Below are 115,343 nucleotides of genomic sequence, written 5' to 3'. Positions count from 1 at the left end.
CAACGAATACAATTTAAAATGAATACAATATCAAAATTAACAATAGCAAGTCTTTTGAGCTTAGGCTTATTTATAACTCAATCTTGTGTACAAGATGATGATTATGCAACTCCGCCAATCGATTGTGCTGATAAATTAACAGCAAATATTACAATAACTGATTTAACAACTAAAGTAACTTCTGGGCAGATAAAACTTGATTCAAATGGAGCAATAGCAGAGGATCTTGTAATGGACGCTTATGTAATTTCAAGTGACGAAACAGGAAATTTTTATAAAACAATTTCATTACAAGATAAAGTAGAAAACCCAACTTCAGGTATCCAGATTGAAATTGATGGATCTAATCTATACACAAGCTATCCTTTAGGAGCGAGAATCCAAATTAGATTGAAAGGTTTAGTTGTAGCGAAAGATAGAGGAATTATGAAAATAGGATCTGTTGACCCGCAATATGCAGTTGGTCGTATACCTTCTATAAATATGAAGAAATATATGATCAAAACATGTGACCCTGTAAAAACAATTACTCCAAAAGTATTTAATAGTTTGTCGGAAGCTTTAAATGCAGGGAATTTGAATACATTAGTAACAATAAAAAATATTCAGTTTCAATCTCCAGATACAGATAAAACTTATGGAGTGGAAGCTACAACTGTTAATCGTGTATTAGTAGATAAAACAGGTAAAACAGTTGACTTACGTAATTCTGGATATGCTAAATGGTACAATGAAGAATTACCTAAAGGTAGTGGAGAGATTACTGTAGTTGTTAGTATTTACAATTCAACTTACCAAGTTTATATCCGCGATACAAAAGATGTAAAATTCGATCAACCTCGTTTTGATGTAGGTGGAGGCCAAAATCCAGGTGGAGGAAATAATACAGAAGCAACTAATTTATTGTTCAAAGGTTCTGATTTCAATGTTTGGGCTGACTTTTTATCTTCAATTAACTCTTTTGGCTTAGTGAAAGATACCTATGCAACTAGCGGAGTTGGTGTTGGTAGAGATAACACAAATGCATTACTTTTAAAAGGAACACCAAAAGCTAATGATTACGTATTTACAACTATTGTAAATAATACAATTCCTGCAACTCCAAAGAAAATTACATTTTATGTAAAAGGAACATCTGGGAAATCATTGTCACTAAATGTGTATAAATCTGATAAAAAATACGTAGTATATAATGTAGGAGATTTATCGAATGCAAATGTATCTTTATCACCAATTGATGCAAATCAATATACAGGTAAAATTGATACTAAAGGCGAATGGGTTCTTGTTACTCTAAATATTGAAGGAGTAGATATTCAAAAAACTGCTGGTGAAAATATTTTTGCACTAAAAGTAGGAAAAGATGAAGCTTATGATTTAGTTATCGATAATATCAAAATTGACTAATTAATCAGTTTAAATATTATAATAATTAAGGCAACCAATTGGTTGCCTTTTTTTGTTTTTATTAGGTTAATAAACTCCTAAATATTCTTCATTTTTTAACGTGATTTCACATTCTGAAATGTATAAAATTCAAATAAAAATTATCTGTTAATGAGTATTGATTTTATTTAATTCAAAAAATATTAACATAAAATCGATTTTAATTTTATTAAAAAAAGTTAAAAAAAGATTTATTAATCATTTAATAAGTATTTAATAATGGATAATTGATAAAAAAAAGCAATTTATGTCTTATTTGGATAAAATGTTAATTATATATCATTTTGCTTTTTTCTCTAAAAAATAATGTTCAGATTTGTTCCCCTATTTTATAAAAATAAGACTATGAGGAGAAGAATCACATCTTTGAGTTTGTTAGCTTTCTTAGGTTTAGGAACGGCTGCATTTGCTCAAGTAACAGGTGTTGTAAATGATGCAGATAATTTTCCGGAAGCGGATGTAGAAGTATCTGTAAAAGGTACATACAAAGTTGTCTATACTGACCAAGACGGAAAATTTGACATTGATGCTAAAATTGGAGATATTTTAGTTGTTAATGGAAAGGAATTTAGTGTTACAAGTAACGCTTTAGGTACATTAAAGTACGCTGCTGCTACAAGTTCTACGGTTGATTTAAGTGAAGTTGTTGTGAAATCTATTTTCAACGCTCCATCTAAATCAGGTGTTACAACTGTAAAAGCAAAAGATTTAGAACAGATGAATCCATCTGTATCTATTGACCAAATGTTAGGAGGTAAAGTTGCAGGTCTATCATCTCAAGCGATGAGTGGAGCTCCTGGTGCAACTGCTAATGTTACAATTCGTGGTGCAATTGGTTTGAATGGTGGTGTAAAATCTCCATTATATGTTGTTGATGGTACATATATGACAGCAACAGATGTTGTTGCTATTAATCCGGCTGATATTGAAGAAGTAAGGGTGTTAAAAGATGCTTCTCAATTAGCAATCTTTGGTTCTCGTGGAGCGAATGGTGTAATCATCATGAAAACAAAATCAGCGAAAAAAGGTGAAGCTACAGTAAGTTATTCATCTCGTATTGGAGTGAACCAAATGGTTGATTTGCCAAATATCAACTTGATGAATGCCGAGCAATTGTTAAATTATCAAAATGGTTTAAGTACTATTGGTAATTTAGGTTTAGGGCAAGCTCGTACATCTGAAGAGATTGCAACTTTATCAAAAAATAACCATAAATGGTCTGATGATCTATACAAAAATGGACTTACTTCATCACATTTTATTACGATTAATAAAAATGATGGTGATACATCAAATAATTTTTCTGTAGGTTATGATAAAAATGAAGGAGCTGTTCGATATTATAATGGTATGGAAAGAATTACAGCTACTTTCAATAATACAACCAAAGTAAAAGATTGGTTACGTTACGGAATTAATTTAAACGGGTCTTATACCACGTTAGATTCTCCACGTGATCGTGTTAATGCACAATCTCCATTTTATAATACATTGTTAAATCGTCCTTACGAGACTTTTTATTCAATGGACGCGAATGGAAATGTAGTTTTAGATGCAGATGGAAATAAAGTTTACAATCCTAATGCGAACTATATGGGATATCCTGTTGCAGATGAAATGGAAAAAACGGATGCTCAAACAAGATATTTACGTATTTATGGAACTGGTTTCGTTGAAGCAGATCTTGCTAAAAATGTAACAGCTCGTACAACTTTAGGTGCTACTTATAATCGTACACAGTACGAAAACTTCTTAAAACCATCTTCAGTTTTATCTCAATTATTAGGAGACGGAGGTTCTAAAACAGATAGAAGTACAGACCGTTTTGATTACAACTGGCGTAATGAGGTTTCTTACGAAAATACTTTTGCAGGTAAACATCATCTACGTGTAACAGCAGCATCAGAATATATCAATCAAAGTTTATATTCTATGACAATGTACGGAATTGGTTTCCCTAATGATTATTTACAAACACAAGGGTTAGCTACTTTAATTGAACAAGATTCAAAAACAAACAGATGGAGAATTTCTAAGTTTGGATATTTAGGAGCGGCTTCTTATGATTTTGCAAATAAATATTTTGTTGATGCATATATTCGTCGTGACGGAACTTCTTTAGCAGGTGTTGATAATAAATATGGAACATTCTGGGGAGTGTCTCTAGGATGGAATATAGCAAAAGAAGGATTCTTAAGAGATTCTAAAGCTGTCAATAATTTAACACTTAAAGCTTCGTATGGGGAAGTAGGAGATGATTCAGGTTTAGCTGCTTATGCAAATATGAATCTGATGAATATTTTAAATACATATAATGGTAATCCAGCAAGTTTTCCTATAACAGTTTTAGCAGATAACAATGCTACTTGGGAAGCAAATAAGAAATTTAACATTGGGTTGGATTTTGGCTTCTTTGGAAATCGTTTAACTGGTGCTATGGCATATTTCCACGATTTGAGATCTGATTTCTTATTTAACAAACAATTACCTTTAGAGGCTGGAGGATATACTACAACTATTAATGCAGGAGAAATTAAAACAGAAGGTTTTGAATTAGAATTAAACTATGATGTGATTCGTTCTAAAAACTTCGATTTATCTCTATATGGTAACGTAACCAGCTTAAAGTATAAAGTAAATCAATTAGCAGATGGAGATAATTTAATAATGCCAGATTCATACGAAAGCATGATTCACGTAGAAGGAGGGAAACCTTATCAATTCTATATGGTTCGTTATGCAGGTGTTGATACAAATACAGGTAAAGATTTATACTTGGACAGAGATGGAAATATAACTGACGTTTATGATGGTGGAGATGCAGTCGCAACAAACAAATCTTCTCTCCCAACTTTAATGGGTGGTTTTGGTTTGAATGCTAAATTCTATGGATTTGATATCAACGCTGACTTTACTTATTCTGCAGGAGGATACATGTACAACAATACATATGCTTATTTAACAGATCCGACATCTTTAGATAACCATGTTGTTGAAGCTGCTGATTATTGGAAGCAAGCTGGTGATAATGCGTCATTCGCTCTACCAAATACAACAGGGCCAGAATATTCTACAAAATATTTAGAAAAATCTGATTACATCGCATTCCGTAGTTTGTCATTAGGATACAACTTTACAGATTTAGTAAAAGGAACGTTTATCAAAAACTTAAGAATGTTTGCTCAAGTTCAAAACTTAGCATTATGGACAAATTACCATGGGAATCCAATTGCAGGAACAGGAACAAGTGAAAGTAGTGCAGTAGGTTCGTCAGGATATGTGTCAAACTCTTTTACCGCATTCTCTTACCCATTAGTTCGTTCATATTCTATCGGATTTAATGTGTCATTCTAAAAATTGTAACAAAATGAAAAAAAATATTTTAGTCTTATCGTTGTTAGCTTGTGCATTAAGTTTTACATCTTGTAGTGATGACGATATCAATCAAAAACCATATGATGCGATCGAAGTTGGCGATTACTTTAAAACAGAAGCTGATTTTACAAACGCGTTAAATGGGGCTTATAAAGGTTTCGCGCAATCAGGTTATTATGCTGGTTTGAGTAATGCTAGCGATTTAGTTTCTGTTGGAGATATCATGGCAGACAACTTAATTCTAGATCCTAACGGACGTCGTGCAGGTCAAAGAGCACATACTTGGTCATATAATTCGAATTCTGTTCCTACAGATATTTACTCAACTTCTTATAATATTATCTCAAGAGCTAATATGATCTTGTCTAATGTTGATAATTTACAAGACGGTGATTTCAAAAATAATGTAATTGCGCAAGCAAAAGCGCTTCGTGCATTAGCCCATTTCGAGGTGGCTCGTACATATGCTGAGATTCCAACTCAAGCTGCAAATGCTGCATCTACTGTAGGTATTGCTTATGTAGATAAATATGATCCTCAGGCAGCTCCAAAACGTGATGCAACAATTGCTGAATCTTATGATAAAATTATTGCTGATTTAGAAGATGCGATTCCAAATTTAGAAGCTTCTTCAGAAAGTTCTGTTATGGGGAAATCTGCAGCACAAGCTTTATTAGGAAAAGTATATTTATATAAAGGAGATTATAAAAAATCGATCGAATTTTCTCAACCTGCTGTAGATGCAGTTGCTCCAGCATCACAAGAACAATTAGCTGGATTATGGACTTCTAAAAATAGTGATGGTGTATTATTTGAAATTGCATTTATCAATTCAAGCGATCCGACAATTGGTACAAACTATAGCCAAGGGGCAACGAACGAAAATATTGTAATTGAATATGCAGTAGATAAAGATTTCTATGCTTTGTATAATCAAAAAACAGAATCTGAGCGTATAAATGCGTATTTCAAAATTTTCAACCCTAGTAACCACGATAGTCAAGCTGTTATCGCAGTTAATAAATATATCAATGGTAAAGTAAAATTAGGATTGAATAACGGACGTTATTTACGTGTGGAAGAAGCAATTCTTAATTTAGCTGAAGCTCAATATTTATCTGGAGATCAAGGTGCCGCTTTGATTACTTTAAATAAATTAAGAGATGTACGTTACTCTAATTATACAGGTGGAGAAACTGGAACTGCAATTTTTGATGCAATTCAATTAGAGCGTCGTAAAGAATTAGCTTTCGAAAACGGAGATCGTTGGTTTACATTAAAACGTTTACAAGGAGTTGCTGGTATCTCTCCTGTTTACACAAGCGGTATTCAACGTAGTGGAAACGGTTATTTAGCAAATGGTACAGGAACTGCTTCTTCAGAACAAACATTAAAAGCTGGAGACCACAAATGGCAATTACCTATTCCTCAATCCGTTTTAAACTTAAATAAAAATATGACTCAGACTCCTGGGTACTAATTATAATTTTTTATAGCTTTTAATAAAAAGAGAGAGACTACCGTTTTCGGTAGTCTTTTTTTTTACAGTTGATGTTAAAATTTTAACTTTTATTTTTATTTTATTAATATGAATAAGCTTTTTTTATATAGGTAGATTTGTTATTATTTTATTCTAATTATCGGTTTTATCAATGTTAATATTGAGTTTTTGTGCTAAATATAATAATGTATAGCTATTTTGTTAAGATGTTGATAAATAAAAAAATATAGATAACTTTTTGGAAATCTTAAAAAAAAGTTAGAGTTTTGTCCAAAATGTTATAAAATATAAAACTATGAGGAGAAGATTAACATCTTTGGGCTTATTAGCTTTCCTAGGATTAGGAACAATGGCTTTTGCTCAAGTTACGGGTGTAGTTAACGATGGTAACAATTTCCCAGAGTCAGACGTTGAGGTTACTGTAAAAGGTACAGATAAAGTTGCGTATACTGACGAAAACGGAAATTTTAATATTGATGCTAAAGTTGGAGATACTTTAATTATCAATGGAAAAGAATTTAAAGTAACATCTACTAATTTAGGAGCTTTAAAATATGCAACTGAATCGAAAGATATTTCATTAGGAGAAGTAACAATTCTTGGAGGTATTAAATTAGATGAAGCTCAAAAAATTGGAGCTTTTCAGACTGTAAAAAAAGAGGATTTTGAAAACACGCCAGTAGCTTCTGTAGATGAGGTATTAAATGGTCGTGTTGCTGGGTTAAATTTTTCAACAGGAGGAGGTCAACCAGGTTCAGCTAATATAATTGCAATTCGTGGAGCGGCATCTTTTGTAGGGACAACAAATCCTTTGTATGTTATTGATGGTGTAATTGTTGGTAAAGGAGCCGATAATGCAGGCTTAATGACTTCATTTAATCCGTTGTCTTCAATTGATCCTAACCAAATAGAGTCTGTAACAGTTCTTAAAGACGCTTCTTCAACAGCTCTTTATGGAGCACGTGGAGCAAATGGTGTTATTGTTGTGACAACAAAAAGAGGAAAATATAATCAGCCAACTAGATTTAATGTTTCGACAGATATGGCGGTTCAGAAAGTTGCTTATGATAAAGCAAATTATATGGATGCTGATGAATTTGTGAAATGGGGAGGATTAACAGTTTATAATAGCCCAACTAAAATGGCTCAGGAAGGTCTTACTACTATGGAAGACGCTATTAATTGGTTTAAAGGTCCTAAATATTTAGAATGGGATGGAGTTACTAATGAAAACTGGAGAAAAGGTATTCAAAGAAATAATTCTACTGTCAAAACATATAATTTCTCTATGATGGGAGGAGGAGAAAATACTTCTTTTAGAGCAGGGATTTCTTACTATGATAACCTTCCTTTGATAATAAACTCTAAGTTTGATCGTTTAAGTGGATCGTTAGCTGTTGATCATAAAGCTTCAGAAAAATTTAAAATGGGAGCTAATATTAACTTTACAACAGTTAAAAATAGAACTTATTTAGATGGAGGAGCATTTTCTAATCCATGGTTAACACAATGGACTACAATTCCAACAACACCTATTTATAATGCAGATGGTTCTTATAATACAGATTTAATAGGTGCTGGAGCTCATAATCCAGTAGCTGTTCAAAAAAATAATTTTATTAAAGGAGCTATCTCTACATTTTTAGCATCAGTTTACGGAACTTATAATTTTACTAAAGAGTTAGCTTTCGATACGCAATTTGGTACTCAATATCAATTACTAGATGAAAAACAATGGTATAGCCCCTATTATGGAGATGGAGTATCTGTTGGAGGTAGATTATATGACTCAAAAAGACAATATTTAGACTGGAACTGGGTAAATACAGCATCTTATAAAAAAGTTTTTGCTGATAGACATGACTTACAACTATACGTAGGAATGGAGTATCAAGAGCATAAAGGTATTTTTAATTTTGCTCATGGAACGACTTTCTTGATTCCTAATCCAATGATGTCTAATGCTGGTAGTATTATAGCAGCTACAGGTTCTAATGTTAAATGGACTCAATATTCATATTTTACACGTTTGAATTATGTATTAGATGGTAAGTATTCATTATCTGGGCAATTTAGACGAGATTCAAACTCTACGTTAGGAATTAATGAGAGACATGGAAATTTCTGGTCTGTTGGTGGTTCTTGGAATATTGCAAGAGAATTTGCAATGACAGGAACAACATTGATGTTAAGAGCAAACTATGGACAATTAGGAAATATCCCTTATGCTGATTCTTGGGGAAATATTTATAATAGTATGACACTTGTTGGAATGGATTCTAGTTTGTATGGTGACACAGCTGGTTTTACTTTAGCAACTGTTGGTAATCAAGATTTGAAATGGGAGGTTACAAAACAATGGAATATTGGATTAGATTATGGGTTTGCTAATAATTTAATTTCTGGTTCTATTGATGTGTATAATAGAAAAACTTCTGATGCAATTTTTCCATTAGCTCTTCCTTCTGACACTCCTTCAACTGTAGGTTCTATAATGACAAATGTTGGGGAAATTACTAATAAAGGTATCGAATTAACATTAACTGCACGTCCTATAAACAATGAGTTTAAATGGTCATTAACAGGTAATTTATCATACAATAAAAGTGAAGTAACAAAGTTACAAGATCCAGAAGGGTTGTATATGGTAGGAGCTTTAAAAGCAGTACAACAAGGTAGACAGTTTGGTGAATATTATACATATGGTTGGGCAGGAGTAGATCCTACAAATGGTAATGCTTTATGGTACACAGACGAAACGAAAACAGCTACTACTAATGATAGATCACAAGCTAAACAATTTTTCCAAGGAAAATCTCCATTCCCATCATTTATGGCAGGGTTAAGATCTGATATGTCTTGGAAAGGTATTACTTTATCTGCATTCTTCTCAGGAGCATTTGATTATTCTGTATTTGATGCATGGCAATCATATTCTATTAATGATGGAGCTTATGGTTACTATAATCAGAATGCAAATTCTTTGTATGATTCGTGGACACCTGAAAATCCTAATGCAAGTAATCCGAAACAAGTATGGGGTAATGCTTCAGCGTCTAGTAGCCCTTCTACAAGATGGTTAAAAGATGGAGATTTTATTCGCTTAAAAGAATTGAAATTAGCATATAGTTTTGGTGATTTGTTAAAAGAATCTAATATTAAGAATTTAACAGTTTATGTAAAAGGACAAAACTTAGTAACTTGGGTATTTGACAAAACTTTGACATTTGATCCAGAATCAAATTCAAATGCTTATGCTTATTCATGGCAAGGGAAAGGTGTTTATGACTATACATCGCCTATTATGAAAAGTTATTCTCTAGGTGTTTCAATTGATTTTTAATAGGTAAATTGATATAAAATGAAAAAAATAAAATATATATTACTAGTTGCTTTTGCAATATCACTTTCGTCTTGTGGAGAAGATTATTTAGACGAAAAGCCTGGGACAGGAATTGAAGTTCCTGCTGGTCAAAATCCAATAAAGGATGAGGCTACGATGAAAAATCTTGTTACAGGTATGTACAATCAATTTAAAAGTGCTGATGCATTTGGTTCAACCATATTAAATGTAGGAAATTTAGTTTCGGACGATGTGTTTGTAAGTGTATCAAATAGTGGGTATTATAGAACTACTGACATGATGACTTGGACTCCATCAGGTTCTGATTTCACTCAATACAATAAATTATATGACGCAATAGGTTTAAGTAATTTTGTTTTGAATGCTAAAATAGAAGAAACTGCTAATGTAAAGAATTATAAAGCACAAGCATATACAGCTCGAGCTTTAGCTTTATTCTATTTAGTTAACTTTTATTCTGCTAATCCAACATCTGGTTTGAATCAAAATTTAGGAATTCCTGTTTATACAGGAGAATTCGATCAATTTGGAAAATATCCAAGAAAAACGGTTAATGAAGTTTATGATCAAATTATTTCAGATTTAAATGCTGCAACAGCTAGTACTTTTGCAGGTGCAAATAAAGGTTACTTTTCTACAACTGCTGCTCAGTTAATTTTAGCTAAAGTTTATTTAACAAGAGGTCAATCTGGTGATTACCAAAAAGCAATAGAGCATGCTGATAAAGCTTTAGCAGCTGGTGGAGCAACAAACCTAATTAAGAAAGATAAACTTGTTAATTATTTTTATCCAACATTAAAAACAGATAATGATAATCAAGGAGAAACAGTTTGGGAACTTAATATGTCAGAGAAATCAAACTTAGGAGTTAATGTTTCAATGGGTGTATTGTATGATCCTTCAAGCTCAAGAAGATCTCAATATGTGAGAGCTAGTTTATATGATAAATATGACGCAACAGACATACGTAAATCATTATTTACTAAAAGTACTGTAACTGCAGATAGTCCTACTGGATATGCAATTAAAAAGTATAAGTGGACTGTTTCAGATCAAGGAGTTAATAAACCTAACGTTGCTAACATTAGAATATTCAGATTAACTGATGCATTGTTTGTAAAATGGGAAGCAATGGCTAAATCTGGTCAAGGAGCAGCAGTATTGACTGAAGTTAATGCTTTTGCTGCTGAAAGAGGGGCTACTACAACATATACGGGGGATGCTTTAACTGCAGTGTTGAATGAAAAACGTAAAGAGTTCGTTGGTGAAGGACAACGTTATTTCGATTTAAAACGTAATAATTTAGATTTAGTAAAAGGAACTAATTGCTCTGGGGCAAATTGTACAGTTTCTGCAACAAATAAATTATTTGTTTTACCGATTCCAACTTCTTCAACTAATATCAATACAGAAATGGTTCAATATCCAGGTTGGGGAAATTAATTTTGATATAATTAAATTTATCATAAACAAAAACCTCGAAGCTTGCTTCGAGGTTTTTTTTATGTCAATCTTTTAATTAATATTTCCAATAAACTTCCAAGCTCTAATTTCCGCCCAAGAATGTTTATTGTTTTCTAACGGAAAGCCACAATGTCCACCGTATTTTGGCATTTCAAACGTGCAGAATTCATGTTTTTTAAAACGTTCGATAGGATAACAATCATCCCCTAAAAAAGGATCATTAGCAGCGTTAACAATCAAACAGGGTGTTTTTATATGGTCCAAAACAGTTGCAGGAGAAGCTTTGTGGTAATAATCTTCTTTACTGCTATAACCATGCATTGGCGCAGTAAAATAAGCATCAATTTCATCAAAAGTTTTGATTTTATCAATCATTTCCTCATTTAACTTTCCAGGGAATTGTTTAGCTTTTGCTTTAAATTTTGGAACAAGTGTTCGCTTAAAATTTTTAAAATAGACTGTATTTGGAAACTTTTTTAAAGTATCTGAACTTGATTTTAAAGAAATTGGTGCAGAAAAAACTACAGCAGATTTTATCTTGTTCGAAACTTCATAACTTCCAAGATAATTCAAAATTAATGCGCCGCCCATCGAGTAACCAATCAAAGAAATTTCTTGATAATTTTCTTTCAACGCTTTTTCTACAACTCTGTGTACATCGTCAATCGAACCATGATGATAAAGTCTGCAAGTTTTGTTCATTTCGCCTCCACAAGAACGATGATTCCAAGCTAGAATATTAAATCCTTTATCATAAAAATAATCTGAACACGAATTAAGATACGTTCGTTTCGAATCGCCTTCTAATCCGTGAAAAAGTATAACTAATTTGTCTTTATTATTTTGAAATCGCCAATCCAAATTCAGAAAATCACCATCATCGGTTTCCATTTTTTCTCTTGTGTAATCTGGAACAGGGTATTTCTTGAATTTCGCCGGAAAAATGGTAGAAAGATGTGCATTTCTGTTGATGAAATTAGGTGTAAGGTAAGTAGAATGTTCGATGTAAGGCATTTAAAATATTTTTACGTCAACTAAAAAATCCTTTTTAATTTCTTCATTTATATTAGCTAAAATCTTCGATTTTCCCATCAATAATTCTTGTCGCATGGCAGGAGAATTAATTTTTACATACAAAACTCTTTGTCTTACTTCAACTCGGTCCGTATATTTCTCGAAAAACTTTCCCATCACCGTTTGCCAAGCCTCTTCTGCTTTCACTTCCCAAATCAATTCTTCCTTTCCACTTTGTTTAATAAAATGCTCCAAAGCTTGACCAAGCGTTTGCTGATTACTTCTTTTTTCGTACTTTTTCATAAACGGAAAACTTTACTTTCAGAATTAATTTGTTTAATGATTTGCTCTGTTCTTTCGGGATGTGTATCGGTGATAAAAATTTGACCAAATCGTTCTTCGTTCACTAATTTAATCAATTGTGTTACACGATGTTCGTCCAATTTATCAAAAATATCGTCTAATAATAATAAAGGAGTAATATTTAAGGATGATTTGATAACTTCTAATTGTGCTAATTTCAAAGCAATTAAGTACGATTTTTGTTGACCTTGCGAACCAAATTTCTTGATTGGATAATTGGTAATCGTAAACAATAAATCATCTTTATGAATTCCAACAGTCGAGTATTGTGCCGAACGATCTTTGTACAAAGCTTCTTTCAGAACCGTTTCAAAAGGTGCGTCATTAAGCTGAGAAACATATTCGATGTTCACTTTTTCTCGACCTTCCGAAATTTCATTGTAATATTTTAGGAAAGCATCCAAAAAAGTTTGAATAAATTCTTTTCTAACTTCATATATTTTTTTTCCTAAATGAATCAATTCTTCATCATAAATTTCCAAAGAAGTTGAATCAAATGTATTATTTGCAGCAAAGTATTTTAGTAACGCATTTCGTTGGACTAAAACTTTATTGTATCGCATCAAATCAGCTAAATATTGCTTATTCGACTGCGAAATAATATTGTCCAAAAATTTGCGTCGAACTTCGCTTCCTTCTTTGATTAAATCGTTGTCATAAGGCGAAATCATCACCAGAGGATATTGCCCAATGTGATCAGAAATACGATCATACGATTTCGAATTTCGTTTTAGTTGTTTGGGCTGACCAGAACGAACCAAGCAAAAAATCACATCATCAGATTCGTTTCGATCAAAAGTTCCTTCTAAGGTAAAAAAATCGCAATCGAATTGAATATTCATCGCATCCGAATGATTCAGATACGATTTACTTAAAGCCAAATAGTGAATAGCGTCCAAAACATTGGTTTTGCCCTTTCCATTTTGTCCTACAAATGCATTAATTTTTGGTGAAAATTCGAAATTATTTTCATCAAAATTCTTGAATTGTCGCGCTTTAAGTTCTTTCAAATACATAAAAGCAAAATTACGATATTAATTAAGATTTACGTTTGAAGAAGTTTGATTTATGATTTTTTATAATGATTTTCAATCCTAAAACAATGATTTTGAAACAAAATGTCGAGTTAAAAATCAAAATGATGTATTTTTGCATCTTTAAAAGAAAGATTTAGAAAAATGGCAATTCAAAAACCATCGATTCCAAAAGGGACAAGAGATTTCTCGCCTTTAGAAGTGAATCGTCGTCAATATATTATCAACACGATTAAAAAACAATTCGTGTTATTCGGATTCTCTCCAATCGAAACTCCATCATTCGAAAATTTATCAACTTTAACAGGTAAATACGGAGAAGAAGGAGATCGATTAATTTTCAAGATTTTGAATTCTGGAGATTATTTAGCAAAAGTTGATGAGCAATTGTTAACAGATAGAAATAGTCAAAAAGTAATTGCGCAAATCTCTGAAAAAGCATTGCGTTATGATTTAACCGTGCCTTTTGCGCGTTATGTGGTACAACATCAGAATGAGATTACATTTCCTTTCAAACGTTACCAAATTCAACCAGTTTGGCGTGCCGATCGTCCTCAAAAAGGTCGTTTTCGTGAATTTTTTCAATGTGATGCAGATGTTGTAGGTTCGGATTCGTTGTTACAAGAGGTTGATTTTGTACAATTATATGATTCGGTTTTTACAGAATTAAAAACACCAGTTGAGATTCATATTAATAACCGTAAAATTTTATCAGGTTTAGCAGAAGTAGCAGATATTTCGGTTCAATTGATTGATTTTACTGTGGCTTTAGATAAGTTGGACAAAATTGGTGAAGAAGCGGTGAAAGAAGAAATGCGTGGAAAAGGAATTTCTGATTCTGCGATCGAAATTTTATCACCTTTGTTCTCAATGAATGGAGATTATAAAACACAATTTGCTCAATTAAAAGAAATTTTAAAATCGTCGGAAACAGGATTAAAAGGAATCGAAGAATTAGAATTTGTTTTTGAAAACACAACAACTATTGGTTTACAATCTGCTGAATTAGTTTTGAACTTAACTTTAGCGCGTGGTTTAGATTATTATACAGGAGCTATTTTCGAAGTGAAAGCGAAAATCGGAGAATTCTCTTCATCAATTGGTGGAGGAGGTCGCTACGATGATTTGACAGGAATTTTCGGATTGAAAGATATTTCTGGAGTTGGAATTTCTTTTGGATTAGATCGTACGTATTTAGTTTTAGAAGAAAATAATTTATTCCCAGCTTTAGAAGATTCAACAAATATTCAAGCGTTGTTCATTAATTTCGGAACGAAAGAAGCTACTGAAGCAATGAAATTGGTGAAACAATTACGCCTAAGCGGAATTAATACAGAGGTTTATCCTGATGATTCAAAAATGAAAAAACAAATGGGATATGCTGATAAAAAAGGAATTAAGAAAGTAATTCTTTTGGGTGAGAAAGAAATTGCAGAGCAAAAAGCGACTGTAAAAGATATGATTTCGGGAGAACAAACTGAAGTTGCTTTTGCTGATTTGGCTAATGCGTTATAGATTTTGGAAAGAATCTAATTGTATTTGTTTAATATATAACAAGTTAAATAAGGTTTAGATACAAAATAATAAATAGGCATTATGCCTTAATTCAAATCTATTCAATATATTTGCAAACTATTTAATCAAGAATATAAAATGAGTTTATTAACAGTTGGTACAGTTGCCTTTGATAAATTAGAATCTCCTTTTGGGAAAACAGATAAAATCTTAGGTGGTGCCGCTACATATATCGGTATGGCGTCTTCTTTATTGGGCGTGGATACAGCAATCGTTTCAGTTGTTGGTGGAGATTTTCCACAAGAATACATCGATTTATTAATTTCAAAAGGAATTAATTTAGATGGTTTAGAAATCGTAAAAGAAGGAAAAACATTCTTTTGGGAAGGTAAATACCACAACGATTTGAACACACGTGATACGTTAGCAACAGAATTGAATGTTTTAGAAACTTTCAATCCAGTTGTTCCTCAAGATCGCAAATCTCCAGACGTTTTGATGTTAGGAAACTTACATCCATTGGTACAAAAAGGAGTGTTGACACAATTAGAAAAGCGTCCAGGTTTGGTTGTTTTAGATACAATGAACTTTTGGATGGATTGTGCTTGGAACGAGTTGATGGATGTGATCAAAGATGTTGATGTAATTTCTATTAATGACGAAGAAGCGCGTCAAATGTCAGGTGAATATAGTTTAGTGAAAGCGGCTAAAAAAATTATGACATTCGGACCAAAAACTGTTATCATCAAAAAAGGTGAACACGGAGCTTTATTATTCCAAGAAGAACAAGTTTTCTTTGCACCAGCTTTACCATTAGAAGATGTTTTCGATCCAACAGGAGCAGGAGATACATTTGCAGGTGGTTTCTCTGGATACTTAGCAAAAACAAACGATTTCTCTTTCGATAATATGAAACGTGCAATTGTTTATGGATCTGCGTTAGCATCTGTAACATGTGAAAAATTCGGTACTGAATCATTAGGTGATTTAACACGTGATGGTTTAGCTGAACGCTTGAAAGCATTCAAAAAATTAATGGATTTCTCAATTAATTTATAAGAGAATTATTCATCAAAATATTTAACCTCGAGAACTTCTCGAGGTTTTTTTATGGATTAATTTTTGTGTAAATTGAATTAATAAATTTTAATCATGAAAAACAAAATTATACATCTTCTCATATTAGCATTTTCCTCTTTACTTTCTGGAATAATGATTTCGAAAATGTCATTTATCGGAAAAGTTGGAATCACAATTATTTACAACGAATATACGATCCTGAAATCGTGGTGGAAAACAGCCTTGTTATTATTTGTCATACAAGCTGTTATTTTTATTGTATTATCCATTTGGAATGAGAAAACAACGAAACGTTTTAAACGTTTGTTATTGCCTCTCATTTTCCTTTTTATGGGAATTATTGGATTAATTTATTGCTATTACGATTTTACTGAAACCTCACATCGTTTATTGAAAAAGACGTTCCATTTCGGATTTTATATTTTTTGGTTTACATGGTTTGGGAATTGTATATTCTTTATGACAAAAAAATCTCAAAAAGTAGAAGAAATTCCACAAGAAACAGAAGTGTATTAAAATAAAAAAGCTCATCAAATTTTGATGAGCTTTTGCTTTTGTGACCGAGACAGGATTCAAACCTGTAACCTCTTGAGCCGTAATCAAGTGCGCTATTCAGTTGCGCCACTCGGCCATTCCTGATAAGAAACTATTGTTCTTATTTTGGACTGCAAATATAAAGACTATTTTTGAATCTGCAAATATTTTTCAAATAAAATTATCCTCGATCTCTGTCTGTAATTAACATCAAGATAAAACTTAATACAAAAAGTGTATCATTTTCAGATGATTGATATTGATTTAATTTAAATTTTCGTCCAAAGAATGAAGGTTCTTTTGACACTTCCATCATTTCTCCTCCTTGTAAATCAGTTAAAACATATTTTGGATTGAAAATATAACCAGAGAAAAATCCTACAACGGGAATTTCGCCAACAAATCCGTCCATCATGCGCGTAAAACCACTACGTTCGTTGATTGTAAATAAATGATTATTATTTGCGTCGTAAATATGAAAAGTCGCTTTCCAAAAGGATTTGAAAGTTTTTCGTTTTGCTTTACCAACAATATTTCCGTTCGCATCTGTAATGGTAAAAGTTTGTTGAAAATCGATGATTTTATTCGAACGAAGTTGAAAAAGTTCTTCTTTTTTCGATGAATCACGGTAGATTTTAATCACGTCTCGCCACGAAAGAATTTTTTCGCGTACATAAAACACAGGTTGATTATTAGCGTCCGTTACAGAAAAATCATTGGAAAAAGTTGCAATATGAAACTTTATATCAAGCGGAAATTTTAGGTTGTTTAAATTCATAAGTGTTGAGTAATTTTTATCAAAAATAGATTTTTTTTCGACATAAAAAAAGGTTCAGAATTTCTGAACCTTAAGTTTATAAATATTCTCTTACTTCATCTAAATGTGTAATAGTAGGAACATCATCCATCGAAAAATTATCATCTAATCGATCAAAGAAAATAGCCGACATTCCGAAAGCTTTTGCACCAACAGCATCTGCAATCCAATCATCTCCAATATAAATAGATTCATCCTTTTTTGCACCAGATTTTTCCATTGCCAAAGAAAAAATACGAGGATCAGGTTTCAAGATTTTGATTTCGTCTGCATAAGTCACCGTATCAAAATAACCATTTAATTCTGATGTTTCAATTTTACGTTTCGAAACTTCGATAAAACCATTTGTGATAATATGTAGTTTATATTTTGGCTTCAAATAATCCAATAATTCCATCGCGCCATCCACGACTTCATTATAATTGGTAATCGTTTCCATGTATTCTTCTTCAAAAATCTTTGCTAAAGCATCATTATCAATTCCAAGATTATCGAAAGCTTCTTTGAAACGACGTGCACGTAATTCTTCTTTTGTAATTTTTTTGTCACGAATCAAAGCCCAAAGTCCTTCATTGCTATCGTGATAGAATGGATGAAATTCCTCGAATGTAAAACCATATCTATTTTCTACATCATACTTTTTGTAAAGCTCATCTAGCGCGAATTTTGCATTTTTTCTGAAATCCCAAAGTGTGTTATCAAGATCGAAAAAAACGTGTTTTATTGTGTTCATAAATGCAAAGCTAAGGATTTTATGTAGATTTGCTGATGAAGAAAATATCAATTGAAAGCGAAGTTAGAAAAATTTAAAACGAAGAATGCCAAAGGTGTTTTGTCTTTGTTGGCAGGTAACACAATTGCGCAAGTGATTATGTTTATTGGCGGAATTATTTTGGCTCGAATTTATGGTCCAGAAGCGTCGGGAACGTATAATGCTTTTTTGAGTTTTGTGGCGATTCTAGCTATTTTGACAACATTTCGTTTAGAGAATATTTTCGTGATTTCGAAATCATCAAAAGCGATTCGAAATTTGTTCACAACCTTATTATTAGTGAGTAGTATTGTAACGATTTTATTCTTTTTGGGTTATGCTATTTTAGAAGAAATTTTCACATTCAAAACTTCCTTATTTATTGTTTTCTTAAGTTGTATTGCAGGATTATTTACAGCTTGGAATAATGTTCAAAATACATTGTTTACGAAGTATAAATTATTCAAAAGTATTTCGACAGGATTTGTGATTAATGCGCTGTTTTCGGTTTTTTTTCAGTTCATTTTTTATTGGATGGGTTACAAAGAAACAGGATTGATTTATGGAACAATTTTCGGAACAGTTTTGTCTTGTGCATACTATTTTTCAATTACAAAAGGACGATTTTCTTCGATTGATTTTGGTTTGGCTAAACGAACAATTTCTAAGAACAAAGAAATCATAAAATATACATTACCCTCAGAATCGTTGAATGCAATTGCGAACAATTTGCTCCCCATTATGATCGCGATTTATTTTATGAAAGAAGATGTAGCTTTTGTAGGAAATTCAGCTAAAATTTTGGTTGTTCCTTTGACATTACTTTCCAATTCGATGTCGAAAGTTTTCTTTCAGAAATCTGCTGCAATGATTGATCATCGTTCGCATCAATTATATGATTTATCGAAAAAAGTGGTGCTGTACAACGTTGGAGCAATTGCTGTTTTTCTTTTGTTGATGAATTGTATCGGAATTTTTATTCTCGAGTGGATGCTTGGACCAGAATGGAGAGGTTTACATATTATGACATGGATACTTTCATTTTGGATTTTGTGTCGTTCTGCAATGAATCCTATTCAGCAAATTGTTGTGGTGATTAAGAAAAATCATTACGCACTATACTTCAATATTTATTTGGTTTTCGTCACATTGATTACTTGTGTGATTGGCGGACTAAATAAAAACATACTTTTGACGTTATCCCTATATTCTTTCTTTGCGGGAATGGGCTATTTGGTTCAACTTTACTTTGTAATGAAAGAGCTGAAACGTTATAAAAAGTAGCAAATGTGCGGAATTTCTGGTATTTTTTCTAAAAATAAGTTAAGCGGTTCATCGATTCTAAATTCTTTAAAATCGATCAAACATCGTGGTCCGAATAATACCATTCATACCAGTTTTTTTGATAAAGAAATTCATTTTTATTCAAGTCAATTATCTGATAAACGAACACAATTTGATTTAAGAAATTCGGATGGAATACAAGCAAATAATTGGATAGGTTTTAATCGTCTATCTATTATTGATTTGTCAAATAATGGGATGCAACCATTTTACGATAACGACGCGAAAATTTCGTTTATGATGAATGGAGAAGTTTATAATTTTAAAGAACTTCGAAATGAATTTTTAAGCGATGTGGATTTTATTTCCGATTCAGATTCTGAAGTTGCTTTTCAATTGTATCTAAAGCTTGGAATCGATTTTGTGCAATATTTGCGTGGAATGTTTGTAATTGTAATCGTTGATTATCAAAAAAATGAAGTAAATATTTGGCGAGATCGTTTTGGAATTAAGCCTTTTTATTATTTTTTAGATGAAGAAAATTTTATTTTCTCTTCAGAAATAGAAGGGATTTTTGCGACAGATTTGGTTCAAAAGGAAATCAATTTTAAACATTTAGCATATACATTTTATCTCAATTCGAGTTTCGCTCCAAATACAATTTATAACAATATTTATTCCTTAGAAGCTGCTACTCAATTAAAAGTTGATTTATCAAATTTTAAATCTGAGAAAAACCAATATTGGCAATTAAATTATCAACCGAATCATCAATTAATTTCTTCAGAAGAATTTTTAAACGATGTAGATAAAGTTGTTAACCTTAGTTCTGTTTCAGATGTGAAGCAAGCAATAATGCTGAGTGGAGGATTAGATTCAGGATTATTGGCGTATATGATAGGGCAGAAAAATTCTGATATTGATGCATTGACAATTTATAACGAATCTGTTCCAGAACAAAATGAGTTAGCTTTTGCAAAAAGTAATGCACTAAATGCAAATTTGAATATCAAAGCGTTTGAGATCGAAAATCAAGTTGATTTACAAACGATAAAAGAATGTTGTTTTGCAGAGGAAGAGCCTAATTCTTCTCCAGAACCGGCTTATTTTTTAACGAAAAAAGCGAAACAAAATAATTATACCGTTTTGCATAATGCACTTGGATTGGACGAATTATTTTATGGTTACGGTTATTACAATCAAGCCAAAAAATTAGAAAAATATCAAGCGTTTTTATGGAAATCATTTCGATATTTTCTTACAGGATCGAAGAGAAATAAATACGAAGAAATCTCTACGTTTGGCTTAGAAGCTACACCTTTTATTATGAGAAGTTTTTCTTCTTGGAAAGCTATTCAACAATTATTTTCGATGCATGGAAGTGCTGATTGGGAACATCCAATTTCGGTTTTGATGAATAAGGTAAAATCTACAAATATCAATTTTGAGAAAATGCCTTTGTTAAAGAAAATCTCTTATTTGGATTTTTATTATTATATCAGTTCTCATCATTCGTTGCGAACAGATTCACCAGCGATGAAAAACGAAATCGAAATGCGTTTTCCGTATTTGGATCATTTATTTGTTCAGAAATATTTTAATTGTTCATTTTTAGATCAAGATTTATCAAAAGAAAACAATAAGTCTTTTCTACGAAAAAATGTGCAAACTATTTTACCAAAAGATGTGCTTTCTATGAAAAAAAAAGGATTTTCTATGCCTACTTCAAAATGGTTAGAAAGTGTTAATTTAGAACAAGATTTTCCTGAATTAAAGACTTATTTTGGAGAAAATTATAAAAATTGGATAGATCATCCTTCAAAAAAATGGTTTTTAATTTCTACGAGCTTATTAATGAAAAAGAAATGAAACAGACATATACAATCGTTTTTTTAGCAGATTTACATACTTTATACGATGACAGAATATATTGGAAACAGGCTATATCTTTAGTTAAAAATGGGTATAATGTTCATTATATTACGATTGGAGATGTTAGTGGAAAAGGAATCACAAAGGAAGGAATTCATTATCTACAATTGAAACGTAAAAAGTATTTACCAACTTTATTGTTGAATTATTTTTTCAAAAGGCTTTCGTTTGTGAAAACAGAATATGATGAAGCTTTAGAATATTGTCAGTCAATAAAAGCAGATCTCTATCATATTCATGATGCAAGAATAAATAGGATTTTAGGGGATTTAAAAAAAATAGGAAATAATCCTAAATTTATCTACGATGGACGGGAGCCTTTGGATAAAAATATGAAAGATTATCGTTTTAAGGATTCAAAAATACCTAAAATAATCACAAATACTTATGCAGATTATATTCAAAATTGGGAATATAAAAAGGTAAAAGATTATGATTATATTTTTACAGTAGATGATGGATTATATAATCGTTTTAAGAAGAATGTCCCGAATGTTCCGATAAAAATAATGTATAACTTTACAAATCTTAAGGATCAACGTAAACATTTAACTTACGAAGATAAAATATATGATGCAGCATATGTAGGAGGTTTATCTGAAATGAGAGGAGCTTTGGTTGCTTTGAAATCTACTAAATATATCGTTGAGAAATTGCCAGATTATAAATTGCTTTTTCTTGGGCAAGTGTATGATAAAAAATTTGAATTTGAGATAAAGCAATTTATCCAACAAAATAATTTAGAAAAAAATGTAATTTTAAAAGATTTTGTTCCTCATCAAGAAGTTTCAGATTATTTTAATCAAATAAAAATAGGTTTAAATCCTCTGCTTTTTGCTAAAACCCATGAAGAAATTATTCAGATTAAATTATTTGAATACATGAATTTTGGAATTCCGATTATTACAAGCAATTTTGGTTATATGAAAAAATATGTGCTGGAAAATAATGTTGGAATTGCGATTGAACCAAATGATGAAAAATTATTAGCCAATACAATTTTAGATTTGTTAAATGATCGAAAAGCTTTTGATGAATTTGCAAAGAATGGAATAAAGGCTGTTGATGAAAGATATAATTGGGATATTATGGAAGAAATGTTATTAGAAACATATCAATTTTTGTTAAATGAAAAGCAATAGTTCCTTTCTTTAATTGAATTTTTAATTATCATTTATTTTAAAAAAATATGAATAATTCTAAAAACGTTTTTTTTCGGGATACGTTTTGGTATTTATTAGGAATGATAATACCAATGGGAATTAATGTCATAAAAACACCAATTTTTACACGACATTATTCTGCTGAAGATTACGGATATTTAGGATTAGTTATGGGGATATTTTTATATATATCTACTGTTTCCTATTCATGGTTATCAAGCTGTATTTGGCGGTTTTATAATTCATTTGAAAGAAAGAAAATTTTAAATAAATTCTATTCAAATCTTCTTTTTTTATATCTGATTTCGAGCGTGGTGATGCTTCTATGTTCTTTAATGTTTATTGCATTTTATCACTCACCTTCTTTGGTTTATAAGTTAATCATACTTAGCTTTTTTCATTTTGTTTTGAAAGAATTGTTAGGATTATTTTATGTGATTTTGAGAATAAAAGGCTATGCAAAGCTCAATAATATTTTGTTGATAACGCAAGTTGTATTCAGTTTTATAGTTTTATTATTTTCTGCATTTATTTTAGATTTTGATATCACTTCATTGATTAGTAGTTCTATTATTATAGATTTAATCTTTGTTGTTGGAATTGGATTTTATCTGATCTATCATAAAAAAATACAAAGTCTGAACCTTAATTTAGTTAGAATGCGATATTTAAAAATATTTCTAAATTTTGGTTCGTTTGTTCTTATTTCAAGTATAATAACTTTATTGTTAGTTTCAAGCGATCGATATATTTTGGCCATGTATGATAATATGCGAAATGTAGGTATTTACACCAAAGTTTATGATATTGCACAAATCTCTATTACAGCGTTTGTTTTTGTATTTTTTAGTGTTATTAATCCTAAAATGAACAAAGAATTATCTCATAATATAAATGAAGCAGACAATTTACTTCAAAAGTATTTATTTGGTTATATTTTTACTTTATTGCCGATTACGTTTTTAATTTCTATTTTTTCTAAAGAAATCTCAGAAATTCTTTTAGGAGAAGAGTTTAGAAACGGCTACATTATCATGCCTTATGTTTTTTTTAGTGCGTTTATTTATGGAATAATTACGATTAACCAAAACAAATTAAAATTCAGAAATAAATTAAAAACAATCGTTCAAATATTAATTATTTGTTTAATTATTAATGTTATATTAAACTTTCTTGTTGTTCCGACTTATGGATACATTGGAGCTGCAATTACAACATTAATAAGTTATGTTGTGATGCTATGTTTGTTCTTTTATAAGGAATCAATAGGCTTTTTTAAACAAAAAAAATATATTAAATCTATTGCAGAGCAGTTGATAGTTTTAATTTTAATGTTCGGTATTGATCAAGTTTTTAGAAGAATAATTGATTTTAATATATGGATTGCAATTTTAGAAGGAATTGTTTTTGTTGTCTTAATAGGTTTAATTTTCCGTAAAAAATATCAATCATTAGATATGCCTATTTGATTTTTACGATAGAACTATTTTTCTTGTTGATATACTCATTAAATTCTTTTCCATTTGGATAAATTAATTTTCCATTTTTTTCGAAAATTAACTTTGAATTATTTCCGAAGATTACTTTTGCTTTTGGAGCTAAAATTACTGGTTCTGAAATTGTTAAGATTACATTGTTCTCAATTTTTAAATTTGAATAAAAACGTAGTGTTTTATCCCAATTTGTATTTTCATTGATTAAAAATGTATTTCCTAAAAAAGAATCTTCTGTTACAAATTGAATTAAATTAGTCTCTCTAAGATTTTTATGAGCCTTTAAAATTTCTGTTGGTTGAAGATAATTTTTAGGATCCGAACCAACTTGAGACATTATAGAAAATTTGCACGCATTTGTATTGTGGTATTCATTACTATGATTTAAACCAAGGCTATGTCCAATTTCGTGAGCTAATCCTCGAGCATCTCCTAAATCCCATGACATTGTTTCTTCAACCGTTTTATTAAAACGAATGGGATCTTGAAATCGATGAGAAAGATATTTTAAATATCGGTTAGGGATATGAATGCTAATACTTTGTGATAAGTTACTACTTGGGGATTCTGCTGCTGCAACTTCTTTTAAATCAAAATCTTTGCTTTTTACTTTATATAAACGATCATAATTATCTGCATCCATTGTTAGATATACATTTATTCCTTTAGGCATTGTAGCGTCTTGAGAAATTTTATCATCTATATAAGTTAAATACCAACCTCTATACGGTGTAAATCCGTTGTATTTCATATTTTGTAAATCAGCACCACTATTTTTATAATTCCAAGCATAGTTATCTTTAATTTCAATGTAATTATATTTAAAACGAATTTTAGCATCTTGATAAAAATCTTTTCCAGTATAACAGCCATTTAAGTCATTTGGTTGAGTAAATTTGCTCCAAACGTCATTGCTTGCATTCATGAAATTTTCTAAAGCCTGTTTCTCTTCTGGATTTTTTAAATCATAATTTCCCGTTCCATCATCTCGTTTCAGAACAATTACATTTACTTGTAAAGTGATTGGCTGTAAATCATCTGTGATAATAAAATTTTTGATTGTAGATTGGTTTGTAGAACTTACCGAATTTGAAGTTGTTGATTGATTTGGAAAAACTAAACCACCTTGTTGACTACTGCACGAAAAAATAGAAAAACAAAAAATAATATAAAATAACGTTCTCATAAACAATTGATTTGTACGTTAATTTACAACTTTTTTATTTCTTCTTTTGTCATTGTTTTGGATTTTAGATCAATTAATTTTTGACCTGTTTCTTTCATCCATTCAATATCTTCATTTGTTTCTTCATTATTCAAAATAACTTCTAAAATACCTTTATTGTTATTCATCCAAGGAAGCAAATAATAATTTAATCCGTCTTTGTATGCTTTTTGTTGATGAAATTCTTTCCCTTTTGTTGTTTGCATAGCAAGTTGTTTGGCCGAATAATAATAAAGCGGTGTTGAGAAAATAAGAATAGAAATTAATGAAGTGTTCTTCGGAAATTTTGTAATAAAATTGTTTAAACCAATACTTAAAATAATCAAATAGGCTAAATTAAAATTTAAGAAAAAGACATAATTATCGCTAACAGCATAAATAGTAGAAAAACAAAAAACAGGTAAACCGAAAATAATTAAAAAAAGTAATGATTTGTCTTTAATAAAATTTCTAATTGGAATAAAGAATATGGCAAAATTAAGAAACCAAAAATTATAAATAATATAACCTAATGCTTTCATTAAATCTTTTGAATAGCTTACTAAATCTTTCTTTAATGAGTCAGAAACCCATGATTTTTCCGAAGATGATAAAACATTTTTCAGAGATTCGTTATTAATAATTGGATAAATATAAAGCAATGCTAAAAATAGAAAAGGAATAAAAAAATAACTGAAAATTAGTCTGTTTTTAACATTATTTCTAAAAGCCAAGTAGCATAAATAAAAATAAGAAGGAATTAATAGAACACCTTGTACATGAGAAAACAAGCTGACTCCAAGCATTATTCCTGCAAATAAAAGCGTTTTAGATTGTTTATTTTGAACAAATTTTATCGCAAATAAAACGTAAAGTGAAATCCAAATTAAACAAAAAGTGTAAACCTCTATATTTTCAGTGTTTTTCCAAAAAGTAAAGCTAAATCCAAATGCAACTGTACCTAAAAGAGAAATCCAAAGTTTTTTATTTAAGAGTTGAAGAATAGAAAATAAAATATTTAAAACTATTACAGCAGAAATAATATTTACCCAACGTCCAATCTCAATGGTATCTATAAAAGGAAATAATTTGTGAATTAGAATATTGAAGTTGAAATACAAAAAATGAGTTAATGAATATGTTTCATACGTAAATTGATTTCGTTCTATATCCAATATTTTTCCAGCAGCATCACCAAAAGTTATTTTACTAAAACTTCCTAAACGATAAATGATTAAGAAAAATAATGTAAGAAATAAATGGTAAAATTTTTTCACTCTTTTTGTGTTAATGAGATACAATATGTTTTTGTAGTAACTTTTGAATATAGAATTTATAACGATTTTTTTGGACAAAAATTGCAGGATTAGAAATACAATTATCCATCGGAAGTCGCTGAATATTTGTTGAAAATTCATCATCTTTTATTCCAGCTGTACCAAATGTAAAATCGGATTTTATAGTATTAAAAAAGTTTTTAGAAACGCCGTCATCTGTAAAAGGAAAAGAAAAAACTCGATAATCTAAATTAAACTTTTGTTGGATAAAATCTAAACTTTCGTTCGTTTCTAAAAGTTGTTGTGCGAAAGAAATATCGCGATAATAAGGATGATTCATCGAGTGTGCACCAATTGTAAATCCTTGATGAATTAAGGCTTTAATTTCAGCTTCATTCAAATAGATTTCAGCTTCATTTAGTTTTATTTCTTGTTCATTAATTAATTCATCAATTTTTTTAAGATCATGAATAGAATAATTTAAAAGTTCTTTTTTAAGGTTATTGTCTGTAATATTTTCTAAAATGAAAGCAACTTTATACCGATAAAATATTTCTTGATTGTCTATAAAATTCGGATTGATAAAAAAAGTTGCATCTAAATTTCGTTCTTTTAATATTGGTGAAATTATAGAGTAACATTGTTTCAAACCGTCATCAAAACTAAGATGAAAGTAATTTTCTTGAGGAATAGAACCATTTTTTTTGTACAAATCAATTAATTCAATCATAGAAATATTGACATAATTTTTCTGAAAAAAATCTAATTCACGCTGAAATTGATCAATGGATTTTAATGGATATAATTGATCGATATGAATTAATCGTTTATCTGAAACTGTGTGGTAAAAAGGAAATATATTTTTTTTGAATAAATTTAATATCATAAAATAGCAGTCTTAACGTTTGTAAGTAATGAATGCAATTAAAACATTTTATAAAAAATTATTTTCTGAAAAGATAAGGATTAATAATAGAAAAAATTTGAAGAAATTGAATGGATTATTTCTGAAAGGAAATAATTTTTATTGCAATTGTTGCGAACAATCTTTTTCTAAGTTTTTGGATAAATCAAACGGTATAGATAACCGAGAGAATGCTGAATGTCCAAATTGCGGTTCATTAGAAAGGACAAGAGTTTTGTTAGAATTTATAAAAAACGAAACAGATTTATTGGCTAGACCTAATAAATTATTGCATATTGCTCCAGAAGATGCTTTGAAAAATATTTTTAAACAGACCGATAATTTACGTTATGTCAATGCAGATATTAACATCAATCTTGCTGATGAAGAAATGGATATTACTTCAATAAATTATCCTGATAAGACATTTGATTATATTATTTGTTGTCATGTTTTAGGTCATATTCCTGATGAAAAAAAGGCAATTGATGAATTGTTTCGAGTTCTAAAAAAAGGAGGGAAAGCATTGATTCAAACTCCTATTCATCCAATAAATAATACGTTTGAAAATGCTGAGCTTAAGACGGAAGAAGAACGATTAAAAAATTATGGTGAAAAAGATTTATTACGATTACATGGTCAAGATTTTCAAGAACGATTAAAACGTGATAATATGCTAATCGAAAAAATTGATTATCGTAATAACATTGAAAATGATTTAGCAAAGAAACTTTCTGTTGGAAATGGTTACCGTGAATTAATTTTTCTTTGTCAAAAAATCTAAGTTAGAATAGTTTGTATAATGCTTTTCTATAGGACCAAAGTCTTGCATAAATTTGGCTATAGAAGGAACCATAGAACCTTCGAAATCAAGTGTTAACTCTGAATTAGAAAAGTTTTTGATAATGTAATCTATCATAAAGTCTGATCCAAAATTACTTTTCGAATTCTTATTTCTTGCGAAAGCAAAATTATAAATTCTATTTTTAGAAATCATGATTAATTGACAACCAAGTAAGTTCTTTTCATTGTCAAAAATTTCATAAACATTAATGATTTTTTTACTTAATAACTGCTCAAGTTTATCTTTTGAATAGTTAATTAAGTTATTTGAAGTCATATACTCGTAAGAAGAATTTATTTTATGAAAGTTATTTAATTGATTAGTTTTGTTTAAGTTATAATCAAATTTTATTGCTTGTCTAACTTTGTTTCTTCGATTTCTGCTATAATTTGAAAATAAATTTTCATAATCTTGACCCAAATCTAAGATATAATTAACCTTTTTCTGTCCCTTCGGCTCAAACATCTCTGTATTTTCTTCATTAAAAGCATAAGCTCTCACTAAATTTCGATGTAGTTTTTTTTCAAAACGTTTGAAAGTTTCTTTCGAAAAATTTGCTTGATGAAAAACTCCTAATTGTTGACAATAAATTGGTTGTACAATGAATTTAAACCCAAATTTCTTCACAAAAGGTAAAGGCATTATGGCTTCATAGTCATTTAAAACGTAACAATCCCAATTGTTTTCAACTAAAGCATCTAAATAAAAAACTTCTGCATAAATGCGGTAATTCACCGATCTGTTGAGACATTCGGTGTATTTATTAACATCTAATTTTTTTCGAGAAACTCTTTTTATCATTCAAAAATACTTTCGTAAACTTTTAGCCATTCAGCCCAATCTTCGTTCAAATTTGATTGGTGGAATAATGTTATAAACGTTCCGTTTATCGCTTTAATTGTTTGTTTCAATCTTTTTATTTCCTCTAGAGCTTGTTGCGGTGTTAATTTTAAATAGTTTTTCAACGTAACATCCATGGCAACAAAAGGATATATTGTTAACAATGTTTGTTGATTTGTTGATAAGTTAAACCATTTGAATGGAGTAGAAGTGCCAGCTCTAAAGCCTAATTGATGAGGGAATCCCATGGTATAATCTTCCGAAATTTCGTTTATTAACAATTGTTGATAAGTGTGAGGGAAGCTTAATTTAATGAAATGTTGACGTGATTTTTTTATCGGTTGATTGATGATTTTTTCTAATCGATTAATTTCAGTTGTTAATTTATTTTCCTCAAAATTAGATTGATAAGAAGGATGAATTCCAATTTTTGCCCAAGTTGAAATGTTATTTATTAAATCTTTTTGTGCTTTATTTTTCCAATGATGATTTTTATCGAAAGTAGAATAATCACCCAATAACCAAAAGAAAATTGTCTCGACTTGATGTTTTTCAGCTAAATCTTTCAAATAATCAAATGTATCATAAGGATCTTTTTTTTGCTGATTTAAAACTTTGATTTGATTTTGAAATTCTTTGAAATCACCTTTTAAAAGTTTTTTCGAAAGTGAACCAAATTTTATTTTAGACGAATGATGCAAATATTTCCATGCATAATCTACGTCATGTGTATTAATCTGCTTGTAAACTCTTTGTTTAAAAGATATTTTAGGAAATTTAGCTTTTATTTTTTGTTGAATTTCAATACAAATTTCATCTACAATTGGCTTAGAATAATCTAAATCCGAACCTAAAAAACGATTGTGTTGATCAAATTGTTCTGGTTTTGCAATGTATTCTTCATAACGAGAAAGAAAATAAAAACATTTTCCTATTTCATTTAATGTATAATAATTTATATTTTTATTAATGTCAATTTCTAACAAAATTTCATCAACTTTATAATTGATTTCATTTTCTAAAAATTGATTTGAAAAGTTGATTTTTGGTAAAATTGATTGTGAAAATTCTTCAAAATCTGTAGTCGTTTTGTAGTCAATTCCAGAAAAATCATGAAAAATAAAATCAAAAATATATTCAATTCGATTTGTAATTTTTTCTGTAAATATGATGATTTCTTGACTCAAAATAGTTTTCAATAAAGCTTAAAGATATCAAATTAGACCATCATCCGCAAACGAATAAAAATCTTTTTGAGAAACAATTACATGATCTAAAACTTGAATATCCAAAAGCGTAGCACCTTCTTTAATTTTTCGAGTAATATGTATGTCAGACTGACTTGGAGTAAGATTTCCAGACGGATGGTTGTGAGAAAGTATCATTCCAGTTGTCATTAATTCTAAGGCGCGCTTAAAAATTACTCGAATATCGACGGCGGTTTGATTAATTCCACCTCGCGAAATTTGCTCAGTTTTGATGATTCGATTTCCTTGATTGAGGAACATTACCCAAAATTCTTCGTTTGGTAAATCGCCAATTTGTTGCTGTAAAATGATCGCTGCGTCCTTGCTCGAAGTAATTTTATCACGCTCCAAAACCTCTTGCGAATTTCTTCTTCTACCAATTTCCATTGCAGTGATTATCGAAATTGCTTTTGCTTCTCCAACTCCTTTGAATTTGCATAAATCTACAATTGAATATTTAGCTAATTCATTCCAATTATTGTTCGCAGAATTTAAGATTCGTTTTGCCAATTCTACAGCCGATTCTTCACGATTTCCGCTTCCCATGATAATCGCTAACAATTCTGCGTCAGAAAGCGATGAACGTCCTTTTAAAGCTAATTTTTCGCGAGGACGATCATCTTCATTCCAGTTTTTTATCGAATTTTTATTCTCTAAGTAATCCGTCATCGTCGTTCGCAATTTTTATATAGGTATAATAAAAACCGTCATGAAACTCCTCACTAATTCCAAGAGTATTTCCTTCAATACGAAAACTTTTTCCCATCGATGTAATTCCGTTGGTATAAATCATTGGAACAGGTTCTGTTTTGTGAATACTTTTCCCTTTTGCTATATTATAAGTTACTCGATTTGTTTCCTTACCATTAATAATTGTAATCATCTCGGTAGGCGTAAATTCTATAACTGTAACACGATCCGCAGGCGGTAGTTGTTCGCGTCCTACGATTCCACCTGAAAGTTTTATCAATTTCCATCTCCCTATAAGTGTTGGTTCTTGCGTTCTTTCGATTTTATCAGTAGAATCATTCGCTTTTTCTTCTGTTGTTGCTTTGGTTGATTTGCAACTTGATAAGGCAATAAATGCAGTAAATATGATATAAATGATTTTATTTTTCATGGTTAAAATTTGGATTAAATATAATAAAAAAAGCTCGAACAAATTTGTTCGAGCTTGATATTTAATAAAATAGATTTTTTATTTATTGACTTTTGCCCAAGTATCTTTAAGCGTAACTGTTCTATTAAAAATTAATTTTTCTGTAGAAGAATCACGGTCTAAAGCAAAATATCCAATGCGTTGAAATTGGAATTTATCCTCGACTTTAGCTTCTTTCAAAGCAGGCTCAGCAAAACCTTCTTTTACAGTTAAAGAGTTTGGATTGACAAATTGTAAAAAGTCAACATCTTTCTCTGCATCAGGAGATTCAACTGTAAATAAACGGTCATATTCGCGCACTTCGATTGGAATATTTTCTGTTGCAGAAACCCAATGCAATGTACCTTTTACTTTACGTTTAGAAGCTTCTGTTCCGCTTCCAGACTTCGTTTCAGGATCGTAAGTTGCATAGATTGTTGTGATATTTCCTTCAGCATCTTTTTCTATTCTTTCCGCTTTAATGAAATATGCACCTTTCAAACGAACTTCATTTCCTAATGATAAACGGAAGAATTTTTTAGGCGCTTCTTCCATAAAATCTTCACGTTCGATATAGATTTCACGAGTAAAAGGAACGATACGAGTTCCAGCAGTTTCATCTTCTGGATTATTCTCAATTTCTAATTCCTCCACTTGTCCTTCTGGATAATTCTCGATAATCACTTTTACAGGATCAATGACAGCAAAAACACGAGGCGCAATTTTATTTAAATGATCACGAACAGAAAATTCTAATAACGAAATATCTAAAACATTATCACGTTTTGCAACTCCGGCTGTATTCCAGAAATTCTTAATCGATTCTGGCGTATAACCGCGACGACGCAAACCTGAAATTGTAGGCATACGTGGATCGTCCCAACCTGTTACAACTCCTTCTTGTACCAATTTCATCAACTTACGTTTACTTGTAATCATGTAGGAAACATTACCACGAGCAAATTCGCGTTGTTTTGGTTTTTGAGGTTGATTTGGCAACTCAACATTATTCGCATACCATTCATATAAATCGCGATGATTTTTGAATTCTAACGAACATAATGAGTGAGAAATTCCTTCGATATAATCAGATTCTCCATGTGTCCAATCGTACATTGGGTACATTTTCCATGTATCTCCAGTGCGGTGATGAGGACGTTTCAAAATACGATACATAACAGGGTCGCGCATGTTCATATTAGGAGAAGTCATGTCAATTTTTGCACGTAAAACATGTGTACCTTCTTCAAATTCTCCCGCTTTCATTCGTTCGAAAAGATCTAAATTTTCTTCAACAGAACGATTTCTGAAAGGAGACTCGATTCCAGGTTCAAAAGGTGTTTTACGTTGTTCATTAATTACTTCCGAAGATTGGTCGTCGATGTACGCTTTTCCTTCTTTAATTAATTGAACAGCCCAATCGTAAAGCTGCTGGAAATAATCAGAAGCATAGCGTTCTTCTGCCCACTCGAAACCTAACCATTTCACATCTTCGCGGATAGAATCTACGAATTCTTGCTCTTCTTTGTCAGGATTAGTGTCATCAAAACGTAAGTTTACAGGCGCATTGTAACGCTGTCCTAAACCGAAGTTTAAGCAGATTGCTTTTGCATGCCCGATATGCAAATAACCATTTGGTTCTGGTGGGAAACGAAAACGTAAATTTTCTTTTGGCATCCCGTTGGCTAAATCATCTTCAATGATTTGCTCAATAAAATTCAATGATTTTTTTTCTTCTTCCATTTTTTAATTACGATTGAGTTTGCAAAGGTACGAAATTGACAATAAATATAATGTCGAAAATTTCGGATTTTACAATTAGAAAAATTCAATCAAAAAATAGAAGTAAATAAGTGATTTATAATGGATAAGTTATCCCAAATAAATTTCTAATAATCCGTCAGGAATTTGGATAAGCATTGCTTTTTCTTCGCGATTAACCTCAAGAATCCATTCGTCAATCATCGGAATTAAGATTTCTTTTCCATTCGCATTAACTTCGAAATAAGCTTGCGCTGCAGAATCATTCACAGATTTTATAGTACCAACTTCTGTATTTGTTTGATCATAAATAGTGAAACCAACTATTTCGTGGTAATAAAAATCTGTTCCAGAAAGTTCTGGTAATGATTTTAGAGGTAAATAAAGTTCGCGATTGATCAATTTATCGACATCTTCGTCTTCAACATCTTCAAACTTTACTAATAATTTTGTGCCTTGATAAGGCTGAGAAGTTTCGAAAAAAAATGGAACCAGTGCGCCATCTTGCTCGATGAACACTGCTTCCAAAGTATCGTATAATTCTGGTTCATCTGTATCCAAGTGAATGATTAAATTACCTTTGAAACCATGTCTCTTAGTAACTTTACCTAAATAATAGCAATCATTTTTTGTCATTTGGACCTTCTCTGAACTTAAAAATTATTCTTCTGTAGCAACTTCTTCAGTTGTACCTTCTGCTTCTTCAGCAGGAGTTTCTTCAACTTGTGCAGCAGCTTCAGCTTCCTGAGCAGCTTTTACACGAGCTTCATTAACAGCTTTTTCAGCTTCTAATGCAGCAGCTTTAGCAGCAGCAGCACCTGAAGTTAAACCGTCTTTTTTAGCTTGAACTTTTTCACCTTTAGCTTCTAACCAAGCGTCGAAACGTTTGTCAGCTTCTTCTTGAGAAAACGCACCTTTAGCAACACCACCTAATAAGTGTTTTTTCATAAAAGCACCTTTGTAAGATAATAAAGCTTTAGCAGTATTTGTAGGCTCAGCACCAGTTTGTAACCATTTTACAGCAGAATCAACATTTAATTCAATTGTAGCTGGGTTAGTAATTGGGTTGTAAGTACCTAATTTTTCGATGAAACGACCATCACGTTTTGCTCTTGAGTCAGCAACTACGATGTGAAAGAATGGTTTTCCTTTACGACCATGTCTTTGTAATCTAATTCTTGTAGCCATAGTATAACTAATTATTTTGGGAACTCGTCCCGTTTTACAAATTTGAGGTGCAAATATACAATATTTTTGATAAATAATTATTTAAAAAGTGATTATTAAATTAATTCTAAAAAATCAAGTTTTTTGACAAGAGATTCTGATGTATTTTTAGAGCAAAAATATAATTAAAATGAACAAACAAGAAATACTTACTCAGACACAAGCATATATCAAAAAAACGTTTTTAGATGAAGGAACAGGTCACGATTATTTTCACATAGAACGTGTGGTGACAAATGCAAAGAAGATTTTAGAGACTGAAAATGCTGACTCTTTTTTGGTTGAATTAGCAGCTTGGACACACGATATTGGTGATTATAAATTGCATGATGGAGTTGATAAATCAGAAGAATTAATTAGAGAATTTTTAGAATCAATTCATGTTGAAGAAGAATCAATCCTGAAAGTATTGGAAATAGTTTCGCAAGTTTCATTTAGCAAAGGAAATAAACCAACAACTATCGAGGCGGAGATTGTGCAAGATGCTGATCGTTTGGACGCGATTGGAGCGGTTGGTATTGCGCGTTGTTTTGCATATGGCGGAAGTGTTGGTAATATTTTGTATAATCCATATGATAATTCGAAAGATGCATCGAGTGTGCAACATTTTTATGATAAATTATTCAAATTAAAAGAGTTGATGAATACCAAAACAGCAAAAGAAATCGCTTTAAAACGTCATCAGTATATGGAAAATTTTATCGAAGAATTTTATCAAGAAGTGAAATAATATTGTAACTTTTCATTAAACCAACCGTCTATTGTTTAAAACCTTGATTATGAATAAAATTTTTACGCTTTTAATCGTTACTTTTTTCAGTTCTTGTGTGTCTGTTCAGAAGTATAATGCACATATTGATAAGAAAATTGATGTAGACAAATTGCAATATGATGTTGATTATACAAAAGAGAAATTATTAACAAAACACGTTGATATCGATTTGTATCATTCAAAACAGATTATCGCAAATAGATTAGATAGTTTTAAAAATTCTATTCATCAACCTATGTTGCCAAATGATTTTTCGCGCGAATTTTCCAAAGTTATTTCCTCATTTGGACATGGACACACTACATTATCCATGTTAAGAAAAAGGACCGAAAAAGCTGAAGCAAAAAAATATAAGAAAACAAAATCACCTTTTAGTTTAATTGAATTGAAAACATTGGATGGTAGACTTTTTTTTGAGAAAAATAAAAATATTAAAGATTCTAGTTTAATCAAGCAGGGAGAAATTTTGGCTATTAATGGAATTTCTTATCAAGATTTTCGAAAAGATAATATAGGCGTAAGAAAAGGAGATGGTTTCATTACTTCTTTAGATGAATATTTGTTACCAGTTTATTACACAGCAAAGTTGAGAAATGTTATCGGAAATACGGATTCTATTACGCTATCGCTTGTAAAGAATGATTCGATTTTTACTGAAATAGTTAGAAGAGAATATCCTAAAAAGAAAGGTAAGAATTTAAGAGACGAAAAGAAAGTTGATGTTGTAAAACCAGAAGACAAAAAAACTGAGAAAAAGAAATTAACGAAAGAAGAAAAGTTACTTGCTAAAAAAAGATATAAACATAAAGAAGATATAAAGAAATACTTTGGCTACAATAAATCTAGAAATGATTATCAACGTGAATTAATTTTTCCAAACCCAGAAGATTCTACAACATTAGTCCTAAAAATAAAGTCTTTTTCTATTGGTCATGGGAAAGAAGCATATCCATTTATTTTTGATTCTATAGAAAGATTAAAAGTGAAAAATTTAGTTTTAGATATTCGAAATAATACTGGAGGTTATGTGTCTGATATTAACTATTTATATTCATTTTTGAAAGCCAATGATGAGGTTAAAATGGCAATTTCAAACGAAGTAAAAGTTGGATCTAAATTTACGATGATTAATAAATACTTCAACAAACCGAATGTTATTGGACATACATTTGGTTTACCATTGGTCTTATATGGTTCGGTAAAATCATTATTTGATATAAAGAAAGAGAACAATGATTATTTTTTGAACACTAAAAAGAAGAAATATGCAATAAACCCAGATAAAAAATATAAAGGAAACTTGTATGTTCTAACAAATGGAATGTCATATTCGGCATCGAGTATAATTTCTGCTTCTATACAAAATGATGGAAAAGCGATTTTTGTTGGTGAAGAAACAGGAGGAGATTATAATGGTACAGTAGCTGGTCAGTTTATTGATTACAAATTGTCAGAATCTAAATTAAAATTACATGTTGGATTGATGACTTATAGACCAAATACTTCTCGAGAGTTAAAAGGAAGAGGAATTATTCCAGATATTCCAATTAAAATGAGTTTTGAAGATTTAATAAATAAAAAAGATCCTCAACTAGATTGGGTATTAAATGATATAAAAACTAAGCAATAACCCTCTATGCAACTAAAATCTACTCTAATTTATTTGTCACTTTTGTTGATATGCAGCTGTGTTTCTGTAGAGAAATATAATGCACATATTGATACAGAGATTCCTGCGAATAAATTGAAAAAAGATGTAGATTTTGTTTATAAAAAACTAAAAAGATATCATCCAAAATTAGATTTATACACTTCTCAAGAACAAATTGATTATAAATTTGATAGTCTTAAAAAAACAATTAATCAATCGATGAAACCAAATGATTTTTATGTCAAATTTTTTCCGATTTTCGAAAGTTTAGAACATGGTCATACAGATATTTATCCGTTATTCAAACGATTAGATAAAAAACGAACAAAGAAGTTCAAAGAGTCAAAATCAGCGTTTAGTGATTATAGTTTTTTTTGGCAAAATGATTCAGTTTTTTTAGTGGCAGATTACAGTAAAATAAATCCAATTAATCAAGGTTCGGCTTTGCTTTTTATAGATAGTGTTTCTACAAAGTATTTATACGATAAATATAAAAGAAGTATATATGGTGATGGAGAAAATCAAACTTTTTCGGATAATGTGTTTAACCGAACTTTTCTCAATTATTTTACTTTAGAAAATGGAATTAAAGATTCGATTGAATTAACTTTTAAAATGGGGAATTCAATCATCCGAAAAAAAATATTTCGTACCTATCCAAAACTTAAAAGTGAAAAGGTTGCAGAAACGCCAAAAATTACAAAAGAGCAGAAAGAAGTTGAGCGAAAAGTTAGGATAAAACAAAAGAAATACGGCTATTCTAAAAGTTCCAAAACTTATTCCAAAGATTTGACTTTTCCTACGAACGACAGCACGATTGCGGTATTAAAAGTAACCGATTTTAGAAAAGGAAAAATACGCGAACTATATAAAGAAGTTTTTACGGATATCAAGAATCACAAAGTCCAAAATTTAGTTCTCGATCTTCGCAACAATGGTGGTGGTTACCTAAAAGATTCGCACTATTTATACGCTTATTTGGTCGATGATTCGAAGGTTTTTTTAGGTGAAAAAATCGTCGCGAACAAAACCTCTTTTGGCAAGTCGTTGTACAATCTTTTTCCCGTTTATTCTTATCCGTTGCTTTGGTTGGGTTCGGGTTATACATATTTTTCGACGTCCAAAAATACTAAAGATGAATATGAATTGCACGTGCCTTTTTCCCATGTCAAAATAGATAAAGACCTTGTGTATCATCACAATTTGTATGTCATTATAAACGGTGGTTCTTACTCTGCTTCGGCGTTGATTTCGGCTAATCTTCAATTAAAAAATCGAGCATTTTTTGTAGGTGAAGAAACGGGTGGAGATTTTAATGGAACGGTTGCTGGGTTGATGCCTAAATTTACGTTGCCCAATTCCAAACTCAAAATTTCGGTTGGTACAGTTTATCTTTCTCCTACCGAGAAACGAGATGAACAGGCGCATGGCGTTTATCCAAACCAAGTTATTCAGCCTAATTTGCAAGATAAAATTAAACGTACGGATGCTGAACTGAAATGGATTTTAAATGATATCAAAAAAGGAAATATCGAATACAATAAAGCTTTAAAAATAGAAAATCATCTCCCAAATTAAAGAGATGATTTTTGTATTTTGGTCGTTCGAGCGGGCTATCCGTTACAATCTTTTTTGTAGACACCACGTCTACAAAAAAGGATTTTCACTTCTATCCCTAACGCATTTTATTTTTTGTTGAAACTACAAAAAATAAAATTTTGTATTGTATCAAACGGCGTTTTATGATCAATTGTAAAACATTCAATTTTTTCAAAATTAGCTTCAAAATTAGAGGTTAAAGAAGTTTCATCATTTTGTTTAATTTCCAAACCACTACATTTTAATGGTCCGTTTGTGGAAAAAGTTCCAATAACCATTTTTTCTTTTACTGCTTTTGCGACCAAATCTTGGTATTTTTTGATATCATTTTCTTCGGTCAGGAAATGAAAAACTGCTCTATCGTGCCAAATATCGTATTGTTCTGTTGGTTCAAATTCGGTAATGTCAGCTACAATCCAAGTTACTTTTTCTGCCTTATTTCCTAAACGATTTTTCGCTCTTTCCAACGCATTTGCAGAAATATCCAAAACCGAAATATTTTCGTATCCTTCTTCCAATAAGAAATCAACCAATTTACTATCTCCACCTCCGATATCGATAATTTTAGCTGTTTTATCAGTTCCAAAAGAATGAATAAAATTCAAAGAAGTTTCTGGTTTTTCTTGTGTCCAACTCACTTCTCCTGGAGTTTTTACGTCGTATATATGTTCCCAATGAGATTTTTTATTGTCGTTCATTGTATTTTTGATTTTGATGCAATTTCGACTTTTTATTTAAAATGAAGTGTAACAATAATTACAGAACTGAGTCTATTTTTTCTATAAAAAAAAACACCTTTTACTTCAACATAAAAGGTGTTATAGATGTTTTATAATAGATTATATCCGAATTTAAATCCTAATGTAGGAGTTAGGTTTCCTTTACTTAAATCAAAATCTTGTAAGTATCCTATACCGACATGTGTTCGAAAGTAAAAATTAGAACCTATAGATCTCTGAATACCCCAATGTAAATCTGTTAATAAGGATTTGTTTAAATCTATATCATTTTTATTTCCAAAGGAATACTTTAATTGTATTTCTAAAAAATTTCCAGAATTATTTTTCAAAGACTTTCCTTTTGATATTCTTTTATCCTTATTATACATCATGGAGTAACCCGATTTAATGTATGGTGTAGGTTTTGAAAAATTGAAAACATATGAAACAGCATCATCATTTAAATTATATCCCCCTCCAATACCTGTTTCGAAATTTAAAAAAGATTTTTCACCAACGAGAATGTTATAACCAATATTAATACCATGTGTTCCGATTTCAATTACTCCTGAATTTTTATAAGAATTTGTATCCTGTTGAGCATTACCTAAAAAAGGGAGTAATAAAATAAATTTAGTTAAATTCATATTATTAAAATTAATTTTTTTGAACAATAAATTTAGTTCCACCCCAACGATTGTTATAATAAACACCACCTTCTATGTCCATTTTATATTGAGTTATTTTATTGAAACCTAATTTAAATTTAACTTCGAACTTTTTGTCGCCATTTTCGTTTGTTTTAAAACCAACTATAAACTCTTTTAGGTCAAAATCTTTTCTAATATCAAAATCTTTCAATACTTTATGTGTGTTATTAGCTTCTATAAGCTCATCTTTTGTCACAATATATAAAGGTTGAGCATCTATTCTATCTTGTGAAGCTTTAATTTCGTTCATAACAATTGCTATATCACTAGGTGTTCTTCCAGCCGTAGCATACTTTTTAAAAGCATCTGCAGCTACTTTTAGTATTTGCTCGTGTGTTATCTCTCGATCTTTATTAAATATATTTATATAAATAATAGATTTTTTAGATGTGTTTAATAAAGATTTAAAACTATCCATATTTACACTACTAGATATTTGTTTGTTTTGAGGAAAGATTAACATACCTGTAGTATTGTAATAACCTAAATCTCCAGTAGCTAAACTATAGTCGGTTTGAGTGTAATTACCAGAACTGTTCAATAAAAATTCACTAGTAACAACAGGGACAAAACTAGATTTAACAGTGATTAAATCATTAATAGCTTTTATTATCGGCTGAATTTGAGAATTATTAAATGTAGCTGTAAATGTTTTTCTTTCCACTTTAATTAAACCATCATTTATTTTAAGATACAATTTTCTAGCATCATCTGTTCTCCATCCGAAAGTACCTTTTCTTCGATACTTATTTTTAGCTCTTACACTATAGAATAAAAGAAAATCTTGTATTTCAAAGACAGTTTTAACTTGATGGTCTCCATCAAAAAAATATTCACAAACATATTGTTTTCCAAAAATATTACCTAAAAAAGGATTACTTATTCCATTATTACAATTTTTATAATGATTTGTTTCTCCTTTTGAAGGTATTGTAGGAGATGGGTTATATGTCCCTCCTCCACCTCCTCCTCCATCTTCAGGGTCTATAGGGGCAATTATTTCATATTCAGTTCCTAAGGTAGCTAAATCAGGTCTGTAAGAAGTTATATTATCTGTTACCTGATTAAGACCAGAAGGAATGCTTATATTTTGATTTTTTTCAATATAATATTCAAGTTCATCATAATCATCTTGATGAACAATGAAAAGACCATTAGGAGTGTACATGTATATAGAGTCATTCAACTGAACAGCACCTTTATCATTTAAAATAGAAGCAAAATCTTCATCTTCTAAAAATGTTTCATCAGAAGTATCATCAGAGCTTTTATTCATTAAAGTAGATTTATTACTTAAAATCAAATTGCTCATTTTGTTTATAACACCTTCGTCTTTAATATCAGGAGAAATACTTAAAGGGATAAATCCTTGATCGTAATATTTATTGAAAATTTTTTCTTTACTTATAGTATCTTCAATAAATATTTTAATATCATTTTTTCTTCCAGAAAATTTCAAGAGTTTTTTTCCAGAATCAAAGGATATTTTTGATTGTTTAACATTTTGATTTTCGTTCAAACTTGACGATGAATTATCATCGTTACAAGAGTAGGTAGTTAGAAAGCTACATGATATAGCTGACAAAAAGAGTAAGTTTTTTAATTTCATAAGATTTATAATTTATTATAATTAGTTAAATATAAATAAATTGTAATTATATTTAATAAAAAAATGAAATATTTGATTTATCTATCATTTGTTATATTCTCTTCATGTTTAGTTACGCCTAAATATTATTTACATACAGAAAAAAACTTAAATAATTTTTCTATAAAAGAAGAAGATAAATTTGTTTTAATAAAGAATAATTTTTATTCAGTAGGAGTTGATTTTTCTAATAAAGTAGATTCAGATTTTTCTAATATTATTAAAAATATTTTATTGAATCCAAGTTTTCTAGAATTTAGTAATGAGAAATTTATTTTTCATTTAAATGATGAACAATTGGATATAATTAGAAATGAAACAAAAAGTGAATATATATTACTAATTCAAACTATTTTAAAGCCTAGTATTTTAGCTCAAAAAAATTTCACATCTATAACTACATATGAAAAAAATAAAGAGAGAGAGTACCACGTTATTTTACAATTAATAGATATAGAAAAAAGAAAAGTATTATACTCTAAAGAGTCGATGTCTAGAATAAAAATATCATATGAATATTCAACATCATCGACAACACAAGATGAGCAATTATTAAAAACATATAACATTTTATATAAGGATTTTAAAGAAGAATTATTAAAAATGAAATAATACTTTTTCAATAAAAATAATCTACTAAACATTATTATACACCTAAATAATTTAGGCTAAATTATTGATATTTTGAGAGTGTTGTTTTGTATAAATGTTTTTGTAGTTAGGAATGCTTAGTAAGGCGCATTTTTACGTTGAAACTGCATATCCAAATACCATTTTTAAGTGTTATTACCCAAGTTTTCGTTTAATTTTTTTGTAGTTTTTTGAACGAATAATCTTCCCTTTATCTGTAATAAAAAGAGCAGCGTAATCTTTTTGTTGATTGATTAAATTCAATCCTTTTTCTTTTCCTAAAACCATGATAGAAGTGCTAAAACCATTACACATTTCAGCATCCGGACCAATAACTGTAACCCCTGTTAATCCTGTTGAAGGAATTCCAGTTTTGGGATTAATAATGTGTGAATAGCGAACTTCATCAATCAAAATAAATTTTTCGTAATCACCAGAAGTCGTAACAGCAGCATTTTTCATTGAGAGAATATCCAACATTTTATGTCGATTAAATGGATTTGTAATTCCAATTTTCCAAGGTTCTCCATTTGATTGATTTCCCCAAGTTGTCATATCTCCAGAAGCATCAATTATACCCGCTTGTATTCCTAAGTCTTGCATGAAAGTTCGTGCTTTTTGTGCTGCATAACCTTTTCCTGTTGATCCAAAACCGATTTTCATTCCAACTTTTTTTAAGAAAATAGTTGAATTTTCTTCATTCAAAATAATGTTTTTATAACCGATTTTTTCAATAGCTTTTGAAATTTCTTCCTGAGTTGGAATCTTTTCCATTGAACCATCAAATTTCCATATTTTATCCATTGCTGCAAAGCTAATGTCAAAAGCACCATCGGTTAGTTGCGAAAAATAAATCGCACGTCTTGTTAAGTCAAAAACCTCGCGATCAACTTTAATGGGTTTTATTCCTGCATTTTGATTGACAAAAGAAACTTGTGAAGTAGGTTTCCAATCAGAAATCAAATTCTCGATTCTGATCATTTCATCAATTGCTTTATTGATATTTTTTTCAACAGAAATAGAATCGGTGTCAACCAATGTAATTTTGAATTTACTTCCCATCAAAATTGTATCTCTAACTCCAACCGTTTGAGCATTTATCGGAGTTAGAACATACAATAGTATAAAAGTGAATATATTTTTTAGAATGAATTGCATGATGTTTTATTCATTTGTTATTGTGAGTTTATCGAAGAGTCTGAAACTTAAAGATACCTCGACAGGCCCGGTATGACAAGAAATTAGAGAATAAATAATAATGAGAAGCTGAAATGAATTCAGCTTGACAAGATTTTGTAATTCTTAACTCGTCTCAGGATTGTTTCAACAATTTTTCTAATAACAATCCGTCAAAAATTGTCCGTTTGTTTTAAATTCTTCGAATGATTTTTTCAAATGTTGTTGACAGATTTCTTCCAAAACTTTTTCCACATCATGTTGCATTTTCAGAGCGCCACAAATCATAAGAATTCCACCATTTTGTAATGTTTCAGCAAAGAATTTAGCATCACGATTGACTAAATCCATCACATATTGTTTATTTTCTTCACGTGAAAAAGCAATATGAAATTGACTCAAATGATTCGTAGAAATTTGTTTCGTTGCAAATTCTTGATAAGATTTTGTTGTTTCATTATCATGTCTAAAACCGCAATATAAATGCGTTTCAACATTTTTTGAATTCTCGTCAATCATTCCAAGGAAAGGCGCAATTCCCGTTCCGTTTGCAATCATCACAACTTTTGAAGTTTTTGGGAATCTAAAGGCTTTGTTTTTTACAATACGAGCTTTAATCGTCGAATTTTGAACTAAATTATATAAATATTGAGAACCTAATCCAAACTCATGCAATTTTACAATTAGTTGCAATTTATTATCAACTTTTCCGACTGAATATAAACGTTCTTTGTGATCGCTTTCTGGATAAATTGCTAATAAATCTCCAGATTTATATTTCTCTTTTACATCTAAAACAACTTTAAATGTTGCATCTTCTTCTGTTACTTTTGTGGTAGAAATTACCTTAACATTTTTCAGTTTTGGTGCTTTTCCAACATACATCGCAGGCGTTGTTGCTAAAGGAATATCTGTTGTTTCCTTGTAAGCAGTTACCCAATTTGTGAATTCTTCAGGCGATTTATCGTTGATGGTTTTTAAATCTAATAATCGCGTTGTCCATTTTTGATCATTCAACCATTTGTCAACTTTAATTGCATATCCACAATAATCTGAATAGGCTCTTGAGCCAAATCCTACAACCGAAAATTCGATAGATTGGTTTTGTGGAAATTGTGTGATTAATTGTTCAAATTTCTTAGCATTCGCAGGCGCATCACCAATTCCATAAGTGGAAGTAAAAATGATGAGTTGTTTTGCCTTTGGATAAATTTCATATTGATTCATCTGAGCGATGAATGATTTTTTCCCGTTTGCTAAAAATTGTTCTTGAATTTTTGAAGCAAAACCAACAGTCGATCCATTTTCAGAACCAACTAAAAGGATAATTTCAGCTTCGATAGCTTTATATTTATTTTTGCCGATTTTCGTTTTTGTACGTTTGAACGTAATTACAAATCCTGACCAAATAAAAAATAAAATATTAAGTGAAGCAATTCCTAAAATCGCTGCCCAAATCACATTGGTGCGACCCGTATGTAAATCGATATTAAATTTTTCTACAATTGCAGAATAAGGATTTAGCGATTCTGAAATAATCGCTCCATTTACTTGATTAACCGAAACCGATTTTTTTCTTAAATGAACGATAAATGGTTCAGCTTCATCATCTGGAATAAAAGGAAATTCAATCTTTTCTACACTACTTAATTTCGTGTTTTTGAAAAACTCAATGTCTTTTAAATCTTTTGGTTGTAAATTTTCTTTAGCTTGATGCTCGATTTCTTTTGGTTGACCAACTAAAGGTTCTAATCGTGCTAAGAAAATCAATGTTCCTGTTAATGCAATGATTAAAACTGGAATTAATAACCAACGTCCAGTTACAACGTGGAAATATTGTGAAAAAGAGTCTTTGTTAACTTTGATGAAGAAGTTTAAGATTCCTTGTTGACGTTTTACGATTAAGATTAATCCACTTATTGAAATTAACATCAATAAAAAAGAGACTACGCCAACGATTGCTCGACCAGTTTCTTTTAGAAATAATGAACGGTGCAAGGCTGTGACCCAATTGATGAAATCACTTTTTGGAACAATTTCACCAATCTTTTTTCCTGTTGTAGGATCAATGTAAGATTTGATCGAATTCCCATCTTCGTCCATAGCATCAATCGTCACAAAATCATTGTGATCAACTTTAACTTCTATTATTTCAAAATAATGCTCGCGCAAAGTTGGTAAAACTTGCGCGAGTGTTATGTTATCGAAATTTTCTACTTTGTATGCGGGCGATTTTTCGTTTATTGCATCAACAGCCAAAATTACTCCTGTGATAGATAGAATAACTAAAAATGCTGAAGATAAAATTGCAAGACTCAAATGCGCATATCTCCAAATAGATAATGTCATTTTTATTGAACTTTTATAAAACGTACGGCTTTAATATAAACTGAACCTTTGATACCTGCTTTGTTGTCTAAATCCGCAGAATTTAATGCAACTTCGGCGTCTTTTGCGACGTATTTTTGAGTTTCAACAGCAGATTCAAAACGTAATTTGTATCCTTTATTCAATTTTGCAGTATCAAACTCGATGACACGTGTAGCTCTCGCTCCTCCAGCAACTGAAGCACCTGTAATTCCGTTTAATTTTTCTTTCTTTTTACTATTGAATTTGTGCCATTCTTTTAACGTGTTGTACCACTCGTTATCCGTTCCCAAAACACCTAAAGTTTTTTCGTATTGTCCTTTTGGATTGATTAATGAAATCACTACATAGGCTTCTTTTCCTGTGTAATTATTCATCTGAATCATTGTTTTGTATTTTGTTGTTTGTGCAAAAGTGGCAGTTGCCATTAAGATTACAACTAATCCAACTAATTTTTTGATTAAGTTAAATTTCATCTCCTTCATTATTTTAAAAAGTCAATAGACACATTATTTTTCTTTAAGAATTCGTTTTCTCCAGCCAAATCATAAGCCGTTTCGTCAAATTCTGTTTTAATATCTTTTTTCGCTCCAGCAGCAACCAAAGTTTTCAAGATTGCATCATCTTTCGCAATCAAAGCTGCTTTGTGTAACGCTGTATTTCCGTCTTCATCTTGTGTATTAATATTTACACCTAATTCAATCGCTTTCTTTACCAAATTTACATTTCCTTTATCAACAGCGATGTGTAACAAAGTTGCACCTTTGCTTTGAGTAGCTTTAAAATCAACTTTTGCATTTGTTAATAAAGCTTGTTTTTCAGCGAATGATTCATCATTTGGTTTGAAAGAATTGAACCAATAATAAGCCAAATTATTTCCATCTTTATCAACAATATTAGCTTTAGCGCCTTTTTCTAATAATAAAGAAACGATTTGAGATGTTCCAGAAGCAACAGCTTTCGTTAAAGCTGACTCACCATTTTTATTAATCGCATTTACATTATTTGCTTTTGATAAAAATGTATTGATTAAATCTGTGTTTTTTCCTCCAGCAGCAACCATTAATGCAGTGTTTCCTTCTTTATCAGCAATTTTAGCATCAACACCTTTTGATAAGATAAAGTTGATTGTTTCTGAGTTTCCTCTGCGAGATAAAGCATGTAATAATGTTTGTCCGTCTGGATTTAACGCTTTTGGATTTAATTTATATTTTGTAATTAATTCTTGGAAAACTTCTACACCATTTTCTTTTGTTCTCGAACCTTGAGTGGCAAAAAATAAAGCTTGATCTGTAGGTTTTACACCTTTCGCGATTAATTTATCTATGATTGATAAGTTTCCTAATTTTGCAGCATAATCCGCTATAGTACGTCCGTTAGCGTCTTTTTCGCTTAATGATAAACCTTTCGAAATAAAGTATTCTGTTACTTTTAAATCATCATCATTTGCAATTGCTTCCATAATTAAGTTAGTCCCATTTTCTCCTTTAACTTTTGGATTGGCACCAGCTTTAATTAACGCATCGTAAACCGCTATATTTTGATTTCCAGCACTTGCAGCATACGTAATCACATCGTAACCATGGCTGTCTTTGTAGTGAACATCAGAACCTTTGGCTAATAAATAATTTACCAATTCTAAATTCCCCGCAGCCGCAGCCCATTGAAGATAAATTCTTGAGTGATGCGTTTTTTTATCAATAGAATTTCCTTCTTGTTCAATTAAAAATTTAGTCACATTAAAATCTGCTTTATTGTTAATCGCTATCACAACAGGATCAAAGAAACCACCATTTTGAAAAGAAGGACTATTTCCTTTCGAAATTTCAGTTTTTACAGTTTCTATTGTTGGATTATTTTTCCAAAAACCAGCGTCCATCAACGTATTCGTTTGAGCTTGAATAAATGAAGCAACAAGGATAGCAGCAGAAATGAATAATTTTTTCATATGAATAGAATATATTGTAATGATTATTTAGACTAATTTTAATTTGATTTCAAAAGTATTATTTTTATTTATATTAATTCTAATTAAATTAAATAAATTTGGCTAATTCTGCTAAACATCAGTTTTTTGAAAACAAAAAAGATTGCTAATCTGCAATCTTTTATATTTCTAAACTACTTTACTCAGCTCGTCTTGGACCATTTTCTCTTGATTTCAAAACATTTTCTACATCTTCTAATTTGAAACCTTTGGCTTTCAATAAAATTAAATAATGATACATTAAATCCGCGGCTTCATTAATAAATAAATCATCGTTGTTGTCTTTGGCTTCAATTACCAATTCAACTGCTTCTTCACCTACTTTTTGCGCAACCTTATTGATTCCTCTTTTGAATAATTTGTTGGTATACGAATCTGGATCATTGTCCAAATCAATTCTATCGTTAATGGTTTGTTCTAATTCATATACAAATCCGTGGTTGGTTTCTTCTTTAAAACAAGTCGTAGAACCCGTATGACAAGTTGGTCCAAAAGGTTTTGCTTTGATTAAAACTGTATCGTTGTCGCAATCAACCGCAATTGATTTAACCTCTAAGAAGTTTCCTGATTCTTCACCTTTTGTCCATAATCTATTTTTTGAACGAGAATAAAAGGTCACTTTTCCAATTTCTTGGGTTTTGTTAAAAGCTTCTTCGTTCATATAACCTAACATCAAAACTCTATTGTTAAGATAATTTTGAATAATAACGGGAACTAATCCGTCATTACTTTTATTGAAATCGATCTTCATCGTATCGGAATATTTTGTTCTTTTAAATAATTTTTAAGCGTCGGAATTGGAATTTCACCAAAGTGAAAAATACTTGCAGCCAATCCACCACTTGCTTTTGTTTGGGTAAAAACTTCTGTAAAATGCTCCATTTTTCCAGCTCCACCCGAAGCTATTACTGGAAGATTTACAGTATCAGCAACTGCTTTTGTGATATCAATTTTGAAACCAGCTTTTGTCCCATCTCCATCCATAGATGTTAACAGAATTTCGCCAGCGCCAAATTCTTCTACTTTTTTGACCCAATCTAAGGTTTCCCATTCGGTTTCAATTTTTCCACCGCTTACGAAAACTTTTTGTGTTCCATTTACATCGCGAGTATCTACAGCAACGACTACACATTGCGATCCAAATCGAGCAGCTAAATCTGCAATTAATTGAGGATTTTTAACCGCCGAAGAATTCACCGAAACTTTATCTGCGCCAGCTTTGATGACCGCCGAAGCATCTTCCACCGAATTGATTCCACCACCAACTGTAAACGGTATATTAATCGCCGAAGCAATTTTCTCCACCATTTCAGCTAAAGTTTTACGCTTTTCAATGGTAGCTGTGATATCCAAAAACACCAATTCATCAGCGCCTTCTTCTACATATTTTTTTGCCAATTCTACTGGATCTCCCGCATCGCGTAAACCCACGAAATTAACCCCTTTTACCGTTCTTCCATCTTTGATGTCCAGACACGGAATGATTCTTTTTTTTAACACTTTAGTTCTAAGTTCTAAGTTCTAAGACTTAAGGTTGGAATCCTACATCCTAAATTTAGAACTGTTTTTTTTATATTAATTTAAATACCTTAGAACATAAGACTTATGTCTAAGAACTAAATTTATCGTTTTTTATAAATTTTTCGTAACCATTTAAAAGTCTTCCTACTTCTTCAGTTAATGAGAAAATAGTATCATAAATTTCTTGATTTAAATAGCCTAAATCTTTAGATAATAGTAGAAAATATTTAACTTCTTCTAAGGATCCAATTGAATGAGATAAGAAACTTAATCTGTGCGGAACTGTACTTTTCTTTCGACCTTCTACAATATTTGAAGGTACAGAATATGAGGCACGTCTAATTTGACTTGTGATACCAAATATTTCTTCTTTTGGAAAACTTTTGGTAATCTCGTAAATTTTCAATGTTAATTCGTGAGATTTTTTCCATACTAACAAAGATTCAAATGTATTCATAGCTATAAGTTTAGTAAGTAAAATTTACGAAATATTTTCCTTAGAACTTAGAGCATACGACTAAGAACTTTCAAATCAATTCTCCCTTCATAAATCGCTTTCCCTAAAATTGCTCCTTCGCAACCTAATTCTTTGACTTTAATTAAATCGTCGATAGAAGATACTCCGCCAGAAGCAATTAATTTGACATCCGACGCTGCTAAAATTTCAGCGTACAATTCGTTTGAAGTTCCTTGTAACATCCCATCTTTCGCAATGTCTGTACAAATCACATACTCAATTCCTTTGGTTTTATATTCTTGAATAAAATCTATTACATCTAATTCTGAGGTTTCTAACCAACCATGTGTAGCAATTTTTCGATCTTTAGCATCTGCGCCTAAAATGATTTTATCGCTTCCATATTGTGAAATCCATTCTTGAAATAAAGTCGGATTTTGAACCGCAATACTTCCACCTGTAATTTGATTCGCACCACATTCAAAAGCAATTCTAATATCATCATTAGCCTTAATTCCACCTCCAAAATCAACTTTTAAATTGGTTTTAGAAGTTATTAATTCTAAGGTTTTATAATTGATGATTTGCTTTGATTTTGCGCCGTCTAAATCCACCAAGTGCAAATATTCGATACCGTAATCCTCGAATTCTTTTGCTACTTCCAACGGATTTTCGTTGTATATTTTTTTTGTATCGTAATCGCCTTGCGATAATCTGACGCATTTTCCGTCGATAATATCTATAGCTGGAATGATTCTCATAATTGTTATGTTAGATTTACGATCTTGGAATTACGAATTACGATTAAAAAAAATAATCGTAATTCGTTAATCTACCTTCGTAAATTATTTTAATTCTTTCATGACCTCTTGGATTGCACGTTCCAATTGTGGGTCTTTATTTTCTAGTCGATCTAAGAACGTGTTTTTAATATAAATGTCAGGTTTAACACCAGTTTTTTCTAAATTTTGTCCATCCAAAGTATAAGTTCCCCAACTTGGTAAACGATAAAATGAACCATCAACTAATCCTTTTCCAGAAGTAAAAATGATCCATCGATACGTTTCTTGACCGATGATTTTTCCTAATTTTAAAGCTTTGAATCCTGCGGCTGTCATTTCTGCATCGCTTAATGAGTATTCGTTAATTAATAAAACAATTGGTTTTCCTGAAGGTGCAAAGTTCGGTTGAACAGTTAATTGTCCTTCACGATATTTCCATTTCAAATAAGGTCTTTGCGATAAAAAGTTCAAGACTTTATCATGTACATTTCCACCTGTATTGAAACGTAAATCTAAAATGACACCATCTTTTCTATTCTCTTGCTCTACCATGTCCAATAAAAATACATCCAATTCAGAAGTAGACATATTTTTCATGTACGAATAAGCGATTCTATCGTTGCTTAATTTTTTTACACGCTGACGATTTTCATAAATCCATTCATCATATAAAAGCGATTTCAATTCGTTATTTGAAATTGGATGAATCTTCGTCGAAATTGTTTTTCCTTTTCGGTCAAATTCAAGAGTTAATTCTTCTAATTTTTTAGGCGTTGTAAAATAAGTTTCGCGATTTTGGTTTTGATCGATTTTTTGCCCATTTACGCTCACTAAAATATCACCTTCTTGAACATCAACATTTTTAAGAAAAGCAGGAGATTTTCGTAAGATTTTTTCAACTGTAAAAGGTTGATCTTTTTTGAAAATAATTCCTGTTTCGTTGGTGAAATAATTCAATCTTCGACTTTCTTCTTTTCCGAAAGATGAAAAACCTAAATGCGAAGAATTCAATTCACCTAGCATATCATTTAACAAAATTCTCAAATCATTTCGATTGTTGACATAAGGTAAAAACGTTGCGTATTGCTCTTTTTTAGCTTTCCAATCGATTCCATGAAAATTCTCATCATAGAAATTTTCTTCTACTCCAGCCCAAGCTTCCTCGTACATTTGATTGAATTCTGAAGCCAAGTTTTTATTGAAATTATATTTAATACTAACTTTTTCAGGATTTGTAGAACTAATGCCAAATTTGTAAACAGAATTATCGATTAAAGCATAAAGATTTTTCTCATTTTTTACGATAAAATCAGCGCCTTTGTTGAATATTTTATCTGTTTTATCTTCTTCAAAATCAGTGGTTGTTTTTCTGTATAACTGAAATTTACCATTTTCTTGATTGGTATTATAGAATAAAAATTGCTTTTTATCATCCGCAAAAACAAAAGGATTTGTTTGATATCCAAAACGGTCTGTTACCAATTCGATTCGTTCCAAGAATCCTTCAGGATTAATAGTTAATGCTTTAAAATCGTTCTTTTCTTCTTTTTTCTCTTTCTTTTCAACCTTTTTTTCTTCGACAAATAAATTATCAAATTTTTCTGATTTATAAGCTTGATCAAACCAATCTAAAGAAGCGCGATAAATACTTGATTCTTGCATTCCTAAAGGATAGGACGGATTTTTTCTATCGCTTGAAAAATAGATATATTTTCCGTCTGGAGACCAAGTAGGATCAGCTTCAGAAACACCAGTATTCGTTAAATTAACAGTTGTATTTTTTTTGATGTTGTGAATAAAAATATCTAACTCGAAATTGCGTTTTGCAGAGAATAACACATATTCATCATTTGGAGAAAAAGATGGTTTCGAATTTTGGAAAGCCCAAATTTCATCTTTAACAATTGTTGATGATTTAAGTGATTTCAAATCTAATAATCTTACTTCATCGCGTCCGCTTAAATAAACAGCTTGTGATAAATCATTGTTGAACGTAATGTCTCGATTATTTCTTAAATCAGAAGTTAATTGTTCAACTTTTCCTTTTCCGTCAGCCGAAATTTTGAACCAATTTTGATAACCTTTATAGGTTTGGTTGAAGATTAAATTTTTGTTGTCTTTTAACCATTTTACTTCTAAAACACGCTCTTTTCCATCAGAAATTTGATTGACAAATTTTCCTTCATTATCCGAAACAAAAATAATTCCTCTACTTACAAAAGCCATTTTCTTTCCGTCAGGAGAAATATCAAAATAGTCAATATTATTTTCAACTTCAAAATTTTGTTCTTTTTCTAAAGATTTATTCGAATTGACATTAATTGTAAGAGGCTTCGATGTTTTTGCTTTTACATCGTAAACAAATAATTGATAATCTTTTTCGAAAACAACTTTTGAACCATCAGCCGAAACAAAAGGTTTCTTGATGGAAGTTTCAAATTTTGTTAACGCTTCTTTTTTACCATTTGCTAATTGATATAAGTTGTATTCGCCATTATTTTCGTCCGAAATAAAATAAATAATTCCGTTTTTATCAACTGTTGGATTAAAATCTTTTCCGTTGTAATCGGTATATTGTTTATAACTTTTTGTGGTTGGATTATATCCTAATAAATCTGGATTATTTTCTCCTTTGTATCTTTTTCGTGTAACTTGACTTGCACTTTCAGATGAATTTGTGAAAATATATTCGCCTTGAGGAGTTTCTACTAAACCATTTGTTGTGTTGAAATAATTTGTAAAAAGCGCTTCTGGTGTTTTTCCATCTAAATTAATTTTAAAACTTCCAAATCCATTATTTTGGTTTGATGTAAAATAGATCGATTTACTATCCCAGCTCCAACTTTCGACTTCGTCTTTGGCTTGATGAAACGTCAATTGCTTGATTTTCCCACCATTTATAGGCATCACATAAATATCGTAATTCCCGTATTGATTAGAACTAAACGCTAACCATTTTCCGTCTGGTGAAACACGAGGATTAATTTCTTCGCCTTCTAAAGCTATGATTCTTGACGCATTTCCACCATTAATGTCAGTTGACCAAATGTCGCCATCGTAACTAAAATAAACCGTTTTAGCATCTGGACTTAAAGAAGGGGTAGAGGTAAAATACACTTTTTCCTGAGCAGAAACCTGCGAAATTGCAAAAGCACTAAGTAAAGTAAAAACTATTTTTTTCATGTGTGAGAATTTATAATTACTATAAACTTAGAAAGTTTTTTAGTATTTGTTCTCCTATTCCTGCAGATTTCTCTGGGTGAAATTGAGTTGCGTAAAAATTATCTTTATTTAAAGCTGCTGAATATTCTAAAATATAATCTGTTTTCGCGATCGTATATTCTGAATTTTCGCAATAAAAACTATGTACATAATAAATGTCGGAGTTTTCTTGAACATTATTAAATAAAGGTGTTTTTAAATCATAAATCGTGTTCCAGCCCATATGAGGAACAATTTCTGTTGAAGGAAATAATTTCACTTGAATAGGGAAAATTCCTAAACAATCGGTATTTCCTTCTTCCGAATAAGCGCACATCAATTGCTGACCCAAACAAATTCCCAAAGTCGGTTGTTTTAAGTTTTTGATGACTTTATCTAATCCTTTTTCTTTTAAATAAACCATCGCAGAACTTGCTTCGCCAACTCCAGGGAAAATTACTTTATCTGCATTTTGCAAGGTTTCAAAATCGTCCGTAACCACCGCTTCGTAACCCAAACGAGTCACCGCATTGTACACCGATTTTACATTTCCTGCGTTGTATTTTACTATTGCTATCATTTTTTTAGTTCTAAGTTCTAAGTCGTAAGGCATAAGGAAAAGAAAATCCTTAGAACTTATACCTTAAGACTTAAGTCTACAAAAGTCCTTTTGTTGATGGTAAAATCATTTTTTCTGGATCGCGTTTTACCGCTACTTTAATAGCTTTAGCAAAGGCTTTGAAGATTGCTTCGATTTTGTGATGCTCGTTTGTGCCTTCCGCTTTGATGTTTAAGTTGGCTTTTGCGCCATCTGTAAATGATTTGAAGAAATGATAAAACATTTCAGTTGGCATTTGACCAATCATCTCACGTTTAAAATCAGCTTCCCAAACCAACCAATTTCTTCCGCCAAAATCAATCGCTGCTTGTGCTAGACAATCGTCCATTGGCAAGGTGAAACCGTAGCGTTCGATGCCTAATTTGTTTCCTAAAGCTTGGGCAAAAACTTCGCCCAAAGCAATGGCAGTATCTTCAATTGTGTGATGTTCGTCAACTTCTAAATCGCCATCGACTTTAATCACCAAATCCATTTGTCCATGACGCGCAATTTGATCTAACATATGATCGAAAAAGTGAATTCCTGTCGATATATCCGATTTTCCAGTTCCATCAAGATTTAAATCGATTTTAATTTTCGTTTCATTCGTATTACGCACAATTGAAGCCGTACGATTTTGAAGTTTTAAAAACTCATAAATCTCTTTCCACGACGTTGTTTTTAAAGCAATCGTTTCATTTAAACCTTCGTTATCTTTAATTTCGTTCGCGCCTAAAGCTTCATCATTCGCGATAAAAATTCCTTTTCCACCAAGATTTTGAGCTAATTTTACATCCGTTATTCTATCACCAATCACAAACGAATTTTCTAAATCATATTCTGGATTATTGATATATTTTATCAACAAACCTGTTTCTGGTTTGCGCGTTGGCGCATTTTCGTGTGCAAAGGTTTTATCAATGTAAATATCCTCAAATTTCACCCCTTCATTTTCGAAAGCTTTCACCACGAAATTCTGTATTGGCCAAAATAATTCCTCAGGATTTGCAGGTGTTCCTAAACCATCTTGATTGGTTACCATCGCCAATTCGTAATCCAATTCTTTTGCAATTTTACCTAAATAAGTAAATGCTTCTGGATAGAATTCTAGTTTCGAAAAGCTGTCGACTTGGTAGTCTTCGGGTTCCAAAATCAAGGTTCCGTCGCGGTCGATGAATAGTACTTTTTTCATAATTTTATATTTACGATTTACAATTTTTGATTTACGAATGACAGAAATCGTCAATCGTAATTCAAGAATCATAAATTAAATTATTTTAAGTGTTTGTATTAATTTTTGGTTTTCCTCATCCGTTCCAACTGTGATTCTCAAACAGTTTTGACATAAATCATCGTTGTTTCGATTACGAATGACAATTCCTTTTTCGACCAATTGATTGTAACGTTCGTTTGCATTATCAACTTTGATCAAAATGAAATTCGCATCGCTTGGATAGATTTTTTCTACAAATGAAATCTCAATTAAAGCAGTTTCTAAAACTTCTTTTTGTTCGATAATTGTATTTGTAACAGCTATCACTTTATCGTAATCGCTTAAAATTTCAATCGCTTTTAATTGTGTTAATTGATTAATATTATAAGGCGGTTTAATCTTGTTTAAAACATCAACAATTTCTTGTGAAGCATACAAAATTCCTAAACGGATTCCTGCCAAACCAACCGCTTTCGATAAAGTTTGTGTAACAATTACATTAGGATAATTTTTGATTTCTTTTATCCAAGAAACTCCCGTAGCGAAATCGATATACGCTTCGTCGATAATTACTAAACCATTAAAACGAGTTACAATTTCTAAAATAAATTCTCTTTTGATGATTTCTCCAGTTGGATTATTAGGCGAACACAAGAAAATCATTTTCGTATTGTCATCAACTTTTGAGAAAATATCTTCGATATTTGGTTGAAAATCTTCTTCGTTTAATAATGATTTTCGGTATTCAATTGCATTCAGATTAGCTAAAACTCCATACATTCCATAGGAAGGAGAAATCGCAATGACATTATCTTGATTCGGTTCGCAAAATGCACGAAAAATTAAATCCAAAACTTCGTCACTTCCATTTCCTAATAAAATCTGATTGGCAGGAAAGTTTTTGATTTCACTTAAAATCGATTTTACATTGCGTTGCAAAGGATCGGGATAACGATTTAGCCCATTGTTGAATGGATTTTCGTTCGCATCTAAGAAAACGAAATCGTCATTTATTTCTTGAAATTCGTCACGCGCCGATGAATAGGCTTTCATCGCTTTTACGTTGGGACGAATGATGTTGTTTATGTTAAAAGAATTCATGTACGATTTTTGATTTACGATTTTAGATCATTTAGTCTTAAGGTAACTGCGTTTTTGTGGGCAAATAATTCTTCGGCTTCGGCCATTAATTCGATTGCTGGACCAATATTTTGAATTCCTTGTGCTGTTAATTTTTGAAAAGTAATTTTCTTGATAAAACTATCAAAAGACACACCTGAATAATTCTTTGCATATCCGTTTGTTGGTAATGTGTGATTGGTTCCAGACGCATAATCTCCAGCGGATTCGCACGAATAATTTCCTAAGAAAACTGAGCCTGCATTAATAATTTTTCCGATATAATTTTCAGCTGTTTCGCAAGCAAAAATTAGATGTTCTGGAGCATAAATGTTAGAAAAAGTTACACATTCTTCGATTGAATTTAAAAGAATTCCTCGTGAATTTTCTAGAGCTTTAGCTGCTAATTCTTTTCTTGGTAGAACTTCTAATTGAGCATTAATTTCAATAATTGTTTCGTTTAATGTTTGCTCGTTTGTTGTTAATAAAATCACTTGTGAATCTATTCCGTGTTCTGCTTGCGATAATAAATCGGCTGCGACATATTTAGGAACTGAAGTTTCATCAGTAATTACCAAAACTTCACTTGGACCTGCGGGCATATCAATAGCAACTCCAAAATTCTGAGCAACCTGTTTTGCAGCAGTTACGTATTGATTTCCTGGTCCAAAAATTTTATCAACTTTCTGAATCGTTTCTGTTCCAAAAGTTAACGCACCAATGGCTTGGATTCCTCCAACTTTATATATTTTTTCAATTCCAATTAAATTTGCTGTATATAAAATCGCTTGGTGAATTTTTCCTTCTTTGTTAGGAGGTGTACACAAAATAATATTTTGACAACCCGCTAATTTAGCAGGAATTCCTAACATTAATGTTGTAGAAAATAAGGGAGCTGTTCCGCCTGGAATATAAATTCCTACATTTTCTATACCGCGAGATTCTCTCCAACAATTTACACCTTTTGTTGTTTCAATAACTTTTATTTCTTCTCGTTGTTCAGTGTGAAATTTCTCAATATTAGAAGCTGCTAATTGAATTGCTTGTTTTAAATCTTCAGAAATTAAAGTTTTTGCTTCTTCAATTTCTTGAGTAGAAACTTCTAAAGAAGTTAACTTAACTTGATCAAATTTTTCTGTAAAATCAATTAATGCTTGATCTTTTTCTGTTTGAATTTTTCCAAAAACATCTAAAACGATTTTTTGTAAATCTTGAGCTTCTTTCGTTGGTCGAGCTGTTAACGTAGACCAATCTGAAAGTTGAGGTTTGATATATTTTTGCATTTTTTTAGTTTTAAGTTCTAGGACCTAAGATCTAAGGTTTTTATTGTCATCTTTATGACTTATACCTTAAGACTTATATCTTATAAAATCATTTTTTCAATTTCTAACACTAAAATTCCTTCCGCACCCAAAGCTTTCAATTGCTCGATGATGTCCCAAAAAGTATCCTCTTTAATAACAGTGTGGATTGATGACCAACCTTTTTCGGCCAATGGTAAGACTGTCGGAGATTTCATTCCGGGCAACAAAGCAATGATTTCTTCTAATTTTTCATTAGGTGCGTTTAATAAAATATATTTGTTTTCAGAAGATTGTTTTACTGCTTCGATTCTGAATAATAATCGATCAACAATGGCTTGTTTTTCAGCATTAAGATTTTTATTAGAAATTAAAACCGCTTGCGATTCAACCACTGTCTCCACCTGTTTTAAACCGTTTGTTAATAACGTTGAACCTGTAGAAACGATATCAAAAATCGCATTTGCCAAACCGATACTTGGTGCAATTTCTACGCTTCCTCCGATTTCTTCAATCTTAACATTAATTCCTTTTTCTTGGAAGAATTTTCCTAAAATTCGTGGATAAGAAGTAGCAATTTTTTTATCTTGAAAATAACTTAAATCCGTATAAATTTCATCTTTTGGTATCGCTAAACAAAGTTTGCATCCTGCAAAACCTAATTGACGAATTTGTGTAACATTTTTATTTTTTTCCCAAACTTCATTTTCGCCTAAAATGCCGATATCAGCAACGCCTTGTTCTACATATTGCGGAATATCATCATCGCGTAAGAATAAAACTTCGATAGGGAAATTTGGAGATTCGGTTCTTAATTTTCGATTACTTGTAGAGATTTTAATTCCGCAATCTTTCAATAATTCGAGTGATTTTTCACTTAATCGACCACTTTTCTGAATAGCTATTTTTAATTTACTCATTTTTAATATTTTATATTTTTAAGTTTGAGTAAATCGATGATTAAATCTTGAAGTAAAAAAAAATCCCGTTCGATTTACTCAAACGGGACTTAGATATTGTGATAAAATCATTACATACCACTATCTGCTCGCTTGAGTGCAAGTATGATGGTGATGATGATGTAATTGATTTGTGTACATTTTAATTTTTTTGTTGAAGCAAATGTAGAAAGGAAATTTTAATTGACAATAGTTTTTTTTAAAATTAGAGAAAAGAGTTCTTAAGTAGATATAAAAGAGTAAATTATTCTATTTTTTTGATGAATGAATAAGTTTTATTCAAAATAAAAGCGAAATATATATTTTATATTTCGCTTTAAAAATGATTATTTTTTTATGAATTTTTGAATTGATTCAGAATTATCAGTTTTTATTTTGATTAAATATAATCCTTTAGGTAAATGATTAACATCTATTTTATTCAAATTTGTACCTTCAAAAAGAGATTTCCCAGTTAAATCTGTAATACTTATTGCACTGATTTTTTTATCAGAATTTATATTAAGATAATCGTTTACAGGATTAGGATAAATAGAAATTTCTGTTTTGTTATTTTCATTTGTACCTAAATTCTCTAAATCTACAATTTTAACATTATCAACTATAAATCCAGAGCCATAATTATCAAAACTAAAATCTACTTCAGTAATTTCATTGTTCAAATTAGAAATATTTGTTTCTTTTACTTTTACATTGTCTAAGAAATAAATAACTTTTTTCGTTTTTAAATCGACTTCGGCTTTTACATTGTACCATTTTTTAGGAGTCCATGTTCCCAAGACCAAGCTGGTTTCAATGTCTTCGTAGGCGACTTCTCCGTCGTAATAAAAAAGTAAACCACCAACTAGATCATAATCATTATTTTCATTGTATAATGCTAACATTTCGTAATTAGAATTGTCAGTGTTGTCTAAATATACATCTGCAGAAATAGAATATTTACGATACTTAGTTACAGGATAAGCAATTCCTCCCCAATTACCTTCTTCAATTTCATTATTTATAACTTGTGCTGAATTTTTACCATCGCTTGCAAATGTGTTAATGACTTTAGAGTTGTTATCTGATACATATCCCCAATTAAACCAATTTTTTTGGTTATTAAGATTTCCTATTGTGAAACCTTCTGATTCTTCAAAAGATATTTTTTGATTTTGAGCATTAACACTCAATGATAATAAAGTTAAAACTCCAAATAGTAAATTTTTCTTCATAAAGTATATTGTTTAGTGAATCGACAAAGATGAAAATTTTATCTGATTTAATTTTAATAGAATGTGAAAATTATCGTTAAGATTTTAGACGAAGTAGTCTGACATCCAAAACTTTCTTTTATTTTTGCAGTAATATATGTTAGAAAAACAAGAAGCACAATACGAAAAAGTAGTTTTAGTTGGATTGATTACACGTGAACAATCCGAAGAGAAACTGACGGAATATATGGACGAATTGGAGTTCTTAGCTTATACAGCTGGAGCGACAGTTGGAGAACGTTTTACGCAAAGAATGGACAAACCTGATTCTAAATTCTTTGTAGGAAGCGGGAAATTAGATGAAATCACAGCTTTTGTCGAGGAATATGATATTGATACAGTTATTTTTGATGATGAATTAACGCCTTCTCAGTTGAAAAATATTGAGAAAGTTGTCAACAAAAAAATCATCGACCGTACACAATTGATTTTAGATATTTTTGCTCAACGAGCGCAAACTTCATATGCACGTACGCAAGTAGAATTGGCACAATATCAATATTTATTACCGCGATTAACACGAATGTGGACGCACTTAGAGCGTCAGCGTGGAGGAATTGGTATGCGTGGTCCTGGTGAAACTGAAATTGAAACGGATAGACGTATTATTCGTGATCGAATTACATTATTGAAAGAGAAACTGAAAGGAATCGATAAGCAAATGGCAACTCAGCGTAAAAATCGTGGTGCATTGGTGCGCGTTGCGTTGGTTGGGTACACAAATGTTGGGAAATCAACGTTGATGAATGTTTTATCGAAATCTGAAGTTTTTGCCGAAAATAAATTATTTGCAACATTAGATACAACGGTTCGTAAAGTGGTGATAGGTAATTTACCTTTCTTATTAACGGATACGGTTGGGTTTATTCGTAAGTTGCCTACACAATTAGTGGAATCGTTCAAATCTACATTAGATGAGGTTCGCGAAGCGGATTTATTGGTGCATGTTGTGGATATTTCGCATGCGAGTTTTGAGGATCATGTGAATTCGGTGAATCAAATTTTAGCTGAAATTGAATCGAAAGAGAAACCAACGATTATGGTTTTTAATAAAATTGATAATTTTTCTTATGTCAAACAAGATGAAGATGATTTGTCTGAAAAGAAATTTGAAAATTATTCGTTAGAAGATTGGAAACGTACGTGGATGGCGAAAACGGATTATCCGACATTGTTTATTTCGGCAACGGAAAAAGATAATTTAGAAGATTTGCGCAAAACAGTTTATGAAGAAGTGAAAGAAATTCATATGAAACGTTTTCCTTATAATAACTTTCTTTTTCAGTATTATGATGAAGAAGAAGAAAATGATACGGAAGAATAAAGATAGAAAGAGTTCAGTTTTTGGACTCTTTTTTTGTTAACTTCAACATCTTAATTGATAAAATATGATAGAGCAATTAAAATCAACTTTACAAGATTTATCGGACGAAGAAAAAGCGAAAATTATGATGCGTTTTTTCAAAACTGGAAAAGGAGAATATGGCGAAGGAGATATTTTTCTTGGGATTTCTGTTCCTAATCAGCGTTTGATTGCGAAAGAATTTTATCAACAAGTTTCATTAAATGACATCAAAAATTTATTGAATTCTAATATTCACGAATATAGATTAACTGCTTTGTTGATGTTGGTTTCGAAGTACGAAAAATCAAAAGACGAACTTGTAAGAAAAGAAATTATCGATTTTTATCTTGCTCAAACTTCTCAAATCAACAATTGGGATTTGGTTGACACAAGTTGTTATAAAATTTTGGGACATTATTGTTTTCATCAAAAGCGAGAGGAATTGCTTTTTGAATTAGCGAATTCTGAGGATTTGTGGGAAAAACGAATTGCAATTGTATCAACGATGTATTTTATCAAACAAAAATCATTTTCAATTGTTCCAGAAATTGTGTTGAAAAATCTTAATCATTCACACGATTTAATGCACAAAGCAAATGGTTGGATGTTGCGTGAAATGGGAAAAATGGACGAAGAAAAGTTGATTGAGTTTTTAGATGAATATACATTACAAATGCCAAGAACGACGTTGAGATATGCGCTCGAAAAAATTGATCCAATTCTCAAAGATTATTATATGAAATTGAAATAGTTTGCATAAAAAAAGTCGCTCACAGAGCGACTTTTTATTTTATATAAAGAATAAATTCTTACAAAATAACATGACCTAATTTTGTCAATTTTTGATGATCTAAAACTTTGATTTTTCGTCCTTCAACTTCGATTAATTCATCAGTTTTGAATTCAGAAATCAAACGAATTGCAGATTCTGTTGCTGTTCCAATCAAATTTGCCATTTCTTCGCGTGTCAACGAAATGTTGATAAATCCGTCTTTGTCTGTTCCTAATTTTCCTTCTAATAAAATTAAAACTTCAGCCAAACGTTCGCGAACTGTTTTTTGTGCTAAATAAGTAATTGTTCTTGCATATTCTCCCAAATCTTTTGCAATTCTTTGTAAAATATTGAAAGCTAATTTTGGATTAACTTCTAATAATTTTAAGAAGAATTTTTCTGGAATATAATATATTTCAACAGGGGTCATTGCAGTTGCAGATGCACCAAAAACTTCTTGACTTAAAATTGAGCGATAACCGATAATGTCACCTTCGTTGATAAAACGTAGAATTTGCTCTTTTCCATTAAAACCAATTTTGAACAACTTAGCAGTTCCTTTCATGACGCAATATATACCTTTTGGTGTGTGACCTTCCTGGATAATTTCGTCTCCTTTTTTTAGGTTGATGATTTTCTTTTCTTGCTCAAACTCCAATAATTCTTCCTTACTAAAAACCCCGAAAGACTCTGGGTTATCAAACATCGCTTTAATCGATACTACATTCTCATTAAACTCTGACATATCTTGTTGTTATGACTTAATTCATACAAAGTTAACGTTAATTCTGATAAAAGGAAAGTAATTTTGTAAAATAGTATGGAAGAGAATTGTTTTCACTGTGGTCAACGAATTGAAGAAGAGGTTATTCAGTTCGATGAAAAGGATTTTTGTTGTCAGGGTTGTAAAACGGTTTACGAGATTTTAAACGTAAATAATTTAAAAGATTATTACGACCTTAATCGTAATGCAGGTTTGCGTCCTGATGGAAAAAGTAATCATCAATTTGATTTCTTAAACACAAAAGAAATCTTTGATAAAGTTGTCGATTTTTCAGATGATGGCGTTACTGTTGTGTCCTTTTATGTGCCTGTAATGCATTGTACTTCGTGTGTTTGGTTGTTAGAAAGTTTGGATACAATTAATCCAAATATTATATCTTCTAATGTCAATTTTACGCAAAAAACTGTTCAGATTACGTATCGAGATGCGGATTTGAAATTGGGTGATTTGGCAAGATTTATTACAAATTTAGGCTACAAACCTTCGATTAATCTAAAAACATTAGACAAAAAGAAAAAAAGCAAAGTCGATCGTTCTTTGGTGAGCAAATTGGTAATTGCAGGATTCTGTTTTGGGAATATTATGCTTTTATCGTTTCCAGAATATGTCGAAGTTTTTGGTAATGTAAAAGAACAATGGTTAGATCAAAACAAAGGATATTTTCGTTGGACGATGTTCGCGTTGTCGTTGCCTGTTTTCTTTTATTCATCTACCGATTATTTTGTTTCGGCTTGGCAAGGTCTGAAAAATAAATATATCAATATCGATGTGCCAATTGCGTTAGGAATTATCGTAATTATGTTCAAATCGACTTATGATATCATTTTTGATATTTCGCCAGGTTACTTTGATACATTAGCGATGCTTTTATTTTTGATGTTGACAGGTAAATGGTTTCAGCAACAAACAATGCAAGCATTGGCATTTGATCGAGATTACAAATCGTTTTATCCAATTGCAGTTGCGAAATTAGAAAATGGTTATGAACAACCAATTTTGTTGGCTGACTTGAAAAAAGGTGATCGAATTTTAATTAGAAATGAAGAAATTATTCCAGCCGATGCTATTTTGATGAAAGGTGAAGCGATGATTGATAACTCGTTTGTGACGGGAGAATCTCGTTTGATTCAGAAAAAAGCTGGAGATAAAATATTTGCTGGTGGAAAACAATCTGGTCATGCAATTGAGTTGGAAATTATTTCGGATGTTAATCAAAGTTATTTAACGCAATTATGGAACAATGATGCTTTCCAGAAAGAAGAATCTGAGTTGAATGCTTTGACGAATAAAATCAGTCATTATTTTACATTAATCATCCTTATTATTACAGCAATTTCTGCTGTTTATTGGTATTTCCACGATTCTTCAAAAATATTAGAAGTTGTTACATCAATCTTAATTATCGCTTGTCCTTGTGCGTTAGGTTTATCGTCTCCGTTTATTTTGGGACACATGATGCGTATTTTCGGTAACAAAAAGTTTTATGTAAAAAACACATCGACTGTAGAAAGAATGGAAAAAATTACGGATGTAGTTTTTGACAAGACTGGAACAATTACAGAAAGTGACGAAGCGCAAGTACAATACGAAGGAAAAGAATTATCCGATTATCAGAAACAATTGGTAAAAGCATTAATCAGAAATTCAAATCACCCGCTTAGTCGTACGTTGTATAAAAAACTAAATGTTGACGATCATTTGCCGATTTCTAATTACGAAGAAATAGTTGGGAAAGGTCAACAAGCAGAAGTAGATGGGCATCAATTAAAAGTTGGGTCGAGAAGTTTTACCAATGCAATTTTTAATGAAAATAGATTAAATCAATCTCAAGTTTTTATATCAATTGATGGAGAAGTTTTTGGTAAATTTGTTTATACCAATCGATACCGAAAAGGATTGGATGGTATATTGAAAGAGTTGGATGCATATCAATTGCATGTGTTGTCAGGGGATAATGATTCTGAAAAAGAATATTTAGAAACGATTTTTCCATCAAATGCAAAATTGATTTTTAATCAATCACCAACAGATAAATTAGAATACATCAAGCAATTGGAAGAAGATGGAAAAAAAGTGATGATGCTTGGAGATGGATTAAATGATGCTGGAGCTTTGAAACAAAGTACAGTTGGGATTTCAATCTCTGAAGATATTAACAGTTTTTCACCTTCATGTGACGGAATTTTGGATGCGAGAAGTTTTTCGGCTATTCCAAACTTTTTGAAATTAGCAAAGACAACAATGAAATTTGTAAAAATTGCATTTTTTATTAGTTTCTTATACAATATAGTTGGGCTTAGTTTTGCCGTTTCTGGATATTTACAACCAGTCGTAGCAGCGATTTTAATGCCAATAAGTTCTATTTCAGTGTTAATTTTTGCTACGGCAAGCACACGAATTGCAGATAAAATAACGAAATGGAATTTAGACTGATTTTAAATTACGTATATACATACTGCTCTGACCAAAATCATTGTGATAAGAACTTAGGGCTTTGTAATTTTGTGGAGCTATGGGGATATTATTATTAATGATATTAGTTAGTGTCTCTTTGGGGGCAATTTTCCTTCTTTTATTCTTTTTAGGGTATAAGAAAGGACAATTTGATGAGGATGAATCCCCAGCAGTGAGAATGTTAAAAGATGATAAAAAAACACAAGATAAAATCGACTCATAATGCAAATGCAGACTTTTAGTTACGACAATAAGATCGTAAAGTATTTCCTTTATGCCACATTGTTTTGGGCAGTTATGGCATTTTTCTTTGGAGTATTGGTTGCAACTTTGTTGTTTTTTCCTACGTTACCAGAATACATCTTCGGATCGGATGATGGTACAATTGGAGGGAATATTCAAGGTTTAATCAACTCGCAAGGAACACTTGGTTTTGGTAGATTAAGAATGATACACACAACATTCGCGGTATTCGCCTTTGTTGGTAACTCGTTCTTTACCGGAGCTTATTATTCAATGCAAAGATTGTTGAAAACCAGAATGTACAGCGACGTTTTAAGCTGGATCGTTTTCTGGGGATGGCAATTATTTATTGTATTATCATTTGTTACATTTATCTTAGGATACAACACTTCTAAAGAGTATGCTGAGCACGAATGGCCAATTGATATTTTAATCGCGCTAGTTTGGGTGTTGTTCGGAGCACAAATGTTCTTAACAATTGCTAAACGTCGTGTACGTCACTTGTACGTAGCTATTTGGTTCTACATCGGAACTTGGGCAGCTATTACAATGCTACACGTATTTAATAACTTAGAAATTCCAGTGACTTTTAGCTTAACAGCTCCAAAGTCTTACTCATTATATTCTGGAGTTCAAGACGCGTTAGTGCAATGGTGGTACGGACACAATGCTGTAGCATTCTTCTTAACAACTCCTATTTTAGGATTAATGTATTACTTTGTACCAAAAGCAGCAAATAGACCTGTATTCTCATACAAGTTATCTATTGTTCACTTCTGGTCATTGATTTTCATTTATATCTGGGCTGGACCTCACCACTTGCTTTATACAGCATTACCAGGTTGGGCACAAGCTTTAGGAACAGGATTCTCTATCATGTTAATCGCTCCATCTTGGGGAGGTATGTTAAATGGTTTATTAACATTACGTGGTGCATGGGATAAAGTAAGAGAAAATCCAATCTTGAAATTCTTCGTAGTTGCTTTAACTTGTTATGGTATGGCTACCTTCGAAGGACCGTTATTAGCAACAAAAACTTTAAATAAAATTGGTCACTTTACAGACTGGGTTCCTGCTCATGTACACGTAGGTACTTTAGGATGGAATGGATTTATCGCTTTTGGTATGATCTATTACTTAGTACCAAAGTTATTTGGAACTAAATTAGCATCTGTTAAGATGGCAAACGCACACTTCTGGATTGGTACTTTCGGTATCTTATTCTGGGTAATTCCTATGTATGTTGCAGGTTGGACACAAGGTTTAATGTGGAAACAATTCGCAGCTGACGGAACATTAGAATATGGTAACTTCTTACAAACAGTTACAATTCTTAAACAATGGTTATATCCATTACGTGCATTTGGAGGAACATTATATTTGATTGGATCAATTTTAATGGTTATTAATGTTTGGAAAACTGTAAAATCAGGAAGCTTTATTGCGAATGAAGAAGCAGAAGCTCCTGCATTAGCACCAAAAACAGCTTCACGTACACAAGGAGAAGGAGTACACTCTTGGATGGAAAGAACTCCTATGGTTTTAACAATTGCTGCTGTATTAACTTTAGCTGTTGGTGGTTTAGTAGAGATTGTACCTACAATTGTAGTAAAATCTAACGTACCTACAATTTCAAGTGTAAAACCATATACACCTTTAGAGTTAGAAGGACGTGATTTATATATTAGAGAAGGTTGTAACGCTTGTCATACTCAGATGATTCGTCCGTTTAGAGACGAGGTAAAACGTTATGGAGAATACTCTAAAGCAGGAGAATTTGTTTACGATTATCCATTCTTATGGGGATCAAAAAGAACAGGTCCAGACTTGCACCGTGAAGGAGGTAAAAATCCAGATGCTTGGCATTACAAACACATGTGGAATCCACGTTCTACATCAGACGGATCTATCATGCCTCGTTACCCATGGTTAATTGAAAATAAATTAGACCGTGAGTTAACACGTGATAAAATGAAATCTATGGTTGCATTAGGAGTTCCTTATGAACAAGAAGATTTTGATAGTATGCAAGTTTCTATGAACAAACAAGCAGTAGCGATCGAAACAAGTATCTTTAAAGATGCTAATGATTTGAAAGACTTATATGCTAAAAAAGAAGCTGAAGCTAAAGCTGAAGGAAAAGAGTTTGTTCCGTTAAGAGACCGTGAGATTACTGCATTAATTGCGTATTTACAACGTTTAGGAACAGATATCAGTGCTGAACAAGTAGAGACAGCGAGTAACTAATGTTAAAATATTATAAAGAATTCCTTTCTCAGTATGAGTATGCATCTTTGTTGCAGACATTAATCCTAATAGGATTTATGGCAATCTTTATAACAGTATTTGTTAAGGTTATGAAAAAACCAAAAGATTTTTATAAAGATAACGAGTCTGCAGCTTTAGATTTAGAACCAGAAGAGAACGAAAAAAATAATACAAAATGAGACAACGTACCCCGGCCTATATATTTATCCCATTAACGCTATTAGCTATAATCTTAGCGTTTACAATGGTTACGCCAGTAGATGTGGTGCCAGAACCAGGTTTTCAAGGAATGGTAAACAATTTACTTGAACATTTAAAACATGTGTTCGCACAAGGAATTTTCTGGGCAGTATTAGCAATTGCAACGGTAATGCTTTTAATTATTAATGCTTTGAACAAAGTAATCGAAGCAGAAAGATTCAAAAGATTATCAGAAGTAGAACAAGCACAGTATTTAGAAGAAGGAAAAATAGGTTATTTCAAACGCTTATTTAGTTCAGCTGCTAAAAAACAATCAGACGAAGAAGAAGAATCTATTATCTTAGATCACGGTTTTGACGGAATCAAAGAGTTAGACAACGCTTTACCACAATGGTGGTTATCATTATTCTACTTTGGTGTAGTATTTATGGTAGTTTACGTAATGGCATATAGCTTCACAGACTTTGCTCACATGGACAAAGAATACGAAGAAGAAATGGTTTACAAAGATGCGCAAGATAGTATTTGGGCAGTTGCAAATGATATTGATATCACAGGAGCTGTAAACAAGTCTAACGATCCTGCAATCGTAGAACAAGGTAAAAAAATCTTTGAGCAAAACTGTACACAATGTCACATGGAAGGTGGTAAAGGAGGTATTGGACCAAACTTAACGGATGATTACTGGGTGAATCATGTAGAAGATAGTTTGTTCAAAAATATCTATCACATTGTTTACAATGGATCTCCTCACAATCCTCAAATGCGTGCATTTGGTCAACGTAAAGAGTTATCTGGATTAGCAATTGAGAAAGTAGCTTCTTATGTTTATTACATCAACCAAAAAGAACCTACGAAAACAGTTGCAGAAGGTGCAGCTGCTCCTCAAGGTGACTTAATGGAAGCATGGAAACAAAAGTAATTGATTAAATAATTACAACAAATATCATATTGAAAGAGAGCTTATTTATAAGCTCTCTTTTCTTTTTTAGTCGTAAATTTGTATATATTTAAAATTCACTAAAATGAGTGTTCAAAATTCTGACCCAAAAGATGAATTTAATTTAGACGATTATTTGGATGATAACAGCCAAATGAACGAAGATGTTCGTAGTTCCATTGGAACCATGGAGCGAACCGGAGAACGTAAATGGGTTTATCCTAAAAAACCAAAAGGTAAGTTTACAAACTATAGGACGTATGTAAGTTATGTATTGTTAGCAATATTAATCTTAACACCTTTCTTTAAATTACCTAATGGAAATCCATTGTTCAAATTTGATGTTTTGCACAGCCAATTCATCTTATTCGGATTTCCGTTCTTTACATCCGATTTCTTCCTTTTAGCTTTAGGAATGATTACGACAATTATTTTCATCGTATTATTCACCATGGCTTATGGTCGTTTGTTCTGTGGATGGGTATGTCCGCAAACAATTTTCTTGGAAATGGTTTTCCGAAAAATAGAATACGCCATAGAAGGAGATAGAGCAAAACAAATTAGATTAGATAAGCAAGATTGGGACGAAGAAAAAATTCGTAAAAAATTATTAAAATGGACCATCTTCGCGATCATTTCATTTATCATCGCCAATGTATTCTTAGCTTACATTATTGGAGCTGATGCGTTGTATGATGTGATAAAAGAAGGACCAGCAGAAAATATTGGAACATTGGTTGGATTAGTTTTCTTCTCAGCAATGTTTTATTTCGTATTCGCATGGTTTCGCGAACAAGCGTGTACATTGGTTTGTCCTTACGGACGTTTCCAAGGTGTATTAATTGATTCGCATACAATCAATGTAACATACGATTTCAAACGTGGTGAAGGAACAGCTGGTCGAGCAAAATTTAAAAAGAACGAAGATCGTAAAGCAGAAGGAAAAGGAGATTGTATTGACTGTGGTCAATGTGTTGTTGTTTGTCCTACTGGAATTGATATTCGTAACGGAATCCAATTAGAATGTGTTAACTGTACAGCTTGTATTGATGCGTGTGACGAAGTAATGGAAAAAGTTGGTTTACCAACAGGATTGATTCGTTATGCTTCGGAAGATGATATCAAACGTGGCGAAAAATTCAAATTCACAAAACGATTAGCTGCTTATACATTTGCTTTATTATTATTAATTGGAGCAATGACAGCTTTCTTGTTCTCTCGTTCTGATGTAGAATCTAAATACCTTAAAGTTCCTGGAACTGATTACAAGGTAGAAGGTAAATATTACGTTAATCAATTCGAGTATACATTGTACAATAAAACAAATGCAGACCAAATTGTAACAGTTCAATTGCTATCACACAAAAACTCAAAAGTAGAAATGTACGAAGGCGAGAATAAATTGAACATGGAAAAAGGTCAAATCATCCAAGGAAAATTCTTCTTGAAAATTCCAATGGATGAAGTAAAATCGTACAAAGAAAAAGTCGTGATTGGATTAGTCAATCAAAAAGGAAAAGTAATCGATAAATACGAAACGAGCTTCTCAGCTCCATTCAAATATTAATCATATGAAGTTAAATTGGGGACATTATGTAGCAATTGCTTTGGGATGTTTTATGATATTCATTCTATCGTTGTTATATTTTGCAGGAGATACAGGCGGAATGGTAACCGAGGATTATTACGAAAAAGAAATTCATTTTCAGGATGAAATAAATGCTGAAAAACGTGCAAATGCTTTGGCAGAAAAACCAGAAGTTATTGTACAAGCAAATGGATTTTTATTTCAATTTCCAGCGACTACTGCTGCCGATTTTAAAGGAGATATTTTTTTGATGCGTAATGATGACGAAACAAAAGATGTCAAAATGCCGATTAAATTATCTGATAAAAAGAATTTTTTAGTACCATCTGTTAAGTTAATTGACGGAGAATACGAATTAACTTTAAGCTGGAAAGAAAATAATCAAACTTATTTGATTAAAAAGTCCATTCGATGGATTTCACAATAGTTATCATAGCATTATCCATAGGTCTTACATCGTCCCTGCATTGCGTGGGGATGTGCGGACCTATTGCTTTATCTTTGGGATTAGAATCTCAAAACAAACTAAAATTTACACTTCGTAATTTGACTTATCAATTAGGACGTGTAACCACTTATACAATTTTAGGTGCAATTTTAGGATTGATTGGCGAATCATTTTCATTTGTTGGATTACAAAATTATCTAAGTATTTTGATTGGAGTTTTGATGATTATTATGGTCATGATTCCAAAATTCTATGAAAATGGTGCTACTCAACTTCTTCCTATAAACGCCTTGATGGTAAAAGTAAAACTCTCTCTTGGTAAATTCTTAATCAAGAAAGATTCTTCCTCTCTTTATATAGTTGGTGTATTAAACGGACTTTTACCTTGCGGAATGGTTTACGCTTCACTTACAGCAGCCATTGGTTTAGGATCTGTTTACAAAAGTGCGATGTTTATGTTCTTCTTCGGACTTGGAACTTTGCCTTTGATGTTTGCAACCGTTTTATTTGGTAATTTTTTATCAGTGAAACAGCGTCAAACGATCTTAAAAATCTTACCAATTATCACACTTATTTTGGGTGTATTATTTATCCTTCGCGGATTAGAATTAAACATACCTTTTATCTCACCAGCCAAAGAAGCTCTTCAGCTAAATGGGATGGATGAGCATTGTATGTAGATTTTATTGAATAAATGTATTTTCTCAAAGATGTGAAAAAATATTACATTTGATTTTGTATTCAAAACAAAAATGGACAACTTCACATTTAAAGAAATAGCTGCTTTTATAGGGATTTTCCTTGTACTTGTCCTTGCCTTATTTTTGGTTACGGTGAAAACCAAGCATAAACTTTCCAACTGTTTACTTGCGTTTTTTCTTTTTACGACTGCTGCAGATGGTTTGAAGTTTTTGATGCGCGATTTCCCCGTCAATTATATGAACCTTGAAGCTTTCCGCTGGAGTTTTAACTATATCTTTCCCGCATCATTTTATTTCTATGTTTTGTCGGTTTGTTACACCAATTTTCGGTTAAAAGCCAAGCATTTATTGCACCTTATTCCGTTTTTAGCGTTTACAGCATTTATAATGTGGGGAATTATTTTTGTGGATAGACCTGCTAAAATAAAATTTATAAACAACATGGGCGATATGCCGCTTTGGCAATTTTTTCTCATCCTTTTTGAGGTGCTGTTTCAAGTCTATTTCATCGCTTCATTTTTGGTGCTTAGAAAAGCTAAAACGGTCTATCTTGAGAATTACGCAAACCCTGATATTTCTAAACTTGATGCCCTTTACAAAATAACAATGCTTTATTACGTTTTGCATTTTATCGTCTTGATAAGATGGCTGGTAACATTTATTTTTGGTTGGGGTAAGGTTGAACTTCGGGATTGGATTGTTTGCCTTGATGGACTCGCCTTTTTGTTTTGTACCTGTTGGTATCTATTTGTGGCGTTAAACAATCCCGATTTCTTCCGTGGAGTGAATTCGGATTTAAAGCCGATTAAAGAAGTCGTTTCCGAAGAAAAACCGAGTCCCGAAATTAATGCGGAGAAAAATGCCGCAATCGAATCTTTAAAGGATTTTATGCTTAAAAATGAGCCTTATTTGGATTCATCTTTAACGATTCAGAATTTGGCGGAGCAAGTCAAAATGCCTGTGAAAGATTTATCGGCTTTGATTAATCTGTATATGGACAAACATTTTTTCGATTTTATTAATGAATATCGAATCGAGAAAGCCAAAGAAATTTTAAGAGATCCATCCAAAAAAGACTTGACAATTTTAGAAATTCTTTATGAAGTAGGTTTCAATTCCAAATCATCGTTTAGTACTTCATTCAAAAAATACACAGGTACAACACCGACCGATTTTAGGAAAAATGCGAAATAATTGGTAGTACTTTCCAGAAAATGAGTTCGACTTTTTTTAGTCGGTCGTGTATTAGAGCATTTTGACGCAGTTTTGCAGAAAAATAATTAATATTGAATATGAATCATCATCCAACAATTTCACCTATGAAAAATGCAATCCTTTTCCTTTTTCTGATTTTTTCAAGCTTCACTTATGCTCAAAATATCAACGAAAAAATCAAATCTTTAGAGAATAATTTAAACGCTTGGGATAAGACTAAAACTAAAAAAACGACCTTAAAAGAGCGAATGGATTTTTACGAAGTCAATGCCGTAAGTATTGCTGTCGTTAAAAATTATAAAATTGAATGGACAAAAGCTTACGGTTTTGCAGATGTTTCTGAGAAAAGACCAACGACTACAAAAACGTTGTTTCAAGCAGCATCAATTAGTAAATCGTTTAACAGTTTGGGCGTTCTAAAGTTGGTTGAAGCTAAAAAATTAAATCTGGATCAGGATATTAACACTTTTTTGAAAACTTGGAAATTCCCTTACGATTCAATTTCAAAAGGGAAAAAAATCAACATCGCTCAATTGTTAAGTCATACAGCTGGACTTTCTGTCAGCGGTTTTGGCGGTTATGAAAAAGGACAAGCTTTACCGACGATTACTCAAATTTTGGATGGCGCTAAACCTGCAAATTCTAATACCGTTCGTTCGATTTTTGAGCCTGGTCTCAAGTTTCAATATTCAGGCGGTGGCACGACTGTTTCTCAATTAATTGTTGAAGATGTAACTGGCGAAAAGTATGCAGATTATATGCTGAAAAATGTATTGCAACCTTTGGGAATGACGCAAAGTTCGTTCAATCAACCACCATCATCCGACAAGCAAAATCTTTTAGCGACGGGTTACAATGGAAAGGTAGAAGTTGTTGGTAAATACCATATCTATCCCGAACAAGCTGCGGCAGGTTTGTGGACCAATCCGACAGATTTGGCGAAATACATCATCGAAACTCAACTGTCTTTACAAGGAAAATCCAATAAGATTCTTTCAAAAGAAATGTCAATAAAAAGACTTGATAACAATTTAGGCGTATTTGTTCAAGATTATAACGGTACAAAATACTTTGGTCACAGCGGTGGAAATGAAGGATTTGTTTGTCATTACATTGGAAGTTTGGAAGATGGAAACGGTGTGGTTGTGATGACCAACGGTAGAAATATGCAGCTAATCAATGAAATTGTTTCAAATATTGCCTATCAAAATCATTGGAAAAATTATCCTTTTGAACCCATAAAAGAATCAATTTCGTTAACAATTAAAAAAGTCGCCAATCAAGACATTGATAAAGGCATTGAACTTTACAAAAAATTGAAGCTAACCAATCCAAACGATTACAATTTTTCGGATGCAAGAGAACTGAATACTTTGGGCTACGAGTTTTTAAGAAATAACAAAATTGATGAAGCTATCAAGATTTTCACTTTGAATATTAATCAGTTTCCAACTTTGGCAAATGCGTACGATAGCCGTGCGGAAGCTTATTTCGATAAAAAAGATTACGCTGCTTCGAAAGCTGATTATCAAAAAGTATTGGAGCTGGAACCAACCAATCAAAACGCAAAAGAAATGATTTCAAAAATTGAAAAAGAATTGAAGAAGTAGATCATTATGAAAATACATAATTTCACAAAAAATATCGGTTTCCTTTTCCTTTTTCTGATTTTATCAAGCTTCACTTTCGCTCAAAATGTCACCAAAAAAATCGATTCCTTAATGACAAAATCTTACGAAAGAGGTTTGTTCAATGGAAATGTTTTGGTTGCAAAAAAAGGAAAAATCATCTATCAAAAATCCTTTGGCTTTAGCGACGAAACAAAGAAAACGCCCTTAACGAAAAACTCAATTTTAAACTTTGGTTCTATTGCAAAAGAATTTAATGCAGTTGCGATTATGATTTTGGTGGAACGTGGTCAACTCAATCTTGACGACCCGATTTCGAAATACAATTTGGATTTGCCAAAATGGTCCGAAAAAGTAACGACAAGGCATTTGATTAATTATTCCAGCGGAATTCCCAGAATAGAAAACGGGCTAATAGTCCCGAAAAACGATGAAGAGGCTTGGAAGATCTTGAAAAAAACGGATACCTTATTATTTGAGCCTGAAAAGGATTACCGATACGATAATGGCAATGTTTTTTTGCAAAGAAGAATTATTGAAAAAATAACAGGAATGACTTTTCAAGATTTTGTCACGAAAAACATTATCAAACCTTTAAAAATGACTAATTCCGTGTTTGATGCAAAAGCAGACTACAAAAATCGAACATCTTGCTACGATATGGATAATAAACGTTGTCCAGAAATGGAGTTTATCAGCGGTTGGCTTTGGATGGACACCAATGATATGTACAAATGGCTTGATGCGATGGATCATAATCGTTTGATTACCCGAAAATCTTTTGAAACATTATTGAATAATCCTTACACAAAAGACCATCAAGGTGGATCCTTTGGAGATTATTTTGGAGAAGAAGAATTGCAACGTCACAATGGTGTTTCCTACAAATTTGAATCGCTGGTGTTAAATGACATGAAAAACGATGTCGTTATCATTTTAGCATCCAACAATCGGAATAAAGTTTGGGATTTAGGACATATTATTCGTGATATTATGTTAGGAAAATCTTTTGAAATTCCTAAAAAATCAATTTACCAAGCTCTAAGAAAAGAAGCACAAACCGACGTCAATAAAGCGATTGAAACTTATTACCAACTGAAAAAGACTTCCGAAAAAGAATATAGTTTTGAAAATCCAACTGAACTCAATACTTTGGGCTACGAATTACTTAGAGCGGGCAAAATCAACGAGTCCATCAAGATATTTCAATTGGTTGTAAAAGAGTTCCCAAACAACGCCAGTGTTGCGGACAGTTTGGGTGAAGCTTACCTCACCAACAAGCAATACGATCTGGCTTTAGAATGGTATAACAAAGCCATCAACCTTGGCGGAACCAACGGCAATGCCGAAAAAATGATTGAGAAAATTATAGCGTTAAAAAACTAAAAATTGATTTCTCAAAATATTTAATTCAAATTACTCGAAGCCTTGTCAAGGTTTAGAACCTTGACAAGGCTTTCATTAAAATCCAACTTTCATCCTTACAAAATAAATTGTACTTTTAATTTAATGAAATGTAATTAACGCGATGAAGTTCAAATCAGAATATATAGGAATTATTTTAGGAGCATTATATGGTTTGCTTTTTCGGTTGGTAATTGGTGATAGTTCATATAGTATATTTGATAGAGGTCTATTAACCTATACCTTTCTTTTCGGAATTCCAATTGTTATTGGAGTAGTTCCGATTTTGTATTCTTCTACAGAAATTTATAAATCAAAATTGAAACAATTTTTTTATCCAATAATTACAGTTGTAATTTATATTATAACGTGCTTAATGACAGGGATTGAAGATTTGGTTTGTGGATTAATATTGGGATTTCCAGCTTTAATAGTTGCAGGAATTGCGGGATTAATTTGTGGGAGTAGAACAGCAGAAAGAGAGAATGATAAAAAACTATACTCAATTTTATTATTGCCATTGTTTTTATTTCCAATTGAAAATGTTTTTCCTGATAAAAGTGAATTGTTTACCACAGAAAGTTCTATTGTTGTGAATAATCAACCCGAAAATATTTTTCCTAATTTGATTGAAGTCAAAGAAATAAAGCAAGATGAATATAAAGATGGATTTTATCAATTTATTGGTGTTCCGCGCCCAATAAAATCGACATCATTTATAGAAAATAATCAATTGGTTCGTATCGGAAAATTTACAGATGATTTGGAGTTATTTGAATATGTTACAGAATTGGAAGAAAACAAATATGTAAATTTCAAAATAGATATTTCTAAGTCTAAACTTCGCCAAAAGCCAACTGATCAACATGTATTGAAAGGAAATTATTTTAAGTTTGAAAATATAAATTATCGTTTAGAAAAAATAAATTCAACGCAAACAAAAATTACACTTTCTTGCGAATATCAAATAAATTCTAAATTAAATTGGTACGGAAACTTTTGGGCAGAAAGTATTATTCATGATTTCGAAAAACGATTATTACAATCTCTAAAACTCAAATTAGATTCTCATCAATAAATCCAACTTTCATCCTTACAAAATAAATTGTATTTTTGACGTTATCACTATATGTAGTGTAACTAAATAAACGTCAAAATGATAACACAATTAAGAGGTAAATTAATCGAGATTTATCCAACAAATGCTGTAATAGATTGCAATGGTGTCGGATATTGGGTCAATATTTCATTGAATACGTATTCTACTTTAGAACACGAAGAGTTGGTTACAATTTTTACACATTTAATTGTTCGCGAAGATGCGCATATACTTTATGGATTTGCAACAAAATTAGAACGAGAAATTTTTCAGAAATTAATTAGTGTTAATGGTGTTGGTCCAGCTTCTGGAATGATGATTATTTCGACACTTTCTTCTAAAGAAATTGCAACCGCAATCGCTCAAGAAGATGCCAAATTATTACAAAGTGTAAAAGGAATTGGAGCTAAAACTGCGCAAAGAATCATCATTGATTTGAAAGATAAATTGGATCAAAATTTAATATTAGATGTTAATTCTACTTCGGTTAAAAATAAATCTAAGAATGAAGCGTTATCTGCTTTAGAAGTTTTAGGAATTCCTAAAAAATCTGCAGAGAAAATTATGGACAAAATCCTACAAGATCAACCAGATGCAGACGTGGAATTCTTAGTAAAAGAAACCTTGAAGAAAATTTAATGAAGATTCATAACGAACCAAAAACTATTCGTAAAGGCTCTACTATAGCGGCTTTGTGTTTCCTTTTTGCAATGGGAACTATGAGCGATGTTATGGCTCAGGAAAGTGATACGCTTAAGTTTCCTATCCGAGATCAAAAAGGTGGATTGTTTTTAGATAATCAAATAAAATACGATGTACAATATGATGCGATAAAGCGTCAGTATATTTTATATCCTCAAATTGGAACAAGTTTAGTTTCCGAACCTATCTATTTGACACGTCAAGAATACCTGACTTTGGTTCAGAATCAAGACATGAAAAATTATTTCCGAGTAAAATCTCAAACCAACGATCAATACTATCGTGAAGAACGTTTTGGAGATAAGGAAGGGAAAAAGGAAGGAAGTATTTTACCAAGTTTTAAAGTAAAATCGAAAGCTTTCGAAACTATTTTTGGTGGATCAGAAATCTCATTGATTCCGCAAGGTTATGCAAATTTAGAATTGGGTGTTTTCTTGCAAAAGATAGACAATCCAATGTTGTTACCGCAAAACCGTCAAACGCTTACAATGGATCTTAACCAGCGTATGCAATTGAGTATTTTGGGGAAAGTCGGAGAAAATCTTCAGATGAAAGTGAATTATGATACGCAAGCTGGTTTTGGCTTCGAAAATCAAATGAAACTTCAATGGAGAAAGGCTTTAGGGAATAAATTGGATCCATTTGGAGGAGAAGATGATATTCTACAAAATATTGAGGTTGGTAATATTTCGATGCCGCTTAGTACTTCGTTGATTACGGGTGCGCAGTCACTTTTTGGAGTTAGAACAGATCTTAAATTTGGTCGTACAAATGTATCGGCTGTCTTTTCTGAGCAACGTTCGGAATCTAAAAATATCGTGGTTCAAGGTGGTGGTGTGATGACTGATTTTAAAGTCGCTGCCGAAAAATATGAATACAATAGACACTTTTTCTTAGGTCAATTTTTTAGAGATCGTTATGATAAAGCGCTAGAAAATTATCCTGCGATTAATAGTAATATCAACATTAGTAATATTGAGGTTTGGAAAGTCGATAAATCTGGAGGAAATCAACAGAATAGACGTGCTATTATTGCTTTGCGAGATATCGCAGAAGGTGATACAGCTCCTCAAAATGGTAATAATAAGTTGTATGAAGAAATCTTAGATAAAAAATTCACTAAAATTAGTGATGCGAGAAGCTTCTTAAATACTCATGAATTTAATGGAGAGCAATTTCAGGATGGAGAAAACTTTATCGTTAATGAAAATGTTCGAAAACTTGATGCTTCCGAATTCACTTTCTATCCAAAATTAGGATACATTTCCTTGAATACGCCTTTGGTTGATGGTGAAGATTTGTTAGCGGTTTCGTTTCAATATTCGTTAAGCTCTGATCCGACAAAATTATACAAAGTTGGACAGATGTCGAGCGAGACAGATAAACCAATTATTGCGAAATTAATCAAACCAAATTCTGCTGTTAATGTCGCTTCGCCAATGTGGGATTTGATGATGAAAAATATTTATTCGTTAAATGCTTATGGTGTTTCGAGTGAAGATTTCTTGATGAATATTAATTTCAAAGATAATGGTAAAGAATCATCGGGAACATTAAATTATTTACCAAATTCTGCTGTTTCAGAACAATCGTTATTACAAGTTCTGAATATGGATAGATTAAATTCGAACGGACAATTACAACAAAATCCTGACGGAAGTAAAGGAGATGGTTTGTTCGATTTTCAATCAGGATTAACTATTGATACAGAAAGAGGAAATATTATTTTCACTTCAGTTGAGCCTTTTGGTAAATATTTGAGCAATAAATTACAAGGTCAAAATCAAGAATACGTTTTCAATCAAATTTATCGTCAATTACCAAATACACTTTCTGGCGAAAAATTAGCCAATCGTTATACATTAGAAGGTCGATACAAAGGAACGGTGACAGACGGTATTCCGTTGGGTGCTTTCAACGTGCCACAAGGTTCTGTTAAGGTAACTTCTGGTGGAGCAACGTTGACAGAAGGCGTAGATTATACGGTAGATTATCAGTTGGGTCGTGTAAAAATCATCAACGAACAATTGAAAAATTCTGGAGCACCAATTAATGTATCTTTAGAAAATCAATCAACATTTAATTTACAGAAAAAACGTTTCATGGGAATTAATGTCGAGCATAAATTTAGTGATAAATTGATGTTAGGCGGAACTTTAATTAATTACCAAGAACGTCCAGTTACGCAAAAAACACAATTTGGTTCAGAACCTGTGAACAACACAATTTTTGGACTTAATACACAATATAACTCAGAAGCTGAGTGGTTAACTCGTTTAACAAATAAAATTCCGGGAATCAAAACTGATCAAATGTCGAACATTAGTGTTCAGGCAGAAGCAGCTTATTTGATGCCAGGAATGAACAAGGTTACGGGAGGTTATTCTTATATAGACGATTTCGAAGATGCACAATCTCGCATTAGTTTATTAGATGTTGGTTCTTGGAAATTTGGATCAACACCAGGAAAACCTGCTGGATATTCTGCCTCTGGTTATCACCCGTTCTTCCCGAATGGAATGAAAAATGACGATTTATCATTCAACAATGGTCGTCGTATGTTATCGTGGTACACGATTGATCCTCGTTTTTATGGAATGGGAGGAAGTTCACCTTTAACAGATCAACAAATGTCAACGCATATGGCGCGTCGCATTAAGTTAAAGGAACTTTTTGATCAACGTGATGTAATGGCTGGTACAAATTCGTATATCAGCACATTAGACATGACATTCTATCCGCAAGAACGTGGACCTTATAACGTTAATCCAAATGCAGTAGACACGAAAAATTGGGGAGCAATTATGCGTCCTATCTCAGTTTCTAACTTCAAAGATTCAAATGTGGAATACATCGAGTTTTGGATGATGGATCCTTATGCAGATGGAAAAGGTGGAGAAGGAGAGTTATTGGTACATTTAGGAAATGTTTCGGAAGATGTCTTAAAAGACGGAGAAATGATGTACGAAAATGGATTACCTCATTCTAATAATGGTGTTCAAGTTGTTGAATCAAAATGGGGGAAAACACCTCAGTTAAATCCAATTTTATATGCTTTTGATACAGATGGAGCTGCCCGAAAACAACAAGATTTAGGGTACAATGGATTAACAGATGAGGAAGAAGCGCAGCGTTATGGAATAACGAGTAATAATTTGGTTACAGGAGAATTAGATCCTGCGAATGATAATTATTTATTCTTCTTAGATGATCGTTTCAGAGGAGCATCAATTGGGAATACAGTTCAAGATCGTTACCGTTATTTCAGAAATCCACAAGGAAACAATTCAACCGATAATCCTTTACATGCATCATCTTTAACTCCAGATACTGAAGATATTAATGGTGATTTCAATTTAGATCAAACAGAAAACTATAATCAGTATACGTTAAAAATTAACCGTCAAACGTTAGAAGATCCAAACAATAAATTTATTGTTGCAAGAAAAACGGTTCAAGGGGAATTTCCTGACAAAACGAAACATGATGTTAAATGGTATCAAGTTCGAATTCCTGTTGATAACTTTGATTTAGATCTTGACGGAGATGGAGTAGAAGAGTTAAACAATGATGCGTCTATTGCACAAGCAGAAAGCGTATTAACAGCTGCTCGTTTTATGCGTATGGTGATGCGTGGTTTCGAAGAAGAAACAACAATTCGTTTTGGTACGTTTGATTTAGTTCGTTCTGAATGGCGTCGTTATACCAAAAATGTTTATCCTTTAATGGCTGCTGGAAATCAAGAAGGAACTGAAGAAGATAAAAATATCGATGATTTAGAAGTCGGTGAGGTTAGTATCGAACGAAATGGTACAGATCGTCCTCGTTATATGATTCCTCCTGGAGTATATCGTGAACAAACGCAAGGTGCAACAGGTATTCAATCTCAGAATGAAGCTTCGATGACTTTGAAAGCGAAGTTTAAATTAGGTAGTACTTCAAAAGCTATTTTTAAGAATACAAATTTAGATTTGCGCCGATACAAAAAATTACAAATGTTTGTATCTGCTCAAAACTTATTAGATAGAGCGTCAAATGCAATTGATAATGGTACAAAATTATTTATTCGTGTAGGTAGTGATTATACAGATAACTACTACGAATATGAAATGCCGTTGAAATATACGCCACAAAGTTCCGCAACAGAAAGCACAGTTTGGCCTGATGAAAACTTTATCGACTTGAATACAGATTTGTTTACAGATGCTAAAAAACAAAGAGATGCTATTGATTTTAATACATTGCAACGTTTCAATTTTGCTTTCGATCAAGAGAATCCAAATAAAACGATTTACGTAAAAGGTCGTCCAACATTGGGGAATGTATCTTCGATCATGATTGGGGTTCGTAATACATCTGGACCTACTGATAAAGAGGTTTTACTTTGGGTGAACGAACTTCGTTTGAGCGAAATTGATAACCAAGGAGGTTATGCAGCTTCTGCAAATGTGCAGTTCAATTTAGGTGACTTTGCAAATGTACAAGTTTCTGGAAGTACAAGTTCTGTAGGTTTTGGTGCTATCGATCAAGGTCCTGCAAATCGTAATCAGGACGAATCATTACAATACGCGTTGAATGCACAAGTAAAATTAGACAAATTCTTACCAAAGAAATGGGGAATGGAAATTCCATTCGATTTTACAATTCAGGAAAGTTTTGTCGATCCAAAATATAATCCATTAGACAACGATATTATTTTTGATGAAGCGCCTAATAAAGCCGAATTAGAAAAAGTTGTTCGTACTTATACGCAGTTCAAAAGTTTTGCTTTTAACAATATTCGAAAAGTTAGATCTACAAATAACAACAATCCTGTTCGTTTCTATGATCCTTCTAACTTCTCAGTTTCAATGATGTATTCAGATAATTATTACCGTGATATTTATACGCAATACAATGTAAATCAGCAATTAAGAGCATCGATTAATTATAATTTCGGATTTAGAGGAAAATCGTACGAGCCTTTCAAAAAATGGCGTGCGGTTCAACCAAAAGAGGAATCAGGAAAATATTTACAATTTATTCGCGAATTTAATGTGAATCCTTTGCCAACACGTTTCTCTTTCCGTACAGAGATTGCGCGAACGTATAGTGAAAGACAATATCGCGATATCAGTCAATATTTAGGAGGAGGAAGTTCTTCGAGCTTAATTCGTCCGACATATAGTAACAATTTCTTGTTCAATTGGCAATATAATTTAGGTTTTGATTTGACGAAATCGTTGCGTTTAGATTTAACATCTTCGACAATGACGTTGAATGATGGAACAACTTTCCAGCGTGCAGATCAAGATATGATTTGGCAAAATATGTTCACAATTGGACGTCCAGTTCAATACGATCAACAATTTCAGGTGAATTATAAATTACCTTTAAAATTCTTCCCATATCTCAATTGGATGAATGTTGAAGCAGGATTTACATCGAATTATAACTGGGTTGCAACTTCTACTGCTTACAGAAATTTTGAAGTAGACGGAAGACCTGTTAATTTAGGAAATGGAACAGCTCAAAACTCGAATTCGATCAATTTGATGGGAGATTTAGATTTCACGAAATTCTATCCAGAGTTTAAAGGTTACAAACGTTACGATTCTATTTTAAAAGGACGCCGAGCAGAAATAGATTCGTTGAATACAGTTTATACAAATTTATTCGCTAAAAAACGTCGAACAAATAAGAAATCAGCTTATAAATTCAAACATAAATTTACAGCAAAAGATTATGGTTGGATGGTTTTATCGTCACTAAAACGTGCTAATTTTACATTTAATCAAACAAATGGAGCCGTAATTCCAGGATTATTGTACGAGCCAGGTTTCTTTGGTGTTGATGGTAAAAATGGACCAAGTTTAGGCTTCGTTTATGGAACACAATTCGATATCAAACGACAATTGGTTGAAAGAGGATTGATTGTAGGAGATGAATTGATGACGGATGCGTATCAAATAACAAAAGGTTCTGATTTTAATGGAACTGCTTTGATTGAGCCTATTCCTGATTTACGAATTGATTTGAGTGCAAAACGTACAAAAGATCGTCGTATTTATCATTCAGGATTCAATTTAGCAGTCGAAAATCCATACATTGATGAATTAGCAAATCTTAATATTTCGACCGTAAATATCAAAACAGCTTTCAAAGATGGAGATGCAATTTTTGAGCAATTCCTAACAAATACTAAAACTATTTCTGAGCGATTAGCACAAAAAAGAGGTAGCGGAAATAAAGATGGATTGGGTTATTACGAAGGATTTAATGCAAGAAGTTCTGACGTTCTTTTACCAGCCTTTTTAGCGGCGGTACAAGGAAAAGATGCAGGTTCGTCTAAGTTAGGATACAATCGTTCTATTCCGGTTCCGAACTGGCGCGTAACGTACACAGGATTGAAATCTGTTCCAATTATCAATAAATATTTTGATAATGTTGAGATTTCGAGTTCATATAATTCGACGTATACAACAACAGGAATTCAGTCGAATCCAAACTTCATGTTAGATACAGGAATTATGGGTGGCGGACAAGTGACTGGTAAAGATGAAAACGGAAATTACTATACACAGAATTTATATGGAGCCGTTACCATGATCGAATCTTTCTCGCCATTGATTGGAGTAGATTTAACATTCCGTAACAGTATGCAATTGCGTGCGCAATATAACAGAGATCGTTTGTTATCATTAAGTACAACAAATTATACGTATACAGAAGATTATGGATCTGAATATATTGTTGGATTTGGGTATATCTTCAAAGATTTCAAAATGAAAATTCGTTACCAAGGAAATCAGAAAACAATCAAAGGAGACTTAAATATTCGTGGAGATTTTTCTTTAAGAGATAATCAAACAACAATTCGAAAAGTAATTTATAACTTTGATGACGTACAAAATCCAAACGTACCAACAAGTATTTATGGAGATTCGCAAATTACAGGTGGACAGCGAATTATGACGTTTAAGTTGACAGCAGATTATAACGTGAGTAAGAATTTGAACTTGAGATTCTATTGGGATCAGATGATGAGTAAATATAAAATTTCAACAGCTTTTCCAATTTCTCAAATTCGTGCCGGATTTAGTGCTACCTTTACATTCGGAAATTAAAAAACAATAAAACAAACATTATGAGCATTCCAAACAATTTAAAGTACAGTAAAGATCACGAGTGGATTTCTGTAGAAGGAGACGTAGCAACAATCGGTATTACAGCTTTCGCACAAGGAGAGTTAGGAGATATTGTTTATGTTGACGTAGAAACAGAAGGAGAAACTTTAGGTCAAGAAGAAGTATTTGGAACAGTAGAAGCAGTAAAAACAGTTTCTGACTTATTTATGCCAATTAGCGGTGAAGTTGTAGAATTTAACACTGAATTAGAAGGTGAGCCAGAATTAATCAACACTGATCCTTACGGAAAAGGGTGGATTATCAAAGTAAAAATTGAAGATGCTTCTCAATTAGATGCTTTATTAGACGCAGCTGCTTACGGAGAATTAATCGGTGCATAAGACAAAAAAAATAATATTCTTTGCATATGTAACGTTGGTGTTTTATCTGACGCTACTTCCACAAGAAAATTTTTCGAAATTAAGTACAATCGAAGAATTAGGAATCTTTTTTAAGATTGATAATTTTGATAAAGTTGTACATTGTGGAATGTTTGGAATGATGACGATTTTGTTATTTGTCGCTTACAAAATAACAAATCTACGTTTGATGATAATTCCGTTTTTGGTAAGTTTTCTTATCGAAATTTTACAAGGCATTTTAACATCACTTCATCGTAGTTTTGATTTTGTCGATTTAATGGCAAACTTATCCGGAATCGCCCTCGCATATATTGCAATAACATATTATTTACAACATAAAAAAACTCAGTAGTATTACTGAGTTTTTTGTTTTAATCTATAATCAATTTTTCTTTTTCGCTACAATAGAGTAAACCATAGGGATTTTATTTTCTAAATGTTTTATTCTGTACTTTTTAGGCTCAAACTCGAATGTTTTGTTGAAGCAATTATATGGAGAATAGTCATATTCTTGAAATTGTTTAAGTTCCATACCATTATCAATTAAACTAGTTATAACTTCACTCATACTATGATTCCAAGTCACATAAGATTGTGAAATATCAGCGTTTCTGTCAGCATATGTTCCGTTTTCAGTTTCTATAATTGATTCAACATTAAAGTAATTATAACCTATTTTATCAAAGTTATCATCAAACATCCAAACTACAGGATGAAATTCAGCAAAAACAAATTTTCCGTTAGGTTTTAGAAATTTAGAAATTAATTTCCCCCATTGATCTAAATCTGGTAACCAAGTTATAGTTCCATAACTTGTAAAAATGATGTCGAATTGCTTATTTAAATGATTTTCTATATCATACAAATCACAGCAAATAAATTCAGCAGTTGAATTCGTATCAATTGCAATTTTTCGAGCACTTTCAATTGCTTTGTCAGATAAATCAATACCTATTACATTTGCACCTAATCTATTAAGAGAGATTGTGTCTTGTCCAAAATGGCATTGTAAATGTAAAATGGATTTTCCTTTTATATCTCCTAATAAATCTAATTCAATTGAGTTTAGAGATGTTGCCCCTTTTATAAATTCTTCAAGATTATAAAAATCAGATTTCAAGTGTGCTTCGGTTCTATTATTCCAAGATTGTTTATTGATTTCTATATAGTTTGTTTCAGGTGTCATTATTTAATATTTTAGTTATTTCATCAATTCCTCTGGAATATCACAAATCGGAATTGGAACCATTTTATGTTGGTTGATACGATTTAATCTCGAATAAATTTCGAAAACTTCTTTTTCTCTTCCTTCAAATTCATCTGCAGTTTTTCCAGCTTCTTTCGCTTTCATCGCCCATTCTAATTCATCGTAATTTGCTCCCAATTGATCTTCATCCGAACGATCATCGCCAAACAAACCATCAGTTGGTTTTGCTTTTTGAATATCTGTATTAATGCCTAAAAACTCAGCAATTTTATACACTTCCGATTTCATTAAATCAGCAATTGGACTAAGATCTACACCGCCATCACCGTATTTCGTATAAAAACCAACACCAAAATCTTCGACTTTATTTCCTGTTCCTGCAACCAAATAATTGTGTAAACCAGCAAAATAATACAATGTCGTCATACGCAAACGAGAGCGTGTATTGGCCAACGCTAAATTCACTTTATCCGTCGTTTCCGTTTCTGGTAAAGCCGAAACCATTGCGTCAAAAGTTGAAGTTAAATCAACTTCTATTGAGTCGATAGGCGAAGAAAATTTATTGTTTAACCATTCGATATGACGTTTTGCACGATCAGCTTGATTCTTTTCTTGATGAATTGGCATTTCTAAGTTTAATAAAGGATAACCTGTCATCGCACATAATGTAGAGGTTACAGCTGAATCAATTCCGCCCGAAATTCCAATCACAAAGCCTTTTTGGTGTGCTGTTTCCAAATAATCTTTCAACCAAGAAACAATATATTCTACAACTTTTTCAGTTTGCATAGTTTAATAATTTATTTCAAAGATAGCAGATTATGAAAAAAATTAGGGTTGAAAATACTACAGATTATTTTACTATTTTTGTTAGCTAAATAACCAAGCAATGAAATTTGTATATGGCTTAGCTTTTGCGAGTTTAATTTTATTTACTGCGTGCAAAAAAGAAAAATCGTGGGAAGTGGATGTCAAAGAACAAAATGTTCAGTTGAATATTCATGATATCAGTCAAGATTTTTTTAACGATTCGATTCCTTTAGCGACTTTACGAAAAGATTATCCTTTCTTTTTTGATGCAAAAACTGCGGACGATGTTTGGGAAAGTCAACGTCGTAATAAAGAAGAATTGAGTATTTATGGACGATCTCGAAAGGTTTTTGGAGATTTTAAAAACTTAAATCAATCGTTAACACCGATGTTTCAGCGTTACCAATTTTATTTTCCTGAATATAAAATTCCGACGGTTTATACTTATTCATCAGGTTTGCAAAATATAGATTATCCTGTGATGTTTAGTCAGCAATCTGGCTTGATGTTTATTGCGATGGATGCGTATTTGGGACCAAAGAACAAATTGTATGACAGCATTGGTGTAGAACGTTATTTGCGTACAAATTTAGATCTTAATCGTTTACCATCTCAAGCAGTTGATGCAATTGCGAATGATGTGGTTACATTTAGCCCAAGAAATCAATTATTTATTGATAAAATGATTTATGAAGGGAAGAAATTGATTTTGCAAGATGCATTGTTAACAGATACGCCGGACGAATATAAAGTTGGTTACACGCCAGAACAAATTCAGTGGTGTATTGAGAACGAAGGTCAAATTTGGAACTTTTTTGTGGAACAAAATTATGTATTCAGTTCAGATGCTTCTTTGGATAAACGCTTTTTAGCAATTAGTCCATTTTCAAAATTTAATAATGAAATTGAGCAAGATTCTCCAGGAAGAATTGCGGCTTGGATTGGTTTGCAAATTGTTCGTCAATACATGAAAGAGAATCCGAAGGTAGAATTGAAAGCTTTATTAGATGATATGGATGGTCAAAAAATATTCAAAGATTCTAAATATAAGCCAGCTTTAGAAAGTAATAATTCAACAAATTATACAACAAAAACAATTGATGGTAAAGTTTACCATTTTGTGAAATAAACTAATAATTAGAAGTTATGAGAACAACAAATATTACGGTAGAGATTGAATTGGACGAAAATCACGTACCAGAAAAAATGACTTGGAATGCACCAGACGGTGGAATTAGTCACGAAGAAACAAAAGCAATGTTACTTTCTGTTTGGGATGATAAAGCAAAAGAAGCTTTGCGCATCGATTTGTGGACAAAAGAAATGACACAAGATGATATGAAACGTTTCTTTCACCAAATTTTAATTTCGATGTCTAGTTCTTACGAAAGAGCAACAGAGGAAAAAGAAGTTGCAGAAAGAATCGCTGCTTTTGCAGAAGAATTTGCAATTGCTTCAAAAATTAAAGGTTAATTTACTGACCAAATAAAACTTTAAGTCGAATTTCGTAACATTTTGGTTAGAAATTCGACTTATTTTATATCTTTAATTTTCTGACAAGAATAGTCTATGAAACAATTATTTTTTACTTTACTATTTATTACTTCTCTTTCTTCGTTTGCCCAAGAAGAATGGACAATTGAAAAGTGTATTGAGTATGCTTCGAAAAATAATTTGACTGTTCAGCAGAATACCATCAACCAAGAAATTTTCAATAAAAATTTAGAGTTAACCTACAATGCATGGTTGCCAACGGTTTCGGGTTATGTAGATACTAACTTTACAATCGGAACGTATAATCCAACAATAGAAAAGGGATATTATCAATTTGCGCATTCATTTGGTGTACAATCTAGCATTAATATTTATAGTGGTGGAGTTGTTCAATTGAATAAAGACAAAGCTGCTTTGGAATTGGAAGCGTCGAAAGTGCAAACTGCGATGACGATAAATGATATTTCGTTGCAAGTAGCGAATTATTATTTGGCGGTTTTATTGAACAAAGAATTGAAACAAGTTGCAGTTGGAAATCTAACTATTTCGAAACAATTATTGGATCAAAATCAAAAAAAGTTTAAAGCTGGATCTGTAGCTCAATCTGTTGTAGCTCAATCTGAATCTGAAGTCGCGACAAATACACGTGAAGTGGTAAATGCACAAATCGAAATAGAGCGTGCATTGTTCAATTTAGCGATGTTGTTGCAATTAAATGATTACCGAAATTTTGCTGTAACCGATGTGAAGATTCCAGATAATGTTACGTCTCAATTGTATAATTTGGATGATGTGGTGGAAACGGCTTATCAAAATCAGCCTTCTGTCAAACATGCCGAATTGCAAATTGATGTTGCTGCGAAAGAAACTCAAATCGCGCGAACTTCATTATTTCCAAAAGTGACAGGAAGTTTCAATTTCGGAACGAACTATCTGCAATATTTCAACAAGAGATTACGCCAAGATGCGTTATTAGAGCAATTAGGACATAATGTAACAGGTGTTTTTGGAGTTGGTGTGACTATTCCAATTTGGAATCAATATTCCTATAAAATTAATATTCAGAAAGCATTAATCAACGAGGATTTAGCAAAAGTTGGTCTTTTACAATCGAAACAAGAGGTGTTGAAAAATGTTCAGTCTGCTTATTTCGAAGTAAATAGTTCTTATGCGTCATACGATTCGTCGAAAGAAGCGGTAAAATATGCGAAAATTTCATACGATTTTGCGCAAAAATCTTACAATGCCGGTGTAATTAATCAATATGATTTTAACCGTTCGCGTAATGATATGATGGTTGCAGAATCGCAAATGTTGCAAGCGAAATATAACTATATTTTCAAACAAAAAGTATTAGATTTCTATGCTGGCGTTCCTATTACGTTGGAAGAAAAATAGAGGTTTAACTATTTTAATAACCTTTTTTTGATATAATTTATTTCTAGATTTTTTAAATTTAGAAATGATAAATATTCAAGATTATATAAAAAGTTTTTTGTCTCACTTTCCAGAAAATGTAAATCAGCAACCTTGGGAAATCGTAGATAATTTAGAGGAAATTATTACCAATAAAATTCAGCAACTATCTGATGATTATACGATCGAAGGTAGTGTTGCGATTCATAAATCTGCAACTGTAGAGAAAGGAGTTACACTAAAAGGAACAATTATTATTTCAGAAAATTGTTTTATCGGAGCGCATGCGTATTTACGTGGACCAATTTTTCTTGCGAATTCGGTTATTGTTGGCCCGGGATCAGAAGTAAAACAAGCAATTCTTTTTGAAAAATCTGCAATAGCACATTTCAATTTTGTTGGAAATAGTTTAATTGGTGAAAATGTAAATTTTGAGGCTGGTTCTATTTGCGCGAATCATTACAATGAACGTATTGATAAAAATATTTCTGTAAAAGTCAACGATCAAATTATTTCAACTGGTGTAACGAAATTTGGAGCTTTGGTAGGAGACGATTCAAAAATTGGAGCAAATGCAGTTCTTTCTCCAGGAACTATTTTAGAACAAAATTCTATTGTGAACAGATTAGAATTGGTCAAACAAATCGATTAAAGCTAATTATTTTCTCCATTTCTGATAGAAAATCATCTTATCAAACATAAATCATCTAACTTTCGTGATGTATCTTTGCATCATGGCAACAATCTTAAATTTAGAAACTTCAACAAAAAATTGTTCAGTTTCGATTGCTAAAGATGGCGTTCAACTATGTTTGGTTGAAGAAAGTGATGAAAATTATGCACATGGCGAAAAACTGAATCAGTTTGTGGATTGGTGTGTGGAAGGTGCGCAAATAAATTGGAAAGATATCGAGGCGGTTTGTGTTTCAAAAGGTCCTGGGTCTTATACAGGTTTACGTATTGGCGTTTCGTCTGCCAAAGGTTTTGCATATGGTTCTGATATTCCACTTATGGCAATTAATTCGTTGCAAATTTTGGCGGAATCACAATTAAATCAAGAGGCAGATTATATCATTCCGATGATTGATGCTAGACGAATGGAAGTCTATACAGCTTTATTCGATAAGCAAGGAAATCAGTTGACAGAAACTGAAGCGAAAGTAATCGACGAAACTTCTTTTGAAGAATTGAAAGGAAAGAAAATTATTTTTGTGGGTGATGGAGCAGAAAAATGTCAAGAAGTTTTAGCGCATTTGGATGCTACGTTTATACAAATTTTTCCATCGGCAAAAGATATGATTCGTGTTGCGGAAGAAAAATTTAACCAAAAATCATTTGAAGATGTTGCGTATTTCGAGCCATATTATTTGAAAGATTTTGTGGCTGGAAAAAAGAAATCTGAATAAAATAAAAAGAGATTATTTATGAAAAATCTTGTGTTGACAATTGCTTCATTATACGGAATGATTGCGGTTATATTAGGCGCTTTTGGTGCTCATGCATTCAAGAAAATTTTGCCTGCCGAAAAATTAGCAAGTTTTGAAGTTGGAGTACGTTACCAAATGTATCACGCAATTGTTTTGTTAGCTGTTGGAATGTATTTTCAATTTAACAACGGTTTAGAACGCTCTGCCGCTTGGTGTTTAATTGCCGGAACATTTGTTTTTTCTGTGAGTATCTATTTGTTGTCATTCGCAGAACATTGGAATGCAAACCTTAAATTTTTAGGACCAATTACGCCACTTGGAGGATTATTCATGATTATGGGTTGGGGTTTATTGGCTTGGATTTTTATGAAAGGAAGATAATTTTCTTTAAATTTATATAATTGTTAATCAGTTATATGAATTTGTGGAATAAATTATTGGTTGGATTATTATTTTTACTTGCAATTAATACAAAAGCGCAAGATAAATTAGTATTGACCACTCCTTTAATCTTTAAATTAGAAGGTTTTAATAGCAACTTTGAATTGAAATTGTTTAACAACCAACAATTTCAATACAAGTCTGTTTTTCTTAGCTGTATTGTAGAGTTAGATAAAAACGGTAAAGAAATCAATAATGCTGATTATGGTTTTGCTGAAGGAACTTATCAAGTAAAGGATAATAAATTAATCTTAACTGTAAAATCTTCAAGCAACTATTATTCTTTAGAAAAAGAATATTACTTTTTGATTCTTGATAAAAAGACTTTTTTGATTTCTAACAAGGATCGAAAAAATCTCAAAGAAGCAAGAATGAGAAGACCAAATAAATCTTTTCCGAATTATATTATAGATACGGATAATCGTAGAGAATATACATTTTATAGTACTGATCAAAAAGTAACTATCGAAGGTTACGAAAAAGATAAAATATATCAAATGTTTAAATAAAAAGGACACTTTATAAAGTGTCTTTTTTATTTTTAATCTTTACCATTTATCATTTTAGAAACAATTCCAGAATTTTTATTGACTTCATCGATAATAACTCCTATGAGATGAATGAGAAAGAAGATAGGAAACCAATAAATTGCAGTTTTATGCACTTCTTCCATAGGGTCTTTGTAAGTTCCATTTCCCCACATTAAATAAAATCCTGTCACAATATTAATTAGCATTAACAAATAGAAAATCATATAAATTATTCCCTGAAATTTTTCAGATGTTGAATGACTTTTCAAAGGATTAGGAAATCGGATTCCCTTTACCAGCATATAAACAATTCGCACAGCAAAAAGACCTAAAGCGATATAAGCAAATATTTCGTGCCATTGCCACATTGGTTCTAAAGAACTTCTTCCAATTGTTTTTAAAGTAGCGTCAGAAATGTTTAAACCTTCTTTTGAAACTTCATTAGTAATCAAAGCAGAAAGATTTTTCTTACTCATCCATTCCATTCTCAAAAAACCAGTTAAGAAAAGCATTATCATCGATATTCCGATTGTCCAATGTAATAATCGATGAGTTAAAGTAAACTTTTTCATAATTTATAGTGATTAAAAAAACCTCTCAAAATTGAGAGGTTTTTGTTGTATTTTTTTATTCAAAATCGTCTTCGTCAAATTCGAATTCTTCAAATGTACATTCAATTTCGAAAGGAATATCTTTTTCAGATTCTTCTACAAAATCTTGCACTTCACCTTTCCAATTCAAGGTCAAAATTCCTTTGTCATTCACACTAAAAGTTAATTCGTTGTTTACCGTTTCGTAATCTTCTTCCGAAACATTTAACGTTGTGTAATATACTTCCACAGTTTCACCTTCTTCGTCTTCTTCCTCGGCAAAACCATAAGGAATAGAAACTTTTTTACCGTTTAATTCCTCCACAGATTCTACATCCAAAGGAAAATCATCAATAAATAAAGAAAGTTGAGGAAAATCGTTTTGTAACGAATCGCCTTCTACGTGTTCTAAGTCATCAGTCGAATGTATTTCGACCAACAAACATTTTTTATTTCCTTGAAAAACGACTTTGCATAACGATTTTTCAATATTATAATTAAATGTTTCATCCGGATGGAAGAACTTAATTGTTTTCATTGTTTTGTTAATGTATGTTATTAATTATGAGTACGAATATAATTAAGTTCAATTAATTATCACAAAAAAAATGAGAGAAATTATATTTTTTCGCCTCTAAACCAAAAAAGCCATCTATCTAAGATAAATGGCTTCTATGATTTAATGAATATTCAATTCGATTATTTTGCAGCTTCTTCAGTTGCAACAGCTGGTTTAGCTGATAAATCTACTTGTAATAAAACTTCGTCTTTTACAATAGAACCTCCAGCACCTACGAATGCAATTCCGAAATCTTTACGGTTAATTCCGAATTCTTCAGATTTGATTGTAACACCATTCGCATCAACAGTTACATTAGCTTTGAAAGTAACATTTTTAGGAACTCCACGGAAATCTAAGTTTCCAGAAATTTCTGAATTGTAATCACCTCCTTCTAAAGCTTTAACTCCTGTAATTTCGAAAGTTGCAGTTGGATATTTTTCAACGTCTAAAAAATCAGCAGATTTTAAGTGTCCGTCTAATTTTCCTTTGCTTTCTGCATCAGCATCTAAATCTTTAGATTCGAAAGAAGCAAAATCAGCAACAAATTTCCCTGATTCTAAAACTCCGTCGTGTACTTTTACAGAACCTTCTTTTAATTTTACTACTCCGTAGTGACCTTCTTCTGGTTTGTTGATATCGTCAAAAGTTTTTCCACCTTTCCAATTTACAACAGATGCAGTTGTATCAACAGCATATTCTGCAGCTCCTTCAGTTGATGTAGCTCCTTCTTGAGCTTCTGTAGCAGCTTTAGTTTCAGTTTTTCCTCCACAAGATGTTAATGCAACAGCAGAAACAACAGCCAATCCTAAGAATAATTTTTTCATATCGCTTTTTTTAATTTTTTTCTATTGCAAAACTATAATATAAATTAATAGTTGATATTGATTTATATCAATAAATGAAATAATTAAACAATTATTTCATATTGAATAAATCTAATACCTTAGCCAAACATAAGAAAAATTATTTAATCGTGCTAAACGTAAAACAACTCAGTTATAATTATCCAGATTTCGAAGAAAAAGTACTCGATAACATCAATTTTGCAGTTAACAAAGGCGAAGTGATAAGTATTATCGGAGAAAGTGGAAGTGGAAAATCAACTTTACTGAAATTGATTTATGGTTTGTTGGATTTTAAAGAAGGAGAAATTTACTATCATACAAAAAAATTACGTGGTCCTGCTTATAACTTGATTCCAGGTCATAAAATGATGAAATATGTTGCCCAAGATTATGATTTGTTAGATTTTGTGACGGTTGGCGAAAATGTCGGAAAATTTTTAAGCAATTTTGATTTAGAACTTAAACAACAACAAATTGACGAAGCATTAACGGTGGTTGAAATGTTAGACTTTAAACATATTTTTCCAAATAAACTGAGTGGAGGTCAGCGACAGCGTGTGTCTATTGCACGAGCTTTGGCACAACAACCGGAAATTTTGTTGCTGGATGAACCTTTTTCTAATTTAGATCAAACATTAAAATTAACCATTCGAGAAAAAATTATGGATTGGTGCAAGGCGCATCAAATTACAGTGATTTTTACGACGCATGATTTGAATGATGCTTTTTATACTTCGGATAAAATTTTAGTTTTGCAGAATGGAAAAATGATTCAGTTTGATGAGGTAGAAAATGTGCGAAATTCTCCTGCGACAGCTTATGTAGCCAAACTTTTTGGTTATGTAAACGTGTTGGATGATTCGCAAGATTTAGGAATCGATTCTTCTAAAATTGTCATTTATCCAGAAGAAATTACAATTTCTGAAAATGGAAAATTTGAAGGAAAAGTAATTTCATCAAAATTTCAGGGAAGAGATTATTTGGTAAGATTTACATTCAAAAACATTGAATTGTTGACTTATTCTTCTCAAAAATTAACGAAAGATGAGTTGATACATTTTGAAGTTATAAAATTTCATCAATTATGCATTTAGAAAGTTTACAAGTAACGGAATTGTGTAGTGAACGATTAATTTTGATGCCATTCACGATTTCCATTTGCGAAAATATATTACAAAATAATTATACCGATTTAGAGCAATTAAATTTGATTAGAGGAAAAGGTTGGCCAGATGCAGATGTAATCGAAACATTGCCTCGAATTATTGTGAACTTGTCTAAAGTTGACGCACCAACAGGTTTCGAATCGTGGATGATTATCAAGAAATCAACGCGAGAAATAATTGGTGACATTGGTTTTAAAGGTTATAATTTTGTTGGAAGAAGTTGTGATATTGGTTACGGAATTATCGAAGCAGAAAGAAAGCAAGGTTTTGCTGTGGAAGCAGCTGCAGAATTGATAAATTGGGCATTTACGAAAGAAACTTTAGAGGAAGTTACCGCTTGTTGTTTGATAGAAAATATTGGTTCAACTAAACTTTTGACAAAACTAAATTTCACTGAATTAAGTCGAGATTCAACTATGATTTATTGGTCGTTGTTGAGAGAAAATAAATTGAGTTAAAAGATCTTGTCAAGGTCTTTTAAAAATTTGATATAAAAAAAAGCGAAATTCAAATTATGAATTTCGCTTTTTTGTTTTTATTTATTCAACAAGAAATCTAAAACTTCTGTTGTAAAATCTTTCGGATTTTCGGCATGTAACCAATGTCCTGCATTTGCAATTTTCTTGATTTCTGCATTTGGAAAACGTTCTTTGATCATCATTTCATCTTCTGGCATAATGTAATTTGAATTTGCACCACCCAAAAATAAAGTTGGACCATCAAATTCGCCTTTTAACAATTCAGAACCAATCATCTCTTGATAATATTTATCCAAAATATCTAAATTGAATCGAAAAGCATATTTCCCATTATCGGCATGATACACGTTTTTCAACAAAAATTGTCGCACACCAATTTCAGGAATATATTGTTCTAAAATCGCTTCTACATCTTTTCGAGTTTCAACTTGATCAAAATTGACAGATTTCAACGCCTTGAAAATCGCGTTATGATGAGGTTGATACGCTTTTGGAGCCATATCCGCCACAATCAAATGATCTAATCTATTTTGATGAATCATTGCAAAATCAATCACAATTCTTCCGCCAAGAGAATGTCCCAACAAATGTGCTTTTTCGATAGAATTTGCATCCATATAATTCACAATATCTTGCGTCATCGCTGCCAAAGAAGAATCTTCGCTATGAAAGCTACGTCCATGATTGCGTAAATCAATCAAATGTGTAGTAAAATATTCACCAAAATGTTTTCCTAATGTGCTCCAATTATCCAATTGCCCGAATAATCCATGAAAAACCAACAAATGTTTTTCACCAGAACCGACAATTTTGCTATGTAAGATTTCTGCCATTTTTTACAAATTTGCTAATTCAATTTTACGTAAATACGCTTGTATTGTATTTTCTAAACCTAAATATAAAGCTTCAGAAATTAGAGCATGACCAATAGAAACTTCTGCAATTGTTGGAATTTCGCGAATAAAATATTCAATATTGTCCAAACTTAAATCGTGTCCAGCATTTACAGCCAAGCCATTTTCGATTGCCAATTTAGCTGTTTCTTTATAAGGATTAATCGCTTCAAGATTTCCTAAACCATATTGAGTTGCAAATTCTTCTGTGTACAATTCGATTCGATCAGCACCAGTTTTTGCAGCACTTTCAATTAAAGCAGGATTTGGATCTAAGAAAATAGATGTTCTGATTCCAGCGTCTTTAAAGGTTTTAATCACATCAGTTAAATAATCAAAATGTTTGATTGTATCCCAACCAGCATTTGATGTAATCGCATCTTCTGCGTCAGGAACCAAGGTAACTTGTTCTGGTTTTGAGTTTAAAACCAATTCCATGAAACTATCAATCGGTTTTCCTTCAATATTAAATTCAGTTGTTACAACAGGTTTCAAATCGTACACATCTTGGTAACGAATATGACGTTCATCTGGACGTGGATGAATCGTAATTCCTTGTCCTCCGAATTCCTGAATTTTGATTGCCGCTTCTACAAGATTTGGCGTATTTCCACCACGTGCATTACGAATTGTGGCAATTTTATTTATATTAACACTTAATTTAGTCATGATTTTATATTATAATTTTTTTATATCAGAAAGCGAAATGCTTTGCATAATTTCTAAGTCAAATTTACGACAAGCTGTCAACAAATGATCGAAAATATCGGACTGAATTCTTTCAAATTCCAAATTGCTTGCCGAAGTTGTAAAACAACCAATTTCTAACGGCATTCCAAGTGGAGAAACAGGTAATTGTTTCACAATAATTGGATCATTTTGCGAAACAGTTTTCAAACTTTTTAAATAATGTTCAACATAAATTCTAAAAACACCAATATTGGTTAAATTTTTACCATTAATATCTAAATCAGAATTTTCAATGTTTTGATTATAGATGGAAATTTCGTGACGTTTTTGTTGAATATAATGATGAATTAAAGTAATATTTTCGAAACGATTTAACATTTCTTCGTTACAAAACTGAAAAGAATTGACATTAAACGAAACCGAACGTTTTATTTGACGTGTTCCAGTCGCCAACATCGCCATATGATTGGTTACTTGCGACGAAACCAAATCCACAGTAGGAACCGTTGCAATAGATTTATCAAACTTCTCAATTTTCACCAAATTGATGTTAATTTCTTTTACTGTTCCTTCAATATCGCCCTTTGAAACGGTAATCCAATCGCCAACTTTTACAATTTTAGAATAGGAGATTTGCAAGCCAGAAACAAATCCGAAAATCGCATCACGAAAAATCAATAAAACAGCTGCAGTTAAAGCTCCGAGAACAGTAATAATTGTGTTTTTATCAACCGTAAACAAAATCATTATTCCAGAAATTATCGCAAAAAATGTGATAATAAACTTCAACATTTGCCCAAAAGTTCGCACTCCAATTGTGGTATAACTGTTTTCTTCGTTGTACACATCAATAATTGTATTGATAACTCGGAAAATAAGTTGCGTAAAAACGATTAATGAAATAAGTTGCGTAATGCGTTGAACAACATGAAAAATATTTCCTTCATTCTTGAATAAAATAACATTCATGCTTAATGCAAAACTGATTGGAATAAGATGAATAGCTGAAAGAAAGACTTTGTTTTTGTACAAAAATTTCAACCAATCGTTTTCGGTGAAATTCTTTAATTTTTTTAGAAGCGGAAGAATAATAGCTCTTAGCACAAAATCTAACACAAAAAGAATAGCTATCCAAGTGACAATTTCTAAGAAATTAAAAAGATTTTCAGACAAATCAATTTTGAAATATTGATTGAAAAAAAATTTTACACCATCAGAAAATTCTTCATAAAAAGATTTATCTTGCATAAGCTGTTAATTGAGTTTAAATAGATTTGTTTGTGCAAAGTTACAGTTTTAAAAATACTAAAATAATGGATAACGATAGTATACTAAATCTTATTAGTGGAATTTTATTGGTTGTTGGTTTGGTCGGAACTGTTTTGCCAGTTTTACCAGGAGCACCTTTGGCATTGGTCGGATTATTAGTTTTTAAATTTAGTGGTGATTGTAGTTACAATTGGGGAACGATAATTATTGCAGGACTTTTTGTGTTATTAGGTGCGCTTTTAGATTATTTACTGCCTGCATATATGACCAAAAAATTAGGCGGAACCAAATACGGAATTTGGGGATCTATTGTCGGATTAATCATCGGATTATTTTTTCCACCAATCGGTTTTATCGTAGGACCTTTTTTGGGAGCGTTATTAGGCGAATTAATTTTTACTGCGGCTTCGCCCAAGGTTGCTTTAAAATCTGCTTTCGGATCTTTTGTAGGATTTATTTTGACAACAGGTTACGACATTATATTAACGTTAATCTTTATCGGAATATTTGTATATCAACTGATGAATTAATCAGATTAAATGGTTGAAATTAGGTCAATAAAAAAAAATGACCTATATTTGCAAAGAATTTAAAGGAATAAATGGAGGAGGGCTGGTTATAGCTCTCTTTTTCGTTGTATATGGATTCAAGTAAAGTAAAACAGCTGATAGACGAAGCAATTGCGGAAAATCCGTCATTGTTTCTTATCGATTGGAAAATCACTCCAGATGATAAAATTGTAATTTTAGCAGATGGAGACGAAGGTCTTTCAGTCGAAGAAATTGTAAGAATAAGTCGACATGTAGAGCACAATCTTGATAGAGAAGAATGTGATTTTGCATTAGAGGTTTCCTCTCCTGGTGTAGGAAGTAACCTAACCATGCCACGCCAATTTGCCAAAAATGTAGGAAGAACTTTAGAAGCTACATTAAGCGACAAAGTGGTGGAAGGCGAAATTGTAGAAGCCGATGAAGAAGGTGTTACAATTTTTTGGGAAGCGCGCGAACCAAAACCTGTAGGAAAAGGAAAAATTACAGTAGAACACGAAGAAAAAATAAATTACGCTGACATCAAGAAAGCGATTATAAAAGTCACCTTTTAAAAAAATTAAAGTTTAATGGACAATCTTGCATTAATTGAATCTTTTGGAGATTTTAAAGACGATAAGAACATCGACCGTATTACGCTGATGGCAATCTTAGAAGAAACCCTGAAAAGTGTTTTGAAAAAGAAATATGGTACAGATGATAACTTTGATATTATTGTAAATCCTGATAAAGGAGACTTAGAGATTTGGCACAACCGTATCGTTGTAGAAGACGGTTTCTCAGAAGACGACGCAACAGATATCGAATTATCTGAAGCACGTAAAATTGAGCCAGATTTTGAAGTAGGTGAAGAAGTATCGGAAAAAATTCCGATCGAAGCATTAGGTCGTCGTGCGATTTTAACATTACGCCAAACATTGGTTTCTAAAGTAATGGAGCATGATAATTCTAATTTATACGAAAAATTTAAAGGTTTAATTGGAGAAGTAGTTTCGGGAGAAATCCACTATGTACGTCACAAACAAGTGATTATTATGGATGACGAACAAAACGAAATGATTTTACCAAAAGAAAATCAAATACCATCAGATTTTTTCAGAAAAGGAGATACATTACGTGCAGTTGTAGATGACGTAAAATTAAGAGGAGCAAAACCTCAAATTATTTTATCTAGAACATCACCAAAATTCTTAGAGAAATTATTTGAACAAGAAATTCCTGAAATTTTAGACGGATTAATTACAATCAAAAATGTAGTTCGTATCCCTGGAGATAAAGCAAAAGTTGCAGTAGAATCTTACGACGATCGTATCGATCCAGTAGGAGCTTGTGTCGGAATGAAAGGATCTCGTATCCATTCAATTGTACGCGAATTACGTAACGAGAATATCGACGTAATCAACTACACAAACAACATGAGTTTGTTTATTCAACGCGCTTTAAGCCCAGCTAAAATTTCGAATATCGAAATTAATGAAGAAGAAAACAAAGCCTTAGTTTACGTAAATGCAGACGAAGTTTCGAAAGCAATTGGTAAAGGAGGTTACAATGTTCGTTTAGCTTCTAAATTAGTTGGAATGGAAATTGATATTTTCAGAGAAGGAGCCCAAGACGAAGACGTAGAATTATCAGAATTCTCAGACGAAATCGATGCATGGGTAATCGAAGCATTTAGTGCTATCGGGTTAGATACTGCCAAAAGTATTTTAGAACAAGATGTTGATGATTTAATCAAACGTACGGATTTAGAAGAAGAGACGATCTTAGACGTAATCCGTGTGTTAAAAGAAGAGTTTGAAGATTAATTCATACTCAAGTCATAAACAATTCATACATTTGCAAACATTAAAATAAGAGATTAGCTTCATATGTCGGAAACAATAAGATTAAGTAAAGTATTAAAAGAATTAAATATATCAATAGATAGAGCTGTTGATTTTTTAGAAGGGAAGGGTACAACAGTAGAAAAAAATCCGAACTCTAAAATCGATGTGCCAACTTACGATATTTTAGTTAATGAGTTCCGATCTGATGCTAAACAAAAGCAAGCTTCCGGTGAAGTAGTCATTAACAAAATTTCAGATATCAAAGCCGCTGAGAAAAAAGAAGCAGAAGCAAAAGCTGCAACTGAAAAACCAGTAGAAAAGAAACCTGAAATCATTGAAACGACGAAAGTTGAATTGGAAGGACCAAAGACTGTTGGAAAAATAGACTTAGATGCTTTGAAACCTAAAGCCAAAGTAGAAAAAACTGCGGTAAAAGAAGAGGTGAAGAAAGAAGAAATCAAGAAAGAGGAAGCTCCAAAAGCTGAACCAAAAACTGAATCAAAAGAGGAAACGAAAGGACCAAAAGTGATTAAAGTTATTGATCTTGATAAAATAAATAATACAGGTAAACCTAAAAAGCAAGATTCTCCAGCTCCTAAAAAAGAGCAAGCAGAACCTAAAAAGGCGGAAGCACCGAAGGCGGAAGTTAAAAAAGAGGTGAAGAAAGAAGAACCTAAAAAGGTGGAAGAGGTTAAAAAGCCTGAAATAAAAACGGAAGCGAAGCCTGAAGTGAAGAAAGAAGAGATTGAAGAAGTAGCAGCAGTTGAACCTCAAAAAATTGAAACTGTCTACACAAAATTAGATGGACCTAATTTTACAGGTGCAAAGATTGACTTATCTAAATTTGATAAGAAAAAAACTGACGATAAAAAAGGGAATCAAAAAGGTGCTAATAACGCTGCTGACAAGAAAAAGCGCAAACGTATCCAGAAAAACGTTAAACCAGAAGATGTAGCAAAAGCTGGAGAAAACGGAGGAAACAATAACAATCGTCAAGGTGGTAATAACAACCACGGAGGAGGAAATAATAACAACCGTCAAGGTGGTCAAGGACAAGGTGGAAATCGCCCAGGAGGTCAAGGCGGAAATCGTCAAGGCGGACAAGGTGGTAATCGTCAAGGTGGTGGAAACTTTAGAGGTGGAAACAATCGTGGACCAAGAGTTCCTCAAGTAGAACTTTCTGACGAAGATGTTAAAAAACAAATTAAAGACACTTTAGATAAACTTACTAATAAAGGAAAAGGATCTAAAGGGGCTAAACACAGAAGAGACAAACGTAAAGAACGTCGTGAGTTTGCTGAGCAAGAGCAAGAAGCAATGGACATGGACAAAACTTTACACGTAACAGAATTTGTAACGGTTAACGAATTAGCTTCGTTAATGGATGTTTCTGTTACAGAAGTTATCTCTGCATGTATGTCATTGGGAATCATGGTTACCATGAACCAACGTCTTGAAGCGGATACAATTCAATTAGTTGCAGATGATTTCGGATTCGAAGCAGTATTTGCTAATGCTGAAGAAGAAATCTCAACTGAAGAAGAAGAAATCGATAACGAAGAAGATTTAGTAACTCGTGCGCCAATCGTAACTGTAATGGGACACGTTGACCACGGTAAAACATCTTTATTAGATTATATTCGTAAAGCAAACGTAATTGCTGGTGAGTCTGGAGGTATTACACAACACATTGGTGCGTACAACGTAACATTGCCAAGTGGTAAACGTGTAGCGTTCTTAGATACACCAGGTCACGAGGCCTTTACAGCGATGCGTGCTCGTGGTGCTCAGGTAACGGATATTGCAATTATCGTGATTGCGGCCGATGACCAAATCATGCCACAAACACGTGAAGCAATTTCTCACGCTCAAGCAGCTGGAGTACCAATGGTATTCGCAATCAACAAAGTTGATAAACCAGCAGCTAATCCAGAAAAAGTAAAAGAGCAATTAGCTCAAATGAACTTATTAGTTGAAGACTGGGGTGGTACTTACCAATCTCAAGAAATTTCGGCTAAATCTGGTTTAGGAGTAGAAGATTTATTAGAAAAAGTATTATTAGAAGCTGAGGTATTAGACCTTAAAGCAAATCCAAAACGTAAAGCTTCTGGTACAGTTGTAGAAGCTGCATTAGACAAAGGACGTGGATATGTTTCGACAATTATTGTACAAACAGGTACATTACACATCGGAGATTATGTATTAGCAGGATCTCACCATGGTAAAGTTCGTGCAATGTTAGATGAGCGTGGTAACAATATCAAAGTTGCTGGACCATCAACACCAGTTACAATATTAGGATTAGCAGGTGCGCCAACTGCAGGTGATAAGTTCAAAGTTTACGAAGACGAACGCGAAGCGAAACAAATTGCAACTCGTAGAGATCAATTACAACGTGAGCAAACTATTCGTACACAAAAACACATCACACTTGATGAGATTGGACGTCGTATCGCTTTAGGAGATTTCAAAGAGTTGAATATTATCTTGAAAGGGGACGTGGATGGTTCTGTAGAAGCATTAACAGACTCTTTACAAAAACTTTCGACAGAAGAAATTATTGTTAACATCTTACACAAAGGAGTTGGACAAATTACAGAATCTGACGTATTATTAGCTTCTGCTTCAGATGCGATTATTATCGGATTTAATGTTCGTCCTGGTGGATCTGCTCGTGATATTGCAGAAAAAGAAGAAGTTGAAATTAGAACTTACTCAATTATCTATGCTGCGATCGAAGAGATTAAAGAAGCGATGGAAGGTATGTTATCTCCAGAGTTGAAAGAGCAAGTAACTGGTAATATTGAAGTTCGTGAAACATTCAAAGTAACGAAAGTTGGTACTATTGCTGGATGTATGGTCTTAGACGGTAAAGTTTACAGAAACTCTAGTATTCGTATCATTCGTGACGGAGTTGTGATCCACGATGGTGAATTAGCTTCATTGAAACGTTTCAAAGATGACGTGAAAGAAGTTAGTAAAGGTTACGAATGTGGTCTTAACATCAAAAACTTCAATGATATTCAAGTAGGTGACATTATCGAAGCTTACGAAACTGTAGAGGTTAAAAAGAAATTGAAATAATCAATTCTCAACAAATATTTTAAAAGGAGCTCAATTTGAGCTCCTTTTTTTATGAAATTTTATTTAATAAAAATCAATACTCTACTTGTTATATAGAATTATATTCTATTATTAATCTTATTTTCAGAATAGAATCTCTGTTTAACATTAATTTAAAGTTTTCTTTTATTTTATTTAAAAACGACTTGTTTTATATTCTATAAAGTCTATAAATTTGCTAGACTTTTAAAATTGTAAATATGAACAAGAAATTATACTCACTCAAAAAAATATTTTTTCTAACTGCTCTTTTCGGCGGAACATTTTTATTCGCCCAAACCAAAGTCACAGGTACGGTTGAAGATGTAAATGGACCAATCGATCAAGCAACGGTTAATGTAAAAGGAACAAATATTACGACGATAACAGATGCAGATGGTTTATATCAATTAACGTTAGAGCCTGGGAAGTATGAAATTATTGTTTCAAAAATAGGTGAGCCAACAACGACGCAAACGATTAATGTGCTTGATGAAAATGAAGTTTCTTTAGATTTCTTTTTGCAATCAATCAATTCGGATACTGATCTTAGCGAAGTCGTTTTGATTGGTTCGCGAGCAGTTGGACGTACACAATTAGATTCTTCAACGCCAGTTGATGTGATAGATATTAAAGAGGTGACAAAAGATGTAGGACAAGTTTCGTTGAATCAAATCTTAAATTATGTTGCGCCATCTTTTAGCTCGAATACGCAAGTTATTTCTGATGGAACAGATCACATCGATCCTGCTTCTTTGCGCGGTTTAGGACCAGATCAAGTATTGGTTTTGATTAACGGAAAGCGTCGTCATACAACATCATTGGTTAATATTAATGGTTCGTTTGGTAAAGGTTCTGTTGGTACAGATTTGAATGCGATTCCAACTTCTGCGATCAAAAGAATTGAAATTCTTCGAGATGGAGCCGCTGCTCAATATGGTTCTGATGCGATTGCAGGTGTGATTAATATTGTCTTGGAAGATTCGACAGATAAACTACGTGCGTCAATTTCGTATGGAGGAAATCTTTCGAAAAATGCAGAAGATAATTTTGATGGTGAAACTTTTCAAGCGAATGTAAATTATGGTGTAAAAGTGGGTGAAAAAGGAGGATTTGTAAATGTTGCAGGTTCTTACGACAAACGTCAACCATTCAATCGTCAAAAAGAATTTACAGGAACAATTTTCTCAGATTATAATCGACCAGATTTATATCCAAATCCAACTGGAAAAGATATTTCAGAGGAGGAATTAGCCCGTCGTGGAGAAACGCGAGCTGATTATGTTTCGCGCATTGGACAATCAAAAAATGAAGGAGGAGCAATTTTTATAAACTCACTTTTTCCAGTTTTAGATAAAACCGAAATTTATGCATTTGGAGGATTAAATTATCGTTTGGGTGAATCGGCGGCTTTTCGTCGTCAGCCTGCTCAGTTACATCAAACAGTAGCGTCAATTTATCCAAATGGATTTTTACCATTAATTCAAACTAATAATTACGATCGCTCTTTAGCAGCGGGAATTCGTAGTGAAATTAACGGTTGGAAAGTTGATTTTTCGAATACATACGGAAATAATACCATCGATTTTGGAGTCAAAAATACAGTTAACGCATCGATGAAAGAATCTTCGCCAACATCTTTTGAAGCTGGTGGATATCGTTTTACGCAGAATACAACCAACCTAGATTTTACACGTTTTTTTGATGATGTTTTAGCTGGAATTAATGTCGCGTTTGGTGCAGAATTTCGTTATGAAAATTATCAAATTGTAGGAGGCGAAGAAGCATCTTATGCGAATTATGGTAAAGTTCGTCAAATTGGTGTAGACGGAAATGGAAAGCCAATTTATGTACAAGATTTTAATGGAAATATCAATACTTTATTTGCTGCAAATGGTACTGCTTTAGCAGGTGGAGCGCAAGCTTTTCCTGGTTTTTTACCAGCGAACGAAGTCAATGCGAATCGTCATTCTGTTGCGGCGTATTTAGATACTGAATTTAATTTTACGAAAGATTTCTTAGTAGCTGCTGCGTTACGTTACGAAGATTATTCAGATTTTGGATCAACGTTAAATGGAAAAATTTCGACTCGATACAAATTAGGAAACTATGTGTTGAGAGCGGCTGCAAGTACAGGATTTAGAGCACCATCTTTACATCAATTATATTTTAGCGCAACTTCAAGTTTATTCTTAGATGGAGCAATTTCTAATTCAGGAACTTTTACAAATGATAGTCGCGCTGCGAAATTATTAGGAATTCCACAATTGAACGAAGAGAAATCGAAATCAGTTTCGGCTGGAGCAACGGCAAATTGGGGAAAATTCAAATTGAGTGTTGATGGATATTTCATCAGAATTGATGACCGAATCATTTACACAGGATCTTTCACAGGAAGTAATGCAGCAAATGCATCAGCTCAAGACAAAGAGATTTACGAATTATTGCAACAAGCAAATGCAACTTCGGCGCGTTTCTTTGCCAATGCAATTGATACCGAAACGAAAGGAATAGATGTTGTTTTAACGTATCAAGATCGTTTAGGCGCAGGGAAATTACGTGGAGATTTATCGGCGACTTTTAGTAAAACAAATGTTGTGGGCGATGTTCATGCTTCGGATTTATTGAAAGGAAAAGAGTCTACTTATTTTGATCGTTCGAGTCGTATTTATTTAGAATCAGCTATTCCTCGCACAAAAATCAATTTATCCCTGAATTATTCATTGGATAAATGGAATGTTTATTTAAGAAATGTATATTTCGGAGAGGTTGATGCGGCGACAAATACGGTGGCAGAATCGCAAACATTTAGTGGAAAAGTTGTAACAGATTTGAGTTTTGGCTATGCTTTCAACAAAAATATTTCGTTAACAATCGGTGCAAATAATTTGTTTGATATTTATCCTGATGAAACGAAAATTGGAGGAAATAGAGGAGCAGGATATTTCGTGTATTCACGTACTGGACAACAATTCGGAACTGGAGGACGTTTTGCTTTTGCTCGTTTATCATTAAGTTTATAATTTAAATAGTTTATATGTTTTACCAAATCTTTGTCTTAATTGATGGAGGTTTGGTATTTTTGTTTAAATCGATTTTATGAAAAAAATATCATTTATTATAGTCTCATTCTTCGCGATTATTCAGCTGAATGCGCAAGAATCTTACAAAAATGGAGTTGTTGTAACAGCTCATCCCGAAGCTTCAAAAGTTGGAGTTGAAATTCTGAAAAAAGGAGGAAATGCGATTGACGCTTCTATTGCGGTTCAGTTTGCGTTGGCGGTTGTTTATCCAAATGCAGGAAATATTGGTGGCGGCGGATTTTTGGTTTATCGCGATGCAAAAGGGAAGACAGATGCGTTAGATTATCGTGAAAAAGCACCTTTGAAAGCGAGTGAAGATATGTATTGGGACAAAAATGGCAATGCAATTACTGATCTTAGTTTGTATGGACAATTTGCTGCAGGTGTTCCTGGAACAGTCGACGGAATGGTGAAAGCGCATGAAAAATATGGTAAATTAAATTGGAAAGAATTAGTTCAGCCAGCTATTAATTTAGCTCAAAAAGGATTTAAAATAACAAAGCAACAAGCGAGCGAACTGACAAATAAGCACAATGATTTTGTAAAATATAATTCAAAAACGAATGCTTTAACCTCTAAATCATCTTGGAAAGAAGGAGATTTACTAATTCAGAAAGATTTAGCTAATACGTTAAAATTAATTCAGCAAAAAGGTCGAGCTGGTTTTTATGAAGGAAAAACAGCTGATTTAATTGTCAAAGAAATGAAACGTGGAAACGGAATTATTTCGCACGAAGATTTAAAAGAATATCAATCAGTTTGGAGAACGCCAGTTTCTGGAAATTATAAAGGTCTTAAAGTGATTTCGATGCCGCCGCCTTCAAGTGGAGGAATTGCATTGGTTTCGTTATTTCAATCAATCGAAGATTATCCAATTAATAAATGGGGATTTCAGGCAGATTCTACAATTCAAGTGATGGTAGAAGCAGAGCGTCGCGTTTATGCTGACCGTGCCGAACATTTAGGTGATCCAGATTTTATAAAAGTTCCACAAAAACAATTATTGGATAAAAGTTATAATGTGAATCGAATGAAAGACTTTTCGTTTGATAAAGCAACACCAAGTTCAGCAGTCAAAGCGGGAGAAATAATCGGTAAAGAATCGATGGAAACGACGCATTATGTGATTGTTGATAAAGATGGAAATGCCGCTTCTGTAACGACTACTTTGAATAATTCGTACGGATCTTTGGTTGTTGTAGAAGGAGCAGGATTTTTGTTGAATGATGAAATGGATGATTTTTCTGTAAAACCAGGTACACCGAATTTGTATGGTTTGGTTGGAGGAAAAGCCAATGCGATAGAGCCTTCGAAAAGAATGTTAAGCTCGATGACGCCTTCTATTTTAGAGAAAGATGGTAAATTGTTTATGGTTGTGGGAACACCAGGTGGTTCTACAATTATTACGTCTGTTTTTCAAGCAATTTTGAATGTTGTTGATTTCGGAATGACGATGCAAGAAGCTGTTGCAGCACCAAGATTTCATCATCAATGGTTACCAGATCAAATCGATTATGAACCAAATGCAATTTCAGAAAACGTTCGCGAATCTTTAAAACAAAAAGGTTATACATTGAAAGAGCGTAAACCTTACGGACGTGTAGAAGGGATTCTAGTGAACTCTGACAAAACATACCAAGCAGGTGCAGATCCACGAGGAGATGACAAAGCGGTGGGATATTAAGAAATGAAAATCGTAAGCTTTAAAAAATTATTATTTATGTATGTTTCAGATTATTAGTGTTTTAAATTTTATTTATTCGGAAAATTGATTTGAAATTCATGAATATTAATATATCTCTATTGTGTTTTTTTTAAATATTTGCTTTCATTTGAAATAAATTATTAAAACATGAGAAAATATTTTACTTTAGAAAAGTTGTTAGCTCTATTATTACTGTCTTCTGGCGTATTTGCTCAAAAGATGGAATTTAGATCATTGAATGATCCAAGAACTGCGGTTAGAGGTATATCAAATGGTGGAAATGCGGCTCTTATTGGATATACATATAATTACGCAACAAATTCATTTGTTAAAATAGATACTGGTATCATCAGTTACGCAAATATGAACGAAAAGGGTGATATTGTAGGTACAAGCAAAATAAATGACCTTGTTACACCTGTTTATAAATTAAACGGAACTTCTGATTGGATTCCTACATCTGTTTTTTCTGATTTAACAAAAAGTGATGTTGTAACAGTTTATTCAATTAGTAATAATGGGCGATATATAACAGGGCAAATGAAATCTGTTCCATTTGTTTATGATATACAAACAAAAGAAATAGTAAACTTGTTACCTAAAGATTATAAATATGGAGCGGGTTATAGTGTAAATAATGATGGTACAACTGTAGGATGGGTGGATGCTTATCTAAATGGAACGTTTAGAGAATTAGGTGTAATGAAACCTAACAAACCAGTAGAGATTATTTTATCAGAAATTTCTGAGCCAGTTAATAACCATATTTGGCATATCGACGATAAAGGAATTGTTGTAGGAGAAATAGGTTTAAAACCTTTTATGTACAACTTAAATACAAAAGAATATAAGATTTTCGATTTACCAGCAGGTTATAGAACAGGTACTTTTTTATATTCATCTAATGGAATAATGGTTGGATATGCACAAAATATGGTTTCAGATCGTGATGCAATTATTTATCACAAATCTTTTGGTGACCAACCTAAGTTAATTAAAGACTTGATGATAGAACAAGGGCTTGAAATTACAATTCCAGGAGGCAAATTAGGATCGGCAAATGTTATTTCTGAAAATGGAGATTTTATCGGAGGAAATGAAATAGGAAATGGAAATCTTGTTCCAGGGTGGATATTGAAATTAAATGGTTACTTCGATACAAAAGAATGTAATATTAATGTTCCATCTGATATTCAAATACAATCAAAATTAGGAGATATTTCTTCTATAGTGAACTATGAAGTAACATCTGATTGTCCAGATTATAAATTAGTTTTAGTAAATGGATTTCCATCTGGAAGTGAATTTCCGATGGGAATAACTACGGTTGCTTACAATTTAGTGGATACTGATGGTAAGGTAATTAATTCTGCATCATTCAAAGTTTATGTAAAAGATTCTTATTGTACACCTAGATTTACGGCGATTGTAGAACCTATTACAAAAGTAAAAATTGGTACGATTGATAATACAACTACAAATTATGTGACAGCAAATGAGAACGAATATTTTTTAGATCAATCAACAGATTTGAAACAAGGAGGTACTTATGATATCACTGTTGCAGGAAATACAAATGGAACAGCAGAGACAAGTGAATTTGTAGTTTATTTTGATTTAAATCAAGATGGAATTTTTAATCCAGATACTGAAGGATATTATGTTGGAGCAATTACAGGTTCTACAGGAGCAGATGGTAAAACTGTTACAAAATCAATTACACTTCCTGATAATGCAAAATTAGGTAAAACACGTATGCGCATTATGAAAACATATAGATTAGTGCCAGATAATCCATGTTCTACTACTTATGCTTATGGACAAAGTGAAGATTACTCGATCAATTTTATAGAAAATTTAGGGATGTCTGATATAAATTCAAAAGATCTTAAAATCTATCCAAATCCAGTTAAAAATATTTTATCAATCGATTCTAAATCAATGGTAAAAAATGTTAGAATTATTAATATAGCTGGGCAAGAAGTTTACAATAAACAATTAAATAAAATGAATCCTCAGGTTAATGCTTCTCATCTACCAAAAGGAGTTTATATAATAAATATTGAGACTACTGAAGGAATTGTTACAAAAAAAATCATCAAAGATTAAATAAATCTTTGACGAATTAGCACTAATCATGAAAAAGGAACTCGAATAGAGTTCCTTTTTCATTTCTAAGAGAAACTTTTAAGACAAAACGTCTCTAATTTCTGGATTTTTATCAAACTGTGCCTTTGCGAAAGGACATAAAGGAATTACTTTTATATTATCTTTTCTCACCCAATCTACTAAGGCTAATAAAGCTTTTTTACCAACACCTTGTCCACCATATGCTTCGTCAACCTCTGTATGATCGATAATAATTTTATCATTACCAGCCCAAACGTAAGCCATTTCTCCAGCTTTTTTATCGCCATCTAAAACAACAAAAGCACCATTTTTCTTATCATCAATTTGTTTAATTTCCATGAGTTTAATTTTTTAAGTTGTATATTAATCTTCTAAAGTACCAAATTTTCCGTTATTAAAATCCTCAAAAGCTTCGCGAATTTGCTCTTGTGTATTCATCACAAAAGGACCATAAGAAGCGATTGGCTCATTAAGAGGTTCTCCACTCAAAATTAATACCACACTATTTTCTGTTGCTTCAATTGAGAAATCTTCGCCTTCGTTTGTAAACAATAATAAGTGATCCGTTGGAACAATTTCTTGGTTGTTCACTTTTACTTCTCCATCAATAACTAATAAAACGGTATTGTAATTTGCAGGAAAACTAAAATTAGCTTTTCCACCTTCATTCAATTTTGCATTCAGCATATTAACAGGAGAAAATGTTGATGCAACACCTTTTGTTTGGTTGTATTCACCAGCAATAATTTCGATAAAACCATTTTCAACTTCTACAGTAGGAATATCTTTATGTTCAATTGCCTGATATTTTGGAGTGCTCATTTTATCCTTTGCAGGAAGATTTACCCACAATTGAACCATTTGAAAAATTCCACCTTGTTTATAAAATTCTTCTGCATGATATTCTTTGTGTAAAACACCAGAAGCTGCTGTCATCCATTGTACATCGCCTTGATGAATTGTTCCACCTCCTCCAGAACTATCATGATGAGAAACGCTTCCTTCATAAGCAATTGTTACCGTTTCGAAACCACGGTGTGGATGCACGCCAACACCTTTTGGTTTGTCTGTTGCTGGGAAATGAAATTTTGAATTGTAATCTAACATAATAAATGGATCCATTCTTCTCATATCTAAATGATAACCACTTGGAATAAAATTGTGTACTCTAAATCCATCTCCTACAAAATGTGGCTCTCTTGGCGCAATAACTGCTTCTATTTTTTTTGTGTTCATATTCTTGAATTTATTTGTATTACAAATTTACGATGACCTAATTCGCTTTATCTTGATGTAGGTTAAGAAGTGTTTTTGAGTGAATTTTGATTGATAATGAACTATTTTAGATATATAAGTAAAGATCCTGAACTCTTTTCAGGATCGCATTAAGTTATTAAAACTATAAAAGCATCTCAATTGAGATGCTTTTATAGTTTTAGTGTTTGAAGTTGATCATTATAATAAATCTTCATCAACCATATTTGGTAAAGTAACTTTCAACAAAGGTTCTTCTTCCATGGCGCGTTTTATCGCAAAAATAGCTTCTTCGTTTCTTGCCCAAGAGCGACGAGCAATTCCATTGTTCACATCCCAATGCAACATTGATTTTAAACGTTGTTCAGCATCTGAAGAACCGTCTAGCAACATTCCGAAGCCACCATTGATTACTTCTCCCCAACCAACGCCTCCGCCGTTGTGAATAGAAACCCAAGTAGCGCCTCGGAAACTGTCTCCAATTACATTGTGAATCGCCATATCAGCTGTGAATTTTGAACCATCATAAATATTAGATGTTTCACGGAAAGGAGAATCTGTTCCAGAAACATCATGATGATCGCGACCTAAAACAACTGCTCCGATTTCTCCTTTCGCAATTGCATCGTTAAATGCTTTCGCAATTTTAATTCGTCCTTCTGCATCTGCATATAGAATACGTGCTTGCGATCCAACAACCAATTTGTTTTCTTGTGCTCCTTTTATCCACGTAATATTATCTTGCATTTGTTGCTGAATTTCATTCGGAGAATGTTGCATGATTTCTTCTAAAACTTGGCAAGCAATTTCATCTGTTCTTTGTAAATCTTCTGGTTTTCCCGAAGTACAAACCCAACGGAAAGGTCCAAATCCAAAATCGAAACACATTGGCCCCATAATGTCTTGAACGTAAGAAGGGTATTTAAAATCGATATTATTTTCAGCCATTACATCTGCTCCAGCACGAGAAGCTTCTAATAAAAAGGCATTTCCATAATCGAAGAAATAGGTTCCTTTCGCAGTATGTTTGTTGACAGAATCTGCATGACGACGCAAGGATTCTTGTACTTTTTCTTTGAATAACTCAGGATTATTTGCCATCATTTCATTGGCTTCATCGAAAGATAATCCAACAGGATAATAACCTCCAGCCCAAGGATTATGTAATGAAGTTTGATCTGAACCTAAATCGATATATAGATTTTCTTGGTCAAATTTTTCCCAAACATCAACCACATTTCCATCATAAGCAATCGAAACAACTTCTTTATTTTCTTTGGCTTCGCGAACACGAGCAACTAATTCATCCAAATCAGTAATCACTTCGTCCACCCAGCCTTGTTCATGACGTTTGTATGTCGCAGCAGGGTTTACTTCGGCAGTTACAGAAACAACACCTGCGATATTTCCCGCTTTCGGTTGCGCACCTGACATTCCACCAAGTCCTGCCGTTACAAATAATTTCCCTGCTGTACCTTCATTATCGATTTTGCGACAACCATTCAAAACAGTAATCGTAGTTCCATGAACAATTCCTTGCGGACCAATGTACATATAACTTCCTGCGGTCATTTGCCCGTATTGAGAAACACCTAACGCATTCATCTTTTCCCAATCATCCGGTTTCGAATAATTAGGAATCACCATTCCATTTGTAACGACAACTCGCGGTGCATTTTTGTGTGAAGGAAATAATCCCATCGGATGTCCAGAATACATCACCAAGGTTTGCTCGTCTGTCATTTCAGACAAATATTTCATTGTTAAAAGATATTGCGCCCAGTTTTGGAATACCGCGCCATTTCCTCCATAAGTAATCAATTCTTCAGGATGTTGTGCAACTGCATGATCCAAATTATTTTGAATCATTAATTGAATTGCTTTTGCTTGTTCCGAATTTCCTGGGTAATCTGTAATTGGGCGAGCAAAAATTTTATAATCAGGCATCAAACGATACATATAAATACGTCCGAAATCTTCTAATTCTTGCTTAAATTCTGGAATTAATTCTGCATGATCTTTTGGTTCGAAATAACGTAACGCATTTTTTAACGCTAATTTTTTTTCGTCTTCCGATAATATTTCTTTACGCTTTGGTGCGTGACTTACGTTAGGATTTCTGTCTTTTTTTTGAGGTAAAACAGAAGGAATGCCTTGTTTTATTTGTTCTTGAAAAATCATTTTTTTGTGTTTTTATATTTTGCGTTAAACGTTATAAGTTTTACGATTTTTTGTTGTTATTCTGATTTCTATGACAAAACCAAGTTATTTTTATAAATATTTTGATTTTTAATTAGTGCATAAATTCTGTGAATTATTTT

95 protein-coding genes and 1 tRNA gene are annotated in these 115,343 nt (G+C 32.0%); 50 read left to right on the top strand and 46 right to left on the bottom strand.

From position 1 onward, the window contains the following. The first annotated feature begins 18 nt into the window (after positions 1-18). The 5 genes from HXZ74_RS02975 to HXZ74_RS02955 all read left to right on the top strand — a co-directional run bounded on the left by HXZ74_RS02975 (position 19) and on the right by HXZ74_RS02955 (position 11,129). Complete coding sequence (locus HXZ74_RS02975) at positions 19-1,407, top strand: DUF5689 domain-containing protein (RefSeq protein ID WP_286473778.1); 1,389 nt, start codon at positions 19-21, stop codon at positions 1,405-1,407. Between the two features lie 384 nt (positions 1,408-1,791). Continuing rightward, a complete protein-coding gene (locus HXZ74_RS02970; RefSeq protein ID WP_280062358.1) occupies positions 1,792-4,800 on the top strand; it encodes a SusC/RagA family TonB-linked outer membrane protein in 3,009 nt (1,002 codons plus the stop codon). Between the two features lie 13 nt (positions 4,801-4,813). Further along, on the top strand, positions 4,814-6,301 hold the full coding sequence (locus HXZ74_RS02965; RefSeq protein WP_286473775.1) for a RagB/SusD family nutrient uptake outer membrane protein: 1,488 nt from the start codon (positions 4,814-4,816) through the stop codon (positions 6,299-6,301). A gap of 316 nt (positions 6,302-6,617) precedes the next feature. Further along, positions 6,618-9,665, top strand: coding sequence for a SusC/RagA family TonB-linked outer membrane protein (locus HXZ74_RS02960; protein WP_286473773.1), 3,048 nt, complete (start codon positions 6,618-6,620; stop codon positions 9,663-9,665). 18 nt (positions 9,666-9,683) lie between these two features. Continuing rightward, positions 9,684-11,129 carry a RagB/SusD family nutrient uptake outer membrane protein gene (locus HXZ74_RS02955; protein ID WP_286473771.1) on the top strand — a complete coding sequence of 482 codons (1,446 nt, stop codon included), beginning with the start codon at positions 9,684-9,686 and terminating at the stop codon, positions 11,127-11,129. A 72-nt stretch (positions 11,130-11,201) separates the two neighbouring features. On the opposite strand, the gene HXZ74_RS02950 is transcribed toward HXZ74_RS02955, so the two are convergent. The 3 genes from HXZ74_RS02950 to recF are packed head-to-tail and all read right to left on the bottom strand — an operon-like array spanning position 11,202 to position 13,543. Then, complete coding sequence (locus tag HXZ74_RS02950; protein ID WP_286473768.1) at positions 11,202-12,164, bottom strand: YheT family hydrolase; 963 nt, start codon at positions 12,162-12,164, stop codon at positions 11,202-11,204. Continuing rightward, a complete protein-coding gene (locus tag HXZ74_RS02945) occupies positions 12,165-12,467 on the bottom strand; it encodes a DciA family protein (protein ID WP_180905351.1) in 303 nt (100 codons plus the stop codon). It abuts the gene before it with no gap. Beyond that, positions 12,464-13,543, bottom strand: coding sequence for a DNA replication/repair protein RecF (recF, locus tag HXZ74_RS02940; protein WP_280062353.1), 1,080 nt, complete (start codon positions 13,541-13,543; stop codon positions 12,464-12,466). Before recF ends, HXZ74_RS02945 begins: the two co-directional genes overlap by 4 nt. 162 nt (positions 13,544-13,705) lie before the next feature. On the opposite strand from recF, the gene hisS reads away from it, so the two are divergent. The 3 genes from hisS to HXZ74_RS02925 all read left to right on the top strand — a co-directional run bounded on the left by hisS (position 13,706) and on the right by HXZ74_RS02925 (position 16,672). Continuing rightward, positions 13,706-15,076, top strand: a complete 1,371-nt coding sequence (hisS, locus tag HXZ74_RS02935; RefSeq protein WP_286473766.1) for a histidine--tRNA ligase — start codon at positions 13,706-13,708, stop codon at positions 15,074-15,076. Positions 15,077-15,214: 138 nt separating this feature from the next. After that, positions 15,215-16,135 carry a PfkB family carbohydrate kinase gene (locus tag HXZ74_RS02930; protein WP_114998038.1) on the top strand — a complete coding sequence of 307 codons (921 nt, stop codon included), beginning with the start codon at positions 15,215-15,217 and terminating at the stop codon, positions 16,133-16,135. A gap of 93 nt (positions 16,136-16,228) precedes the next feature. Beyond that, positions 16,229-16,672 carry a hypothetical protein gene (locus HXZ74_RS02925; protein WP_260392379.1) on the top strand — a complete coding sequence of 148 codons (444 nt, stop codon included), beginning with the start codon at positions 16,229-16,231 and terminating at the stop codon, positions 16,670-16,672. Between the two features lie 41 nt (positions 16,673-16,713). On the opposite strand, the gene HXZ74_RS02920 is transcribed toward HXZ74_RS02925, so the two are convergent. The 3 genes from HXZ74_RS02920 to HXZ74_RS02910 all read right to left on the bottom strand — a co-directional run bounded on the left by HXZ74_RS02920 (position 16,714) and on the right by HXZ74_RS02910 (position 18,240). Next, positions 16,714-16,787, bottom strand: a tRNA-Arg gene (locus HXZ74_RS02920). Between the two features lie 84 nt (positions 16,788-16,871). Next, positions 16,872-17,468, bottom strand: a complete 597-nt coding sequence (locus tag HXZ74_RS02915) for an LURP-one-related family protein (RefSeq protein WP_280062352.1) — start codon at positions 17,466-17,468, stop codon at positions 16,872-16,874. A 76-nt stretch (positions 17,469-17,544) separates the two neighbouring features. Beyond that, positions 17,545-18,240 carry a YjjG family noncanonical pyrimidine nucleotidase gene (locus HXZ74_RS02910; RefSeq protein WP_114998029.1) on the bottom strand — a complete coding sequence of 232 codons (696 nt, stop codon included), beginning with the start codon at positions 18,238-18,240 and terminating at the stop codon, positions 17,545-17,547. Between the two features lie 51 nt (positions 18,241-18,291). Here HXZ74_RS02910 and HXZ74_RS02905 point away from each other — a divergent pair, with 51 nt between their 5' ends. The 4 genes from HXZ74_RS02905 to HXZ74_RS02890 are packed head-to-tail and all read left to right on the top strand — an operon-like array spanning position 18,292 to position 24,106. Continuing rightward, on the top strand, positions 18,292-19,542 hold the full coding sequence (locus HXZ74_RS02905) for a lipopolysaccharide biosynthesis protein (protein ID WP_038336446.1): 1,251 nt from the start codon (positions 18,292-18,294) through the stop codon (positions 19,540-19,542). Between the two features lie 3 nt (positions 19,543-19,545). Further along, positions 19,546-21,411 (top strand): asparagine synthase (glutamine-hydrolyzing), encoded by a 1,866-nt coding sequence (gene asnB, locus HXZ74_RS02900; protein ID WP_280062350.1) that lies wholly within the window; start codon positions 19,546-19,548, stop codon positions 21,409-21,411. Continuing rightward, positions 21,408-22,616: a glycosyltransferase gene (locus tag HXZ74_RS02895; RefSeq protein WP_181816252.1), complete on the top strand. Its 1,209-nt coding sequence runs from the start codon at positions 21,408-21,410 to the stop codon at positions 22,614-22,616. Before asnB ends, HXZ74_RS02895 begins: the two co-directional genes overlap by 4 nt. A 47-nt stretch (positions 22,617-22,663) precedes the next feature. After that, positions 22,664-24,106, top strand: a complete 1,443-nt coding sequence (locus HXZ74_RS02890) for an oligosaccharide flippase family protein (protein WP_114998023.1) — start codon at positions 22,664-22,666, stop codon at positions 24,104-24,106. Here HXZ74_RS02890 and HXZ74_RS02885 read toward each other — a convergent pair. From HXZ74_RS02885 to HXZ74_RS02875, 3 genes are read right to left on the bottom strand one after another with little or no spacing between them, the layout of a single operon-like run. Then, entirely contained in the window at positions 24,099-25,316 is a 1,218-nt protein-coding gene (locus HXZ74_RS02885) for a hypothetical protein (protein WP_038336451.1), read from the bottom strand. The two genes, HXZ74_RS02890 and HXZ74_RS02885, sit on opposite strands and share 8 nt — an antisense overlap. 23 nt (positions 25,317-25,339) lie before the next feature. Further along, positions 25,340-26,611, bottom strand: a complete 1,272-nt coding sequence (locus HXZ74_RS02880; RefSeq protein ID WP_160279605.1) for a protein O-mannosyl-transferase family — start codon at positions 26,609-26,611, stop codon at positions 25,340-25,342. Between the two features lie 10 nt (positions 26,612-26,621). Next, positions 26,622-27,497, bottom strand: a complete 876-nt coding sequence (locus HXZ74_RS02875) for a polysaccharide deacetylase family protein (RefSeq protein ID WP_286473764.1) — start codon at positions 27,495-27,497, stop codon at positions 26,622-26,624. A gap of 28 nt (positions 27,498-27,525) precedes the next feature. Between HXZ74_RS02875 and HXZ74_RS02870 the strand changes: the two genes are divergently transcribed. Beyond that, positions 27,526-28,299 (top strand): class I SAM-dependent methyltransferase, encoded by a 774-nt coding sequence (locus tag HXZ74_RS02870; protein WP_038336457.1) that lies wholly within the window; start codon positions 27,526-27,528, stop codon positions 28,297-28,299. Here HXZ74_RS02870 and HXZ74_RS02865 read toward each other — a convergent pair. From HXZ74_RS02865 to HXZ74_RS02835, 7 genes are all read right to left on the bottom strand, one after another. Next, a complete protein-coding gene (locus tag HXZ74_RS02865; RefSeq protein ID WP_038336458.1) occupies positions 28,273-29,160 on the bottom strand; it encodes a hypothetical protein in 888 nt (295 codons plus the stop codon). The genes HXZ74_RS02870 and HXZ74_RS02865 overlap by 27 nt on opposite strands. After that, the gene (locus HXZ74_RS02860; protein ID WP_147279942.1) at positions 29,157-30,386 is read right to left on the bottom strand and encodes a polysaccharide deacetylase family protein; all 1,230 of its coding nucleotides are present in this window, start codon (positions 30,384-30,386) and stop codon (positions 29,157-29,159) included. Before HXZ74_RS02860 ends, HXZ74_RS02865 begins: the two co-directional genes overlap by 4 nt. 27 nt (positions 30,387-30,413) lie before the next feature. Continuing rightward, a complete protein-coding gene (radC, locus tag HXZ74_RS02855; protein ID WP_038336461.1) occupies positions 30,414-31,115 on the bottom strand; it encodes a RadC family protein in 702 nt (233 codons plus the stop codon). Continuing rightward, the gene (locus HXZ74_RS02850; protein WP_286473762.1) at positions 31,093-31,566 is read right to left on the bottom strand and encodes a hypothetical protein; all 474 of its coding nucleotides are present in this window, start codon (positions 31,564-31,566) and stop codon (positions 31,093-31,095) included. The genes radC and HXZ74_RS02850 overlap by 23 nt, the downstream gene beginning before the upstream one ends. A 78-nt stretch (positions 31,567-31,644) precedes the next feature. After that, positions 31,645-33,327 (bottom strand): glutamine--tRNA ligase/YqeY domain fusion protein, encoded by a 1,683-nt coding sequence (locus HXZ74_RS02845; protein WP_286473760.1) that lies wholly within the window; start codon positions 33,325-33,327, stop codon positions 31,645-31,647. A gap of 129 nt (positions 33,328-33,456) precedes the next feature. Next, a complete protein-coding gene (gene rimM, locus HXZ74_RS02840; RefSeq protein ID WP_286473759.1) occupies positions 33,457-33,981 on the bottom strand; it encodes a ribosome maturation factor RimM in 525 nt (174 codons plus the stop codon). Between the two features lie 24 nt (positions 33,982-34,005). Then, a complete protein-coding gene (locus tag HXZ74_RS02835) occupies positions 34,006-34,533 on the bottom strand; it encodes a 30S ribosomal protein S16 (protein WP_038336467.1) in 528 nt (175 codons plus the stop codon). Positions 34,534-34,702: 169 nt separating this feature from the next. Between HXZ74_RS02835 and HXZ74_RS02830 the strand changes: the two genes are divergently transcribed. From HXZ74_RS02830 to HXZ74_RS02820, 3 genes are read left to right on the top strand one after another with little or no spacing between them, the layout of a single operon-like run. Beyond that, the gene (locus HXZ74_RS02830; RefSeq protein WP_286473756.1) at positions 34,703-35,302 is read left to right on the top strand and encodes an HD domain-containing protein; all 600 of its coding nucleotides are present in this window, start codon (positions 34,703-34,705) and stop codon (positions 35,300-35,302) included. 49 nt (positions 35,303-35,351) lie between these two features. After that, on the top strand, positions 35,352-36,974 hold the full coding sequence (locus HXZ74_RS02825) for a S41 family peptidase (protein WP_286473753.1): 1,623 nt from the start codon (positions 35,352-35,354) through the stop codon (positions 36,972-36,974). Positions 36,975-36,980: 6 nt separating this feature from the next. Further along, entirely contained in the window at positions 36,981-38,573 is a 1,593-nt protein-coding gene (locus HXZ74_RS02820; RefSeq protein WP_286473750.1) for a S41 family peptidase, read from the top strand. Between the two features lie 107 nt (positions 38,574-38,680). On the opposite strand, the gene HXZ74_RS02815 is transcribed toward HXZ74_RS02820, so the two are convergent. From HXZ74_RS02815 to HXZ74_RS02805, 3 genes are all read right to left on the bottom strand, one after another. Continuing rightward, the gene (locus tag HXZ74_RS02815; RefSeq protein WP_286473748.1) at positions 38,681-39,292 is read right to left on the bottom strand and encodes a class I SAM-dependent methyltransferase; all 612 of its coding nucleotides are present in this window, start codon (positions 39,290-39,292) and stop codon (positions 38,681-38,683) included. Between the two features lie 131 nt (positions 39,293-39,423). Continuing rightward, the gene (locus HXZ74_RS02810) at positions 39,424-39,960 is read right to left on the bottom strand and encodes a hypothetical protein (RefSeq protein ID WP_286473745.1); all 537 of its coding nucleotides are present in this window, start codon (positions 39,958-39,960) and stop codon (positions 39,424-39,426) included. Between the two features lie 10 nt (positions 39,961-39,970). Continuing rightward, complete coding sequence (locus tag HXZ74_RS02805; RefSeq protein ID WP_286473742.1) at positions 39,971-41,632, bottom strand: hypothetical protein; 1,662 nt, start codon at positions 41,630-41,632, stop codon at positions 39,971-39,973. 63 nt (positions 41,633-41,695) lie between these two features. Here HXZ74_RS02805 and HXZ74_RS02800 point away from each other — a divergent pair, with 63 nt between their 5' ends. Next, positions 41,696-42,283, top strand: coding sequence for a hypothetical protein (locus HXZ74_RS02800; protein ID WP_280062382.1), 588 nt, complete (start codon positions 41,696-41,698; stop codon positions 42,281-42,283). A 174-nt stretch (positions 42,284-42,457) separates the two neighbouring features. On the opposite strand, the gene HXZ74_RS02795 is transcribed toward HXZ74_RS02800, so the two are convergent. The 15 genes from HXZ74_RS02795 to HXZ74_RS02725 all read right to left on the bottom strand — a co-directional run bounded on the left by HXZ74_RS02795 (position 42,458) and on the right by HXZ74_RS02725 (position 60,196). Further along, on the bottom strand, positions 42,458-43,459 hold the full coding sequence (locus tag HXZ74_RS02795) for an FAD:protein FMN transferase (RefSeq protein WP_286473740.1): 1,002 nt from the start codon (positions 43,457-43,459) through the stop codon (positions 42,458-42,460). A gap of 177 nt (positions 43,460-43,636) precedes the next feature. After that, the gene (locus HXZ74_RS02790) at positions 43,637-45,826 is read right to left on the bottom strand and encodes a PepSY domain-containing protein (RefSeq protein ID WP_286473738.1); all 2,190 of its coding nucleotides are present in this window, start codon (positions 45,824-45,826) and stop codon (positions 43,637-43,639) included. Positions 45,827-45,828: 2 nt separating this feature from the next. Then, positions 45,829-46,320, bottom strand: a complete 492-nt coding sequence (locus HXZ74_RS02785; protein WP_180905318.1) for a DUF2271 domain-containing protein — start codon at positions 46,318-46,320, stop codon at positions 45,829-45,831. A gap of 8 nt (positions 46,321-46,328) precedes the next feature. After that, positions 46,329-47,792 carry an ankyrin repeat domain-containing protein gene (locus HXZ74_RS02780; RefSeq protein WP_280062384.1) on the bottom strand — a complete coding sequence of 488 codons (1,464 nt, stop codon included), beginning with the start codon at positions 47,790-47,792 and terminating at the stop codon, positions 46,329-46,331. 178 nt (positions 47,793-47,970) lie between these two features. Beyond that, positions 47,971-48,582 carry a bifunctional phosphoribosyl-AMP cyclohydrolase/phosphoribosyl-ATP diphosphatase HisIE gene (gene hisIE, locus HXZ74_RS02775; protein WP_280049037.1) on the bottom strand — a complete coding sequence of 204 codons (612 nt, stop codon included), beginning with the start codon at positions 48,580-48,582 and terminating at the stop codon, positions 47,971-47,973. Then, on the bottom strand, positions 48,579-49,331 hold the full coding sequence (gene hisF / locus HXZ74_RS02770) for an imidazole glycerol phosphate synthase subunit HisF (RefSeq protein WP_038336482.1): 753 nt from the start codon (positions 49,329-49,331) through the stop codon (positions 48,579-48,581). Before hisF ends, hisIE begins: the two co-directional genes overlap by 4 nt. 109 nt (positions 49,332-49,440) lie before the next feature. Beyond that, the gene (locus HXZ74_RS02765; RefSeq protein WP_038336484.1) at positions 49,441-49,809 is read right to left on the bottom strand and encodes a four helix bundle protein; all 369 of its coding nucleotides are present in this window, start codon (positions 49,807-49,809) and stop codon (positions 49,441-49,443) included. Between the two features lie 47 nt (positions 49,810-49,856). After that, positions 49,857-50,570, bottom strand: coding sequence for a 1-(5-phosphoribosyl)-5-[(5-phosphoribosylamino)methylideneamino]imidazole-4-carboxamide isomerase (gene hisA / locus HXZ74_RS02760; protein WP_114997999.1), 714 nt, complete (start codon positions 50,568-50,570; stop codon positions 49,857-49,859). 84 nt (positions 50,571-50,654) lie between these two features. Continuing rightward, positions 50,655-53,774 (bottom strand): S41 family peptidase, encoded by a 3,120-nt coding sequence (locus HXZ74_RS02755; RefSeq protein WP_286473735.1) that lies wholly within the window; start codon positions 53,772-53,774, stop codon positions 50,655-50,657. A gap of 19 nt (positions 53,775-53,793) precedes the next feature. After that, on the bottom strand, positions 53,794-54,372 hold the full coding sequence (gene hisH / locus HXZ74_RS02750) for an imidazole glycerol phosphate synthase subunit HisH (protein ID WP_280062387.1): 579 nt from the start codon (positions 54,370-54,372) through the stop codon (positions 53,794-53,796). Between the two features lie 76 nt (positions 54,373-54,448). Then, the gene (gene hisB / locus HXZ74_RS02745) at positions 54,449-55,582 is read right to left on the bottom strand and encodes a bifunctional histidinol-phosphatase/imidazoleglycerol-phosphate dehydratase HisB (protein WP_286473730.1); all 1,134 of its coding nucleotides are present in this window, start codon (positions 55,580-55,582) and stop codon (positions 54,449-54,451) included. Positions 55,583-55,657: 75 nt separating this feature from the next. Next, positions 55,658-56,704, bottom strand: a complete 1,047-nt coding sequence (gene hisC / locus HXZ74_RS02740; RefSeq protein ID WP_286473727.1) for a histidinol-phosphate transaminase — start codon at positions 56,702-56,704, stop codon at positions 55,658-55,660. Positions 56,705-56,718: 14 nt separating this feature from the next. Beyond that, positions 56,719-58,005: a histidinol dehydrogenase gene (gene hisD, locus HXZ74_RS02735; RefSeq protein ID WP_286473726.1), complete on the bottom strand. Its 1,287-nt coding sequence runs from the start codon at positions 58,003-58,005 to the stop codon at positions 56,719-56,721. Positions 58,006-58,085: 80 nt separating this feature from the next. Beyond that, the gene (hisG, locus tag HXZ74_RS02730) at positions 58,086-58,943 is read right to left on the bottom strand and encodes an ATP phosphoribosyltransferase (RefSeq protein WP_038336493.1); all 858 of its coding nucleotides are present in this window, start codon (positions 58,941-58,943) and stop codon (positions 58,086-58,088) included. A 365-nt stretch (positions 58,944-59,308) separates the two neighbouring features. After that, positions 59,309-60,196, bottom strand: coding sequence for a T9SS type A sorting domain-containing protein (locus HXZ74_RS02725; protein WP_114997987.1), 888 nt, complete (start codon positions 60,194-60,196; stop codon positions 59,309-59,311). A 136-nt stretch (positions 60,197-60,332) separates the two neighbouring features. Here HXZ74_RS02725 and hflX point away from each other — a divergent pair, with 136 nt between their 5' ends. Both hflX and HXZ74_RS02715 read left to right on the top strand, forming a co-directional pair. Then, positions 60,333-61,559, top strand: coding sequence for a GTPase HflX (hflX, locus tag HXZ74_RS02720; protein WP_038337345.1), 1,227 nt, complete (start codon positions 60,333-60,335; stop codon positions 61,557-61,559). Positions 61,560-61,623: 64 nt separating this feature from the next. Further along, the gene (locus tag HXZ74_RS02715) at positions 61,624-62,331 is read left to right on the top strand and encodes a DNA alkylation repair protein (RefSeq protein ID WP_280062393.1); all 708 of its coding nucleotides are present in this window, start codon (positions 61,624-61,626) and stop codon (positions 62,329-62,331) included. Positions 62,332-62,389: 58 nt separating this feature from the next. Here HXZ74_RS02715 and HXZ74_RS02710 read toward each other — a convergent pair whose 3' ends face one another. Then, complete coding sequence (locus HXZ74_RS02710) at positions 62,390-63,097, bottom strand: Crp/Fnr family transcriptional regulator (RefSeq protein WP_125349884.1); 708 nt, start codon at positions 63,095-63,097, stop codon at positions 62,390-62,392. Positions 63,098-63,172: 75 nt separating this feature from the next. Here HXZ74_RS02710 and HXZ74_RS02705 point away from each other — a divergent pair, with 75 nt between their 5' ends. The 15 genes from HXZ74_RS02705 (at position 63,173) to HXZ74_RS02635 (ending at position 85,907) form a co-directional block, all read left to right on the top strand. Further along, a complete protein-coding gene (locus HXZ74_RS02705; protein ID WP_286473723.1) occupies positions 63,173-65,569 on the top strand; it encodes a heavy metal translocating P-type ATPase in 2,397 nt (798 codons plus the stop codon). A 79-nt stretch (positions 65,570-65,648) separates the two neighbouring features. Continuing rightward, complete coding sequence (ccoS, locus tag HXZ74_RS02700) at positions 65,649-65,813, top strand: cbb3-type cytochrome oxidase assembly protein CcoS (RefSeq protein WP_019974626.1); 165 nt, start codon at positions 65,649-65,651, stop codon at positions 65,811-65,813. Further along, positions 65,813-68,080: a cytochrome-c oxidase, cbb3-type subunit II gene (gene ccoO, locus HXZ74_RS02695; protein ID WP_286473720.1), complete on the top strand. Its 2,268-nt coding sequence runs from the start codon at positions 65,813-65,815 to the stop codon at positions 68,078-68,080. The genes ccoS and ccoO overlap by 1 nt, the downstream gene beginning before the upstream one ends. Positions 68,081-68,276: 196 nt before the next feature. After that, a complete protein-coding gene (locus HXZ74_RS02690; RefSeq protein ID WP_280062397.1) occupies positions 68,277-69,224 on the top strand; it encodes a cbb3-type cytochrome c oxidase N-terminal domain-containing protein in 948 nt (315 codons plus the stop codon). A 103-nt stretch (positions 69,225-69,327) separates the two neighbouring features. Continuing rightward, positions 69,328-70,809, top strand: a complete 1,482-nt coding sequence (ccoG, locus tag HXZ74_RS02685) for a cytochrome c oxidase accessory protein CcoG (RefSeq protein ID WP_280062398.1) — start codon at positions 69,328-69,330, stop codon at positions 70,807-70,809. Positions 70,810-70,813: 4 nt separating this feature from the next. Next, positions 70,814-71,257 carry a FixH family protein gene (locus HXZ74_RS02680; RefSeq protein WP_038335014.1) on the top strand — a complete coding sequence of 148 codons (444 nt, stop codon included), beginning with the start codon at positions 70,814-70,816 and terminating at the stop codon, positions 71,255-71,257. Beyond that, positions 71,242-71,958 (top strand): sulfite exporter TauE/SafE family protein, encoded by a 717-nt coding sequence (locus tag HXZ74_RS02675; protein ID WP_286473717.1) that lies wholly within the window; start codon positions 71,242-71,244, stop codon positions 71,956-71,958. The genes HXZ74_RS02680 and HXZ74_RS02675 overlap by 16 nt, the downstream gene beginning before the upstream one ends. Positions 71,959-72,030: 72 nt before the next feature. Then, positions 72,031-73,173, top strand: coding sequence for a helix-turn-helix domain-containing protein (locus HXZ74_RS02670; protein ID WP_286473714.1), 1,143 nt, complete (start codon positions 72,031-72,033; stop codon positions 73,171-73,173). Positions 73,174-73,298: 125 nt separating this feature from the next. Beyond that, entirely contained in the window at positions 73,299-74,804 is a 1,506-nt protein-coding gene (locus HXZ74_RS02665) for a serine hydrolase (protein ID WP_286473712.1), read from the top strand. A 111-nt stretch (positions 74,805-74,915) separates the two neighbouring features. Then, complete coding sequence (locus tag HXZ74_RS02660) at positions 74,916-76,208, top strand: serine hydrolase (protein ID WP_286473711.1); 1,293 nt, start codon at positions 74,916-74,918, stop codon at positions 76,206-76,208. Positions 76,209-76,350: 142 nt separating this feature from the next. Beyond that, positions 76,351-77,304 carry a hypothetical protein gene (locus HXZ74_RS02655; protein WP_180905295.1) on the top strand — a complete coding sequence of 318 codons (954 nt, stop codon included), beginning with the start codon at positions 76,351-76,353 and terminating at the stop codon, positions 77,302-77,304. 78 nt (positions 77,305-77,382) lie between these two features. Next, on the top strand, positions 77,383-77,964 hold the full coding sequence (ruvA, locus tag HXZ74_RS02650; protein ID WP_180905294.1) for a Holliday junction branch migration protein RuvA: 582 nt from the start codon (positions 77,383-77,385) through the stop codon (positions 77,962-77,964). After that, the gene (sov, locus tag HXZ74_RS02645) at positions 77,964-85,133 is read left to right on the top strand and encodes a T9SS outer membrane translocon Sov/SprA (RefSeq protein ID WP_280062400.1); all 7,170 of its coding nucleotides are present in this window, start codon (positions 77,964-77,966) and stop codon (positions 85,131-85,133) included. Before ruvA ends, sov begins: the two co-directional genes overlap by 1 nt. A gap of 20 nt (positions 85,134-85,153) precedes the next feature. Then, complete coding sequence (gcvH, locus tag HXZ74_RS02640) at positions 85,154-85,534, top strand: glycine cleavage system protein GcvH (protein WP_038335019.1); 381 nt, start codon at positions 85,154-85,156, stop codon at positions 85,532-85,534. Next, positions 85,527-85,907, top strand: a complete 381-nt coding sequence (locus HXZ74_RS02635) for a VanZ family protein (RefSeq protein WP_280062401.1) — start codon at positions 85,527-85,529, stop codon at positions 85,905-85,907. Before gcvH ends, HXZ74_RS02635 begins: the two co-directional genes overlap by 8 nt. A gap of 30 nt (positions 85,908-85,937) precedes the next feature. Here the strand turns inward: HXZ74_RS02635 and HXZ74_RS02630 are convergent, their stop codons facing one another. Further along, complete coding sequence (locus tag HXZ74_RS02630) at positions 85,938-86,741, bottom strand: class I SAM-dependent methyltransferase (RefSeq protein WP_280062402.1); 804 nt, start codon at positions 86,739-86,741, stop codon at positions 85,938-85,940. Positions 86,742-86,756: 15 nt separating this feature from the next. Further along, complete coding sequence (nadE, locus tag HXZ74_RS02625) at positions 86,757-87,551, bottom strand: NAD(+) synthase (RefSeq protein ID WP_038335023.1); 795 nt, start codon at positions 87,549-87,551, stop codon at positions 86,757-86,759. Between the two features lie 100 nt (positions 87,552-87,651). Here nadE and gldB point away from each other — a divergent pair, with 100 nt between their 5' ends. From gldB to HXZ74_RS02590, 7 genes are all read left to right on the top strand, one after another. Continuing rightward, complete coding sequence (gldB, locus tag HXZ74_RS02620) at positions 87,652-88,701, top strand: gliding motility lipoprotein GldB (RefSeq protein WP_286473708.1); 1,050 nt, start codon at positions 87,652-87,654, stop codon at positions 88,699-88,701. Between the two features lie 17 nt (positions 88,702-88,718). After that, positions 88,719-89,045, top strand: coding sequence for a gliding motility protein GldC (gene gldC, locus HXZ74_RS02615; protein WP_038335027.1), 327 nt, complete (start codon positions 88,719-88,721; stop codon positions 89,043-89,045). A 96-nt stretch (positions 89,046-89,141) separates the two neighbouring features. Beyond that, a complete protein-coding gene (locus tag HXZ74_RS02610; protein ID WP_114997947.1) occupies positions 89,142-90,464 on the top strand; it encodes a TolC family protein in 1,323 nt (440 codons plus the stop codon). A gap of 64 nt (positions 90,465-90,528) precedes the next feature. After that, positions 90,529-91,134 (top strand): DapH/DapD/GlmU-related protein, encoded by a 606-nt coding sequence (locus HXZ74_RS02605; RefSeq protein WP_114997944.1) that lies wholly within the window; start codon positions 90,529-90,531, stop codon positions 91,132-91,134. Positions 91,135-91,216: 82 nt separating this feature from the next. Beyond that, the gene (gene tsaB / locus HXZ74_RS02600; protein ID WP_286473705.1) at positions 91,217-91,888 is read left to right on the top strand and encodes a tRNA (adenosine(37)-N6)-threonylcarbamoyltransferase complex dimerization subunit type 1 TsaB; all 672 of its coding nucleotides are present in this window, start codon (positions 91,217-91,219) and stop codon (positions 91,886-91,888) included. 18 nt (positions 91,889-91,906) lie between these two features. Further along, a complete protein-coding gene (locus HXZ74_RS02595) occupies positions 91,907-92,290 on the top strand; it encodes a DUF423 domain-containing protein (RefSeq protein WP_286473701.1) in 384 nt (127 codons plus the stop codon). Between the two features lie 35 nt (positions 92,291-92,325). After that, the gene (locus HXZ74_RS02590; protein ID WP_286473696.1) at positions 92,326-92,859 is read left to right on the top strand and encodes a hypothetical protein; all 534 of its coding nucleotides are present in this window, start codon (positions 92,326-92,328) and stop codon (positions 92,857-92,859) included. Between the two features lie 32 nt (positions 92,860-92,891). On the opposite strand, the gene HXZ74_RS02585 is transcribed toward HXZ74_RS02590, so the two are convergent. The 3 genes from HXZ74_RS02585 to HXZ74_RS02575 all read right to left on the bottom strand — a co-directional run bounded on the left by HXZ74_RS02585 (position 92,892) and on the right by HXZ74_RS02575 (position 94,856). Then, positions 92,892-93,452 (bottom strand): cytochrome b/b6 domain-containing protein, encoded by a 561-nt coding sequence (locus HXZ74_RS02585; RefSeq protein WP_280049060.1) that lies wholly within the window; start codon positions 93,450-93,452, stop codon positions 92,892-92,894. Between the two features lie 55 nt (positions 93,453-93,507). After that, positions 93,508-94,008, bottom strand: coding sequence for a hypothetical protein (locus HXZ74_RS02580; protein ID WP_280062407.1), 501 nt, complete (start codon positions 94,006-94,008; stop codon positions 93,508-93,510). A 161-nt stretch (positions 94,009-94,169) separates the two neighbouring features. Next, on the bottom strand, positions 94,170-94,856 hold the full coding sequence (locus tag HXZ74_RS02575) for a YceI family protein (RefSeq protein WP_280062408.1): 687 nt from the start codon (positions 94,854-94,856) through the stop codon (positions 94,170-94,172). A 149-nt stretch (positions 94,857-95,005) separates the two neighbouring features. Here HXZ74_RS02575 and HXZ74_RS02570 point away from each other — a divergent pair, with 149 nt between their 5' ends. Both HXZ74_RS02570 and HXZ74_RS02565 read left to right on the top strand, forming a co-directional pair. Continuing rightward, entirely contained in the window at positions 95,006-95,971 is a 966-nt protein-coding gene (locus HXZ74_RS02570) for an ABC transporter ATP-binding protein (RefSeq protein WP_115001914.1), read from the top strand. Continuing rightward, complete coding sequence (locus HXZ74_RS02565) at positions 95,962-96,501, top strand: GNAT family N-acetyltransferase (protein ID WP_114997934.1); 540 nt, start codon at positions 95,962-95,964, stop codon at positions 96,499-96,501. Before HXZ74_RS02570 ends, HXZ74_RS02565 begins: the two co-directional genes overlap by 10 nt. Before the next feature lie 77 nt (positions 96,502-96,578). On the opposite strand, the gene HXZ74_RS02560 is transcribed toward HXZ74_RS02565, so the two are convergent. Genes HXZ74_RS02560 through HXZ74_RS02550 form a run of 3 tightly spaced genes read right to left on the bottom strand, consistent with a single transcriptional unit; the run spans position 96,579 to position 99,353 of the window. Beyond that, positions 96,579-97,355: an alpha/beta fold hydrolase gene (locus HXZ74_RS02560; RefSeq protein WP_280062410.1), complete on the bottom strand. Its 777-nt coding sequence runs from the start codon at positions 97,353-97,355 to the stop codon at positions 96,579-96,581. A gap of 3 nt (positions 97,356-97,358) precedes the next feature. Then, the gene (locus HXZ74_RS02555; RefSeq protein WP_038335044.1) at positions 97,359-98,084 is read right to left on the bottom strand and encodes a pyridoxine 5'-phosphate synthase; all 726 of its coding nucleotides are present in this window, start codon (positions 98,082-98,084) and stop codon (positions 97,359-97,361) included. A gap of 9 nt (positions 98,085-98,093) precedes the next feature. Continuing rightward, on the bottom strand, positions 98,094-99,353 hold the full coding sequence (locus HXZ74_RS02550; RefSeq protein ID WP_038335045.1) for a mechanosensitive ion channel family protein: 1,260 nt from the start codon (positions 99,351-99,353) through the stop codon (positions 98,094-98,096). Between the two features lie 65 nt (positions 99,354-99,418). Here HXZ74_RS02550 and HXZ74_RS02545 point away from each other — a divergent pair, with 65 nt between their 5' ends. The 7 genes from HXZ74_RS02545 to HXZ74_RS02515 all read left to right on the top strand — a co-directional run bounded on the left by HXZ74_RS02545 (position 99,419) and on the right by HXZ74_RS02515 (position 111,747). Next, entirely contained in the window at positions 99,419-99,904 is a 486-nt protein-coding gene (locus HXZ74_RS02545; RefSeq protein WP_038335046.1) for a DUF456 domain-containing protein, read from the top strand. Between the two features lie 110 nt (positions 99,905-100,014). Beyond that, complete coding sequence (rimP, locus tag HXZ74_RS02540; RefSeq protein WP_038335047.1) at positions 100,015-100,476, top strand: ribosome assembly cofactor RimP; 462 nt, start codon at positions 100,015-100,017, stop codon at positions 100,474-100,476. A 15-nt stretch (positions 100,477-100,491) separates the two neighbouring features. Further along, entirely contained in the window at positions 100,492-101,727 is a 1,236-nt protein-coding gene (gene nusA / locus HXZ74_RS02535; RefSeq protein ID WP_038335048.1) for a transcription termination factor NusA, read from the top strand. Positions 101,728-101,790: 63 nt separating this feature from the next. Next, on the top strand, positions 101,791-104,832 hold the full coding sequence (infB, locus tag HXZ74_RS02530) for a translation initiation factor IF-2 (protein ID WP_280062411.1): 3,042 nt from the start codon (positions 101,791-101,793) through the stop codon (positions 104,830-104,832). A 239-nt stretch (positions 104,833-105,071) separates the two neighbouring features. Next, positions 105,072-107,873 (top strand): TonB-dependent receptor, encoded by a 2,802-nt coding sequence (locus HXZ74_RS02525; protein WP_280062412.1) that lies wholly within the window; start codon positions 105,072-105,074, stop codon positions 107,871-107,873. A gap of 76 nt (positions 107,874-107,949) precedes the next feature. Then, positions 107,950-109,617, top strand: coding sequence for a gamma-glutamyltransferase (gene ggt, locus HXZ74_RS02520; protein WP_286473693.1), 1,668 nt, complete (start codon positions 107,950-107,952; stop codon positions 109,615-109,617). Positions 109,618-109,785: 168 nt separating this feature from the next. After that, a complete protein-coding gene (locus HXZ74_RS02515; protein WP_286473690.1) occupies positions 109,786-111,747 on the top strand; it encodes a T9SS type A sorting domain-containing protein in 1,962 nt (653 codons plus the stop codon). A 78-nt stretch (positions 111,748-111,825) separates the two neighbouring features. On the opposite strand, the gene HXZ74_RS02510 is transcribed toward HXZ74_RS02515, so the two are convergent. The 3 genes from HXZ74_RS02510 to hutU all read right to left on the bottom strand — a co-directional run bounded on the left by HXZ74_RS02510 (position 111,826) and on the right by hutU (position 115,203). After that, positions 111,826-112,107, bottom strand: a complete 282-nt coding sequence (locus tag HXZ74_RS02510; RefSeq protein ID WP_180905279.1) for a GNAT family N-acetyltransferase — start codon at positions 112,105-112,107, stop codon at positions 111,826-111,828. 24 nt (positions 112,108-112,131) lie between these two features. Continuing rightward, positions 112,132-113,004: a pirin family protein gene (locus tag HXZ74_RS02505; protein ID WP_286473688.1), complete on the bottom strand. Its 873-nt coding sequence runs from the start codon at positions 113,002-113,004 to the stop codon at positions 112,132-112,134. A 219-nt stretch (positions 113,005-113,223) separates the two neighbouring features. After that, entirely contained in the window at positions 113,224-115,203 is a 1,980-nt protein-coding gene (gene hutU / locus HXZ74_RS02500) for a urocanate hydratase (protein WP_286473686.1), read from the bottom strand. Between the last annotated feature and the right edge of the window lie 140 nt (positions 115,204-115,343).

The sequence above is a fragment of the Empedobacter sp. R750 genome, from assembly GCF_030324345.1.
Classification (GTDB): domain Bacteria; phylum Bacteroidota; class Bacteroidia; order Flavobacteriales; family Weeksellaceae; genus Empedobacter; species Empedobacter falsenii_C.
This window is presented reverse-complemented; position numbering and strand designations above follow the sequence as displayed.

Excerpts from the sequence above, each read along its gene's own strand:
- HXZ74_RS02975 (WP_286473778.1), top strand. The coding sequence starts at position 19 with ATGAATACAATATCAAAATTAACAATAGCAAGTCTTTTGAGCTTAGGC.
- HXZ74_RS02970 (WP_280062358.1), top strand. The coding sequence starts at position 1,792 with ATGAGGAGAAGAATCACATCTTTGAGTTTGTTAGCTTTCTTAGGTTTA.
- HXZ74_RS02965 (WP_286473775.1), top strand. The coding sequence starts at position 4,814 with ATGAAAAAAAATATTTTAGTCTTATCGTTGTTAGCTTGTGCATTAAGT.
- HXZ74_RS02960 (WP_286473773.1), top strand. The coding sequence starts at position 6,618 with ATGAGGAGAAGATTAACATCTTTGGGCTTATTAGCTTTCCTAGGATTA.
- HXZ74_RS02955 (WP_286473771.1), top strand. The coding sequence starts at position 9,684 with ATGAAAAAAATAAAATATATATTACTAGTTGCTTTTGCAATATCACTT.
- HXZ74_RS02950 (WP_286473768.1), bottom strand. The coding sequence starts at position 12,164 with ATGCCTTACATCGAACATTCTACTTACCTTACACCTAATTTCATCAAC.
- HXZ74_RS02945 (WP_180905351.1), bottom strand. The coding sequence starts at position 12,467 with ATGAAAAAGTACGAAAAAAGAAGTAATCAGCAAACGCTTGGTCAAGCT.
- recF (WP_280062353.1), bottom strand. The coding sequence starts at position 13,543 with ATGTATTTGAAAGAACTTAAAGCGCGACAATTCAAGAATTTTGATGAA.
- hisS (WP_286473766.1), top strand. The coding sequence starts at position 13,706 with ATGGCAATTCAAAAACCATCGATTCCAAAAGGGACAAGAGATTTCTCG.
- HXZ74_RS02930 (WP_114998038.1), top strand. The coding sequence starts at position 15,215 with ATGAGTTTATTAACAGTTGGTACAGTTGCCTTTGATAAATTAGAATCT.
- HXZ74_RS02925 (WP_260392379.1), top strand. The coding sequence starts at position 16,229 with ATGAAAAACAAAATTATACATCTTCTCATATTAGCATTTTCCTCTTTA.
- HXZ74_RS02915 (WP_280062352.1), bottom strand. The coding sequence starts at position 17,468 with ATGAATTTAAACAACCTAAAATTTCCGCTTGATATAAAGTTTCATATT.
- HXZ74_RS02910 (WP_114998029.1), bottom strand. The coding sequence starts at position 18,240 with ATGAACACAATAAAACACGTTTTTTTCGATCTTGATAACACACTTTGG.
- asnB (WP_280062350.1), top strand. The coding sequence starts at position 19,546 with ATGTGCGGAATTTCTGGTATTTTTTCTAAAAATAAGTTAAGCGGTTCA.
- HXZ74_RS02895 (WP_181816252.1), top strand. The coding sequence starts at position 21,408 with ATGAAACAGACATATACAATCGTTTTTTTAGCAGATTTACATACTTTA.
- HXZ74_RS02890 (WP_114998023.1), top strand. The coding sequence starts at position 22,664 with ATGAATAATTCTAAAAACGTTTTTTTTCGGGATACGTTTTGGTATTTA.
- HXZ74_RS02885 (WP_038336451.1), bottom strand. The coding sequence starts at position 25,316 with ATGAGAACGTTATTTTATATTATTTTTTGTTTTTCTATTTTTTCGTGC.
- HXZ74_RS02875 (WP_286473764.1), bottom strand. The coding sequence starts at position 27,497 with ATGATATTAAATTTATTCAAAAAAAATATATTTCCTTTTTACCACACA.
- HXZ74_RS02870 (WP_038336457.1), top strand. The coding sequence starts at position 27,526 with ATGAATGCAATTAAAACATTTTATAAAAAATTATTTTCTGAAAAGATA.
- HXZ74_RS02865 (WP_038336458.1), bottom strand. The coding sequence starts at position 29,160 with ATGATAAAAAGAGTTTCTCGAAAAAAATTAGATGTTAATAAATACACC.
- radC (WP_038336461.1), bottom strand. The coding sequence starts at position 31,115 with ATGACGGATTACTTAGAGAATAAAAATTCGATAAAAAACTGGAATGAA.
- HXZ74_RS02850 (WP_286473762.1), bottom strand. The coding sequence starts at position 31,566 with ATGAAAAATAAAATCATTTATATCATATTTACTGCATTTATTGCCTTA.
- HXZ74_RS02845 (WP_286473760.1), bottom strand. The coding sequence starts at position 33,327 with ATGGAAGAAGAAAAAAAATCATTGAATTTTATTGAGCAAATCATTGAA.
- rimM (WP_286473759.1), bottom strand. The coding sequence starts at position 33,981 with ATGACAAAAAATGATTGCTATTATTTAGGTAAAGTTACTAAGAGACAT.
- HXZ74_RS02835 (WP_038336467.1), bottom strand. The coding sequence starts at position 34,533 with ATGGCTACAAGAATTAGATTACAAAGACATGGTCGTAAAGGAAAACCA.
- HXZ74_RS02830 (WP_286473756.1), top strand. The coding sequence starts at position 34,703 with ATGAACAAACAAGAAATACTTACTCAGACACAAGCATATATCAAAAAA.
- HXZ74_RS02825 (WP_286473753.1), top strand. The coding sequence starts at position 35,352 with ATGAATAAAATTTTTACGCTTTTAATCGTTACTTTTTTCAGTTCTTGT.
- HXZ74_RS02820 (WP_286473750.1), top strand. The coding sequence starts at position 36,981 with ATGCAACTAAAATCTACTCTAATTTATTTGTCACTTTTGTTGATATGC.
- HXZ74_RS02815 (WP_286473748.1), bottom strand. The coding sequence starts at position 39,292 with ATGAACGACAATAAAAAATCTCATTGGGAACATATATACGACGTAAAA.
- HXZ74_RS02810 (WP_286473745.1), bottom strand. The coding sequence starts at position 39,960 with ATGAATTTAACTAAATTTATTTTATTACTCCCTTTTTTAGGTAATGCT.
- HXZ74_RS02805 (WP_286473742.1), bottom strand. The coding sequence starts at position 41,632 with ATGAAATTAAAAAACTTACTCTTTTTGTCAGCTATATCATGTAGCTTT.
- HXZ74_RS02800 (WP_280062382.1), top strand. The coding sequence starts at position 41,696 with ATGAAATATTTGATTTATCTATCATTTGTTATATTCTCTTCATGTTTA.
- HXZ74_RS02795 (WP_286473740.1), bottom strand. The coding sequence starts at position 43,459 with ATGCAATTCATTCTAAAAAATATATTCACTTTTATACTATTGTATGTT.
- HXZ74_RS02790 (WP_286473738.1), bottom strand. The coding sequence starts at position 45,826 with ATGACATTATCTATTTGGAGATATGCGCATTTGAGTCTTGCAATTTTA.
- HXZ74_RS02785 (WP_180905318.1), bottom strand. The coding sequence starts at position 46,320 with ATGAAATTTAACTTAATCAAAAAATTAGTTGGATTAGTTGTAATCTTA.
- HXZ74_RS02780 (WP_280062384.1), bottom strand. The coding sequence starts at position 47,792 with ATGAAAAAATTATTCATTTCTGCTGCTATCCTTGTTGCTTCATTTATT.
- hisIE (WP_280049037.1), bottom strand. The coding sequence starts at position 48,582 with ATGAAGATCGATTTCAATAAAAGTAATGACGGATTAGTTCCCGTTATT.
- HXZ74_RS02765 (WP_038336484.1), bottom strand. The coding sequence starts at position 49,809 with ATGAATACATTTGAATCTTTGTTAGTATGGAAAAAATCTCACGAATTA.
- hisA (WP_114997999.1), bottom strand. The coding sequence starts at position 50,570 with ATGAGAATCATTCCAGCTATAGATATTATCGACGGAAAATGCGTCAGA.
- HXZ74_RS02755 (WP_286473735.1), bottom strand. The coding sequence starts at position 53,774 with ATGAAAAAAATAGTTTTTACTTTACTTAGTGCTTTTGCAATTTCGCAG.
- hisH (WP_280062387.1), bottom strand. The coding sequence starts at position 54,372 with ATGATAGCAATAGTAAAATACAACGCAGGAAATGTAAAATCGGTGTAC.
- hisB (WP_286473730.1), bottom strand. The coding sequence starts at position 55,582 with ATGAAAAAAGTACTATTCATCGACCGCGACGGAACCTTGATTTTGGAA.
- hisC (WP_286473727.1), bottom strand. The coding sequence starts at position 56,704 with ATGAATTCTTTTAACATAAACAACATCATTCGTCCCAACGTAAAAGCG.
- hisD (WP_286473726.1), bottom strand. The coding sequence starts at position 58,005 with ATGCAAAAATATATCAAACCTCAACTTTCAGATTGGTCTACGTTAACA.
- hisG (WP_038336493.1), bottom strand. The coding sequence starts at position 58,943 with ATGAGTAAATTAAAAATAGCTATTCAGAAAAGTGGTCGATTAAGTGAA.
- HXZ74_RS02725 (WP_114997987.1), bottom strand. The coding sequence starts at position 60,196 with ATGAAGAAAAATTTACTATTTGGAGTTTTAACTTTATTATCATTGAGT.
- hflX (WP_038337345.1), top strand. The coding sequence starts at position 60,333 with ATGTTAGAAAAACAAGAAGCACAATACGAAAAAGTAGTTTTAGTTGGA.
- HXZ74_RS02715 (WP_280062393.1), top strand. The coding sequence starts at position 61,624 with ATGATAGAGCAATTAAAATCAACTTTACAAGATTTATCGGACGAAGAA.
- HXZ74_RS02710 (WP_125349884.1), bottom strand. The coding sequence starts at position 63,097 with ATGTCAGAGTTTAATGAGAATGTAGTATCGATTAAAGCGATGTTTGAT.
- HXZ74_RS02705 (WP_286473723.1), top strand. The coding sequence starts at position 63,173 with ATGGAAGAGAATTGTTTTCACTGTGGTCAACGAATTGAAGAAGAGGTT.
- ccoS (WP_019974626.1), top strand. The coding sequence starts at position 65,649 with ATGGGGATATTATTATTAATGATATTAGTTAGTGTCTCTTTGGGGGCA.
- ccoO (WP_286473720.1), top strand. The coding sequence starts at position 65,813 with ATGCAAATGCAGACTTTTAGTTACGACAATAAGATCGTAAAGTATTTC.
- HXZ74_RS02690 (WP_280062397.1), top strand. The coding sequence starts at position 68,277 with ATGAGACAACGTACCCCGGCCTATATATTTATCCCATTAACGCTATTA.
- ccoG (WP_280062398.1), top strand. The coding sequence starts at position 69,328 with ATGAGTGTTCAAAATTCTGACCCAAAAGATGAATTTAATTTAGACGAT.
- HXZ74_RS02680 (WP_038335014.1), top strand. The coding sequence starts at position 70,814 with ATGAAGTTAAATTGGGGACATTATGTAGCAATTGCTTTGGGATGTTTT.
- HXZ74_RS02675 (WP_286473717.1), top strand. The coding sequence starts at position 71,242 with ATGGATTTCACAATAGTTATCATAGCATTATCCATAGGTCTTACATCG.
- HXZ74_RS02670 (WP_286473714.1), top strand. The coding sequence starts at position 72,031 with ATGGACAACTTCACATTTAAAGAAATAGCTGCTTTTATAGGGATTTTC.
- HXZ74_RS02665 (WP_286473712.1), top strand. The coding sequence starts at position 73,299 with ATGAAAAATGCAATCCTTTTCCTTTTTCTGATTTTTTCAAGCTTCACT.
- HXZ74_RS02660 (WP_286473711.1), top strand. The coding sequence starts at position 74,916 with ATGACAAAATCTTACGAAAGAGGTTTGTTCAATGGAAATGTTTTGGTT.
- HXZ74_RS02655 (WP_180905295.1), top strand. The coding sequence starts at position 76,351 with ATGAAGTTCAAATCAGAATATATAGGAATTATTTTAGGAGCATTATAT.
- ruvA (WP_180905294.1), top strand. The coding sequence starts at position 77,383 with ATGATAACACAATTAAGAGGTAAATTAATCGAGATTTATCCAACAAAT.
- sov (WP_280062400.1), top strand. The coding sequence starts at position 77,964 with ATGAAGATTCATAACGAACCAAAAACTATTCGTAAAGGCTCTACTATA.
- gcvH (WP_038335019.1), top strand. The coding sequence starts at position 85,154 with ATGAGCATTCCAAACAATTTAAAGTACAGTAAAGATCACGAGTGGATT.
- HXZ74_RS02630 (WP_280062402.1), bottom strand. The coding sequence starts at position 86,741 with ATGACACCTGAAACAAACTATATAGAAATCAATAAACAATCTTGGAAT.
- nadE (WP_038335023.1), bottom strand. The coding sequence starts at position 87,551 with ATGCAAACTGAAAAAGTTGTAGAATATATTGTTTCTTGGTTGAAAGAT.
- gldB (WP_286473708.1), top strand. The coding sequence starts at position 87,652 with ATGAAATTTGTATATGGCTTAGCTTTTGCGAGTTTAATTTTATTTACT.
- gldC (WP_038335027.1), top strand. The coding sequence starts at position 88,719 with ATGAGAACAACAAATATTACGGTAGAGATTGAATTGGACGAAAATCAC.
- HXZ74_RS02610 (WP_114997947.1), top strand. The coding sequence starts at position 89,142 with ATGAAACAATTATTTTTTACTTTACTATTTATTACTTCTCTTTCTTCG.
- HXZ74_RS02605 (WP_114997944.1), top strand. The coding sequence starts at position 90,529 with ATGATAAATATTCAAGATTATATAAAAAGTTTTTTGTCTCACTTTCCA.
- tsaB (WP_286473705.1), top strand. The coding sequence starts at position 91,217 with ATGGCAACAATCTTAAATTTAGAAACTTCAACAAAAAATTGTTCAGTT.
- HXZ74_RS02595 (WP_286473701.1), top strand. The coding sequence starts at position 91,907 with ATGAAAAATCTTGTGTTGACAATTGCTTCATTATACGGAATGATTGCG.
- HXZ74_RS02590 (WP_286473696.1), top strand. The coding sequence starts at position 92,326 with ATGAATTTGTGGAATAAATTATTGGTTGGATTATTATTTTTACTTGCA.
- HXZ74_RS02585 (WP_280049060.1), bottom strand. The coding sequence starts at position 93,452 with ATGAAAAAGTTTACTTTAACTCATCGATTATTACATTGGACAATCGGA.
- HXZ74_RS02580 (WP_280062407.1), bottom strand. The coding sequence starts at position 94,008 with ATGAAAACAATTAAGTTCTTCCATCCGGATGAAACATTTAATTATAAT.
- HXZ74_RS02575 (WP_280062408.1), bottom strand. The coding sequence starts at position 94,856 with ATGAAAAAATTATTCTTAGGATTGGCTGTTGTTTCTGCTGTTGCATTA.
- HXZ74_RS02565 (WP_114997934.1), top strand. The coding sequence starts at position 95,962 with ATGCATTTAGAAAGTTTACAAGTAACGGAATTGTGTAGTGAACGATTA.
- HXZ74_RS02560 (WP_280062410.1), bottom strand. The coding sequence starts at position 97,355 with ATGGCAGAAATCTTACATAGCAAAATTGTCGGTTCTGGTGAAAAACAT.
- HXZ74_RS02555 (WP_038335044.1), bottom strand. The coding sequence starts at position 98,084 with ATGACTAAATTAAGTGTTAATATAAATAAAATTGCCACAATTCGTAAT.
- HXZ74_RS02550 (WP_038335045.1), bottom strand. The coding sequence starts at position 99,353 with ATGCAAGATAAATCTTTTTATGAAGAATTTTCTGATGGTGTAAAATTT.
- HXZ74_RS02545 (WP_038335046.1), top strand. The coding sequence starts at position 99,419 with ATGGATAACGATAGTATACTAAATCTTATTAGTGGAATTTTATTGGTT.
- rimP (WP_038335047.1), top strand. The coding sequence starts at position 100,015 with ATGGATTCAAGTAAAGTAAAACAGCTGATAGACGAAGCAATTGCGGAA.
- nusA (WP_038335048.1), top strand. The coding sequence starts at position 100,492 with ATGGACAATCTTGCATTAATTGAATCTTTTGGAGATTTTAAAGACGAT.
- infB (WP_280062411.1), top strand. The coding sequence starts at position 101,791 with ATGTCGGAAACAATAAGATTAAGTAAAGTATTAAAAGAATTAAATATA.
- HXZ74_RS02525 (WP_280062412.1), top strand. The coding sequence starts at position 105,072 with ATGAACAAGAAATTATACTCACTCAAAAAAATATTTTTTCTAACTGCT.
- ggt (WP_286473693.1), top strand. The coding sequence starts at position 107,950 with ATGAAAAAAATATCATTTATTATAGTCTCATTCTTCGCGATTATTCAG.
- HXZ74_RS02515 (WP_286473690.1), top strand. The coding sequence starts at position 109,786 with ATGAGAAAATATTTTACTTTAGAAAAGTTGTTAGCTCTATTATTACTG.
- HXZ74_RS02510 (WP_180905279.1), bottom strand. The coding sequence starts at position 112,107 with ATGGAAATTAAACAAATTGATGATAAGAAAAATGGTGCTTTTGTTGTT.
- HXZ74_RS02505 (WP_286473688.1), bottom strand. The coding sequence starts at position 113,004 with ATGAACACAAAAAAAATAGAAGCAGTTATTGCGCCAAGAGAGCCACAT.
- hutU (WP_286473686.1), bottom strand. The coding sequence starts at position 115,203 with ATGATTTTTCAAGAACAAATAAAACAAGGCATTCCTTCTGTTTTACCT.